The sequence below is a fragment of the Flavobacterium arsenatis genome, from assembly GCF_031456785.1.
GTDB classification, from domain to species: domain Bacteria; phylum Bacteroidota; class Bacteroidia; order Flavobacteriales; family Flavobacteriaceae; genus Flavobacterium; species Flavobacterium arsenatis.
The window spans coordinates 1-115,343 of the sequence record NZ_JAVDVI010000006.1 but is presented as its reverse complement, the minus strand read 5'-3'; the positions used below and the strand labels follow the sequence as shown (position 1 = coordinate 115,343).

At 35.3% G+C, this 115,343-nt stretch carries 109 protein-coding genes and 2 rRNA genes; 51 read left to right on the top strand and 60 right to left on the bottom strand.

The features are described 5' to 3' along the window. Positions 1–73 precede the first annotated feature (73 nt). The 6 genes from J2X31_RS08330 to J2X31_RS08305 all read left to right on the top strand — a co-directional run bounded on the left by J2X31_RS08330 (position 74) and on the right by J2X31_RS08305 (position 10,591). On the top strand, positions 74–1,711 hold the full coding sequence (locus tag J2X31_RS08330; protein WP_310025934.1) for an NADP-dependent glyceraldehyde-3-phosphate dehydrogenase: 1,638 nt from the start codon (positions 74–76) through the stop codon (positions 1,709–1,711). Between the two features lie 131 nt (positions 1,712–1,842). After that, positions 1,843–2,433 (top strand): TetR/AcrR family transcriptional regulator, encoded by a 591-nt coding sequence (locus J2X31_RS08325; protein ID WP_310025933.1) that lies wholly within the window; start codon positions 1,843–1,845, stop codon positions 2,431–2,433. Between the two features lie 258 nt (positions 2,434–2,691). After that, positions 2,692–3,834 carry an efflux RND transporter periplasmic adaptor subunit gene (locus J2X31_RS08320; protein ID WP_310025932.1) on the top strand — a complete coding sequence of 381 codons (1,143 nt, stop codon included), beginning with the start codon at positions 2,692–2,694 and terminating at the stop codon, positions 3,832–3,834. A 10-nt stretch (positions 3,835–3,844) separates the two neighbouring features. Beyond that, positions 3,845–7,009 (top strand): efflux RND transporter permease subunit, encoded by a 3,165-nt coding sequence (locus J2X31_RS08315; RefSeq protein WP_310025931.1) that lies wholly within the window; start codon positions 3,845–3,847, stop codon positions 7,007–7,009. Continuing rightward, a complete protein-coding gene (locus J2X31_RS08310; RefSeq protein WP_310025930.1) occupies positions 7,009–8,421 on the top strand; it encodes an efflux transporter outer membrane subunit in 1,413 nt (470 codons plus the stop codon). Before J2X31_RS08315 ends, J2X31_RS08310 begins: the two co-directional genes overlap by 1 nt. A 304-nt stretch (positions 8,422–8,725) precedes the next feature. Then, on the top strand, positions 8,726–10,591 hold the full coding sequence (locus tag J2X31_RS08305) for a monovalent cation:proton antiporter-2 (CPA2) family protein (protein ID WP_310025928.1): 1,866 nt from the start codon (positions 8,726–8,728) through the stop codon (positions 10,589–10,591). Positions 10,592–10,867: 276 nt separating this feature from the next. Here J2X31_RS08305 and J2X31_RS08300 read toward each other — a convergent pair whose 3' ends face one another. The 9 genes from J2X31_RS08300 to J2X31_RS08260 form a co-directional block, all read right to left on the bottom strand. Beyond that, positions 10,868–11,281, bottom strand: coding sequence for a hypothetical protein (locus J2X31_RS08300; RefSeq protein ID WP_310025927.1), 414 nt, complete (start codon positions 11,279–11,281; stop codon positions 10,868–10,870). Between the two features lie 108 nt (positions 11,282–11,389). Continuing rightward, the gene (locus J2X31_RS08295) at positions 11,390–11,632 is read right to left on the bottom strand and encodes a GNAT family N-acetyltransferase (protein ID WP_310025926.1); all 243 of its coding nucleotides are present in this window, start codon (positions 11,630–11,632) and stop codon (positions 11,390–11,392) included. Then, entirely contained in the window at positions 11,629–11,856 is a 228-nt protein-coding gene (locus J2X31_RS08290) for a GNAT family N-acetyltransferase (RefSeq protein WP_310025925.1), read from the bottom strand. Before J2X31_RS08290 ends, J2X31_RS08295 begins: the two co-directional genes overlap by 4 nt. A 1-nt stretch (position 11,857) precedes the next feature. After that, positions 11,858–12,706: an aldose 1-epimerase family protein gene (locus tag J2X31_RS08285; protein WP_310025924.1), complete on the bottom strand. Its 849-nt coding sequence runs from the start codon at positions 12,704–12,706 to the stop codon at positions 11,858–11,860. Positions 12,707–12,845: 139 nt separating this feature from the next. Next, positions 12,846–13,253 carry a hypothetical protein gene (locus J2X31_RS08280; protein ID WP_310025922.1) on the bottom strand — a complete coding sequence of 136 codons (408 nt, stop codon included), beginning with the start codon at positions 13,251–13,253 and terminating at the stop codon, positions 12,846–12,848. A gap of 214 nt (positions 13,254–13,467) precedes the next feature. After that, the gene (gene asnB, locus J2X31_RS08275; protein WP_310025921.1) at positions 13,468–15,084 is read right to left on the bottom strand and encodes an asparagine synthase B; all 1,617 of its coding nucleotides are present in this window, start codon (positions 15,082–15,084) and stop codon (positions 13,468–13,470) included. Positions 15,085–15,314: 230 nt separating this feature from the next. Beyond that, a complete protein-coding gene (locus J2X31_RS08270) occupies positions 15,315–15,767 on the bottom strand; it encodes a hypothetical protein (protein WP_310025919.1) in 453 nt (150 codons plus the stop codon). An 81-nt stretch (positions 15,768–15,848) separates the two neighbouring features. Next, positions 15,849–17,648, bottom strand: coding sequence for a TonB-dependent receptor (locus J2X31_RS08265; protein WP_310025917.1), 1,800 nt, complete (start codon positions 17,646–17,648; stop codon positions 15,849–15,851). Positions 17,649–17,681: 33 nt separating this feature from the next. Next, positions 17,682–20,699, bottom strand: a complete 3,018-nt coding sequence (locus J2X31_RS08260) for a tetratricopeptide repeat protein (protein WP_310025916.1) — start codon at positions 20,697–20,699, stop codon at positions 17,682–17,684. A gap of 191 nt (positions 20,700–20,890) precedes the next feature. On the opposite strand from J2X31_RS08260, the gene J2X31_RS08255 reads away from it, so the two are divergent. From J2X31_RS08255 to J2X31_RS08245, 3 genes are read left to right on the top strand one after another with little or no spacing between them, the layout of a single operon-like run. Next, positions 20,891–21,574 (top strand): cell division ATP-binding protein FtsE, encoded by a 684-nt coding sequence (locus J2X31_RS08255; RefSeq protein ID WP_310025914.1) that lies wholly within the window; start codon positions 20,891–20,893, stop codon positions 21,572–21,574. 46 nt (positions 21,575–21,620) lie between these two features. Then, on the top strand, positions 21,621–22,727 hold the full coding sequence (locus tag J2X31_RS08250; RefSeq protein ID WP_310025913.1) for a glycosyltransferase: 1,107 nt from the start codon (positions 21,621–21,623) through the stop codon (positions 22,725–22,727). Position 22,728: 1 nt separating this feature from the next. Beyond that, positions 22,729–23,667, top strand: coding sequence for a glycosyltransferase family 2 protein (locus J2X31_RS08245; RefSeq protein WP_310025911.1), 939 nt, complete (start codon positions 22,729–22,731; stop codon positions 23,665–23,667). Between the two features lie 3 nt (positions 23,668–23,670). On the opposite strand, the gene J2X31_RS08240 is transcribed toward J2X31_RS08245, so the two are convergent. Both J2X31_RS08240 and J2X31_RS08235 read right to left on the bottom strand, forming a co-directional pair. Then, entirely contained in the window at positions 23,671–24,066 is a 396-nt protein-coding gene (locus J2X31_RS08240) for a sugar 3,4-ketoisomerase (RefSeq protein ID WP_310025909.1), read from the bottom strand. Between the two features lie 9 nt (positions 24,067–24,075). Then, positions 24,076–25,164: a glycosyltransferase gene (locus J2X31_RS08235; RefSeq protein WP_310025907.1), complete on the bottom strand. Its 1,089-nt coding sequence runs from the start codon at positions 25,162–25,164 to the stop codon at positions 24,076–24,078. A 49-nt stretch (positions 25,165–25,213) separates the two neighbouring features. Between J2X31_RS08235 and J2X31_RS08230 the strand changes: the two genes are divergently transcribed. Further along, a complete protein-coding gene (locus tag J2X31_RS08230) occupies positions 25,214–26,110 on the top strand; it encodes a glycosyltransferase (RefSeq protein ID WP_310025906.1) in 897 nt (298 codons plus the stop codon). A 48-nt stretch (positions 26,111–26,158) separates the two neighbouring features. Here J2X31_RS08230 and J2X31_RS08225 read toward each other — a convergent pair whose 3' ends face one another. Further along, positions 26,159–28,090, bottom strand: coding sequence for a S8 family peptidase (locus J2X31_RS08225; RefSeq protein ID WP_310025905.1), 1,932 nt, complete (start codon positions 28,088–28,090; stop codon positions 26,159–26,161). Between the two features lie 2 nt (positions 28,091–28,092). Then, on the bottom strand, positions 28,093–29,124 hold the full coding sequence (locus J2X31_RS08220) for a hypothetical protein (RefSeq protein WP_310025904.1): 1,032 nt from the start codon (positions 29,122–29,124) through the stop codon (positions 28,093–28,095). Positions 29,125–29,521: 397 nt separating this feature from the next. Here J2X31_RS08220 and J2X31_RS08215 point away from each other — a divergent pair, with 397 nt between their 5' ends. From J2X31_RS08215 to J2X31_RS08205, 3 genes are read left to right on the top strand one after another with little or no spacing between them, the layout of a single operon-like run. Then, on the top strand, positions 29,522–31,153 hold the full coding sequence (locus J2X31_RS08215) for a hypothetical protein (protein WP_310025903.1): 1,632 nt from the start codon (positions 29,522–29,524) through the stop codon (positions 31,151–31,153). After that, positions 31,150–32,019 carry a decaprenyl-phosphate phosphoribosyltransferase gene (locus J2X31_RS08210; protein WP_310025902.1) on the top strand — a complete coding sequence of 290 codons (870 nt, stop codon included), beginning with the start codon at positions 31,150–31,152 and terminating at the stop codon, positions 32,017–32,019. The genes J2X31_RS08215 and J2X31_RS08210 overlap by 4 nt, the downstream gene beginning before the upstream one ends. Further along, entirely contained in the window at positions 32,016–32,585 is a 570-nt protein-coding gene (locus tag J2X31_RS08205) for an HAD family hydrolase (RefSeq protein ID WP_310025901.1), read from the top strand. Before J2X31_RS08210 ends, J2X31_RS08205 begins: the two co-directional genes overlap by 4 nt. On the opposite strand, the gene J2X31_RS08200 is transcribed toward J2X31_RS08205, so the two are convergent. From J2X31_RS08200 to J2X31_RS08190, 3 genes are all read right to left on the bottom strand, one after another. After that, positions 32,582–33,811, bottom strand: coding sequence for an O-antigen translocase (locus J2X31_RS08200; protein WP_310026136.1), 1,230 nt, complete (start codon positions 33,809–33,811; stop codon positions 32,582–32,584). The two genes, J2X31_RS08205 and J2X31_RS08200, sit on opposite strands and share 4 nt — an antisense overlap. A gap of 61 nt (positions 33,812–33,872) precedes the next feature. Further along, positions 33,873–34,991 carry a DegT/DnrJ/EryC1/StrS family aminotransferase gene (locus J2X31_RS08195; protein WP_310025899.1) on the bottom strand — a complete coding sequence of 373 codons (1,119 nt, stop codon included), beginning with the start codon at positions 34,989–34,991 and terminating at the stop codon, positions 33,873–33,875. Next, positions 34,988–35,932 (bottom strand): GNAT family N-acetyltransferase, encoded by a 945-nt coding sequence (locus tag J2X31_RS08190; RefSeq protein ID WP_310025897.1) that lies wholly within the window; start codon positions 35,930–35,932, stop codon positions 34,988–34,990. The genes J2X31_RS08195 and J2X31_RS08190 overlap by 4 nt, the downstream gene beginning before the upstream one ends. A gap of 149 nt (positions 35,933–36,081) precedes the next feature. Here J2X31_RS08190 and J2X31_RS08185 point away from each other — a divergent pair, with 149 nt between their 5' ends. Next, positions 36,082–37,890 (top strand): T9SS type B sorting domain-containing protein, encoded by a 1,809-nt coding sequence (locus tag J2X31_RS08185; protein WP_310025895.1) that lies wholly within the window; start codon positions 36,082–36,084, stop codon positions 37,888–37,890. A 21-nt stretch (positions 37,891–37,911) separates the two neighbouring features. Here the strand turns inward: J2X31_RS08185 and J2X31_RS08180 are convergent, their stop codons facing one another. Together J2X31_RS08180 and J2X31_RS08175 are read right to left on the bottom strand one after the other, a co-directional pair. Further along, positions 37,912–38,514, bottom strand: a complete 603-nt coding sequence (locus J2X31_RS08180; protein ID WP_310025894.1) for a trimeric intracellular cation channel family protein — start codon at positions 38,512–38,514, stop codon at positions 37,912–37,914. A 140-nt stretch (positions 38,515–38,654) separates the two neighbouring features. Further along, complete coding sequence (locus J2X31_RS08175; protein WP_310025893.1) at positions 38,655–39,395, bottom strand: RDD family protein; 741 nt, start codon at positions 39,393–39,395, stop codon at positions 38,655–38,657. 20 nt (positions 39,396–39,415) lie between these two features. Between J2X31_RS08175 and J2X31_RS08170 the strand changes: the two genes are divergently transcribed. The 6 genes from J2X31_RS08170 (at position 39,416) to J2X31_RS08145 (ending at position 45,603) form a co-directional block, all read left to right on the top strand. Continuing rightward, complete coding sequence (locus tag J2X31_RS08170) at positions 39,416–40,402, top strand: stage II sporulation protein M (RefSeq protein WP_310025892.1); 987 nt, start codon at positions 39,416–39,418, stop codon at positions 40,400–40,402. Next, entirely contained in the window at positions 40,395–41,150 is a 756-nt protein-coding gene (locus J2X31_RS08165) for a DUF4129 domain-containing protein (protein WP_310025891.1), read from the top strand. Before J2X31_RS08170 ends, J2X31_RS08165 begins: the two co-directional genes overlap by 8 nt. After that, positions 41,150–42,349, top strand: coding sequence for a DUF4350 domain-containing protein (locus J2X31_RS08160; RefSeq protein ID WP_310025890.1), 1,200 nt, complete (start codon positions 41,150–41,152; stop codon positions 42,347–42,349). The genes J2X31_RS08165 and J2X31_RS08160 overlap by 1 nt, the downstream gene beginning before the upstream one ends. Beyond that, the gene (locus J2X31_RS08155) at positions 42,349–43,359 is read left to right on the top strand and encodes an AAA family ATPase (RefSeq protein WP_310025889.1); all 1,011 of its coding nucleotides are present in this window, start codon (positions 42,349–42,351) and stop codon (positions 43,357–43,359) included. The genes J2X31_RS08160 and J2X31_RS08155 overlap by 1 nt, the downstream gene beginning before the upstream one ends. Positions 43,360–43,371: 12 nt before the next feature. Then, positions 43,372–44,703: a DUF58 domain-containing protein gene (locus J2X31_RS08150; protein WP_310025887.1), complete on the top strand. Its 1,332-nt coding sequence runs from the start codon at positions 43,372–43,374 to the stop codon at positions 44,701–44,703. A gap of 102 nt (positions 44,704–44,805) precedes the next feature. Continuing rightward, positions 44,806–45,603 (top strand): TrmH family RNA methyltransferase, encoded by a 798-nt coding sequence (locus J2X31_RS08145; RefSeq protein ID WP_310025886.1) that lies wholly within the window; start codon positions 44,806–44,808, stop codon positions 45,601–45,603. On the opposite strand, the gene J2X31_RS08140 is transcribed toward J2X31_RS08145, so the two are convergent. From J2X31_RS08140 to def, 4 genes are all read right to left on the bottom strand, one after another. After that, the gene (locus J2X31_RS08140) at positions 45,590–46,549 is read right to left on the bottom strand and encodes a Fic family protein (protein WP_310025883.1); all 960 of its coding nucleotides are present in this window, start codon (positions 46,547–46,549) and stop codon (positions 45,590–45,592) included. The two genes, J2X31_RS08145 and J2X31_RS08140, sit on opposite strands and share 14 nt — an antisense overlap. Before the next feature lie 535 nt (positions 46,550–47,084). Next, positions 47,085–47,858 (bottom strand): nucleoside triphosphate pyrophosphohydrolase, encoded by a 774-nt coding sequence (gene mazG, locus J2X31_RS08135; RefSeq protein ID WP_310025880.1) that lies wholly within the window; start codon positions 47,856–47,858, stop codon positions 47,085–47,087. Positions 47,859–47,941: 83 nt separating this feature from the next. Beyond that, positions 47,942–48,379: a DUF5606 family protein gene (locus J2X31_RS08130; RefSeq protein WP_310025878.1), complete on the bottom strand. Its 438-nt coding sequence runs from the start codon at positions 48,377–48,379 to the stop codon at positions 47,942–47,944. 70 nt (positions 48,380–48,449) lie between these two features. Beyond that, positions 48,450–49,040 carry a peptide deformylase gene (def, locus tag J2X31_RS08125; RefSeq protein WP_310025875.1) on the bottom strand — a complete coding sequence of 197 codons (591 nt, stop codon included), beginning with the start codon at positions 49,038–49,040 and terminating at the stop codon, positions 48,450–48,452. A gap of 181 nt (positions 49,041–49,221) precedes the next feature. Between def and J2X31_RS08120 the strand changes: the two genes are divergently transcribed. After that, on the top strand, positions 49,222–51,438 hold the full coding sequence (locus J2X31_RS08120) for an FUSC family protein (RefSeq protein ID WP_310025874.1): 2,217 nt from the start codon (positions 49,222–49,224) through the stop codon (positions 51,436–51,438). Here J2X31_RS08120 and ruvX read toward each other — a convergent pair. Further along, positions 51,435–51,848 carry a Holliday junction resolvase RuvX gene (gene ruvX, locus J2X31_RS08115; protein ID WP_310025873.1) on the bottom strand — a complete coding sequence of 138 codons (414 nt, stop codon included), beginning with the start codon at positions 51,846–51,848 and terminating at the stop codon, positions 51,435–51,437. The two genes, J2X31_RS08120 and ruvX, sit on opposite strands and share 4 nt — an antisense overlap. 174 nt (positions 51,849–52,022) lie before the next feature. Between ruvX and J2X31_RS08110 the strand changes: the two genes are divergently transcribed. Further along, the gene (locus J2X31_RS08110) at positions 52,023–52,232 is read left to right on the top strand and encodes a hypothetical protein (RefSeq protein ID WP_310025872.1); all 210 of its coding nucleotides are present in this window, start codon (positions 52,023–52,025) and stop codon (positions 52,230–52,232) included. 44 nt (positions 52,233–52,276) lie between these two features. Here J2X31_RS08110 and J2X31_RS08105 read toward each other — a convergent pair whose 3' ends face one another. Beyond that, positions 52,277–52,855: a GNAT family N-acetyltransferase gene (locus tag J2X31_RS08105; RefSeq protein ID WP_310025870.1), complete on the bottom strand. Its 579-nt coding sequence runs from the start codon at positions 52,853–52,855 to the stop codon at positions 52,277–52,279. A gap of 92 nt (positions 52,856–52,947) precedes the next feature. On the opposite strand from J2X31_RS08105, the gene J2X31_RS08100 reads away from it, so the two are divergent. Continuing rightward, entirely contained in the window at positions 52,948–53,310 is a 363-nt protein-coding gene (locus J2X31_RS08100) for a VOC family protein (RefSeq protein WP_310025869.1), read from the top strand. Positions 53,311–53,323: 13 nt separating this feature from the next. Here J2X31_RS08100 and J2X31_RS08095 read toward each other — a convergent pair whose 3' ends face one another. From J2X31_RS08095 to J2X31_RS08075, 5 genes are all read right to left on the bottom strand, one after another. Further along, on the bottom strand, positions 53,324–53,722 hold the full coding sequence (locus J2X31_RS08095) for a VOC family protein (protein WP_310025867.1): 399 nt from the start codon (positions 53,720–53,722) through the stop codon (positions 53,324–53,326). A gap of 165 nt (positions 53,723–53,887) precedes the next feature. Further along, complete coding sequence (locus J2X31_RS08090) at positions 53,888–54,295, bottom strand: VOC family protein (protein ID WP_310025866.1); 408 nt, start codon at positions 54,293–54,295, stop codon at positions 53,888–53,890. Between the two features lie 31 nt (positions 54,296–54,326). Further along, positions 54,327–54,776 (bottom strand): SRPBCC family protein, encoded by a 450-nt coding sequence (locus J2X31_RS08085; protein WP_310025865.1) that lies wholly within the window; start codon positions 54,774–54,776, stop codon positions 54,327–54,329. 47 nt (positions 54,777–54,823) lie between these two features. Next, positions 54,824–55,189, bottom strand: a complete 366-nt coding sequence (locus J2X31_RS08080; protein WP_310025863.1) for a VOC family protein — start codon at positions 55,187–55,189, stop codon at positions 54,824–54,826. 150 nt (positions 55,190–55,339) lie between these two features. Continuing rightward, positions 55,340–55,885, bottom strand: coding sequence for a DUF1398 domain-containing protein (locus J2X31_RS08075; RefSeq protein WP_310025862.1), 546 nt, complete (start codon positions 55,883–55,885; stop codon positions 55,340–55,342). A gap of 93 nt (positions 55,886–55,978) precedes the next feature. On the opposite strand from J2X31_RS08075, the gene J2X31_RS08070 reads away from it, so the two are divergent. Beyond that, positions 55,979–56,353 carry a nuclear transport factor 2 family protein gene (locus J2X31_RS08070; protein ID WP_310025861.1) on the top strand — a complete coding sequence of 125 codons (375 nt, stop codon included), beginning with the start codon at positions 55,979–55,981 and terminating at the stop codon, positions 56,351–56,353. Positions 56,354–56,366: 13 nt separating this feature from the next. Here J2X31_RS08070 and J2X31_RS08065 read toward each other — a convergent pair whose 3' ends face one another. From J2X31_RS08065 to J2X31_RS08030, 8 genes are all read right to left on the bottom strand, one after another. Next, the gene (locus J2X31_RS08065) at positions 56,367–57,131 is read right to left on the bottom strand and encodes a helix-turn-helix domain-containing protein (RefSeq protein ID WP_310025860.1); all 765 of its coding nucleotides are present in this window, start codon (positions 57,129–57,131) and stop codon (positions 56,367–56,369) included. A 68-nt stretch (positions 57,132–57,199) separates the two neighbouring features. After that, positions 57,200–58,141 (bottom strand): NAD-dependent epimerase/dehydratase family protein, encoded by a 942-nt coding sequence (locus J2X31_RS08060; RefSeq protein ID WP_310025859.1) that lies wholly within the window; start codon positions 58,139–58,141, stop codon positions 57,200–57,202. Between the two features lie 92 nt (positions 58,142–58,233). Continuing rightward, entirely contained in the window at positions 58,234–59,058 is an 825-nt protein-coding gene (locus J2X31_RS08055; protein ID WP_310025858.1) for a helix-turn-helix domain-containing protein, read from the bottom strand. A 247-nt stretch (positions 59,059–59,305) separates the two neighbouring features. Then, the gene (locus J2X31_RS08050) at positions 59,306–59,686 is read right to left on the bottom strand and encodes a hypothetical protein (RefSeq protein WP_310025857.1); all 381 of its coding nucleotides are present in this window, start codon (positions 59,684–59,686) and stop codon (positions 59,306–59,308) included. A gap of 289 nt (positions 59,687–59,975) precedes the next feature. Then, positions 59,976–60,764, bottom strand: coding sequence for an alpha/beta hydrolase family protein (locus tag J2X31_RS08045; protein ID WP_310025856.1), 789 nt, complete (start codon positions 60,762–60,764; stop codon positions 59,976–59,978). Between the two features lie 204 nt (positions 60,765–60,968). Continuing rightward, complete coding sequence (locus J2X31_RS08040) at positions 60,969–61,769, bottom strand: hypothetical protein (protein WP_310025855.1); 801 nt, start codon at positions 61,767–61,769, stop codon at positions 60,969–60,971. Between the two features lie 89 nt (positions 61,770–61,858). Continuing rightward, positions 61,859–62,371 (bottom strand): hypothetical protein, encoded by a 513-nt coding sequence (locus tag J2X31_RS08035; RefSeq protein ID WP_310025854.1) that lies wholly within the window; start codon positions 62,369–62,371, stop codon positions 61,859–61,861. 62 nt (positions 62,372–62,433) lie between these two features. Next, entirely contained in the window at positions 62,434–63,429 is a 996-nt protein-coding gene (locus J2X31_RS08030) for a hypothetical protein (RefSeq protein ID WP_310025852.1), read from the bottom strand. A gap of 665 nt (positions 63,430–64,094) precedes the next feature. Between J2X31_RS08030 and J2X31_RS08025 the strand changes: the two genes are divergently transcribed. The 3 genes from J2X31_RS08025 to J2X31_RS08015 are packed head-to-tail and all read left to right on the top strand — an operon-like array spanning position 64,095 to position 65,764. Beyond that, complete coding sequence (locus J2X31_RS08025) at positions 64,095–65,090, top strand: alpha/beta fold hydrolase (RefSeq protein WP_310025851.1); 996 nt, start codon at positions 64,095–64,097, stop codon at positions 65,088–65,090. A gap of 53 nt (positions 65,091–65,143) precedes the next feature. Beyond that, positions 65,144–65,506 (top strand): hypothetical protein, encoded by a 363-nt coding sequence (locus J2X31_RS08020; protein ID WP_310025850.1) that lies wholly within the window; start codon positions 65,144–65,146, stop codon positions 65,504–65,506. A gap of 9 nt (positions 65,507–65,515) precedes the next feature. Next, positions 65,516–65,764, top strand: a complete 249-nt coding sequence (locus J2X31_RS08015; protein WP_310025849.1) for a hypothetical protein — start codon at positions 65,516–65,518, stop codon at positions 65,762–65,764. Here J2X31_RS08015 and J2X31_RS08010 read toward each other — a convergent pair. Further along, complete coding sequence (locus J2X31_RS08010) at positions 65,756–66,490, bottom strand: class I SAM-dependent methyltransferase (RefSeq protein ID WP_310025847.1); 735 nt, start codon at positions 66,488–66,490, stop codon at positions 65,756–65,758. The two genes, J2X31_RS08015 and J2X31_RS08010, sit on opposite strands and share 9 nt — an antisense overlap. A 290-nt stretch (positions 66,491–66,780) precedes the next feature. Between J2X31_RS08010 and J2X31_RS08005 the strand changes: the two genes are divergently transcribed. Together J2X31_RS08005 and J2X31_RS08000 are read left to right on the top strand one after the other, a co-directional pair. Beyond that, positions 66,781–67,596 carry a 2,3,4,5-tetrahydropyridine-2,6-dicarboxylate N-succinyltransferase gene (locus tag J2X31_RS08005; protein WP_310025846.1) on the top strand — a complete coding sequence of 272 codons (816 nt, stop codon included), beginning with the start codon at positions 66,781–66,783 and terminating at the stop codon, positions 67,594–67,596. Between the two features lie 125 nt (positions 67,597–67,721). After that, complete coding sequence (locus J2X31_RS08000; protein WP_310025843.1) at positions 67,722–68,783, top strand: glycosyltransferase family 9 protein; 1,062 nt, start codon at positions 67,722–67,724, stop codon at positions 68,781–68,783. Here the strand turns inward: J2X31_RS08000 and J2X31_RS07995 are convergent. Then, complete coding sequence (locus J2X31_RS07995; protein ID WP_310025841.1) at positions 68,780–69,595, bottom strand: glycosyltransferase family 2 protein; 816 nt, start codon at positions 69,593–69,595, stop codon at positions 68,780–68,782. The two genes, J2X31_RS08000 and J2X31_RS07995, sit on opposite strands and share 4 nt — an antisense overlap. A gap of 68 nt (positions 69,596–69,663) precedes the next feature. Between J2X31_RS07995 and J2X31_RS07990 the strand changes: the two genes are divergently transcribed. Next, a complete protein-coding gene (locus J2X31_RS07990) occupies positions 69,664–70,428 on the top strand; it encodes a glycosyltransferase family 2 protein (RefSeq protein WP_310025839.1) in 765 nt (254 codons plus the stop codon). On the opposite strand, the gene J2X31_RS07985 is transcribed toward J2X31_RS07990, so the two are convergent. Further along, the gene (locus J2X31_RS07985) at positions 70,417–71,283 is read right to left on the bottom strand and encodes a hypothetical protein (protein WP_310025838.1); all 867 of its coding nucleotides are present in this window, start codon (positions 71,281–71,283) and stop codon (positions 70,417–70,419) included. The two genes, J2X31_RS07990 and J2X31_RS07985, sit on opposite strands and share 12 nt — an antisense overlap. Positions 71,284–71,356: 73 nt before the next feature. Between J2X31_RS07985 and J2X31_RS07980 the strand changes: the two genes are divergently transcribed. From J2X31_RS07980 to J2X31_RS07960, 5 genes are all read left to right on the top strand, one after another. Then, on the top strand, positions 71,357–72,283 hold the full coding sequence (locus tag J2X31_RS07980) for a glycosyltransferase family 2 protein (RefSeq protein WP_310025837.1): 927 nt from the start codon (positions 71,357–71,359) through the stop codon (positions 72,281–72,283). Between the two features lie 5 nt (positions 72,284–72,288). Continuing rightward, positions 72,289–72,861, top strand: coding sequence for an L-threonylcarbamoyladenylate synthase (locus tag J2X31_RS07975; protein ID WP_310025835.1), 573 nt, complete (start codon positions 72,289–72,291; stop codon positions 72,859–72,861). A gap of 68 nt (positions 72,862–72,929) precedes the next feature. Further along, positions 72,930–74,354 carry a CCA tRNA nucleotidyltransferase gene (locus J2X31_RS07970; protein WP_310025834.1) on the top strand — a complete coding sequence of 475 codons (1,425 nt, stop codon included), beginning with the start codon at positions 72,930–72,932 and terminating at the stop codon, positions 74,352–74,354. A 67-nt stretch (positions 74,355–74,421) separates the two neighbouring features. Beyond that, the gene (locus J2X31_RS07965; RefSeq protein ID WP_310025832.1) at positions 74,422–74,709 is read left to right on the top strand and encodes a hypothetical protein; all 288 of its coding nucleotides are present in this window, start codon (positions 74,422–74,424) and stop codon (positions 74,707–74,709) included. Positions 74,710–74,992: 283 nt separating this feature from the next. Continuing rightward, positions 74,993–76,012, top strand: coding sequence for a COX15/CtaA family protein (locus J2X31_RS07960; protein WP_310025831.1), 1,020 nt, complete (start codon positions 74,993–74,995; stop codon positions 76,010–76,012). A gap of 68 nt (positions 76,013–76,080) precedes the next feature. On the opposite strand, the gene J2X31_RS07955 is transcribed toward J2X31_RS07960, so the two are convergent. Both J2X31_RS07955 and J2X31_RS07950 read right to left on the bottom strand, forming a co-directional pair. Then, positions 76,081–77,829 (bottom strand): DUF6029 family protein, encoded by a 1,749-nt coding sequence (locus J2X31_RS07955; protein WP_310025830.1) that lies wholly within the window; start codon positions 77,827–77,829, stop codon positions 76,081–76,083. 2 nt (positions 77,830–77,831) lie between these two features. Continuing rightward, complete coding sequence (locus J2X31_RS07950; RefSeq protein ID WP_310025828.1) at positions 77,832–78,308, bottom strand: TlpA family protein disulfide reductase; 477 nt, start codon at positions 78,306–78,308, stop codon at positions 77,832–77,834. A gap of 120 nt (positions 78,309–78,428) precedes the next feature. Here J2X31_RS07950 and J2X31_RS07945 point away from each other — a divergent pair, with 120 nt between their 5' ends. Next, entirely contained in the window at positions 78,429–79,724 is a 1,296-nt protein-coding gene (locus J2X31_RS07945) for an Omp28-related outer membrane protein (RefSeq protein WP_310025827.1), read from the top strand. A 161-nt stretch (positions 79,725–79,885) separates the two neighbouring features. Beyond that, positions 79,886–80,068, top strand: coding sequence for a CsbD family protein (locus J2X31_RS07940; protein WP_026705802.1), 183 nt, complete (start codon positions 79,886–79,888; stop codon positions 80,066–80,068). A 96-nt stretch (positions 80,069–80,164) separates the two neighbouring features. Here J2X31_RS07940 and J2X31_RS07935 read toward each other — a convergent pair whose 3' ends face one another. From J2X31_RS07935 to J2X31_RS07910, 6 genes are all read right to left on the bottom strand, one after another. Next, on the bottom strand, positions 80,165–80,920 hold the full coding sequence (locus J2X31_RS07935; RefSeq protein WP_310025824.1) for a LytR/AlgR family response regulator transcription factor: 756 nt from the start codon (positions 80,918–80,920) through the stop codon (positions 80,165–80,167). A 47-nt stretch (positions 80,921–80,967) separates the two neighbouring features. After that, positions 80,968–81,285 carry a 2TM domain-containing protein gene (locus J2X31_RS07930; RefSeq protein ID WP_310025823.1) on the bottom strand — a complete coding sequence of 106 codons (318 nt, stop codon included), beginning with the start codon at positions 81,283–81,285 and terminating at the stop codon, positions 80,968–80,970. A gap of 2 nt (positions 81,286–81,287) precedes the next feature. After that, positions 81,288–81,614, bottom strand: coding sequence for a 2TM domain-containing protein (locus J2X31_RS07925; protein ID WP_310025821.1), 327 nt, complete (start codon positions 81,612–81,614; stop codon positions 81,288–81,290). 12 nt (positions 81,615–81,626) lie between these two features. Next, positions 81,627–82,985 carry a 2TM domain-containing protein gene (locus J2X31_RS07920; RefSeq protein WP_310025820.1) on the bottom strand — a complete coding sequence of 453 codons (1,359 nt, stop codon included), beginning with the start codon at positions 82,983–82,985 and terminating at the stop codon, positions 81,627–81,629. Positions 82,986–83,065: 80 nt separating this feature from the next. Continuing rightward, positions 83,066–83,695 carry a hypothetical protein gene (locus J2X31_RS07915; protein WP_310025818.1) on the bottom strand — a complete coding sequence of 210 codons (630 nt, stop codon included), beginning with the start codon at positions 83,693–83,695 and terminating at the stop codon, positions 83,066–83,068. 136 nt (positions 83,696–83,831) lie between these two features. After that, complete coding sequence (locus tag J2X31_RS07910) at positions 83,832–85,985, bottom strand: TonB-dependent receptor (RefSeq protein WP_310025816.1); 2,154 nt, start codon at positions 85,983–85,985, stop codon at positions 83,832–83,834. Positions 85,986–86,147: 162 nt separating this feature from the next. Between J2X31_RS07910 and J2X31_RS07905 the strand changes: the two genes are divergently transcribed. The 8 genes from J2X31_RS07905 (at position 86,148) to J2X31_RS07870 (ending at position 94,910) form a co-directional block, all read left to right on the top strand. Continuing rightward, positions 86,148–86,516 (top strand): VOC family protein, encoded by a 369-nt coding sequence (locus J2X31_RS07905; RefSeq protein ID WP_310025815.1) that lies wholly within the window; start codon positions 86,148–86,150, stop codon positions 86,514–86,516. A gap of 121 nt (positions 86,517–86,637) precedes the next feature. After that, positions 86,638–89,013 carry a TonB-dependent receptor gene (locus J2X31_RS07900; protein WP_310025814.1) on the top strand — a complete coding sequence of 792 codons (2,376 nt, stop codon included), beginning with the start codon at positions 86,638–86,640 and terminating at the stop codon, positions 89,011–89,013. 24 nt (positions 89,014–89,037) lie between these two features. Beyond that, entirely contained in the window at positions 89,038–89,853 is an 816-nt protein-coding gene (locus J2X31_RS07895) for a DUF4249 domain-containing protein (protein ID WP_310025813.1), read from the top strand. Between the two features lie 507 nt (positions 89,854–90,360). Next, positions 90,361–91,785, top strand: coding sequence for a hypothetical protein (locus J2X31_RS07890; protein ID WP_310025812.1), 1,425 nt, complete (start codon positions 90,361–90,363; stop codon positions 91,783–91,785). Positions 91,786–92,849: 1,064 nt separating this feature from the next. Beyond that, a complete protein-coding gene (locus J2X31_RS07885) occupies positions 92,850–92,993 on the top strand; it encodes a hypothetical protein (protein ID WP_310025811.1) in 144 nt (47 codons plus the stop codon). A gap of 370 nt (positions 92,994–93,363) precedes the next feature. Then, a complete protein-coding gene (gene gloA2, locus J2X31_RS07880; protein WP_310025810.1) occupies positions 93,364–93,753 on the top strand; it encodes an SMU1112c/YaeR family gloxylase I-like metalloprotein in 390 nt (129 codons plus the stop codon). 86 nt (positions 93,754–93,839) lie between these two features. Next, positions 93,840–94,313: a sll1863 family stress response protein gene (locus J2X31_RS07875; protein ID WP_310025809.1), complete on the top strand. Its 474-nt coding sequence runs from the start codon at positions 93,840–93,842 to the stop codon at positions 94,311–94,313. Between the two features lie 93 nt (positions 94,314–94,406). Further along, positions 94,407–94,910: a DUF6265 family protein gene (locus J2X31_RS07870; RefSeq protein WP_310025808.1), complete on the top strand. Its 504-nt coding sequence runs from the start codon at positions 94,407–94,409 to the stop codon at positions 94,908–94,910. 68 nt (positions 94,911–94,978) lie between these two features. On the opposite strand, the gene J2X31_RS07865 is transcribed toward J2X31_RS07870, so the two are convergent. Next, a complete protein-coding gene (locus tag J2X31_RS07865) occupies positions 94,979–96,439 on the bottom strand; it encodes an aminoacyl-histidine dipeptidase (RefSeq protein ID WP_310025807.1) in 1,461 nt (486 codons plus the stop codon). Between the two features lie 315 nt (positions 96,440–96,754). Here J2X31_RS07865 and J2X31_RS07860 point away from each other — a divergent pair, with 315 nt between their 5' ends. After that, a complete protein-coding gene (locus J2X31_RS07860) occupies positions 96,755–96,985 on the top strand; it encodes a PIN domain-containing protein (RefSeq protein ID WP_310025805.1) in 231 nt (76 codons plus the stop codon). Beyond that, positions 96,976–97,119, top strand: coding sequence for a PIN domain-containing protein (locus tag J2X31_RS18230; protein WP_374725219.1), 144 nt, complete (start codon positions 96,976–96,978; stop codon positions 97,117–97,119). Before J2X31_RS07860 ends, J2X31_RS18230 begins: the two co-directional genes overlap by 10 nt. Positions 97,120–97,122: 3 nt before the next feature. On the opposite strand, the gene J2X31_RS07855 is transcribed toward J2X31_RS18230, so the two are convergent. Beyond that, positions 97,123–97,380, bottom strand: a complete 258-nt coding sequence (locus J2X31_RS07855; RefSeq protein WP_310025803.1) for a (2Fe-2S) ferredoxin domain-containing protein — start codon at positions 97,378–97,380, stop codon at positions 97,123–97,125. Positions 97,381–97,553: 173 nt separating this feature from the next. On the opposite strand from J2X31_RS07855, the gene J2X31_RS07850 reads away from it, so the two are divergent. Beyond that, complete coding sequence (locus J2X31_RS07850) at positions 97,554–98,618, top strand: DUF3810 domain-containing protein (protein WP_310025802.1); 1,065 nt, start codon at positions 97,554–97,556, stop codon at positions 98,616–98,618. A gap of 172 nt (positions 98,619–98,790) precedes the next feature. Here the strand turns inward: J2X31_RS07850 and J2X31_RS07845 are convergent, their stop codons facing one another. Continuing rightward, a complete protein-coding gene (locus J2X31_RS07845) occupies positions 98,791–103,317 on the bottom strand; it encodes an MG2 domain-containing protein (RefSeq protein ID WP_310025800.1) in 4,527 nt (1,508 codons plus the stop codon). Between the two features lie 4 nt (positions 103,318–103,321). Further along, positions 103,322–106,081, bottom strand: a complete 2,760-nt coding sequence (locus J2X31_RS07840; protein ID WP_310025799.1) for a carboxypeptidase-like regulatory domain-containing protein — start codon at positions 106,079–106,081, stop codon at positions 103,322–103,324. Positions 106,082–106,434: 353 nt separating this feature from the next. On the opposite strand from J2X31_RS07840, the gene J2X31_RS07835 reads away from it, so the two are divergent. Together J2X31_RS07835 and J2X31_RS07830 are read left to right on the top strand one after the other, a co-directional pair. Continuing rightward, the gene (locus tag J2X31_RS07835; protein WP_310025798.1) at positions 106,435–106,929 is read left to right on the top strand and encodes an RNA polymerase sigma factor; all 495 of its coding nucleotides are present in this window, start codon (positions 106,435–106,437) and stop codon (positions 106,927–106,929) included. A gap of 15 nt (positions 106,930–106,944) precedes the next feature. After that, positions 106,945–107,586, top strand: a complete 642-nt coding sequence (locus tag J2X31_RS07830) for a DUF8845 family protein (RefSeq protein ID WP_310025797.1) — start codon at positions 106,945–106,947, stop codon at positions 107,584–107,586. Between the two features lie 30 nt (positions 107,587–107,616). Here the strand turns inward: J2X31_RS07830 and J2X31_RS07825 are convergent, their stop codons facing one another. After that, positions 107,617–108,420 carry a lysophospholipid acyltransferase family protein gene (locus J2X31_RS07825; RefSeq protein WP_310025796.1) on the bottom strand — a complete coding sequence of 268 codons (804 nt, stop codon included), beginning with the start codon at positions 108,418–108,420 and terminating at the stop codon, positions 107,617–107,619. 44 nt (positions 108,421–108,464) lie between these two features. Next, positions 108,465–109,103: an NUDIX hydrolase gene (locus J2X31_RS07820; RefSeq protein WP_310025793.1), complete on the bottom strand. Its 639-nt coding sequence runs from the start codon at positions 109,101–109,103 to the stop codon at positions 108,465–108,467. A 98-nt stretch (positions 109,104–109,201) separates the two neighbouring features. Here J2X31_RS07820 and J2X31_RS07815 point away from each other — a divergent pair, with 98 nt between their 5' ends. Further along, positions 109,202–109,645, top strand: a complete 444-nt coding sequence (locus tag J2X31_RS07815) for a DUF4268 domain-containing protein (RefSeq protein ID WP_310025792.1) — start codon at positions 109,202–109,204, stop codon at positions 109,643–109,645. A gap of 43 nt (positions 109,646–109,688) precedes the next feature. On the opposite strand, the gene J2X31_RS07810 is transcribed toward J2X31_RS07815, so the two are convergent. The 6 genes from J2X31_RS07810 to J2X31_RS07785 form a co-directional block, all read right to left on the bottom strand. After that, positions 109,689–110,345: a hypothetical protein gene (locus tag J2X31_RS07810; RefSeq protein WP_310025791.1), complete on the bottom strand. Its 657-nt coding sequence runs from the start codon at positions 110,343–110,345 to the stop codon at positions 109,689–109,691. 45 nt (positions 110,346–110,390) lie between these two features. Next, on the bottom strand, positions 110,391–110,630 hold the full coding sequence (locus tag J2X31_RS07805) for a hypothetical protein (RefSeq protein ID WP_310025790.1): 240 nt from the start codon (positions 110,628–110,630) through the stop codon (positions 110,391–110,393). A 139-nt stretch (positions 110,631–110,769) separates the two neighbouring features. Then, on the bottom strand, positions 110,770–113,712 hold the full coding sequence (locus J2X31_RS07800) for a sensor histidine kinase (RefSeq protein ID WP_310025788.1): 2,943 nt from the start codon (positions 113,710–113,712) through the stop codon (positions 110,770–110,772). Then, positions 113,696–114,448 carry a LytR/AlgR family response regulator transcription factor gene (locus J2X31_RS07795; RefSeq protein WP_310025787.1) on the bottom strand — a complete coding sequence of 251 codons (753 nt, stop codon included), beginning with the start codon at positions 114,446–114,448 and terminating at the stop codon, positions 113,696–113,698. The genes J2X31_RS07800 and J2X31_RS07795 overlap by 17 nt, the downstream gene beginning before the upstream one ends. Before the next feature lie 99 nt (positions 114,449–114,547). Then, positions 114,548–114,657 (bottom strand): 5S ribosomal RNA (rrf, locus tag J2X31_RS07790). A gap of 111 nt (positions 114,658–114,768) precedes the next feature. Then, a 23S ribosomal RNA gene (locus J2X31_RS07785) occupies positions 114,769–115,343 on the bottom strand; the annotation flags it as partial.

Below are 115,343 nucleotides of genomic sequence, written 5' to 3'. Positions count from 1 at the left end.
AAAACCCACAATCAAATAATCTACTTAACTTTGTTAGGAACCCATTACCCAATCAATTAAAAAAGATTATTTTATGGATACTACCAAAAACACCTTTGAGGACAACCTCAACCGCCTCTTTGTTTCCGAAGACGAGATTCCACAGCAGCACCGCATCGAGGAACTCCACCAAAAAAGATACCTCAGCAACGGCGAAATGAAAAACTGGGACGGCCCGCTTCACGAAGTCTATTCCCCTGTTTACATCAAAACTTCCGAAGGACTAAAACCAAAACTAATCGGCAGTTATCCCGTTGGTACGGAAAAAGAAGCACAGGAATCGCTTAATGCCGCCGTTGAAGCCTACAACGATGGCCGTGGTGAGTGGCCAACAATGCCTGTTTCCGAAAGGATCAAACACGTAGAGCTTTTTACCAAAAAAATGATTGCCACAAAAGAAGCCGTTGTAAAGCTCATCATGTGGGAAATCGGGAAATCCCATGCCGATTCCATCAAAGAATTCGACCGAACTGTAGAATACATTTATGCAACAATAGATGCCCTAAAAGACATCGACCGTGATTCGTCAGGATTCCAAATCGTGGAAGGTATTGCGGCTCAGGTTCGCCGTTCGCCACTTGGTGTGGTTTTGTGTATGGGACCTTTTAATTATCCGTTAAACGAAACCTTCACTACCCTGATTCCGGCTTTGATTATGGGAAACACCATACTTTTTAAACCGCCGAAATTCGGAACCTTGTTGCATTATCCTCTACAGGAAGCTTTTCAGGAAGCTTTTCCAAAAGGAGTCGTGAATGTAATTTACGGTAGAGGAAATGTCATCATTCCCGGACTGATGCAATCCGGAAAAATAAACGTGCTGACCTTAATCGGCTCCAGCAGAGTTGCCAACGAGCTCAAGAAACAACACCCAAAAGTCAACCAGCTTCGTGCCGTTTTAGGTTTGGATGCCAAGAATGCCTCCATCATCACCCAAAACGCCGACTTGGATTTGGCAGTAAAAGAAACCTTAACAGGTTCATTATCGTTTAATGGACAACGCTGTACGGCTTTGAAGATTGTATTTGTCCAAAAATCAATAGCCGATGATTTCATAAAAAAATTCAACAAGGCAGTATCCGAATTAAAATTTGGTTTGCCTTGGGAAGAAGGCGTGAATCTAACCCCGCTTCCAGAACCTTATAAAATAGATTATTTAAATGATTGCATTGCCGATGCCGAAAAATTCGGAGCCAAAGTGGTCAACGAAAATGGAGCCAAGACTAATGAATCGTTCTTTTATCCAGCGGTAGTTTATCCTGTGAATAAAGAGATGAAACTCTATTATGAAGAACAATTCGGACCAATAGTTCCGATAGTTCCCTTTGATGATTTGGAGGAAACCATTCAATACCTCATCAATTCTACTCACGGACAACAAGTGAGCATCTTCAGTAACAATTCAGATGAAGTCGCTTGGCTGATTGACCCTTTGGTGAATTTAGTAAGCCGTGTCAATGTCAACAGCCAATCGCAACGTGGCCCAGATGTGTTACCTTTTACTGGAAGAAAAGATAGTGCTGAAGGAACTTTATCGGTTACCGATGCGATTCGCTCGTTTTCCATCCGATCTTTGGTTGCCTTTAAGATGAATGAAAGCAATAATCAGCTCGTAAATGAAATCATCGATTCAGGAAAATCAAATTTCTTGAGTACTAAATTCATCTTCTAAACCAATTAACATAAGGGTTTAATGCAATGCTTATGCTAACATAGAAAAAATTTATGATAATTTTATTTTATAAGATCAAATAGCGTTGTACATTTGCCTAACGGTGTTAAACAATTTAATACTTTATTAAAATGGCAAGCAAAGATCGAATTTTACGTCAAAAAGAAGAGACCAGAAAGAACATTCTGGACGCTGCCTATACTATTGCAAAAGAAGAAGGTTGGCAAAGCCTCAGCATGAGAAAAATTGCCGATAAGATTGAATATACAGCCCCAATTATTTATGAATATTTTTCTAACAAGGATGCCATCTTGCAAGAACTAACACTCAAAGGTTTTATTTCTTTGACCAAAGATTTGGAAAAGGCGAAAAGCCTTTCGGAAGACCCAGCCGAACAATTAGAAAAAATGTGGATGGCGTATTGGGATTTTGCCTTTTCAGACAAGGAGCTTTACCAAGTAATGTATGGAGTGCAAATGAACTGTTGCTCTGGAAGATGTTCTGCAACTGAAAATCCGTACAATTTATTTACAGGTGTAATTGCCGAAGTAATGAAAAGCCAAAATCCATCAAAAGAAGTAATCAAGCAAAAATATTTTACTTTCTTTTCTGTTATCCACGGATTGGTTTCAGTGAACATGATTGGAAACGGTTTATCAACAATAACAAACGATCAAATTTTAAAAGATGCCATTGGTGGTATTATAAAATCCATACAATAAAAAAATTTTCAAGTTTACTTAACAGTGATAAATCATTTAATTAACATATAGAGAAGCAAATGCTTTTTTTTGAACTTTTACTTAACACTGTTAGATAGTTTAATACCAATTTTAAATAATATGATAGAAGAATAAATATATGCTTTTTTTCGATTTTTTACTTAACGGTGTTAGATAATTTAATACAAATAAACGAACCCTTAACCCTAATAAATGCAATTAATTCCAATGTTAAACAAATTTAAAATCAATACTAAAATGAAAAATGCAATCCTCTCCAGTTTCATCCTGGTACTAACATTAATCGGATGTTCGGATAAATCCCAAGCTCCAATGGCGGCTGTGGCACCTGAACTTCCAGTCTATTCAATTGAAGCTTCAACAGCTACAACTGATTCTGAATATCCAGCAGCAATTCAAGGAACTGTGGATGTTGAAATTCGTCCACAAGTGAGTGGCAACTTGGAAAAAGTTTTTGTTGATGAAGGTGCTTATGTTTCTAAAGGGCAAGCCTTGTTCAAAATCAACGAACAACCTTACCGTGAACAATTGAACAACGCCTTGGCAAGTCTGCATTCTGCGGAAGCGGCTTTAATCAATGCCCAATTGGAAATCGACAAATTGACACCGCTTGTTCAAAACAAAGTAGTTTCGGACTATCAATTGAAATCGGCAAAAGCTTCCCACAGGATTGCTACTGCGAATTTGGATCAGGCAAAAGCAATGGTCGGTTCTGCCAAAATTAATTTAGGATACACCACCATCACAGCTCCTGTAAGTGGCTATATCGGACGTCTTCCTAAAAAACAAGGAAGTTTGGTTTCATCAGCAGATATTGAGCCGTTGACAAAACTTTCTGACGTTCATGAAGTGTATGCATATTTCTCACTTGGAGAAACGGATTTCATCAACTTCAAGGCACAATATTCTGGAAATACCATCAATGATAAAATCAAAAAGTTGCCTCCTGTAACGCTAATTTTAGCCGACAATAATGCTTACGCAGAAACAGGAAAAATCGATATGGTTGATGGACAATTCGATAAAAACACTGGAGCCATAACGCTTCGCGCCACTTTCCCTAACTCAAAAGGCTTGCTTCGTTCTGGAAATACAGGAAAAGTTCGTTTGGAGATTCAACATGGCGATGCGATCCTAGTTCCACAATCTGCAACAATTGAAATGCAGGATAAAGTTTTCGTATTCACTGTTGATAAGGAAAACAAAGTAACCAAAGCACCAATTACAATCGCTGGCAAAAGTGGTTCCGATTATCTTATTAAAGAGGGCGTAAAATCAGGTGATCAAATCGTTTTAAGTGGTATCGACAAACTTCAAGAAGGTCAGGCAATCCAGCCAACAAAATCTACCAAGATTGCTCAAGTAATTACTAAAAAATAATTTTTTCGAAATGTTCAAAATATTCATTCAAAGACCGGTACTTGCAACCGTAATCTCCATTTTATTGGTGATATTAGGTGTACTCGGACTTACAAAATTGCCCTTACAACAGTTTCCTGATATTGCACCACCGTCGGTTTTGGTGACGGCCGTTTATCCTGGAGCAAATGCCGAAACGGTTTTACGTTCCGTTGCACCTTCCTTAGAAGAATCTATAAATGGTGTTGAGAACATGACCTACATGAGTTCAACTGCCAGTAATGACGGAACTCTAGCCATCACTGTATTTTTTAAATTAGGAACTGATGCCGACCAGGCTGCAGTAAACGTTCAAAACAGAGTTGCTCAAGCTACCAGCCAATTGCCTGCGGAAGTAGTGCAACAAGGTGTCATCACGGCAAAACAGCAAAACAGTTTCATCATGGCCATCGGAATGTCAACCGAAGATGAAGCTAGATACGACCAGACTTTTGTTGCCAATTATGCCCAAATCAATATCATTCCAGAAATCAAACGTATTCCTGGAGTGGGTTCGGCTGCCATTTTTGGTGGAACAAAAGATTACTCGATGCGTGTTTGGTTGAATCCTACACAGATGGCAACGTATAATGTAACGCCAAATGAAGTTATGGCTGCCATCCAGGACAAAAGTTTGGAAGCTGCACCAGGTAAATTTGGTGAACGAAGCAAGGAAGTTTTCGAATATGTAATTAAATACAAGGGAAAACTGACCAAACCAGAAGAGTATCAAAACATTGCCATCCGTTCTAACAACGATGGTTCGATTCTTCGCCTGAAAGATGTTGCCAGAGTGGAACTTGGTGCCTATTCTTACAACAGTTTGACGCGTTTGAATGGCGAAAAAGGAATTGTAATTGGTATCATTCAGTTGGCGGGTTCCAATTCAAATGACATTCAGGTTGCGATTAATGAATTGATGGTAAAAGCCGCGAAAGATTTCCCAAAAGGTATCAAACACAATATTTTTTACAGTACAAAAGTTTCGTTGGATCAATCCATCGAACAAGTACAACACACTTTGATTGAAGCATTTATGTTAGTATTCATCGTCGTATTTCTTTTCCTTCAGGATTTCAGATCAACTTTAATTCCTGCAATTGCAGTTCCGGTAGCGATTTTAGGAACCTTCTTTTTCATGCAATTGTTCGGATTTTCGATAAATCTTCTAACGCTTTTCGCTTTAATCTTGGCGATTGGTATTGTGGTCGATGATGCTATTGTGGTCGTCGAAGCCGTGCATGCCAAAATGGAACACAAGCATTTGTCGCCAAAAGTTGCCACCCACGAAGCCATGCACGAAATTACCGGTGCAATCATTTCTATAACTTTGGTAATGGCTGCCGTATTTTTGCCTGTCGGCTTTATGGAAGGTTCTACCGGAGTTTTCTATCGACAGTTTGCCTTCACGATGGCAATTGCAATTGTAATTTCGGCTGTAAATGCTTTGACTTTGAGTCCTGCCCTAGCTGCATTGTTTTTGAAAGACAATCATGCACCTCACGATGGTGAAAAACCATACGTTAAGCCAGGATTTAAACAAAAATTCTTCAACGCATTCAATAGCAGTTTCACCTCTTTAACCAACCGTTATGTTGGCGGATTAAAATTCTTGATTCGTCATAAATGGGTAAGTTTAGGCGGTTTGGCCTTAATTACAGTAGCTACTGTTATCATGGTCAGAACGACTCCTGCTGGATTTATCCCAACGGAAGACCAAGGATTTATTGCAATTGCAGTAAACACACCATCTGGAACATCGCTAGAAGGAACTCAAAAAGTAATGAACGAAGCCGAAAATATGTTGCGAAAATTGGATGCCTCAAGAGATGTAACCGCCATTTCAGGTTTCAACTTATTGACGAATTCTACAAGTCCATCATCTGCAATTGTTTTCGTATTGCTTAAACCAAACAAAGAACGTGGCGAGGTAAAAGACATCAATGAGATAATGGGCCAAGTTCAAGGTAAATTAAGTGCTATTTCAGGAGGAACTTTCTTTGTGTTCAGTTTTCCAACTGTACCAGGTTTTAGTAACGTGGAAGCATTGGATGTTGTTTTGCAAGATAAAACCGGCGGAAAGCTCGATAAATTTAGCGGTGTCTCTCAAGAATTCATCGGAGAATTGATGAAGAGACCAGAAATTGCAGTGGCCTTTACGTCCTTCAAAGCCGATTATCCTCAATTGCAATTGGATATTGATGATGCCAAAGCCGATCAATTAGGTGTGAAAGTAAAAGATATTTTACAAACAATGCAAGCCTATTTTGGTAGTGCTCAAGCCTCTGATTTCAACCGATTTGGAAAATACTATCGTGTGATTGTTCAAGCTGATATTGAGGATAGAGCTGATCCTTCTGCCATCAATAATGTATTCGTAAAAAATAAAAATGGCGAAATGGTCCCGATAAATACTTTGGTAAAACTAACCCGTATTTATGGTTCAGAAACCGCTTCGAGATACAATTTGTTTAACTCGATTTCAATCAATGCGATTCCAAAACCTGGCTTTAGTTCGGGAGATGCCATAAAAGCGATAGAAGAAGTGGCTGAACAGCAATTACCAGCCGGTTACAGTTATGAATTTTCTGGACAGACTCGTGAAGAGATTTCTTCCGGAGGACAATCAGCAACGATTTTCCTACTATGTTTGATCTTCATTTACTTCTTACTTGCTGCACAATACGAAAGTTATATTTTGCCTTTAGCGGTAATATTTTCTATCCCAACAGGAATCTTCGGAGTATTTGCTGCCATCGGCTTGACTGGAATTGAAAACAACATCTACGTTCAGGTTGCCCTTGTAATGCTCATCGGATTACTCGCCAAGAACGCGATTCTGATTGTAGAGTTCGCCGTTCAAAAAAGGAAATCAGGTCAGGCTTTGGTGAATGCTTCCATAAATGCTGCAAAATTACGTTTACGACCAATTATCATGACCTCACTGGCTTTTGTTGTCGGATTGATTCCGATGATGAGTGCCACAGGACCATCTGCTCAAGGTAACCATTCCATCAGTATTGGTGCCGCTGGAGGTATGGTTTCAGGAGTAATTCTAGGATTGTTGATCATTCCTGTTTTATTCATCGTATTCCAATATTTACAAGAAAAAGTCAGCGGAAAACCAATCGCTGTAATCCATAACGAAGAAAAATAATGAAAAAGCACATCAATAAATACCTTGCCCTACTCGTACTTCTTATCTTGTCAGCGTGTAAGATTTCCGAAAACGTCGAGACTCCAAAAGAAGCGATTCCGGCAAGTTTTAGAAATTCTGCAACTGAAGATTCAACTTCTATTGCCGATCTAGAATGGAAACAATTCTTTAAAGATGCTTCTCTTTTGAAACTCATTGACAGTGCCGTTGCCAAAAACAACGACCTGCAAGTGGCTCAAAAAAACATCGAAGCTGCCCAATGGCAATTGAAACAAGCCAAATGGAACAATGTTCCTGAATTTAACCTTCAAGTTACGGGAACTTCTACCCGACTTTCAGACAATAGTTTGAACGGTTTGAGTACGAATACCTTTCTTGGTCAGCACCACGTTAACGATTATAATGCCGCACTAGGATTGTCGTGGGAAGCCGACATCTGGGGTAAAATGAGAAGTCAGAAAAAAGAAGCCTTGGCAAAATACCTGCAATCGGGTGAAGCCAAGAAAGCTTTGCAAACTACCATTGTTGCCAATGTTGCCAAAGGATATTACAATCTCCTAATGATGGATGCTCAACTGGCAATTGCCAAAAAGAACCTGACCCTGAACGACAGTACCTTGTTTGTAATCAACTTACAATTTGATGCCGGACAAGTCACTTCTTTAGCCAAGCAACAAGCCGAAGCACAACAATCAGTTGCGGCACAATTGATTCCGCAATTGGAACAAAATATTGCCATTCAAGAAAATGCCTTGAGCATTCTGGCAGGAGGTTTCCCTGGTAAAAAAGAACGGAATACCGATTTGAACGCCATCGGTCTAAACGACGATTCATCTGCAGGAATCCCTTCTTCATTGGTGAGCCGAAGACCCGATGTGCATTTTGCTGAATTGGGCTTGCAAGCCGCCAATGCAAAAGTGGGTATCGCCAAAGCGTATTTCTATCCAAGCTTGAAAATTACTGCTTCGGGAGGTTTGAATTCCTTTGAATCCAGCAATTGGTTCAATATTCCTGCTTCTTTGTTCGGTACCGTTGCTGGAGGTTTAACCCAGCCTATTTTAAACAGCAATAAAATCCGCACCCAATTTGAAGTGGCCAAAATAGAACGCGAAAAAGCCGTCATTCAATTCCGTCAATCGGTTCTAGTTGCCGTTGGAGAAGTATCGGATGCCTTGGTGCAGGTTGAAAAACTGAAGGAACAGCAAAATATTGTAGAAAAGAGAGTAACAACTTTACAAACCGCCATCAAAAATGCCAATATGCTCTTCAAGAACGGAATGGCCAATTACCTCGAAGTGATTGTGGCTCAAAGCAATTTGCTTCAAAGCGAGCTAGAATTAGCCACCATAAAACGCTCCCGTCTGGATGCCGATGTTAGTTTATACAGGGCTTTAGGCGGAGGCTGGAAATAAAAATTAAGGTTTTGTTCTAGATTTGTTTTTATTTGTTTCTCCGAGTCAATTGCCCGAAATTTGAGTACGGCAATTGATTTTTTTTTCCTTCAAGGTTTTGAAAACCTTGCAGGAGTACAATGATTTTTTTTTAAGAAGAGTAAAAACCATTCAATTTATAAACTAAATTTATACAGATTTAAATGTAACAAAGATTGCACAGATTTTCACAGATTCTGTATTATCCAATTTAGAAATCTGTGTTCAATTAAGAATTACAATCTGTGAAAATTTGTAAAATCTGTGTTTAAATAAAATAAATAATATGCAAGAAAACTTCTTATTTCAAGCAATGATATACCTGGCAGGAGCCGTAATAATGGTGCCAATTGCCAAAAGACTGGGTCTAGGTTCCGTACTCGGTTATCTTGTAGCCGGTGTCATCATCGGACCGTTTTGTTTCGGCTTTATCGGAACCGAAGGACATGACATCATGCACTTTGCAGAATTTGGCGTTGTGATGATGCTTTTTGTAATCGGCCTTGAACTTGAACCTTCACGTTTGTGGCGTATGCGAAAAACCATTGCCGGAATGGGCGGACTTCAAGTACTCGGAACTACCATTTTGATAACCGCTTTGGCATTGCTTTTAGGTCTGGATTTCAAGACTTCATTGGTTCTAGGAATGATTATTTCAATGTCGTCCACAGCAATTGTGATGCAAACCTTGGAGGAAAAAGGCTGGATAAAATCTGTTGCAGGACAAAGCTCCTTTGCCGTTTTATTGTTCCAGGATTTGGCCATCATCCCGATGCTGGCGTTGTTTCCGCTCTTGGCAGACGACACGCTGAAATCGGCTTCCACCACCGTAACCCATACCACATTAATTGATACTTTGCCCGAGTGGAGCCAACCGCTCATCGTTTTGTTAGCGGTTGCCACCGTTATCTTCATTGGTAAATATGTCCTCCGTCCTGTTTTCCACTTGATGGCAAAAACCGGAATGCGTGAAATGTTTACCGCCACTGCCCTACTGCTTGTTGTGGGAATTGCGGTTTTGATGACATCAGTAGGATTGAGTCCCGCTCTTGGTGCTTTTCTGGCAGGAGTAGTTTTGGCCAACAGCGAATACCGCCACCAATTGGAAATCGCCATCGACCCATTCAAAGGATTGCTGCTAGGCTTGTTTTTTATTGCCGTTGGTAGCTCGATTGATTTTGAATTACTCATAAGCAAACCTTTCCTTATTGTGGGTTTGGTGGTGAGCCTGATGCTCATCAAAACCGTTATCCTCTTTAGTTTGGGTCGAATTTTCAAGGTGCGAAATGCACAAAACCTTATTTTCAGTGTCGGCTTGAGCCAAATTGGCGAATTTGCCTTTGTACTGTTGAGTTTCTCCTTTCAGGAAGGCATCCTTGGCAAAGAAATCACCGATTTGATGATGGCTGTTACCGCAATCAGCATGGCTCTCACTCCTATCATGATGGTTTTGAATGAAAAATTCCTCATCCCACATCAATGTGCCGCTATGAATCCGACAGGTTTTATCGAAAGAGAAAGCGATGTCGAAGAACAGGACAATCCCGTTATCATTGCAGGATTTGGTCATTTCGGGAACACAATAGGACGTTTCTTGAAAGCCAATGACATTTCAACAACTGTGTTGGATAACGACAGTGACAATGTAGATTTTCTTCGCAAGATGGGCTTTAAGGTATACTATGGCGATGCGACCCGTTATGATTTGTTGGAGATTGCTGGAGCAAAAAAGGCCCAGATTATAGTGATTGCCTTCAACGATCCCGAGAAACGCTTGGGAATGATTGAAACCGTCAAGAAACATTTCCCACATTTGTATATCCTGGTTCGTTCTTCCAACCGTTATGATGCCTATGATCAGATGAATGCCGGAATCATGCACATTTACAGGGAAACGCTCGACACCAGCCTTCGTGTTGGAGTGGATGTCTTGAAGATTTTAGGGCATAGTAAATTAGAGGCCACACAATCGGCCAAGACGTTTTTTACCCATGATGAAAGGACGCTCAAGTTTCTGGCCAGCATGAAAAACAACGATGAAGAATACATCAATGCGGCACGTGAAAAGATTGAGGAACTCGAAAAACTAATCCTTGCCGACCGTGAAGCACTCCGCCTCCAGAATGCTGAAAGTGCTTTGTTGATTGAGTGATTTTTTTTGCCACCGATTACACAAATTATATTGATATTTTTAAAATCCGTTAATCACTGCTTAATAAATTTTGAAGAATAATCAATTTTGCAATAAATTGTAAAAGACTTGCAAGGGAATTTGATGTTTGATAAAACATTTTTATAGTTTACAAGATGATTTGATGAATGCTATGAATATTAAACAGCATAAACTACTACATCACATTTGACTTATGATAACATTAAAATAAAAAATCCCGGAAAATTCCGGGATTTTGAATCATTTCTTTTTTATTTATTCTACTGTAACGGTATGTGTTACAAAAGTATCTTCCGTTTTAAAAAATTTAAGCGTATAGGTTCCTGCAACAGAAGCTTTAAATTTATAAGGTTCATTTACATTCGTGTTTTCTGTATTATCACAATTACATACATCATAAAGAACTAATGCAGTAATTTGTTTTTCAGTTCCACTAATTGCCTGAGTATTAAATGCATAAAAGTCGCCACATTCTTCAGCCACTCTATAGGAAACTGTCAACGTTATTTCTTCATTAACTGTTGCTGTTGTTGGCCCTGAAACTGCAACAGTTGACACTCCAATTACTTGAGAACAATTTTGTTGAGTATCATCTGAAAGTGAACAACTTGTAAAGGTTACTACAACAGCCAAAACACCCAACAAATTTTTAATTAATCTAGTTTTCATTTTTTTTTTGAATTGAATTATAATTTTGAATTGAATTATAATTTTGAATTGAATTATAATTTTGAATTGAATTATAATTATGAGATGCAAACTAACAAAAAAGGTTGCTTACTTTTTACTTAAAATTGAATAAACTACTGAATCCCAAAATTTGCCTTCAAAGAATTCATTCTCCTTAAAATGGGCTTCTTTGATGAAATTGCTTTTTTGTAAAACTTTTTCTGAAGCAATATTTTCCGGATCTATCACTGCTTCAACAGAATGCAAATTCATCTCATCGAAACCATATTTCAATAACACTTTGATGGACTCTGAAACTATTCCTTTTCCTTGAAATTCTGGTAGTATCATATATCCAATTTCTGCACGATAATTTTCGGGTTGAATTCATCAATCATTTTATAATGTCCTATTGCATCTTCGATTGTTTTGAGCAAAGGCCGAGGAATGTATTTCATCGTTTCGGGATTCGACCTGAGTTCGAGAATTTCTTTGACATCGTTTTTTGAAACTCTTCTGAATAATAATCGTTCGGTCTCTAAAATCGGAAAGGGCGAAAAATGGAGTGTTAGCATTTTATTGGATTTCTATTGAAAATTCACTCTCAAAAAATTTATCGGCTTCTAAAATTATGATGCCTTCTTTTTCTAATATATTTCCGGTATTTTTATTTGTATCTGAATAACCAAACCAAGGCTCTATGCAAATAAACGGAGCATTGACCTTTGTCCAAATTCCTAAATTTGGAAAATCATTGAAATTAACTTTTAAAACGGGTTTGCCATTTTCATTTATCGTAATTGATTTTGAATTGATCTGTTTGAAAACAAGTGCATCTCTTTCAAAAAGTTGATAATTTAAGTATAGTTTATTTTCTTGGAGATTTAGATCTTCCGTCTTATCAGAAAGTAAATCATTTTCCAATAAAAAATATTGGAGTGCTTGATCCTCTTCAAAAGAAAGAGAATAGTTTTCAAAATTTTCGGGCAAGGCAAATGCCGGATGTGCTCCAATTGAAAAAGGTATTTCTTTTTTGTCCTTGTTTAAAACTTTGTATTGAATGGACAATTTGTTTTGTTCTAAAACATAAATCAGTTGTAGCTCAAAAATAAAGGGATAATATTTCAAGGTGGTTTCCGAAGCTTCAAGTGAAAAAACGACTTTATTTTCAGATTGTTCTCTAATTACAAAATCCATATCACGAGCAAAACCATGTCTTGAGAGTGTATAGTTTTGTTCCGAATATTGAAATTCATTGTTTTTCAAAGTACCAACTATTGGAAATAAAACCGGAGAATGCTTGCCCCAAAATGTTGGATTCCCTTCCCAGATGAACTCTCGATTATTACTTTTTAACGAAATTAATTCGGCTCCTTTTGAGTTTATTGTTGCAGTGAAATTGCTGTTTTTTATAGTAACTTCCAATTTTAGATGTTTTAAATTTCAATGTAAAAGTAAAAAATAATGATGTTCCAATCCTATCATTTCATAAATCATTTGGCCTAAAAATGAAAAACACCGGCTTTTCAGCCAGTGCTTCCCTGATTAACAAAAACAAAATTACTTAATCGATAACAACCGTGTGGGTGATGAACTCGGTTGCTGTTTTTTTGAATTTTAAATTATAGGTTCCAGCTGTTGCTGATTTGAACTTATAAGTTGTGTTTTTTGTTGTTGGTGTTGTACCGCAATTGGACCCTACATACTTTGATTCAACCTCAATGGTTTTTGTGGTTCCTGCAGTTGTTTCAACATACTTATTGAAAGCTCCACAATTGTTTTCAACTGCAAAAGTCACGTTCAAGGTTAATTCTTGATTTAAATCTCCTGTTTCAGGACCTGTTACAGCCGTAACTAAAGATTTTTTTGTAACCAAAACTGGTGGAGTATTACTATCATCATCACTGCAAGAAGTGAATGCTGATGAAACTACCAATACTAATGCAATTGCTTGTAACTTGAACTTTTTCATAATAATTAAAATTTATTGATTTCCCTAAAGATGCCCAAAACAACAAAGGTTGCTCAAGCAATCTGTTAAAGAAATGTTAGCGATATTTTCTTACAATACAACTGTTTAGTTTTGAATGCATTATCAAAAAAAATTTAACAGAAAAATTTTGGCACAAAAAAAAGCGTTGACCTCTCAACGCTTTTACTACAAACAAACTATATAACAAACTTAACTATACTACAATATTTGATTTGGCAATTTCGGTATCGGCCTGAACGTGAGCTGCATTTGCTCTTCCGCTTGGATCTAAATTTTCCTGCCATTTTGGAATCCATTTTCTAACGGTTTGTGCCGCACTTACTTGTGGATAATATTGATTGAAGATATCCCTGTAATAATAGGCTTCCTTTGTGGTTGGCGTATTGTATGGAAAACGATCTTTGGCTTGTTCCATTTGCAAATCGCTAACCTGACTAGAACAGTAATCAATCAATTGGTCAATCCAGTTGTATCCTACTCCATCGGAAAACTGCTCTTTCTGACGCCATAAAACTTCATCTGGCAAATAAGGAGTTTCTGGTGTGTCAAACGCTTTTCTTAAGATGTATTTTTCAACTCCTTTGTATGTTTTAGGCTGCTTTTCTTCACCTTTGATAAGCATTGCTACATCCAAAAATGCTTTATCTAAAAACGGAACTCTAGCTTCTAAACCATGAGCCATTGTTGACTTATCGGCTCTTAACAAATCGGCAGTAAATAACTTTTGAACTCTTTCGATTGTTTCTTTTTGGAAATCTTCTGTCGAAGGTGCATTTCTAAAATACAAATAACCTCCAAATATTTCATCGGCTCCTTCTCCAGAAAGCACCACTTTTATCCCCCTATCTGTAATTGCTTTTGAAAGGAAATACATTGGCGTACTTGCCCTTACGGAAGTTACATCATAGGTTTCAAGATGCCATATCAATTTATTCAGGATTTCAATTCCTTGATCAATTGTAAAATGAATTTCGTGGTGATCTGTTCCTAAAAATTCAGCTACTTTTCTTGCCGCTTTAGCATCTGGAGCATCTGCATCCAAGCCTATTGAAAACGAGCTTAATTTTTTTCCTTTTTCTGCCAATAATCTTGCAGCAATTGATGAGGTTAAAGAGGAATCTAAACCTCCAGATAATAACACACCAATTGGCACATCACTCATCAATCTTTTTCTTGTAGCTTCGGTTAACGTTTCTCTGATTAAAGACAAATCTAGTTCTCGTGTGGCATTTTTAAAATCCTCGTATTCAGGCTTGTAATATTTTACAAATCCTGTTTTTGGAGTATAATAATGTCCTGGAGGAAAGGTCGAGAACGTCTTGCATTGATCGGTTACTGGTTTCATTTCTGATGCGAAATAAACCCTACCTCTTTCGTCAAGACCATAATAGAGAGGCTTCACTCCCATTGGGTCACGTCCTGCAATAAAATCATCGCCATCAATAACCACAAAAGCAAAATCGCCATCTAGTTTATTTAGAAAATCATAACCGAATTCTTCATACAAATGAACAATAACTTCAGAATCTGATTTGGTTTTAAAAGTATGGTGCTTTAAAATGCCATCTCTCAATTCCTGATGGTTATAAATTTCACCATTATGAACCATATAAGCCGATTTTGTCCCTTTTATAGGTTGCTTACCCGAATGTAAATCGATGATTGACAATCGTTCGTGGCTCAAAATGTGCCCATTTTCTGTAATATGCAAATCACTTTCGTCTGGTCCTCTATGTGACATTCTTTTTGAAAGTGCTTTCACTAATTGTTCGTCTTTTCCTTTTCCAATAATGGCTAATATTCCGCACATAACTTAATCGTATTTTTTGTTTTTAATGTATAAAGCAAATTTGAAGCTTATATTTAAATATTAAAACCAATAATTTATTTTTAGTTATAATATGAAACCATAAAAACAAAATAACAATAAATTAAAAACTAAATTAGCACTAAAAAAAGGGTTTTAGTTATAGATTATAAAAAAACGATAAATTGTGAAGTATGTAAAATTCGAGTGTCAAATTTATCGTATTCTTGAAATTAGGACACGATTTGTTTAATTTGATAATTTGAGCCGTTAATTTCGAAATTAAAACCGATGCAATTACCTAACATCTTGATAGCCAATGGCGATTGTGGAGAAATTCCAAAAACTGTTTTTCCATCAATGGAAATTTTAGATAAAGCAATGCTGATTAAAAAGTAATTCTCATTGGCTTGCACCAAACTTCCAACCACTACTTTATCTGAAATCCTGTTAAAATCAATGTTGGAAAAGATGGTTTTACTTTCTAGAAACTCTTGAAGCTTGTAATTCAATTTTTCTTGTTCTATGTGCATCATGGACAATGCAGTTTCGTGCTTGTCGCCAGCCGAACCTTTGGCATCATTTTTAGAATCTTCGGTCAGGGCCGAAATCATATCCCGAAAAACATCAATCTTGTCCTGAATTTGTTGATTGTAATGTGCAACTACTCTTTCTTTAAAACTCATCTTATCTTTTTTATAAAACAAAAAGCCACAAAGAGATTAAAAAAACCTTTGTGACTTTGTGTCTTTGTGGCAAAAACTTATTTAGAAATCAAATTTATAGCTCGCTCCAAGAACTGCTTGAAATTGCTGAACCGGATAATTCAACCATCTTTCATAGGCTTGATTGGCGATGTTATTTGCTCTTATAAATGCCGTCAATCTTTCATTATGTTTATATCCTAAATTCAAATTTGCATCAAAATAACCATCTAAAGTTTTCAAGCCATCAGTTCCGATTGCTCCAGAAGAATGGTCGAATTGGAAATCCATTCTTTCTCCAACGAAAAATACATTCGCTCCAGCGAACCATTTTTTAGTGATGTTCACATCCAAACTTGTTCCAAACCTTAACTGTGGTAAATTCCAAGCTTCTTCTTGCAAATCATTATTGTAAGTAGCGAAACTTCCATTGATTCCAAAAGCTACATTTTTTGAAAAATCTGCTTTCAATTCTCCAAAAAAGCTGATTGTTTTCATATCATCATATACCACATTAAAAGAGTTTCCGTAAACATAATTCTCATTATTTGGGTTTTCTGAATAATCATTGCTCAAAAATAAGGCTCTGTTTTTCTCACTCAAATACGAACCGCGAACGTTGTAACTTACAGCATTTGATAGTTTCCCTTTCAAGCCTAAATAAATATCATATTGAGCATCTGTTGGAGCTATGAAAAGGTTTGGCGAAACGAATGGGTTGATATTAGTAAAATCCCTGTATGAATTCTGCTTCAAACCACCTTCGGCTCCAGCATAGGCAATCATTAAATCGCCAACCACTTTATAGGAGGCTGTAACGGTTGGATAAAAGAAAAAGTCGCTGTCCGATTCAAAATCGGCTCCGTTTACAATATTTTTTAGTGTGGAAAGATAGACGATGTCAACTCCCAAATTCAAAGTCAAATCGTCCTGCAGGATTTGAAAATTTGGATTTACACCCAAAGTCAAATACGAATGTTCGTTTCCAAAAACAGGAGTTGCTGGATTATCAACATCTGGAAAAGCCTTGTCGAATTTTGTACTCAAATAATCAACCGTGAAATTGGCGGTTATGGCTTTATCTGAAACATCAAATTTTAATGATGGCTTGATGAAGAATCTGTTTTCTTCCGAACCATAGGCGTCCCAAAATCGATTGTATTTAAAACTTCCTTCGTTAAAGAAACTGTCGTTGGCCTTCACTTTTCCGCCAAGGTAAAAATTATGATAGGTTTGCTGTGGATTGATTCCATTGATTAAAGCATTTTGGTCGGCTTCAGGCAAAGTAAATCCGAATAATTCCGGCAAACCATACCAATTATAGACTTGATGCTGATAGCCCATATCGGCATTCCAGGAAAGATTTTGCTGTTTGCTTCCGTAAGTCAAATCCAATGAAGTATCATAGAATTTATCGTCCAGCTTCACTCCTTTTATATTTCCTTGAGAAGATTGGTGGCGAAGCATTCCAGCAACATAATCCGTATTGCTGATATTTTCTGTAATAAAAAGTTCGGCATTTGCAGAGGCATAACTTCCAAAACCTAAAGTTACATAGTTTTTATAGAGGCGTTCCTGAGCCGTTTTATCCACAGAAGCCGCCCTTCCTTTTGAAGGTGTAAATGTAGAAGCCACTGGAAAAGAAAAAATATTGTATTGAATTTCTTCCTTCTTTGTGTTGTCCTCGTCTTCTATCACGGGGGTTTCTTTTACTTTGAATGCATCAGAAATTGTAGGCGTGTAGGGTTTCACCACATTTACAACTTCGGTTCCAATGTTTTCGTCTTTCTTTTGTGCAAAAGTGACTTGCAAACCTGCCAAAAGCAAGATGAATGCAATTTTATATTGAGCTTTATTAGTCATTTTGTTCGGATTGAAAATTAAAATAATTACTTATTAGTTTTGGATAGACGAATTGGTTTTGGCTTCTTCCGCTTTGATAACAGCCAATTCTTTTTGAGCTTCCTCCACGACATCTGGATAATCCTTGAAATTCTTGATCACATTATCCAAAATGTAAGTCGCATTGAAACTGTCCTTTAATCCGTAGAAATTTTTCGCCATTACCACCAATCCTTTTGCACCAAAATATTTATAACCTGAATAATCCTTTGTGAGTTTTTGAACCGATTTGTTTGATTCTTCAAACTTTCCATCTTTGGTTTTGAAATAAGCGTCATAATATAAAGCTTCGGCTGCCATTTCGCCCTTTGCAATGGTCAATAATTTGGCATAAGCTGTTCTGGTCTTCGCTTCGTCATTGGTTTTCACTGCCGAACGTGCTACAATTATTTGTGCATCACTTCGCACTTTATCATCCGTTTTCGGATTTGCCAAAACTTTTTCGGCAGAAGTTACCGCATTTGTATAATCAGCCTTATCGTAATAGGATTTCATCAAATTGGCTTGTGCAAAAGTGATGTTTTGAGGATAATCTGCCTCTGTTTCCAATCTGGTCAAGACCGTAATTGCCTTGTCGTAATTTTTTGCCTTCAAATAAATTTGCGACAAACGAACCAAGGCTTGCTCGGTGAATTCGTTTCGTTGTTTTCCAACAACAAATTCATAATTAGGAACAGCATTGTTTTCTAAACCATCGGCATAATAAAGTTGACCTAGATAGAAATTCGCTTTCAAAGCATGAATACCATTAGGAAAAGAAGCTACATAGCCTGTGAATCCTGAAATTGCCTGCTTGGCATTGTTTTGCAAATATTGCTTTTCGGCCGCTTCGTAGGTGTCGTTATCCAATTCGGCATCGGTAACTTCTACGAAATCAAGCGTTTTTACCCAACTCGCATATTCACTAACTTTTCCGCCATCTACATAAATCAAACGGGCTGTTGAAACGGCTTCTAAAGCTTCTGGAGTATTTGGAAATTCTGCAACAACCTTTTTAAATTTCACCAAAGCCTGATCTGATTTATTTGAATTGTAATAAATCAAACCTTGACGTAAAATTGCTTTCGATGCATAAGATCCGTTTTTATATTCAGATAAAAGCTTGTCATAAGTTTGGATGGCATTGTCAGCTTTATTTTCGGCAGTATAGGTGTTTGCCAACTCAAAATAGGCATCATCACGGTATTGCGATTTTGGAAAATCTTTGACAAACTTGTTTAAATCTTCTATTTTTTTCTCGTTTCGGGCTACAAAACCATAACTAATTGCTTTTTGGAATGCGGCATAATCAGCATCAACTCCTTTTAAATCAATTGCTTTGTTATAGGCTTCCATTGCAGGCCAATATTTTGCAGAAACGAAATGGCTGTCGCCCAAACGAAGATAGGCATCATTCAAACGAACTTTGTCGCCATTATTTGCATCAATATAGGTTTGAAAATTGGTAATCGCTTGATCGTAATTCTTCAATTTAAAATAGGCATACGCCAAATTATAATTGAAATTCTTGTTTTCAGGAGTATTTTTAGCTTCAGCATAACCTGCAAATTGCTTGAAACTCAATAATGATTCGTTGAAATTATCCAAGACATATTCTGTTTCGCCTTTCCAGAAAGTGGCTCTTGCTGTAAATTTTGGATCCCTTGGTTCGGCAATAGATTTTTTGAACATAGCCAAAGCATCTTGATAATTTCCGTCGGTATATAATTCTAAACCTCTATAAAAAGTAACTTTTTGATAGGCTTGCTTGTTGGCGAAACTTTTATTTTTCTCCAATAAAACCAATGCTTCCTTATAGTTTTTAGAAGTGATGTAGGAATTAATGAGCAAGGTTTCAACTTCTGGCTTGTTTGGGTTTGATGGATATTTCTCTATAAAAGCACTCAAAACACTCGGAATACTTTGGTAGGAATTTCCAATTTCATAGCTCAACTTGGCATAATTGAAATAGGCATCTTCTTGAATTTTCAAATCAAAATCCATTTCCGAAGCATTCTTGAAAGCATTCAAGGCCTGTTGTTTTCTGTTGGTTTTCAAATAACTTTCCCCTAAATGGTAATAGGCATTTTGGGCCACGAAATCTTTTCCTTCAATTATCTTATTGAATTGTGCAATTGCATTTTCGTAATCTTTCTGTTGGTAGTAGGCATATCCTAAAATGTAATAATCCGTGTTATTCCATTTTCCTTTTTTGCCTTTGTATTCTGCCAAATAAGGAATTGCCTTGTCGTATTGTTTCAGGTTGAAATAACTTTCCCCGATAATTTTATTCAATTCCGATTTTTCTTGGGCATTTGATTTCGCCATTGCTTTCAATCCCAAATCAATTGCTTCCTGAAATTTTCCGAGCTTGAAATTCATATCCGCTTGGAAATAGGACATTTTTTCTTTGTATTTTTCTTCTCCAGAAACTTGATCAAACTGTTTGGTAGCTTCTTTATAATCATCAGCTTCATAGGCCATAAACCCAAGATAATACTTGGCCTGGGAACCATATTCTTGAGAATTGGCTACTTTATTGAAATAGGCAGTTGCTTGCTTTTTATCTTTAGCCGTAAAAAACACATATCCTTTTTGGAAATTGTATTTATTGATATCTTCTTTACTCAATGTGCTTTCATCCACTCTATCAAACCACTCCAAAGATTGAGGATATTGCCCTTGTTCGAAATAAAAATGGGCCACTTCTATATAAGCCTGATTTTGCTTTGAGCTTGTTGGATAATTCCGAACAAAATCTTCCATCAATTTATCGGCACCTTGCTGGTTGAGTCGGATGGCACAGTTGGCAATATAATAAGCACAATCGGCCTGAACTTCCTGATTGTGGTTTTGCTGTTTAATTTCCTCGAAAATGATTTGAGCCGAAAGGTACTGCTTGTCTTTATAAAGCTCGATGGCTCGGTTGAAATCTCTTAAATCATGGGTATAAATTTCTGATTTCTGGGCAGAAACGGTGGTGGAAACTCCGGCTGTTAAAAGCGGGAACAATATCCAGGAATATTTATGCATCGTGGTTTGGTTTTAAAATTCAAATATATCAAATTCCTAATTGGTATAACGTATCTTTTTAGGGTTTGTTGCTCAAGTTTTCAAGGTTTTTTTGTTAGGCTTTTGTTAAAATCAAATTGCCGGAAGTTCCTTAAAATATATTTTGAATACCAGCGTTATCTTACTACTTTTACAGCAAAACAAATTCTATTATGTCACAACCGGTACTTTTTTTAAGAAATGTAAACATCTACCAAGAAAAAAATATGATTTTATCCAACGTTAACCTTGAAGTTAACCACGGAGAATTTATTTATATTATTGGAAAAACCGGTTCGGGAAAAAGTAGTTTTATGAAAACGCTTTATGCTGATTTGCCTTTAACAGAAGGTCAGGCAAGCATTGTAGATTATGATTTGGCTGCATTAAAAGAAAAAAATATTCCTTATTTGAGAAGAAAAATTGGTATTGTTTTTCAAGATTTCAAACTACTTCCGGACCGAAGTATCAACGAAAATATGTTATTTGTTTTGAGAGCAACCGGCTGGAAAGACACACAGGAAATGCAATTGAAAATTGACGAGGTTTTGGAAAAAGTGGACATGAAGAATTTTTCAAAAAAAATGCCCCATCAATTATCTGGTGGAGAACAACAGCGAATTGCCATTGCAAGGGCCTTGTTGAATGATCCGGAACTAATTCTAGCCGATGAACCAACCGGAAACCTTGACCCTCAAACAAGTGCAGAAGTAATGAACGTTTTGAGAAAAATCAATGAAAACGGAAAAACCGTAATTATGGCCACACATGATTATGCGGTTCTTTTGAAATTCCCTTCCAAGACTTTGAAATGTGAGAACGGGACTATCTTTGAAGTGGTTCAAAGAACGGTTTAAACCTTGCTTATTGTCTTTAGACTTTTAAAATTTAAACAACCCTAATTTGATTGATGCTGCAAAAAAGACAATTGTAATTTCTGGTATTAACATGACCAACAGCGGTTTATTATCCATAATTACAGATTGCTTGTCTCATTTATCAAACTATAGCATCAAGAAGAACATAAGGATAATTGCCCTTGTTCACGATAAATCTTTATTTGATATACCAAACATCGAGTACATCGAATTTCCTAACTCGAAGAAATCGTGGTTTGCCCGACTTTACTATGAATACTTTTATTTTAAGAAATTCTCCAAACAGCTGGATGCCGATGTTTGGTTCTCGCTTCATGATATTTCCCCAAACGTTACCGCCAAAAAGAAATTTGTTTATTGCCACAACCCTACTCCTTTTTTCAAACCAAGCTTAAAGGATTGGCGATTTGGATTCAAGATTTGCTTGTTTTCGCTGTTTTATAAGTATCTCTATCAAATCAATATAAAAAGCAATACAGCGGTGATAGTGCAACAAAATGCCATCAAGTTATCCTTTCAAAAAATGTTTGGAATTGAAAATGTTGTAGTGGGCCATCCTGAAATTGTATTTGAAAATCCAAAAAGAAAAGCAAATCTAAATCCTGATAAAATTCATTTTTTCTATCCGAGTTTTCCTAGAATGTTCAAAAATTTTGAATATATAGTTGATGCCTTTTCAATTTTACCCCAACATATACAATCAAAAATTGAAATTCATTTTACGTTAAACAAAGAAATAAATGCTTATGCCAATTATATTGTAGCATCCGCCAAAAAGTATCCTTCAATAAAATGCATCGGATTGTTGAAGCGTGAAGAAGTTTTAGAATATTACAACACTGTTGATGTACTTTTATTTCCTTCCCGTTTGGAAACGTGGGGTTTGCCATTATCAGAATTCAAACCATTTGAAAAAGATATTTTTGCCATCAATTTGCCTTATGCAAAGGAAACAGTTGGTACTTATGAAAAAGTGCATTACTTTGAACCAGAAAGCCCACAAACACTTGCCCGATTGATCACAGATTTTGTAGAGAATAATCTTGAAAAAAGCACCGTGAACAAAAATATTGAAGCACCCGATTTCAAAAACTGGAACTCGTTATTCGATTTTATTTTTAAAGAAAATTAATATGCCTTTTTTCTCCGTAATAATTCCGCTCTACAACAAAGAAAACTATATTCAAGAAGCTTTGAAGAGCGTTTTGATTCAAGATTTTCAGGATTTCGAGATTGTTATTGTAAACGATTGCTCGACTGACAATAGTCTAGAAAAAGCCAATGAAATCATATCTGAAAAAATAAGATATGTCAACCACGAGCAAAATAAAGGCCTTTCGGCTAGCAGGAATACAGGAATTAGGAATGCAAAAGCACAATATGTTGCTTTTTTAGATGCAGATGATATTTGGAAACCTCAATTTCTTCAAAAAATAAAAGCTCTAATTGATGCATTTCCTGAAGAATCTTTGTTTGCAACCACTTATTTCGAAATTTATCCTGACAATTTAGTATTGCCACCAAGTGTAAAATCTGATGATTTAAAAAAGGAAGAAATGTATTTAATTACAGACTATTTTGCTCGAAGCAACAGTCAGCCATTATATATTCCTTCGAGTTTATGTGCCAATAAAAACATCTTTGAAAACGTTGGATTTTATGATGAAGAAATTACTTTTTCAGAAGATGTGGATTTCAACATTCGAGCAAATTCTTATTCCAATTTAGCTTTTTACAACGCCTCAGAAGTTGGATATACCATTTTTTCTGAAAATCAAATTACGACTTCCGGAATCAAGGGAAAGAAGATACCGGATTTAAAATATACAACCTTAGAAAAAGAAAATCCAGCTTTAAAAAAATATATTGATTTTGAGCGTTATGTTTTAGCTAAACAATGCAAATTAGCCGATAGAAAAGTAGAATTTAAAAGTTTCGTCAATTCAATTGACTATAAGAACCTGACTTTTTTTCAAAGAATATTACTTAAGATGCCCAAATCAATCTTGCTAATGATTAAAAAAACAAAAATTTTTTTGTTATTAAAAGGCTGGAAGATAACATCTTACTAGGAATTATTTTTTATTATAATCTAGAAAATCAGCATAATCTCTGATGTAATCTTCTTCACTAAAAACTTCTGAAGCCAGAACCAAACAAACTGATCCTGAAGAAAAATTCTCTAACTCCCTCCAAATATTTTCATGAATAAGCAAACCTTTATCGGGTTTGTTAAGCGTTATTTTTTTTGTTTCTTTTGGAGTTTTTAAAACTACATCAAAACTACCAGAAACCGCTATCAGCAATTGTTTCAAGTTTTTATGAGCATGACCGCCCCTATGAGAAGTACTTGGAACATCAAAAAGATAATAAACTCTGTTGATGTCAAATGGAATTGTGTCATTCTCTATAATAGCAAGATTTCCCCGATAGTCTTCTCTCTTTGGAATTTCTATAATTTCTATATTCATAAAGCTAACTTACGTATATTTTAAATAATCCAACCATTGCTTACCAATATTTTCCAATGCAAATCTTTGTACACTTTCTACAGCATTCGATTTACAATGCTCATACAACTCCTGATTTTCTACCATTTCGTTCATTGCTTCCGTTAGCTTCAAAACGTTTTGATCTTCTACCAAAAGCCCATTATGTTGATGCGTGATAATTTCATTTGGCCCCGTAAAACAATCAAAAGAAACTACTGGTGTTCCTGTCGCTAAACTTTCAACAATTACATTTCCAAAACCTTCATTCCTACTGGATAAAACTGAAAATAAAGCATTCTTTTGATAGGGATAGGGATTTTTTTTAAACCCTTTAAAGACTATTTTATCTGCTATTTTTTTTTGTTCTGCCAATAATTTCAATTCTTTTAATAGGTATCCTTCTCCTAAAATCAAAAGTTTAATGTTGTTTTGAGGAAGAATCGAATCTGAATAAGCTTCAATGAGCTTATCAAATTGTTTTACCCTATCATTCATTCTGCCAACGGCTATTATGTAATTTTTTTCTTCAGGAACAAATTGGTTACTTCTAATTTCAATTTCTTTTAAATCAAAAGGATTGTAAATTGTTTGAGTAGAAATTGGCAACATTTTATTTACTCTTTCTTTAATGCCATTGCTAACTGTTATGATTTTTGCCGCACTGTATATCCATTTGGCTAACCTCTTATTTTTAGGAATATAATACTCTATGATACCGCTATGAACAGTATAAATGACTGAGGTATTGTAAGCAAAGTAAGCAATCAAAAGTTCGTTTATAGTGTTAACCCGAATTCTAAAATCAATTATGAAGTCAAATTTATGCTGTTTTAAATATTTTCTCCATCTATAAAATTTCTTCAGTTTATCGAGAATAGTTGCATTTTTCATTTTCCCCAAATTCAACAATTCGCCTGAATAGTTGTATGAAACATCATCAAAAAGAATAATATTATGGACTGAAATACCATTCCTGTTAAAAAAAACAGACAGTGTAGCATGCACTTTTTCAGCACCTCCACCTCCAAGGCAATCCCCTACAAGTGCAATTTTAAAGTCTGTTTTTTCTTTATTCATTTTTGAATTCCTATTTTCGTAAACAAATATAGAACACTTAACTGAATTTATGCAAAATACTCCCCTGGTAACTGTTGTTTGCTTGTGTTACAATCACGGACAATTTGTTGTTGAAACTTTGAATTCGGTTATCAATCAGACCTATCCAAACATTGAGTTGATCATTGTAGACGATTGTAGTACAGACAACTCTGTAAATATCATCCGGGAATGGCTCAAAGAGCATCCCAGTATTCCATTTATTGCAAACGAAAAAAATCTGGGCAATACTACAGCATTCAATAAGGCTTTTAAAATTTGCAACGGAGATTATATCATCGATTTGGCTGCCGATGATATCCTGATGGAGTATTGTGTAGCCATGCAAATCAATCAATTTCAAAATTCTGCTTATGAGAATGTAGGAATTGTATATGGAGGATTGGAACTTATCGACGAAAATAACCACTTAATTGGAAACTTTTTTGAAATCTACAACACCAACACTTCCGGAAAAGACAACAGGTCTGGCGATATATACAAAGGCTTATTGAACATGCAAAACAATGTTTGTTCCGTTTCATCGATGGTAAAAAGAGAAGTGTATGATCGTTTTTCAGGATACGATGAAAGTCTGGCCTACGAGGATTATGACTTGTGGATAAAAACAGCGCGTTATTATAATTTTGATTTTATTGATACTACCCTAGTGCGAAAAAGGGAGCTAAAAACTTCAATGACTTCTTACAGATCACGAAGGTGGAACAAGAAAACTTGGAAACTAGGTTTCTCAACTTATAAAATTCTATTAAAAGCATTACATCTAAACCGAACAAAAGAGGAAAATAGAGCCATGCTCAAGAGAATCCGTCTCGAAACAAAAATCGCTATTAGAACGGGTAATGTCTTGTTGGCTTTAAGGTTTGTTTGGTTGGAAATGAGAATACGAATATTGTTGTTAAGGTAAAAAAAGGATAGAAAATTCTATCCTTTTATCTTTTTAAATTTAAGATGCTTATTTTTTAATAAACTTGAGTGTTTCGCTATAATTAATCGAGAATAACCTAACAAAATACATCCCAGAAGCAAGATTAGGAAGATTTATTTCAAAAGTATCGGTTAAATTATCAGCTTGATATACAGGTTTTCCTAGAACATCATATACAACAATAGAAATATTTTTTATGGTCTTGTCTTCTAAAGAAATATTGAATGATCCTGTATTGGGATTTGGGAATAGTTTAGAACCATTTGATCGAACTGCTGTTTTCTTTTGTTGAGTATTGGATCTCGAAACATTATTCATTTCTGAACAAGTAATATCAATATTCTCATTAACCTTTAAGTCTATAAAACCATATTCATTGGGTTTAAAATCTGAATTTTGTAGAACTTCAATACTGTTTCTTGCTACGAAATTGGATGTATTTTTATCTCTAAAAATTTGATTCGAAATAGTTAAGTTGTTATTTATATTTTGTAGATCAAAATTAAACCTATAAAAATCTTGCCCATCTATTAAGGCATTACCATTAGGATCCATTGCTTCACTAACAAATTCGACAGCATCACCAGTTTCTAACTTTCCAGACCCTATCCTGCCAAGAAAATAACTGTTATATGGATTTGACTCTATGTTTTTAGAGTTTAACTGTAAAATATCTTTAACTTCATCAGGATTCAAACATCTATTTAGAGAAAGCATAAGACCTACTGTACCGGCAACTTGTGGTGAAGCTTGAGATGTACCACTCCCATAGTGGTGTGGGAGTCCAGTGATAGGATCTATATTACCTAAAACATACCATGGATAAATCATAATTTTCCATCCAGGTGCACAAATATCAACTTTTTCATTTGTTGTGTGTCCATCCCAATAGGGTGTATAATAGACTCCGTTTTGGTTCATTACGCCTGTAGGCGTTATCATATCTTCAACGTGCCATGAAACGTCGCCGAAAGTTTCATTAGTAACTTCATCTCCAATATTTTTATTTTTATGATTAACCGACGTAACAGAAATAACATGATTATAAGATGCTGGGTAAGCATAAACCAAGTAATTAGGGGCGTATTGGAGTGCATAAGAATTTTGATTTCCCGCAGATGCGACTAAAACAACACCCATCTCATAAATCTCGTCTATAACCCCCTGATAAGTAGTCAAATTAGGGTCAGTACTTAAAAAACTCCAGCTCATATTTATAACTTTTGCACCTGCTTGGGCTAATAATAATAAATTATTATAATTTCCATACTGAACGCCTAAAATACTACAATCGGAGCAGACACCTACAGTTCCTTGCCCATTGTTTCCTTGACCTGCTGCTAGGCCAGCTACTGAAGTTCCGTGAGGTCCCGCTCCTCCAGGACTAGTAAGATTATATCCATATGGGTACGATGTCAAAAGTGTTGTTTTCCCACTGAAATCACTATCCAAAATATTTATATAACTGTCCGATATTCCAATTTTAACCTTGGGATCTCCAAAAGTATAATCCCAAGCTTTAGGAACATTTATGTAATCATAATTACTCATACTTAAAGGAACTCCTAAGTTTGCAACCGGACTTGTAGTTCCGTAATCGTTAGGATATGAATTCGATAATTCGTATTTCATATTAGTTATATCTTCGCCTTTCAGATACTTTTCAGGAAAGCGAATAAGCATTTCGTTCATTAATTTATCACTACTGGAAACTACAGTAAAAATATTTAGATTTTTTTGCCATCTTGAAGCAGGGAACGATTGATGAAAACTACTAATTTCATAATTACTAAAAAATGCTTTTTCATTGATATCGTTACCACTATATACTAATTTGCCATTAACTTGATTGAAATTAGGAGCTAAATTATAATCTGATAATTCAATATGAAAAATATACTGGCAATATGAGTTAGAAGCTAGTAACAGAAATAGTAATATCTTTAAATTAATTTTCATAATTAATTATCTTTAATTTGACTTTTCACTACTTGCAATTCTTTATTCATTTCAATTATATACAAAGTCAATTCTTCAACTTTTTGTAACAAAAGTTTATTCATTTCTCCTAATTCAATTCCATTTTGTTCTACATCTTTAGCAGATGGAATATCTTTCAAATGCCCCTTCTCAATAATATGTTTTTCAACTTCTTCCAATGTTGGCAGTCCATAATCTTTTTCAAAAACATAGTCAGCCCATGTAGTGTAAACTTTTACTCTATTTGCTCTAATAGCTCCATCAACAGAAAGCCTGTAAGTATCAGGTCCATCAACAAAATTTGAAGTTCCAATACCAATATTAGAATCTGTTAATATATTACCTTCAATTAACGCACTACCTCCTTTTACACAAAACTTGTGAACTAAACTTGGTGTGTAGCTTGAATAATCTCCAATAACAACTCTTGTATTTGGTTTAGGCATTTGCAATATAATACTCTCATTCCCATAATCGAGAACTCTGAATACCTCTGCTTCATTCTTATCATATAATGTTAAAGCACCAGAACCTCCTTGTGATGCTGATACAACAAACCTTGCAATATCATTACGATTTTGTAATGAAAACCAAAAACTTGGATTGACCCTTGTTGGTGTACTTTGCTGATCAAAAAAATTAAATGTTTTTGTATTATTTAATGTATTAACAACCGTTCCAGCTGACAATACATTTGTCGATTTTAGTTCTTCATCTACATTTGCAAAAACAGTCCCATTAGGAATAGATTTTGGAAATGATGCTCCTACAGCTATTATTTGGCCATCAACATCAAGCATTGAAGTAGGATTTAATTTTCCAATACCAACAAATCCTGTACCCCCATGAATAAAAAATTCAGAGTTAGATGTTGCAGGAGTAAATGTTAAATTTCTTCCTCCTAGTGTCACTTTTCTATGGCCTGCTAATGAGCCATCACTTGTATAAAGTGTTTGGGATAATCCCATTGCAGAAATTAAAAATGTTCCGATAAATAAAATTTGTTTTTTCATAAGTGTTGTTTTTATTTTAATAATTATCCTATAAATTTAAACTAAAAAAACACAAAAACAAATAGATAAACAATTATATTTCAATTAGATAACATCAAGAACATTTTAGTAAAAACTGAAGTTGATCTTTTTTACGTAAACAGGAATTGTATTATCACATATTTATACCTATTTTTAATTCCTTATCTTAGTAACGTAAAATAGTTAAACTTAGAATATGAACTTAATATATGATTTTGAAATTTAAAAGATATTAAATTTAATCTACAAAAATTCGAATATTATTTTAATGATTAAATTAATGTAGATACTAGCGTTTTTTTTAATCATAATAATTATAAAAAAATTATAATTTATGATTTTGAACTTCTAAATTTACCCTTTTAAAACTCTTTTGATGAAACGTCACTATTTCTACAAGTATCTTTTCTTTTTCATAGTAGCTTTTTATTCCTTAATACTCAGCCAATTTGGAATGGAAAATTATGATACTGGTTATATTCCTAGTTTTTCTTGGAGAATTATTAATGGAGAAGATGCTTATCAAGACTTTATTTACAAAGGCCCACCTGTTACATTATACCTAAATGCATTGCTTATGAAGCTGCTTCCAATATCGGGACAGTTCTTTTTATTTAGAATAATTACTTATGTAATTTTTTCTATACAAGTATATTTATGTGTATCGGCATTCGATAATTTATATGATTTTAAAGCTATTAGAATAAACAAATGGGCTGTTATGTGTATTTGTTTTATGGTTTCATTATTAAATTTCTCACCCTACCCGTGGCCTACCTTAGACGGGCTTTTCTTTGTTTCAATAGCTTTTTGGCTAATGTCTGAACAAAAGCAATTTCAATTCTTTAAATCTTTCACAATTGCTTTTCTGTGTCTTTTATGTGCTTTTACTAAGCAATCATTTTATTTAGTTCCTTTTCTTTTCATACTTTGGTTTCTTATTGAATATGGTTTGAAAAAAGCAATTATATTTTCAATCCTAACACTATTTTTATTGAGTATATTCCTTTTAGTTATCTCATCTATTACAAGCTTGAGTAATTATGCAAATCTAACTACGGGAGAAACAACACTTCAACAATTATACAATACTGGATTTAGCAATTATGTATTTATGCCTTGGCACTTATCTTTACCAATCTTTATTCTAATTGGTTTAAGCATATTTTTTTATCTTAAAAAAACAAAACAAGAATTTACGGTACTAGCGAAACCATTCAAAGTAGTTTTTCTTATACTTTTTGCCATTAGCATTTTTCTTTCTTTCTTTAAAATTGAATTAGCATCTAGAGTTGGATTCAACACTGGCTGTATTGGTATTTTATATCTGTTTTTTTTTAAGAAAAAAAACTTCAAATATATTTTCCCCTTAATTGTAAGTTTAGGCATTAGTTGGTCTGTTTCAATAAGTTTGGGCTATCCTTACCCAATCTTATTTGCTACAGGAATTATTTTAACACTAATTATTGTTTTATACAATATGGAAATATTTTACTTTAAAGTATATATTCTTTCAACATTATCAATATTGCTAACCTCTATAGCTCTAGTTGCTTTTTCATATAACTTATACCCCTATAGGGAAAAAAATATTTTTAATCTAACTTATTCACTTGGAACTATTTCTCCCAAACTAAAATATATTAAAACCAATAAAGAAAATTTTGAAAAGCATCTTGATTTAAAAGAGCTCATAAAAAAATATGGCAATAGTATTATAGTTGCTCCAAATTTCTGTATGACTAATTATATTTTTGACAAACAGAGTCAACTCCCAGCAGATTGGATAATCAACACAGAAGTAAATAGAGAATTCGATAGATTTATCAAGTTAGCCGCCAAAAAAGAAAACTATGTATTTCTAGAAAAATCTTTTGTAAAAGAAAAATCTTTTTTAGTAGACGAAGATGCTGATTCTAGCTATATTGGAAGGTATATATATTTTAATTTTAAAAAGGTAGATGAGACCGAACACTTTTTAATTTACAATTCATTAAAAAAGAAATGAAAAAATATTTGAAGCTTATTCGTGTTGAACAATATATTAAAAATGCTTTTGTTTTTGCACCACTGTTTTTTGGTAAAGCATTTCTAAACCCATCCCAATTATTGAGTACTCTTATTGCTTTTACTCTATTTTGTTTCGCAGCTAGTAGTATCTATATTCTTAATGACTATTTTGATATAGAAGAAGACAAACTTCATCCTGAAAAACGCAATAGACCTTTGGCTTCAGGGACAATCAGTATTCGAAATGCATTTATCCTGATGGTTATATTTTCAGTCGGAACATTAATAACATCTTACTATTTTTCATTTTATTTATTTCTCATATTATCATTTTACATTTTCCAAAATTTCCTTTATTCAAGGTGGCTGAAGCATATCGCAATATTAGATGTAAATATTATCGCAATAGGATTTGTTCTTCGAATACTTTCTGGTGCAATAGTAACCGAAATAAAGCTTTCCATCTGGATATTGCTAATTACTTATATTTTTGCTTTATTTATCGGATTTGCGAAAAGAAGATCGGATGTAATTTTAGCTCAAAACGGACAAAAAGTTCGTAAAAATATTGACGGATATAATCTAGTTTTTATAGATATTACACTTGGTGTCCTATCTTCTGTACTTATTGTAAGCTACATTTTCTATTGTATTTCTCCAGAGGTCCAAAAAAATTATCATTCGGAACTACTTTATCTTTCTATACTTTTTGTAATCAATGGTATTCTCAGGTATTTAAAATTAGCACTCGTAAATCAATCAACATATTCCCCAACCTTAATTGTTTTAAAAGATTTTTTTTTACAAATTATTATATTGTGTTGGATTCTTTTAATGAGCTATTTATTATATGTCAATCCATGAAAACACTTGCGCTTTTTGATTTTGACGGAACACTATATAAAAAAGACAGCCTAATTGAGTTTACTAAATTCAGCAAAGGTGTTTTTGCGTTTTACGGAGGAATAATCTTTCTATCTCCTTATCTAATTGCCATGAAGATTAAATTAATGTCTAATGAAAAAGTAAAAATTAAGTTTATCTCATATTTTTTTGGTCGTATGAAAGAAGCTGTTTTTTTAAACTTTTGTGAGAGTTTTGCTTTAAATCATATAAGTAAAAATCTAGACCCTAAACTTTTTTTTTCTTTTATCAAACACCTTGAAAATAGAGACACTATTTATATAGTTACCGCTTCAATTCCCGAATGGATAGCTCCTTGGAGTAATAAATTTGGCGTGGAGGTAATTGGAACAAAAATTGAAATTATAGATTCATCATTGACTGGAAATTTTTCTTCTAAAAATTGCTATGGCAAAGAAAAAGTCAATCGGATTACCCATGAAATTAACCTTGATAATTTTACTTCTATATATACTTATGGTTCGGGAAAAGGTGACGCCGAGATGTTAAAACTTTCTAGACTCTAGTTATCAATTCTTTTAAATAAGGTTTTTCTAAAATAAAGAACTAAAACAACAAGATAAAGAAAATAAGTAATACAATGTGCCATAACAACACCTTCAACTTCATACATTCGAGCTAGAAAATAGCTGGATAACAAAAACATAACTAAAGATAGTATTTCTGTTACAATAAACGCCTTAGTCATTTTTTTAGCAATAAACTGATACGCTAATATAAGGGAAGCGACCTTAAAGGCATCTCCTAACAGTTGCCAAAAAAACAATCCTTCTACGGGGATAAATTCTTTTGTGAATAATGCTCTAATTATAAAAAAACGCAAAAAATAGATTACTGTTAGCCCAATGATAAACACTGGAAGAATGATTTTAAAAAAATTCCAAAACAAAGCACTCGTTTCTTCCATTCTTTTGGCAACAGAAAGCTTTGGCAAATAATACACTGATATCAGTGTGGTAACAAACATCAAATAATAACCTGAAATTCGGGTTATAGACTCCCAATAACCAGCTTCTTGTATTCCTACAGTAGCAATAACATTTTTACGAATCGTGAGATAAACAAACGACCCAAAAATCCCTGAAAAAAAAGCCATCAACGAATAGGAGGAGAGGTCTTTTATAACTGAAAAATCAAATTTATTCTTCCTTACTATGTTCAAGATTAGAAATTCTTTATTGATAAAATACAAGGTAACAAAGAATAATAAGGAAGGTGTTATGACAATGGCTAACAAAGCTCCAACGGTTTGAAAACGTGTAATTAGCAAAAGAGAAACTAGTATGCCAATAATATTACCAATAATATTAATGTAAATAACATTCTTAAATTTTCCTAAACCATTAATAATTGCTAAAAAAAATATCGATAAGGTATAAAATGGAATAGCTATTGCCAAAACCTTGAAAACAAAGGAATATTGATAATCGTCTCCAAAGATTTTATGATTGAAAAAATCTGCAAAAAAAAGCAAAGTAATACTCAACAGAATGGCAACAGCTAAAAATGCAATAAAAACAGTTGAAAGTATTTTATTCAATCTTTCTGTATAATCCTTATTTTCTGCAACAGTTTTGATAATACCTCCATTCAAACCAATTGTGGCAATACTCTCTATGGAAGTCATAAAATTTCGCATATTACCAACCAAGGCCATACCTGCTGGGCCAACAAAAACCGCTATAACTTTTGAAGTAATCAATCCAATACCAATTTTAATCAAAATGCTCACACTGTTGAGTGAAGAGATTTTGAATAATTGCGTTTTCAGTATTTTTTTGATAAAATTCAAATTAATATTGATTTAAAATCTTAACAACAAAATCAATCTCCTCCTCCGTCATAACCGGACTTATAGGTAAACTCAAAACTTCATCGTGCATTTTTTTTGTTATTGGAAATGACAAATGATTAAACTGTGCCAACGCTTTCTGCTTATGAGGCGGAATTGGGTAATGAATCATGGTTTGAATTCCATTTTCGGCTAAATAATTTTGCAATTCATCTCTTTTTTGAGTTCGGATGACAAACAAATGAAAAACATGATTTTCTGAACCATCATAAAAAGGCAAGACTATCTTACTGTTTTCTATTTCGGATAAATAACGTTTTGCAATGGTTCTTCTGATGGCATTTTCCTTGTCCAGATAAGGTAATTTCACACTTAAAAAAGAAGCCTGGATTTCATCCAGACGGGAATTTACACCTACAAAATCGTTTTGGTATTTTGTTTCAGAGCCATAATTCCGTAGCGAATAAATCATTTTTGCAAGCTCGTCGTCGTTGGTTGTAACAGCTCCAGCATCGCCTAAAGCTCCTAAATTTTTCCCTGGATAAAAACTAAAACCTGCGGCATAACTTAAATTTCCGGCTTTTTTTTCTTCCATCTTCCCACTTCTAACTCCCATCTTACATCCATGTGCCTGTGCAGCATCTTCAATAACCAATAAATTATTTTGACTAGCAATCGTATTTATTCTTTCCATATCAGCCAATTGTCCATAAAGATGAACGACCAAAATTGCTTTCGTTTTTGGGGTGATGGCTTGCTGTATTTTTTCAGGATCTATATTGAATGTTTCCTCATTTGGCTCCACCAAAACGGGAACCAAATCGGCTTCAATAATTGCCAGAATCGAGGCGATATAGGTATTTGCAGGAACAATCACTTCATCTCCTTTTTGCATTTTTCCGAGTTGGATTGTTGCTTTGAAAATCAAGACCAAGGCATCAAGTCCGTTTCCGACACCCATGCAATGTTTTGTGCCGCAATATTCGGCAAATTCCTTCTCGAAAACTTTTACACTTTCACCAAGAATATACCAGCCTTTGTCCAGAAAAGCTTCGAACTTTTTCTGAAACGCTTCTTCATATTGCAGATTTATTTTGTGGAGGTCGAGAAATTTTATCATAGCGAAAGGGAATAAAAATCCTGATTATAAACCGAACATCCTAACTCTTCTTTTTGCTTCAACAAGCCCGTATTATAGCCTTTTTCGTTGTTTTCGGTCACAGTTCCCATATCAAAAAAGGAAACTTTATCCTTAAATTCATTGATTAAATTTATGAATAGAAAATCCAACGCTCTAATCTTTTCGCCTTGTAAAGTTGTAGCTCCATATTGTGATTTGACTACATTTCCGAAATGAAAAAGGGTGATTCCGGCAACAATTTCATCTTCAAAATAAGCATTATATTGGATGATATTTTCAGGGAATCTGTCTCCCAACAACTGTATTTCCTCTTTTGTATGAACCGGATTTGTATCGTGCTTTTCCTGCAATCGCGGAACCAAAACCCTATCCCAAAACGATGCAAACGAATTTTCTTTTCTTATTTCAATATCCATTTCTGAAATACGCCTAAAATGCTTCATCTTGCTTTTGGAAATTTTAAGTTCAGTCCGAAAATCAATCGCCAAATTCAAATCTTTTCGATATAAAACAGCCTTTTTCTGAAATAAAATATAATCAATTTCAAGCGAAGATTTCTTGCTGTAGATGGAAATTATCGGCTTGTAGAAAATGGTCTTGAAATTGTTTTCTTTCAAAAAAAGAATCAAATTATTGAAAACAGTCTCAACTTCTTCTGCATTTAATTTATCGTCATACACCAAACCGCCATACGTCAAACCTTGATGCGAAAAAAGCGTGTCCTCAATCCGATTGGCAGGCAAAACAGCCACCCATTTTTTATCTTCTTCTACAATCAATGAAAAATCCTGAAAACGATCCTTATGGTAGTCCATAAAATCCCTATGAAACAGGAAGGTAGCATTTTTGGCATTGCTTATAAAAGCATTCCAGGATTCAAAATCTTTGGATTCGTAGGGTCTGACGGTGTAGTTTTTCACATTCAAAATTTAAACATCGGAAAATTACGAATTAGGAATTAAATATGAGGAATTAAAAATTAAAAAATACATTCAGAAATCTATTTGACAGGAATCTTTCATTTACAAATTATTACTATCTTTAAAATCTTAAAAACAAATCACTTTTAGTGAAACTGAAATTACTACATATTTATTGCCTTCTTTTTGTTCTAACTGCCTGCAAAATAGTTGCCCAGGATATTTCGCTTTATCAGCAATTCAACGGACGATATGATTTTACGGCCGTGGGAAACACGCTAAATCCTGTAGAAAACAATACGTCCTCCATCTGTAACATCTTCAATACATCATCAGAAACTTTGGTTCTATCTGCCGGAGATGTGGTGGAAAAAGCCTTTTTATATTGGGCAGGGTCTGGAACTGGAGATCTTGAGGTGAAATTGAACGGTGTTACCATCAATTCCCAACGAACTTTTCCGCTTTTCAAAAACAACCTTAATTATTTTTGTGCTTTCGCAGATGTGACCACACAGGTTCAAAATACGGGTGCTGGAAATTATACCCTTTCTGAATTTGATTTGGCGAATCTTGTTGGAGCTGGTTCTGGTTATTGCAACAACAGTACTAATTTTGGCGGTTGGGCAATTGTTGTGATTTTCAAAAACGAAAATTTACAAATGAACCAACTCAATGTTTATGATGGTTTGCAAGGGGTTTCCAATACAGATACTAATATAACGCTTACTTTAGACAACCTAAATGTTTTAGACAATGCTGGAGCAAAAATTGGTTTTGTGGCTTGGGAAGGTGACAGAGACTTGTCTAATGACGAAAACCTAACCTTCAACGGATTTGATTTATTCAATGATTTGAATCCTATAAACAGTGTGTTTAACGGAACTAACAGTTATACAGGTTCAGAAGAAATGTTCAACATGGATTTGGATGTTTTTAATATAGAGGAATTCATCCAGATTGGACATCCAACGGCAATCATAGAGCTGACTTCACTTCGGGATTTTGTGATGATCAGCACCGTTATTTCCAAACTCAACAACCAGCTTCCGGATGCTACTATTGAACTCCATAGTGCCAATAACGAGTGTTTTTCGAGAAGAGTGATTGTTGATTATACCGTCAGTAATTTCAACAGTACCGATGTGCTTCCTGCCGGAATCCCGATTGCCATCTATGCAAATGACATCTATATTGAATATGATGAAACCACCCAGCCAATTCCTGTCGGCGAAAGCCAAAACAAGACCATAACCTTGAATATTCCCGAAACAATTCCAGATGATTTTACATTGACGTTCATTGTGGATGAGTTTCAAAATGGCGAAGGAATCCAGAAAGAACTTGATGAAGACAATAATGTTTCGAATACATTGGAAGTTTCCCTTATGGGAAGTGTTGCCTTTAATTTGCTCGAAGATATCACGATTTGCAATGCCGGTTTAGGAAAAACTTCTTTTGATTTTTGGGATTATATTGATGCCGTGAAAACCAATCCTACTGATGTGGTGAGTTTCTACACCAATTTTCAAGAGGCTTTGATAAAGGTAAATGCGGTTCAAGATCCTGCTAATCATATCGTTCAAGCCAATCCAGAAGAGATTTTTGTGAGGATTGAAAACGACCAATGCTACTTAACAACTTCCTTTCTATTGAAGACTAAAAATTGTCCGCCAAAAGTTTACAATTATGTTTCTGCAAATAATGATGGCGACAATGATACTTTTTTTATAGAAGGCTTGCGGGATGTTTTTGTGAATTTTCAACTTCAGATTTACAACCGATGGGGTGCTTTGGTTTGGAGTGGCAACAACACTACTGAGGACTGGTATGGCTTTTCAAATGAAGGAAGTAGAATTTCAGGCGATAAATTAACGGAAGGAACTTACTATTACATCCTCAACTTGAATGACCCGGAATATCCGAATGTGTTGACTGGTTTTATTCACTTAACACGATAGAAACCGACACTTTTTAAGTCATTACTTCTTTTCCAAAGCCGGAAGGTACCATTTGAATTTCACCGCCATCAAACGTAATACAATCATTACCAAGGAAGTAATAAGATACAAAACATCTTGATTGAGATTCAATTCCCTCAAACCAAAGAATAAAACTCCACCAATTATACAAATCGTGGCATAGATTTCCCTCCTGAAAATTACAGGAATGTCGTTGCAAAGAATGTCGCGAATAACTCCACCGAAACAGGCTGTCATCGTTCCCAAAGCAATACAAATCACAGGATCAAGACCAATGTTAATTCCTTTTTCTAATCCGATTAAAGTGAAAACGCCCAAGCCAATTGTATCAAACAGAAATAATGATGTTCTCAATCGGTCTAATTTCTTTCTGAAAATAACTGCCAAGAAAAATCCAGCTGTAATGAGATATACATAATTCAAATCCAGCATCCACCCTACCGGAGTTCGTCCGATCATGATGTCACGCAAGGTTCCGCCACCAACCGCTGTCACAAAGGCAATGATAAAAACCCCAAACGGATCGAGCTTTTTGTTCATGGCCGTCAAAGCTCCCGACATTGCGAAAGCCATAGTACCGATGATGTCGAGTAGATAGAACATTTTAGATTTTAGATTTTAGATTTTAGATTTGGAATTGAGGATTTGGAATTGAGGATTTGGGATTGAGGATTTGGGATTGAGGATTTGGGATTTGGGATTTTCGCAACCAACAACTGATAACTCATAACTGACAACTCCTCCTACATATTCTGAGTATAATAATTATAATCCTTCAAAACCGTCTTGATAAAATCTGCATCATTTCCGGATTGGTTTTTAATTCCCGTTACGGTTTCAATTTTATCTTTTAATTTTCTTGTAATTTCATAATCTTGGTGCTTTTTGGCCCTTTCAAAATTATCTTTTATGATCCTCACATCATTATCGGAAAGCTTGATTACCAATGGATAAACAGGGACGTAATCGTCGTTTATATCTTCGAGAATCGTACTGTTTATGCTGATGTCGTTTTTTAGACTTATAATGGCTGTACCAGCGGCAATGTCTCCCAAACGTTGCGATTTATCGGTAACTACTATAGAGATAAAACCCACTGTACCCGACGTGAAAACAATATCTACCAGCCTGAAAAGCCATCTAACAAAATAATCGCCAAAACTGGCCTGATAACCATCAATTTTTACAACCTTAATCTTTAGCAATCGTTTTCCGAGGGTTTGTCCATCAAATAAACTTTCCCAAAAAATACTGTAGAACGTTATAGGAATAGTAATAAGAACCATAATTGCACCAGCCGACCAACCGTCCATTTTGTCCATTGCATCACCTAAACCTGAATAATACAAGAGCGTCATGGCTACAATAAAATAGGCAATAATAATCAGCAAATCGGTTCCAAATGCCAATATTCGCTGGCCAATTGAAGCTGCTGTAAAATTTATGTTTACATTTTGTGTTGTATTTATAGATAATTCTGACATATTTTATATTTTAGCCTTTAATGAGAGAAGTTGCCTTCATAAAACAAAATAAAGAAAAATGGCTTGAATTTGAGCAGGCTATTTTCGGTAAAGCTAAAAAAAATCCTGATGAAATGGCTGGTTTATACATACATTTAATCAACGATTTGTCGTATGCTCAATCCTATTACCCTAAAAGTAAGACTGTTGTCTATCTAAATTATTTGGCGTCACAGATCTACCAAAAAATCTACAAGACCAAAAGACAGGAAACCAACCGCATCGTTTATTTCTTTTCTACTGAAATACCTTTGCTGATGTATCACTACAAAAGATATGTCTTGTATGCTTTCCTGCTGTTTTTTCTCTTCGTTGGCATGGGTGTTCTCTCTGCAAAGTATGATGACAATCTCGCCCGACTCATTATGGGCGACGAATATGTAAACAAAACCCTAGAAAACATCAAAAACGGCGATCCTGTTGCCATCTACAAAAGCGGAAGTAACTGGGGCAGTTTTATCGGAATCACGATGAACAATCTTCGGGTTGGAGCCATTTGCTTCCTGTTTGGAATTTTTGGAGGAGTTGGGACTTTCTATATTTTGCTTCGAAATTGCATGATGCTCGGTTCGGTTCAATATTTCTTTTATCAAGAAGGTGTTTTTTGGGAAAGTGTCCAGGGAATCTGGCTTCATGGCTCGATGGAGATTTTTGCCATCGTGATAGAATCGGCAGCCGGACTTTTATTGGGTGCTTCCATCCTATTTCCAAAAACCTATTCGAGATTCACTTCCTTTAAAATGGGAATGAAAAACGGGCTGAAAATTTATTTGAGTACCATTCCATTTACCATCGCGGCAGGTTTCATAGAAGGTTTTGTAACAAGATATTCACTTGAAATGCCCAATTGGCTGAATGTTCTCATCATCCTTTTTACCCTATCACTCATTTCATTCTACTATTTGATTTTGCCTTTTATGGTGGCCAAAAAATTAAAATCCCAAAACATCATCCCCTCCCTTGACTAAATTATTCTACATATTGCTTTTTCTTTTTTCTGCCGAATTTTATGGTCAGGATACTTTGGCCAAAGTCGAAAATGACGGCGTGCTTTATACCGAAAAAGACATTAAAATCGACACTTCAAAAGTAGAAAAACTTCATTTTGAACCTTCTTTCAAAGAAAAATACGATTCTGATGATTTTGTTTATGAGGAAAAAACCAAACAACAAAATATCTGGGAACGCTTCAAAGAATGGCTCGCTGATTTGTTTTCCCGACTTTTCGGAATTACAAATAATGAAACAGCCAAGGATACTGTTGTAATCGTGATGCGAGTCATTGCCGTATTGCTTATTTTATTTGTTGTTTACCTGATTGTGAAGGCGATAATGAACAAAGAAGGCAAATGGATTTTCGGAAAAAACTCAGACAGAAGACTCATCAATTATGATGAAATAGAAAAAAACCTTCATTTGGTTGATTTCGAAAAATTAATCAAGCAAAGCATACAGTCGGGCGAAAAACGACTGACTATTCGCTACTACTATTTATGGCTGTTGAAAAAAATGTCGGAGAAGCAAATCATTGAATGGGATGCAGAAAAAACCAATTCGGATTATTTATATGAGATAAAAAGCGAAAATTTCAAGAAGGATTTTGCCTACCTCTCCTATTTGTACAACTACATCTGGTATGGCGAATTTGAGATAGACGAACCTACTTTTGAAAAGGCTAAAAAAGCATTCGAGAAATCAATTCAATCAGTTTATTAATGGACAAGTCGCTAAAAATATATGTCGCTTTCTTGGTGTTGCTTTTGTCGGTAATCGTCATTATTGACATCAATGCTCCAAAGCCAATAAACTGGACACCAACCTATTCCTTGTCGGATAAAAATCCGCTTGGGATGTATGTTTTCAATCAAGAAGTTGGTTCACTGTTGAAGGACCGAAAAATCGAAAAAATCAACATCACACCTTATGAATATCTTGAGCCTTTGTATGATTATGATTCATTGGTGAACACCTACGAAGCAAAAGGATCATTCCTCATCATCAATGGTTTTTCAGTATTGGATTCAGAATCCATCACCGAGCTTTTTTATTTTGCCGATCATGGAAATGATGTTTTCATCAGCATGAAATCCTTCCCTTATCAATTGCTTGACAGCTTGAAGATTGAAGTTGGAACTGATTTTGAATATACCGACAACTCCAAACTTTGGATGGCAAATCCAGCATTAGGAGAAACAAAATATGATCTTAAAGAAGGAATAGGAAACACCTATTTTTCTAAAATCGATACTCTAAACACTACTGTTTTAGGCTATCAAGGAAACAAGGATAAAAATACAAACTTCATCAAAGTTCCTTATAAGAATGGGAATTTCTATCTGCATTCGCAACCTGCGGCATTTACCAATTTTCATCTTTTGAAAGACAATCATCATGAATATGCTTCAAAAATATTGTCGTATCTGCCGAAAGAAAATGTATATTGGTACACCAAAGACATTTATGGAAACAGTATTTCACAATCGCCTTTAAGGTTTATTTTTAGTCAACCTGCATTAAAATCTGCTTGGTATTTATTCTTATTGGGATTTGTAGTCTTTATTATTTTTAACACAAAAAGAAAACAGCGAATTGTTCCGATTATAAAACCTTTGGAAAACACCACCATCGATTTTACCAAAACCATCGGAAATTTATATTTTCAGGAAGGCGACCACGATAACATAATGGACAAGAAAATCATTTATTTCTTGGATAAGATTCGTCAGGATTATTTATTGGACACCAATATCTTAGACGATCAATTTATTAAAAAATTACATCTGAAAACGGGAAAAAAGATCGAAGACATTCAAAAAGTCGTTTACCTGATCAACCATCATCGAAAAGGAAATTTTGAAAGCGTTGAAAGTGATTTGATAGAACTTAACAGCATAATAGAAAAAATAACCAACTAATGGAAAATACAGAAAGCAACAATACTCCAGAAAACGAAAATGTAAATTTCGAATCAAGATTAGACTTGAGCAAATTGCAGGAAAGCATCCAAGAAATCAAGGCAGAATTGGGTTCTGTCATTGTTGGACAGGAAAAAATGATCGACCAATTATTGGTGGCTTTTTTATCCAACGGACACGTTTTGTTGGAAGGAGTTCCGGGAGTGGCCAAAACCATCACGGCAAAATTATTGGCAAAAACATTGCAGATTGGTTTCAGCCGAATTCAATTTACACCCGATTTGATGCCATCGGATATCTTGGGAACTTCGGTTTTTGATTTGAAGAAATCAGAATTTGAATTCAAAAAAGGACCGATCTTCTCGAACCTTATCTTGATTGATGAAATCAACCGTGCTCCAGCAAAAACACAGGCTGCCTTGTTTGAAGTAATGGAAGAACGCCAGATTACGATTGACGGATCCACTTATATTTTGGACACGCCATTTTTGGTAATTGCCACTCAAAACCCAATCGAACAGGAAGGAACCTATCGTTTGCCGGAAGCCCAATTGGACCGTTTCCTGTTCAAGATTTCTATTGATTATCCGAAATTATCCGAAGAAATAATGATCATCCAAAGAGAGCATAATTTGCAGGATCAAGGGAAATTGCAAAACATCAGGACGTTGCTTTCGGCAGATGAAATCAAGCACTACCAATCGCTAGTGAAGCAAATTGTTGTGGAGCAAAATCTATTGGAATATATTGCAAAAATCGTTATCAATACTAGAGAAAATGCGTTTTTATATCTAGGTGCTTCGCCTCGTGCATCGATTGCCATCTTGAATGCAGCCAAAGGTTTTGCAGCGATTCGTGGAAGAGATTTTGTAACACCTGAAGACATCAAGGAAGCGGCAATTCCGGTTTTGCAACACCGTGTTATCGTGACACCAGAACGTGAAATGGAAGGTATTACAAGTGTAGAAATCATCAAACAAATATTGGAATCAGTTGAAATTCCTAGATAAAAAAACTGAAATTTGAAGCTCATCAAAAAACTATATATCAATAATTTCTTTTTCTACGTGCTGTTGGGCATCATAGCCTTATTCGCCTTTGCCTTTATGTTTCCGGCATTGTATGAGGCAACTTGGTATTTGTTTTTAATTGTTATGACGTTTTTGGTTTTGGATATTATGATTCTATTTTTGGCCAAAACCGGAATCGAAGCCACCAGAATCACACCGGAAAAATTATCGAACGGAGATGAAAATCCTATAAACGTCAGCATCAAGAATTATTATTCTTTCGGAATTTCTGCCAAAATAATCGATGAGATTCCTTTTCAATTTCAAGTGCGGAATTTTGAAATTATCCGAAAAGTAAAGGCTTCTTCACAGGACGAAATCAACTATTACCTTCGTCCGACAGAACGTGGCGAATACTCATTTGGAAACCTGAACATATATGTTTCTTCGCCTTTAAGGCTGATTTCTAGAAGATTTACGTTTAATAAAGATCAGATGGTTCCTACTTATCCTTCGTATATTCAATTGCGGAAATACGATTTGATGGCTTTTTCGAACAATCTTTTTCAATATGGTGTGAAGAAAATTCGAAGGATCGGCCATACAATGGAATTTGAGCAAATCAAGGAATATGTTCAGGGAGATGACATCCGGACTTTGAACTGGAAAGCAACGGCAAAGAAAAACAGCTTGATGGTGAACCAATTTCAGGACGAAAAATCCCAATCGGTTTATATGGCGATCGATAAAGGCCGATTGATGAAAATGCCTTTCAATAAGCTGAGTTTGCTGGATTATGCCATAAATGCCACATTGGTTCTGTCGAATATTATTCTGAAAAAGCAGGACAAGGCGGGAATGTTTGCCTTTTCTAAGAAGGTAGAAAATCGCGTAGTTGCCGAAAAACGTTCGTCACAAATGCAAAATATTCTGGAAAGTCTTTACAACATCAAAACCGACTTTTTTGAAAGTGATTTTTCGCGTTTGTATGTCGATATCAAGAAAAACATCAACCAAAGAAGTTTGATTATTTTGTATACGAATTTTGAAACTTTGGACAGTTTACACCGTCAATTGCCTTATTTGAAAGGAATTGCAAAAAATCATTTGTTGGTTGTTGTCTTTTTTAACAATACCGAATTGAACGACCTCATCAATAAAAAAGCCGAAAACATACAAGAAGTGTACGACAAGGTTATCGCCGAAAAATTTGCCTTCGAAAAGCGATTGATTGTGAGCGAACTCAAGAAATATGGCATCTATTCGGTACTGACACAACCTGAAAATCTTACTTTGGATACAATTAATAAATATTTGGAAATCAAGGCGAGAGGGATTTTATAATTTTAGATTTTAGTTTTTTGAAATCTTATTTAATTCTGTGAATCTGTGGCTAAACTCCGAAACTTACTAACTTTACCCCTCACAACTTCAGCAACTTTAAAAATGAAACAAATCACCTCAACACAAAATCCCTTCATCAAAACACTAGTGCAATTGCAGGAAAAAGCAAAAACCCGAAAACAATCCGGTACTTTTTTGATTGAAGGAAAGCGCGAAATTGAGTTGGCCATCAAAGGAGGTTATGAAATTGAAACCGTTTTATTTCTGCCAGAGTTGATACAGCCCAGCCAAATAACCAAATTAACCAATCAAAAGATTGATTTCATAGAAATCAACAAGGAAGTCTATCAGAAATTGGCCTATCGTGACACTACCGAAGGCGTTTTGGCGGTAGCCAAATCAAAATCATTGGCATTAAAAGATTTGAAATTAGGCGAAAATCCATTGATTGTAATTGCTGAAGCTCCTGAAAAACCCGGAAATATTGGAGCTATTTTACGAACTGCCGATGCCGCCAAAGTTGATGCCGTTATCATTGCCGATCCAAAAGGTGATTTATTCAATCCAAACATCGTTCGTTCGAGTGTTGGGTGCTTGTTTACCAACCAGATTGCCACTGGAACCACAGATGAAGTGATTGCTTTTTTAAAAGAAAATAAAATCAATTTCTACAGTGCCACTTTACAGAACTCTACTTTCTATCATACACAGGATTACACTACTCCAACCGCTTTGGTTGTGGGAACTGAAGCAACAGGACTTTCACAAAAATGGCGTGACGAAGCTACTCAAAACATCATTATCCCGATGCAGGGTGAAATTGATTCTATGAATGTTTCGGTTGCTGCTGCGATTTTGATTTTTGAAGCGAAGAGACAGAGGGGTTTTAGGAATTTTTAATGAGATAATAGGTCTTGTTATCATTTCCGTGTTTTTCAATCAGATGTAATTCAACAGCCTTTTTTAAATCTCTAGTCGCTGTAGCCGATGAAATATCCTTGAAAACATTCATGTAATCCTTTCTGTTGAATTGTTTTTTGCCACTCTTCACAAAATAATCAATCCTGTCATGTGCCGTTATTGTACGATTATTAAACCTCAAAAGTTCTGCCAATGACTGATCGATTACATCAAGCATATACTCAATAAAAAAAGTTGAATTTCCGACCCTGTCGCACAAAGACAAGACTTTATAATATTCAGCTTGCGTTTTACCAATCAATGTTTCAAAGGGCAAAAACTCAAATACTGGATATTTTTGCAATAAAATAATCGTTTGCCACAACCTTCCCATACGTCCGTTTCCATCTAAAAAAGGATGAATAAATTCCATTTCATAATGAAACACACAACTTTTTATAAGTAAAATTTCTTCTGATTTTTTGAGATAAGCAAACAAGTCTTTCATCAAATAGGGAACATTTGTGGCTGGAGGTGCAACATGAGCTACTTCCGACCCTTGAACAATTCCAACTCCTCTAGTTCTGTATTTTCCTGCTTCGGGTATCAAACCTTGCATCATGAAACGATGTGCTTCCAAAAAAGACTTTTCTGCAACCCAATTAAATCGGTCTAAATCTTCATAGACTTTGATTGCATTTAAAACTTCTAATATATCTTTTTGAGGACCAATAATTCTTTTATTCTCTACTAATGCCGTAATCTGGTCTTGCGTCAACGTATTGCCTTCTATTTGCAAGGAAGAATGGATGGTCTTGATTTTATTTTGCTTTCTTAAGGTTGGTGATTGCTTGTTCAGATAAGTCGCATTTACTTCTCCAATTTTTTCTGAAATTGAAGCTACAAGGTTTATTATTTTTGGGGATATATCGTAAGGAGGTTTCATTGATGCCATCATTTGATGCTATCAAAAGTATAAGATTTCTTCTGGATGTGCAAATTCGAATCAACAATTTTATAAATAAACGATCCGAATGATAGTTACCACCTGCTAAAAGAATAGCGGAGCCTTAATAAATCATAGCCATGACCTACCGAACAATAAGGTAGACCTAACAAAATCGTAGGTCTCACCTACCAAAACCATAGGTGGGCCTACTTAAATGATCGGTCGAGTATAGCCCTTTATATACTCCTCCTGTTTAATGCAAAGCGACCTCCTATCAAAACTGTAACTGTAGCTAACCAAATCGCAAGTGTTACTTATCAAAACAACAGGCAGACTTATCTCAATCGTAACTATCCCCTGCCAAAACAATAGGAAGACCTATCCAAATTATAGGTCTCACCTACCTAAACCATAGGTGAACCTATCCTACCTATTTGGTGCTGTATAAGTAAGGATATGCTGTCCTTAGGTAATCCATAGCACTACCAGACTATTCGTTTAAACTTGTATCAATAAAAAAAAATCAAACCAATTACAACTTTTTGGCTTCGTTCCAAAACACATCCATTTCGGCTAAGGTCATGTCTGCTAAAGGCTTTCCTAGTTCGGATGCCTTGCTTTCGAGGTATTGAAAGCGTTTGATAAATTTTTTATTGGTACGTTCCAAAGCATCTTCGGGATTTACATTCAAAAAGCGGGCATAGTTGATCATCGAGAACAAAACATCGCCAAATTCAGATTCAATCTTGTCCTGGTTTCCTGCTTCAACTTCTACCTTCAACTCTTCAATTTCTTCCTGAACCTTGTCCCAAACCTGATGTGGTTCTTCCCAATCAAAACCAACTCCTTTTGCTTTATCCTGAATTCTAGAAGCTTTTACCAAAGCCGGCAAACTTCTCGGAACACCTTCCAAAACAGATTTCTTGCCTTCCTTCAGCTTCAGCTTCTCCCAGTTTTGTTTTACTTCTTCTTCATCCTTAACCTCAACATCTCCATAAATATGAGGATGACGGTGGATGAGCTTTTCGCAGATTTCCATGCAAACATCGGCAATATCAAAGTCGCTGGTTTCGCTTCCTATTTTCGCATAAAAAACAATATGCAACAACAAATCGCCCAACTCTTTTTTGACTTCCTGCAAATCATGGTCTAAAATAGCATCACCCAATTCGTAGGTTTCCTCGATTGTAAGATGGCGAAGGGTTTGCAGAGTCTGCTTTTTATCCCACGGACATTTCTCACGCAAATCGTCCATAATGTCTAATAATCTGCCGAAGGCTTGAAGCTGGATTTCTCTGGAATTCATAATGAAAAGGTTTTGGTAAAAATAAGAAATCCTGTCAGGAAAATTAGCCTGACAGGATTATATTATGGTAAGAAATATCGAATTTATTCTTTAGTTGCTTCCGCTTCTTCTGCTGGAGCTTCTTCCTTAACGGGAACTTCTTTAGAAACCATTCCTTTTGCCTGAAGCATGTTGTACCAGTTTAGTACTTTCTTAATGTCCGAAGGATACACCCTGTCCTGATCATAGTCTGGAAGGATCTCTGCAAAATAGGCAACCAAAGTTGCATTGTCTTCTTTATGCGAAGGTGCAGGACCATTATCTTCCTTGATGGCGATGTTACGCATCACTTCAACAAGTGGTTTTTCTTCACTTACTGTATAAATAGAAATTTCTGACAACAAACTTACATTGCTTCTCAATCCAACCGTGATTTTTTTACCGTCAATCAAAGATTCTGCAACAAAACCTGAACGGGTTTGCACTTTTAAGGCATATAAACCTGGCTTTCCTGAAATTGCTAATATTTTATCTAAATTCATTTTAGTATTATTTATTTTTTATTAGTATTATTTATTTTAATAACTGAAAACTGTGACTGCTAACTGAAAACTACCTCCCTTTCTTAGGTGAAGCAAACTTCATTTTATAATCCGGACGCGTCTTGCCTTCCATGATGTTCTGAAGTTTCTTTTTGATCAGCTGTTTTTTCAAAGAAGATATTTTATCGGTAAATAAAATTCCTTCAATGTGATCGTATTCGTGCTGGATTACTCGTGCTCTCAAACCATCATAAACTTCAGTATGTTTTTTGAAATCTTCGTCATAATATTCAATCGTGATTTGTTCGTTTCTGTAAACATCTTCACGAACTTCTGGAATACTAAGGCAACCTTCGTTGAAACCCCATTCTTCGCCCTCTTCCTTTAACATTTTGGCATTGATAAAGGTTTTCTTGAAACCATTCAATTGCTCTTGTTCTTCTTTTGACAAATCCTCATCGTCACTAAAAGGCGTGGTATCTACAATAAACAGGCGAATTGCCATTCCAACTTGCGGAGCGGCCAACCCAACTCCGTAAGCGTTATACATTGTTTCGTACATGTTTGCAACGGTTTCTTTCAGGTTCGGATAATCCTGCGGAATATCTTCTGCCATTTTTCTTAAAACCGGATCGCCATATCCTACAATTGGTAAAATCATTTTCAAAATTTTAAGTATTACGCATTATCAAAAAGAGTGCCTTGATGAAATACGGACGGCAAAAATAGTGAAAAAAGATAACAGATGATAACCTTTTGCTAATATAGAAACTTTTTAATTCTTTATTTTTTCAAAGCTTAAATCTCCTGCATTCCTTATCTTTGTAAGGCAACCTTTCGAAATGATTAATTCAGTTAAAAATTTTACCGACCAGACCAATTTTACCAATGCACTAAAGGTTACAGTTGCTGCGGTTTTGCCTGTCGTATTATTTGGGTATTTAGATTTGTTTGACATTGGTTTTAGAATTGCCATCGGAGCCATCCTTACCTATCCGAGTGATATTCCGAGTAATTTGAAACACAAAATCAATGGTATTCTCGTGGCCATTTTAATCATTGTAGGTTCTGCCATATTAGTAAATGTTACCTATCCGTTTCCTTGGATCTTTTATCCTTTTCTCGCTTTTATATTGTTTTTCCTTTCGATGATTTCTGTGTATGGACATCGGGCTACAATGATTTCCTTTTCGGGATTGTTGTCGGTTTGCCTCGCATTCGGACACTTGAATACCGGATTGGATATCCTAATTAATGCCGGATATATGTTGGCCGGAGGATTATTCTATTTGATTGTTTCCCTGACTTTTTACAGAATCAGACCTTATAGATATGTAGAATTACAAATTGCCGAATGCATCAAATTGACTTCAAAATACTTGAAATTAAGAGGTAAACTCTGGGATGCCGATGCTTCAAGAGGAGAAATAATCGAGAAGCAATTGTATTTGCAAGTCGAATTGAACACTATTCATGAGAATTTAAGAGAAATTTTGATTCGAAACCGTTCCAATTCGGGAAGCTCGAATCAAAACAGGAAAATGCTGATTGTTTTTGATTCCTTGCTTGAAATCCTGGAACTCGCCCTTTCTACTTCTTTCGATCATAGCAAATTGCACGAAAAATTCAGTGCTTTTCCAAAGGCGTTGGCTACCTATCAGAACCTTGCCTATAATCTTGCTTCAACACTAAAAAAGCTTTCTAAATCATTACAAGACAAGACCAAATATGTTTCCAAACACCATCTTTTTCAGGATTTGGAAGCTCTTGAAAAAGGCATCTTGGAATATGAAAAAGAACTCGGAAAAGAAGAAGCTTCGGAAGGCGTACTGATGCTCTCAAACATGAGGGATTATGCCGAAAGGCAAATTGAAAAGATCAAAGTGGTTGAACGTGCTTTTACATTAGCCACCAATCCGCAGGATTTGAAAGGAATTGAAAAGGATTTGGAAAAATTCCTCTCGCCTTTGTATTATCCTTGGAGTACGTTGAAAGAAAATTTGAGCTTCTCCTCCACTATTTTCAGGCATTCCCTTCGGTTGACCATCACGATTCTGCTTGGTTTTATCATCGGAAAATTATTGCCCTTTCAAAACGTCTATTGGATTTTATTGACCATTGTTGTGATTATGCGACCTGGTTACGGATTAACCAAACAACGTTCCTACGAGCGTATTTTCGGAACTATTTTAGGTGGAATAATTGCCTTCGGAATCATTTCGTTTGTGCATAACAGCTTTGCCATAAGTTCTTTTGCCATTATGGCGATGTTGCTGGGTTTCACATTTACACAAACGAATTATAAAGTTGGAGCAACTTTCGTGACCATGTATGTGGTTTTTATTTATGGAATGCTTACGCCAAATGTAAACGAAGTCATCCAATACCGAATTTTGGATACTGTCGTTGGAGCTTTGCTTGCTTTTACAGCAAATTATTTCCTTTGGCCTTCATGGGAATTCCTCAACGTTCGAATGTTTTTGGAAAAATCCATAAAGGCCAATCGCGATTACATCAAGGAAATTTCTGTTTTTTACAATCAGAAAGGAGAAGTTACTACTTCTTATAAATTAGCCAGAAAACAAGCCTTTATCGAAATTGGAAACTTGATGACTTCATTTCAAAGGATGACACAAGAGCCAAAATCCAAGCAAAAACACATGCCACAGGTGTATAAGTTGGTAGAATTGAACCATACCTTGGTTTCCTCCTCGGCTTCATTGGGAACGTATATCCAAACGCATCAAACCAGCAAGGCTTCGGAAGCTTTTAATGTGGTGGTGGAAACCGTCCTGAAAAACCTTGACAATGCAATGGAAGTGTTGCATTCAGACGGTGAAAATTTATTGCTCAACACGATTCAGAAAGCCGATTTGGAAGTTCGCTTCACGGAACTGAAAAACATCCGAGCGAAGGAATTGCGGGATAATACTAAAGATGAAAATGATTTTCAATTGAAGATGAAGGAAGCCCAACTGGTTATCGAGCAATTGATTTGGCTCACCAATTTATCCGAAAGCATCCTGAAAGCTACCCGAAAACTTAAAATCATAATCTAGAACTTTCTCGAAAGATAATCCTGAAGCATTATTGTAGCCGATATTTCATCAATCAAAGCCTTGTTTTGGCGTTGCTTCTTTTTGAGTCCGCTGTCGATCATGGTTTGGAACGCCATCTTTGAAGTGAAACGTTCATCTACCCTTTCAATCTTCATTTCAGGAAAAGCATTTGTGAATTGAGCTACAAACTTTTCGATGATTTCCGTGCTTTGAGACGGTTCTCCATTCATTTGCTTTGGTTCGCCAATGAGTACCTTCTCTACTTTTTCCTTGCCAAAATAATCCTTTAAAAAAGCAATAGCCGTTTCAGATGGAATGGTCGTCAGTCCGGATGCTATGATTTGCATTTCATCGGTAACGGCAATTCCGGTTCGTTTTTGACCGTAGTCTATGGCTAGGATTCTTGGCATAAGATTGTTTTTGGAGGCAAAGATAGGGTTTTGTGTTAAGTGTTTTGAAATTCACAGCCATCTGATAAGAATTTTATAACATCTGTAATTTATAGTATAACATACAGGTAATATTTCATTGCTAATTTGGCTAAAGAAATTAAAACAAAACTTAACCTCAAAAATAAAATTACTATGGACTCAAATTACATCATCGGAAGATTAAAATCAACTCGTTACCAATATCCAACTGTCGATTTTTTACGAACAAGATTGAAAAACTTGGAAGAAAGCAAAAGACAGGAAGTTATTTCCCGCTTAAAAATTGAGCTTTGGAAAGAACGTAACAACGATATCCACGAGCCTCTTCAGGATTTATTATACAGAATGCCGATTGCATCTTAAAACTTCACAAAACGCTCTAGTAAAATTTGCTAGAGCGTTTTTTTTTATACTTTGTTTTTCTCCCATTCCCATTTCAGCAAGGAGAAACATTCGGAATTTTCATTTTTTCCTTCTACTACATAATCCTCCCGCATTGTTCCTTCTTTAGTAAACTTAAAGCGTTCCAGTAATTTTATGGATGCAATATTCCATGTTGCAGTTAGTGCTTCAACTCTGTGAAGTTCCAATGTAGTGAAGCCAAAATCCAGCACTTTTGTAACTGCTTCCGACATAATTCCCTTTCGTTTGTCTCGATCGTGTTTCAGGTTATAAAACAATTCAGCACGTCTGTGGGATTTGTTCCAAGTATGAAAACCGCAATCGCCAATAATCTTATTCGTTTCCTTGTTATATATCAAAAAATAAAACAGCGAAAGACGATGCGTTTCCATTCCGCCTTCGTGCATATTCTTCAAATGATTGTATCCGCTTTCATCTGCATTAAAAAACTCTTTGATTTCCGCTTCCGTGTTTTCCTTAAACAGCGTGTTTATGATTTGGGGAGTTATGCTTTTGAGCAAGAGCCTTGGAGTTGTTATTTCGATTTGATCCATATTCAAAAAATTATATGTAAAATTAAACATATAACTTTAATTTAGGATTTTACTGATTTTAATAATTCCTAGTAAAGTGACTTTGATTATATTTGAATGTAATTAATTCCATAAAATCAAATATGCAACACAAAGCCAAATCAATCCGACCTTTTATAGGAGCCAAGGATTTTGAAGTTTCAAGAAGTTTCTACCGTGACTTGGGCTTCAAGGAGAATGTTATAAGTCCAGATATGTCTTATTTTGATTCTAATGAACTTGGTTTCTATCTGCAAGATGCCAATGTTAAGGATTGGATTGACAATACGATGGTTTTTATGGAAGTGGATGATGTGGAACGCTTTTGGGAAGAGCTTTTGACCTTGGACCTAACGAGCAAGTACCCTGATGCAAGGTTAGTCCCTGTCCGGAAAATGGATTGGGGAAAAGAATGCTTCGTTCACGATCCGTCGGGAATCTTGTGGCATTTTGGGGAGTTTTATTAATTAAAGTAAACCATCACATCTCCGGCCAATACAAAACGTTGAATTTATGTCCGTCTGGATCGGCAAAGCAAAAAGTATAGCCTTTTTCAAAATCCTCTGGTTCGGAAAAAGTGGTTCCGCCAATGTTCCGCACTTTTTCAAACCATTCCTCCACCTCATCCCTTGTATCGGCCGACATTGAAAAGATGATTTCATTTTGAGTTTTAGCATCAACAACAGTACCTTTCATTGCCTTTCCTATTCTTTCTTTCGAAAAGAAATTAATCACGAAATCATTTTCTGCAAATATAAAACTTGCACTTTCTTTTGAATCGAATGTGCCGTTGGGTTCAAACCCAAGATCCGTATAAAATGCCGTTGTTTTTTCTAAATCTTCCGAAGCCAAATTGGCCCAAATCATGGTAGGTTTCATAGCTTTACTTTTTCTACTAAACTACGATAGGATGAAGCTTTTTTGCTTATACGTTTTTCCTAAAATATTACACTATTTGTCGGAGTCGTCATTTTATTTACTCTGACATCTAACAAAAAATGCGAAGCTCTTATACTTCGCATTCCTATTTTTGTTTCGCTTTGATTATTCCGTTGGAACTTTCGACATATCCATAAAGAAAATTTCCCAGGTGTGACCGTCAAAATCTTCTATGGTTCGCTGTTGCATAAAACCATAATCTCTCATTTCTGTTGGTTCAATTCCGCCAGCTTTTAGTCCGTTTTCCATCGTGGTGTTTACTTCCTCCACACTGTCAAAAGACAACGAAAAAAGTCCTGCCACAGCTGATTTTGTGTCGGCAATTGGCTTGTTTATAAAACTTGAGAACTTTTCGTGCGACAGGAGCATCACATAGATGCTTTCACTCCAAACCATGCATTTTGCCGTGTGATCCGAAAATTGAGGATTGTTTGAAAAACCTAAAGCGGTATAGAAATCCATAGACTTTTGCAGGTCGCTAACTGCCAAATTGATAAAAATTTGCTTTGTCATTTTTTAAATTTTAAGAGTTGTTTTAAGAGTGTTATGCATCCGGAATATTCGGTTCTACCAAACGCTTCAGCTTGTCCAGCGATTCCTGCCAACCCAGATAACACATCTCGGCCGGAATTGCATCGGGTATTCCTTCCTGTGTTATCATGAGTTCTATACCAACGCTTACTTCACGCAATTCAACAGTTGTGATGATTTGTCCCGGAAAATTAGGATCGTCAAATTTGTCGGTATATTGCAGCTTTTTATTGGGAATAATTTCCAGATATTCGCCACCAAAGGAATGGCTGTTGCCTGTTGAGAAATTGGTAAACGACATCCTGTATTTTCCTCCCACATTGAAATCCGAACTGTGTACCTTGCATGTAAAACCGTAAGGAGGAAACCAGAACGCCATTGCATCCACATCTGAAAATGCCTTAAAAACTTTTTCTGGAGGTGCCGTTAAAACCCTGTGAAGTGTTACTTTATTCTTTTCCATAGCATCATAGTTATTTTTATTACTTATTGTTTATTATTTATTGATATTTACTTCGTCTGAAGATTAAAAACTGTTCCTGCCGGATCTTGTATCCAATGCATGTTCTTAGGAAGCGCTTCAAGTTCGTCACACGTTTCCACACCATTCGATAGTAAATATTCCGTTGCTTTTTCAACATTTGGAACAGTCAGTTGTAGCCAAGTTTCGGAATGTGTATAACTGTCAACACAATCCAACCAGATTATATTATGTCCGAATTTCACTTCGTGGGTTCTAGAAACGGTAGGATTGGTAATGGGTTTTTCCTCTACTTCTAACTTCAGAATATCTTTGTAAAAAGCAACCGTCTTTTCGTACTTACTTTTCGGAATCTTTATCGCGATGTTGATTCCGGCTTCAAATTTTATATCCATTTGGTAGGAGTCTTTTATTGATTTATTGTTCTCTCAAATTTAAAAAGAAACCCCTTTAGAATTCCTGTGCAAACAAGACAAATTAAAGGGGGATTTTGGGCAAGGGAATTATAAGACTTATAATACAAATCGATAATCAATCTGTCAGGTTTATTGAGGAATCTGTTCCACCAAAATTTCATTTCCAGCTTTGTCATAATAGGTACAGGTCATTTTATCCATACAGATTTCCCATTTTTCAATACCAAAAGTGGCACACATTTTAATGAACGTCAGGAAATCTGTCTTGCCTTGCTGATGCTCGATTAATTCCTTTTTGAACTCCTCGTCTTTTGAAATTTCGGCAATTACTAGAGGTTCATATTTTGCAGGTGCTTTTGCGGTATAATTATTTGCACCATGATAGTTGATATGACCATCTGTTACATAAGCTTCATAATGTGTGACACCCAATTTTTTAATTTCCCTGATGTAAGATGGAAATTCGGCACCTGATTTTACTTTGCTGTGTGCCTCTTTGATTTGTTCTACTGTAAACATTTTTTCTTGATTTTTAAGGGTTAAACTTTTTGTTGAATTACATGCAATCACACTGCTTAAACTTGCCAAAATGATTGCCGTTTTAAGAATTGCTTTTTTCATTGTTCTTGCATTAAGATTGTTATGCAAAAGTGCAACCGATAAAATCCGTGTCATTGTAAAAAATCGTTTTTCTACTATTTCTAATTTTCAATCAGATAATTATAATTTACATTTGTGTAATAGTAAAGAGTAATACCAAGATAATTTATGGAAACTATTATCAAGAAAAGTGAAATTATAGAACAGGAAAATAAACTCTATAAAGCAATCACCGAAAGTAATATAAACGCACTTGAAGAATTACTGCATGATGATTTGCTGTTCGTCATTCCAAGTGGTGAAGTAATAACCAAAGAAATTGATTTGAAAACCTATCGTGATGGGGCATTGAAAATTAACGAAATAAACTCCCAAATTGAAGCGTTCAATATCATCGAAGACATGGCTGTCATTATACTAGTAATGGAGTTAAAAGGAAGCTATAATGCCGAGAATTTTGAAGCCAAATACCGCTACATCCGTTTCTGGAAAAAATTTAAAGATGGCATAAAAGTAGTCGGTGGAAGTGGAATTGCAATCTGATTGGTTACAGCAACTATAAAAACCTTTTAAAATTTTCGGGAGTGTCGCCTGTAAACTGTTTGAAGTCTTTGATGAAATGAGCTTGGTCGAAGAAATTGTTTTCATAGCAAATTTCAGTCAGCGTTTTGGCTTCGTTCAAATTGTCAAGAACGGCATTAAAACGAACAATTGAGGCAAATTTTTTAGGTGTTGTTCCCACCACTTTCCTAAACCGCTTTTCAAAAGGACTCTGACTGATGAACAACTTTTCGTTGAGCTGGTTGATGCGAATTGTCCCGTTACTTTGGTAGATGAGCTTCACGGCTTCCACAATCAATTTGTCGGTTTGAATGTCTTTGAGTTGTCCTATTAGAAACTGCTCCACTATTTTTATCCTTTGATTGTCGGTAGAGGCCGATGCCAATTTTTCTTCTACTTCGGCTACACTGTTTTTATCAAATACATCCTCCAATGAAAGACTCTGGTTGAACAATTCATTGGCAGGATGCGAGGCAAAATGTGTGAAACCTATTTCGGTAAAGTAAACCAGTACAGTTTCAATGTTTGCCGAATTTTTAAATATCTTAAAACCATCGGTGATTCCTGTAATTCCAGCTGTAGTGAGTTTGCTTTCGGTACCGTTTTTCAAAGTAGCAAGTTGCCCTTTGTATTGAAAACCAATCACCAATCCAGAAGATGGAAAAACCTTGTACTGATTTTCCAATTCATTCTCCGACACTACAAAATACTTGATGTAGGGTTTTAGTTGCTGGATTGGTAGATGTTTTTCAAATTTCATTGGTTGGTTTGGTTTTTAGGATGTCGTGTAGGTATTTGTAGCTATTTTATCTTTATTGTCGCCGTTCTTCAACTATTAGCATTATTTATCTGTTCAACTGCTTTCTTTACGGCAAATTCATGTTTAATAGGTGTATAGTTGAAGTAGTTGTTGAATTTAGAACTATCAAAATAATAGGTTCTGTCGTATTGGTAATTCATCTCACCCAGCTCTTTCATTATCGGTACGAACAACCCGATTCCCTTTACCATCCAATTCGGCAGAACAGTATATTTATTTTCTTTGCCCATTTCTTTAGCAAAAAGGTCTATCCATTCTTCACCTGTTATTTTTTGAGGATCGGTTGGTAAATTCCAAATTTGATTGTAGGCTTCTGGTGTATTTCCAAGCATTGCAGTTCCTTTGGCAAGTTCAGGCACATAACCCATGCTGTGTACAAGTTTGGCATTGCAAAACCATTGTGCTTTTTTATCTTTCTTCAGATTGTCAAAAACAAGGTTCATCATGACACTTGTTTGGCTTGCCGTACCTCCAAAGAAATCGGGAGATCTTGCAATAATTGCCTGCAAATTATTTTTCTGCATGTTTTCCAAAATAATAAGGTCAACCTCTGCCCTGATTTCACCTTTCTTGCTGGTTGGACTTATACGAGCGTTTTCCGTAATATGGTTCACGTTGTTACCACCAATTGCATAAACATTGTCGAAAAATACCAGCTTGGAATCATGTTCCAAACAAGCGTCCACAACGTTTTGAATAAAAGGTATCCAGGATGCTTTCCATACACTTGTATTGTATTCAAATCCTACGGTTACATAGGTAATATCGGATCCCTTGACAGCCTTGAACACTTCCTCCCTCTTGGTCAGATCCGCCGGAAACAAGGTATCTGTTGGGTTTACTTTTTTGGGATTTCTACTCACCAACCTAATGTCTGACGTGTAATCTGCCAATGCCTTTGCAAGTTCAATACCAATTGCTCCACCTGCTCCTAAAATGGTCTGTTTCATAATTCTGTTTATTAATTGTAAATATTAAAAGTCTGATTTTTATACTACAAAGATAGGACGGCACTATCTGCAACAATTGTAAGAAAACGAAATCAGGATTTAGGATTGCAAATATCTTGTTGGAACTTCAGGTATTTGGTGGGGCTAAGATTTATGAAATGCTTAAAATCGTTTATGAGCTGACTTTGGTCATAATAACCGCATTGGGTAACCACCTCGAACCAATCTATTTTAGAATTTGTAAAAGCGATGGTATCAATGAGTGCTATTGCCTTTATAAAACGGAGGTAGCGGTTGTATTCCTTTGCAGAATACCCAAAGTGTTTCTGATGGTTCAGCTGGGTATTCCGTTCTGTTTGATTGTTCTCACTGGCAATGGATTTAATTGGATTTAAGGATTGATCCTTAAAGTTTATGATTTGTTCGGCAATCTTTGTTTGGTTTCCAAAATAAGGCACACTAAACTTTAAAATCTGATCAACTCTTGCCTGAACATTGTTGAGGCTGTTGAGTTCATTCCACAAAAGCATAAAAGAATCTTCCTTGACGGATTCATTGGGTACAATCGGCACATCCTCAGCAATAGTTGCATTTCCGAAGAAACGGAAAAAAGCATCGTCTTTAAAATTAACCAAAAGCATTTCTGCATTGGGAGGCAAAGAATACTCGATGATATGCTTCATGGGTCCCAACATTAGGTATTTGTCGACTTCTAAATAGGGATTTTGTTTAGATGTAAAATAAGGTTTTGCTCCGAAACTGAAGATTAAAATGGTTTGATAAGAGGGTATCAACTTTTTAGTGATGGTTGCACTGGTTTCGTTTTTTGCATAGTAAAAATGCGTAAACACATCTTCATATCCTTCCGGAATGGCCACTCGATAATTTATATAATCCGAATTTGTTTTTTCTACCATAACTATTGATTTGTTTTTTTAGTAAATTATCAAGGTACTACAACTAAATACGATAGCACAGTTTTACACTCTTTGCCACAAAGATTGAAAGCCTTGAACAAATCTAACAAAAACAAGTTCCAATTAATTCTCGAACAAGCAGAATTTTTAGTAGAACCAAAATCATAACGTTGTGATTCCTTTGGCATCAAAAAAAAAGAGCCATAAATATGCATGACTCTTTGGTTTGTTGTTTACTTCGAACACGTTATTCTACTTTTTCATCATATTTCAAAGCGAATTTTTCTACTTTTTCGCTGTCTAATTTACAATCTTTTAGTGTGCCATCTTCCAGCAACTTCTTAATCAACAGCTTTTTGGTAAAGATGTACGATTGAGAGGTGAAGGTAACCTTCTGCTCTAGGAAAGTAATTTTATTGTATAAGTCTCCGTATTTTCTAGCAAATTTCAGAAATACAATCTCTTCTCCCTCTAAAGTGCTTATGGATACATTGTTGGAATCTCCCCCAATTTTTAAGCAAGCTACTCCGTCAATTGAAACAATATCTTTCTTGATGTCAATTTTTTGAGCATTCATTAAATGTGTGAATGCAAAAATGGCAATAGCCGTCATAATGAATTTTTTCATAAGTGGTTTGTTTTAATTTTTGATAAAGTAGTTTATTTTAGAATAAAAAAGTAGCACCACTTAACTACGGATAGCGAGAAAAAATATTGCGTTTGTTTTTAAAACCTGCTCTGGTAAAACGACAAATGAAAGGGTGGTTTGCGACAATTGAGATTCTTGGAGCTTTTTCAAAAAAAAACTATCGTGTTTATTTTGATTTTTTAATACTCAAAGTTTTCTGTTTTATCCATTGAATTGAAATGTCAAAAGGTGTTGTATCGTTGTCAGATACCGTATTGTGTCCTAATGTTCAAAACAAAATATATTCAAAAGGCTTACCTTGAACTTTAAATGTGTTTAATTGCTCTATGCACAACTTTACAGGAATTTGTATATCCTTCTCACCAAAAAGCCAAAGTCCAGGAATCGAAAGAGTATTCAGAGAAAATTTTGGGTCAGTCGCCACGAATTGATACCGGTCTGGGTCATTTTTAATATGTTCACGAGCATCTGCTTCTGTATGATTTTCCCAAAAAGTATTGTTCCCGTTGGTATAAAACTGAAACCGGAGTTGTTCCAGAGTCGTAATCGTAGGGCAACTAAATAAAACCATAAATTCAATTTGTGGATTTTTGCTTGCAGTAATTGGAATTATCCAGCCTGCTTGACTGAACCCAACCAATCCAATTGGTGTTTTTTTGTCTTTCAAATAGGTCCGAAATGTATTTACAGCTGCATTTGCATCCTGCGATAATAAATTCAGATTAGTAGTGTCAATATTATTCGTGCCAACAGATGGTCCTGCATACACGCCTCCAGATGCTCCAACTCCACGTTTGTCATAAGTCAATACAGCAATACCTTCTTTGGCAAGACGTTTTGCGAACTCCATTTCTCTTTTTACTGGGTCAGACCCATGAACAATTACAACTGCCGCAAATGGATTTTTAGGCTTTAAGATTGAGCCTGCAAGAGTGATGCCCTGACTTTCAAACTTTACATCTTGAATGACAAAGTCCGTCGATTGCGAAAATACAGTTACGGGTAAGGTTATCAATAACAACCAAAGATATAAGTTGGAAAAAGAGTTGATTTTCATTTTGGAGTATTGTAAAAATTTTGAACGATTTTGATTTGCATTGTCTACAACTTACATTTATCGCTACCACAAGTTTATAGGGTATAGCCTCAAACAAAAATACATTTTAATTTTTTATACTTTGTGTTCACAATTTAAAAGCTAGCGTCAGCGGGTATGGATCGCAAAACCTCGCTAACTATTGTGGATATATGAGCGATCAGGTTATTCAAAATTATTTCTAAAATGTCTTACAAGTATTTCAGTAGATCTCAACAGATTTTTTAAGTAATCTATATGTAAAATTTCATCAAAAACTTCTATTGCGATATTATAGCTTAATTTAAATTCTAGATCAATTTGATATATAAAATCTTCTGTATGGAATTCGAAGAATTTTAATTTTGGTGTTACTGGTAATTGAATTTTAAACTTTTGGGTTTCGTTAATTTCTACATAATCGTCTTCGTCAAAATAGATTTTGCCATTTATATATAATTCATCAAACACAGCTATAAATGATGCCGGAATTCTATGCTTGTCGGCGTTATTAAGATATGTAATTATCGACAATACATATGATTCGCTTTTAAATCCTGGTAAGTTACCGAACATAAATGGTTGGGCAGAGAGTATTGTTTCTCTAGCTGGTAATGGAATCTGTTCTAAAATATCAATAGTAGAACGATCAAAAATTTCCCTGTTTTCACATATAGGAAAGGACAGTTTTCTAGGATTTTTCGGAGGATCATTATGAACTCGAGCAAGTGCATAAACTAAATTGTCAAGTATGCTTCGAAGGTTGTGAATAAATTCTCCGACTCTAACACTCAATTCTTCAAAAAAATTGTCTTCAGTGTAATCACCTACATAAAGATAGTAACCTAATTTATTTTCAAACTCATTACAAGAAAATTTTATTCTGTTGTCAGCTACAGATTTTTCTACCAATAAAAATATTTCATCAATTTGAACTTTAGCACGCTCAAGCTTTACATCAACTGGTCGTAGAAAATCTTTTTTCATTGATACTTTATTTTCGTTAGGATAATTTTCTGTTCGATGACTTCAGTCTGCCAAAAAAAACACGGTGTTCGAAATCTCTAGTTTTTTTTTTAGAAATCGTATTCGACTTGTTTAATCAAATCTTGTATTACGTCTTTTTGGGAATTTCCTTTTTTTAGTAATTCCATCATTTTTTCGGCAGTCTTTTGTATTTCTGTTGTTTCAGAACCATAACTTGCAGTTAAGTATCTATTTAAATAATAATCAATGTAATAAAATTGCTTTTTCTTTATATTATAAAAAGCATAGTTTCCCTCTTTATTTACTGCAACAACATACTTTTCAGTTTTCTTTGTTACGTCGTAATTATTCATAGTTTTTTCAATTGGATTTTTTGATGTTGAAAATTTGATAGTGCTATCGTCATAAATAACAGTCAAAATATATTCTCTTTCAGTCACAGTTGTCCCAAATTTTTGACTACAACTAATATCTGCTGTGCAGTTTTTCATTTCATCTTTAACAGCCACTACTGTTTTTACAGTTTTTGATTTTGCTTTGGTTTGAGAAAATGAAATTGCTGTTACAGACAAAAGGAAAAATGTGAATAGTATGTTTTTCATATTTTTTTGTTTTAATGAATTGAATTAATTCTTTGATAGTTTAATTTAGAAATTATACAGGATTAATTATAATCATCAAGTTCTACTTTTTTTACTTCTTCAAAACCTGTTATTTTTTTGAAATTCATTCTATGAACAAAGTTTTGCATACTATCAGAAGGATCTATCGAATTAAGATTTAATTTATTTAAGGTCGTTGAAGAAATTATTACAGAAACTATTGGAGCATTTTCTAAATGTCCTGTTTTTGGATTGAGTAATTCCGAAACTGCGTTAATTCTAATTTTATCCACTGGTAAATAAGCAAATACTTCTCTTGCAACTCTGATAATCGAGCTACAAATATAATCTTGATATAATTCATTAAATTTAGATTTGGCCATATTTTTTTTTGACATTTTACCAGTTGATGTTTGGCTCAATTCATAGTTAGGAATTACTTCTTGACTATTTATATATAACTCAATATCAATTTGTTCATTTGAAATATTAAAATCTATTTGAGATCCTAACTCTCCAATATCATCGAAAGGATTGAAGAATTGTAATGCTCTTAAATAAAGCTCAGGTTTCTTATTATCAATACCTTGAACAATTTCCTGTAACTCTTCCCAATCTTCTAAATCCTTTCTATACTGAATTAGTGCTAATTCGTAATTTTTTTCATCTTCTGATTTTGCAACCTTTAGTAGATATTCAAGATTAAGAATTTTTCGTTTAGTAGATCCAAATATTTTATCAAAAAAGGAAGGCTTGAAAGTATTTAACCTCTGTAGTGCGAAATCTTCTTTTGCCGATTTTTTAGATGGCTCGATGGGTACAGGATTATTTTTAATTTCATCCCAACTAATTTTTTCAGTACAATTTTTATGTACAGATTTTAATGTTTCTACATAAGAATTATAATCCCGAACTGCTTGAGCAATATCTGCTATATCTTGAAGCTTTTGTTGTTCTTTAAATCTTTTTGCTGATTCACGAGCTCTCCTTTGTTGATCTCGTTCCATTCGTCTAACTGCTGCTCCATATGAACGCATCGCACCTTTAAATGTTGTCATAATTATTTGATGTTTATCTTTTTAATTTCTTTAAACTACTAGTATAATAAACGCATTAAAAATTTAATTAATAATATCCAAACTTAAATCTTTTTCCTCAACCCTCCTTACGGTTTTCCGTAAAACCCTAAAATAAAACCTCTTAAACCAAAAACTCAACTTTTCCCTTCGTGTGTCCAACGTTTTGCTTGCGATATGCAATTTTCTTCTTGGGGTGAAAAAGTGTTCACTTGGTGTAGGCATATTTTTACTTGCAGTGTCCAAATTTCCAATAGGGTTGAACATTTTTTTGGTTGCGGTAAAGAATTTTCTGCTTGCGGTAAAGAATTTTCTACTTGCGGTGTCCAACTTTTCACTTGCGGTGAACAGCAGGCGAGTGTTTATGCGACTTGAGCACAATTTCGGGCTTTCATGTCAAAACATAATCACGATAAGACGACCGTTTGTCTTTATGTGAGTTACAATACTGCTTCGGATATAACTCTGAAAATAGCAAAAAAATAGTAGCTGCCGATTACCAATAAGGTATATGCCCGAAATTACCTCCAATAAAACAATGGCCTATTAAGGTTTGGCTTCTTAAAATAATGTTACGATTCACACCATAACTTTTCAACCAAAAGATTTATAAGTATATTTGGATGACCCCACAAATACAACCATTTATGAAACCTTATCTCCTACTCCTTCTGGCTTTTACCTTGCCTACAAACTGTTTTTCGCAAGACAAACTGATGCCACTCGACAAGGATCTGACCCAGGTGAACTATCCACACGAAGTGAAATTCCTTTCGTTTGAATCGCAAGGACAGCAATTGAAAATGGCCTATATGAATGTGGTTCCTGCAAAGGCAAACGGAAAAACGATACTGCTACTGCACGGAAAGAATTTTAATGCTGCCTATTGGGAAGAAACCATTGCCGCACTTACCAAAAAGGGGTTCCGCGTTATCGCTCCCGACCAGATTGGGTTCGGAAAATCGACCAAGCCGGAACATTACCAGTACAGTTTCAACCAGCTTGCCGAGAATACAAAGGCTATTCTGGACGATTTAAAAATCAATAAAGTTATGGTACTCGGACATTCAATGGGTGGCATGGTTGCTTCGCGTTTTGCCTTGAGCTATCCTGAACTGACCGAAAAACTCATCCTCGAAAACCCGATTGGCTTGGAGGATTATAAGCTTTTTTCGCCCTACCAAACCGTTGATGCCAACTACAAGGAAGAGCTAAAGAAGAATTTTGAAAGTTACAAAAGCTACCAACTGAAGTTTTATTACGACAACAAATGGTTGCCGAAATACGACCGTTGGCTAAACCTCCTGGCAGGTTGGACACTCCACAAGGATTATCCGATCATTGCCTGGAATGCAGCCCTGACCAGCGACATGGTTTTTACGCAACCTGTGGTATATGAATTCAAAAACATCAAATGCCCTACCCTGCTGATTATCGGAACCCGCGACCGAACGGCTATTGGAAAGGAAAAAGCCCCAAAAGACGTGCAACCCTTAATGGGACTCTACAACGAATTGGGAAAAAAGACACAGCAAGCCATTCCGAATTCGACTTTGATGGAATTGGACAATATTGGACATTTGCCACATGTTGAGGATTTTGATAGGTTTATACAGCCTTTGTTGGTATTTTTGGAGCGATAGTGACCATTTCAAAGAAAAGCATTTATTTAATTTTGCTGTAAATAAAACACCCTATGAAAAACATAATCTCCTTTTTGATGCTTCTGATCGTAGGAATACTACAGGCACAAACCGTTCAGGTAAATCCTGACGGAACACACACCATAATCCATCAAACGGACAACAATACTTCGGTTCAGGTGAATCATGAAGGAACTCATACCGTAATTCCAGGTAATGTAAAAGTAAATCCCGATGGTACACACACCGTGATTCACGAAGGAGAAGAAACTTCTGTTCAAGTAAATCCAGATGGCACCCATACGGTGATTCATAATAATGAAACGAATGCTGTTCAGGTAAATCTTGACAGAACACATACGAATCTTCCAAAACAGAAACAAGAGAAAAGAAGTAAGAGAAAAGATAAAAAATAAAAAATAATTATGGAAGAATTTAAAGACCAAGCCGAACAATTGTTCTACCACTATAAGGAAACCAAACTCCCTGTACCAAACTTGAGGCAACAGATGTTGGACAGTGGCTATATGGATACTGTTTATGACGACTTCAGGAGCGAGCTTATTGCCATTAAAAGTGGTATTGTTTCCTCGGCCGATGATGCACAGAAATGCAATGTTGTGATTGAGGAACTTGTACTAAAACTAAAAGATGTGGTGGAGGAATCACTTTAATTTCCCCACTCTTATCAACATCGGAAAGGTTACTTTTTTGTCGCTTTTTTTCCATGATATTTTCAATTCTTCCCTAATAATATCAATCGGATTTTGGTTGTGATGTGCTTTGTAATGTTCTACTGCCGACCAGGTTTCGAGGTAGCCGATGATCTGGTCGAAATTCCACGTAAAAACATTTGAAAACGTTTCGGTTTCCAATTCTTCAAACGGAAATGGTATGGTTTTGTAGTTTTCATCCAAGTATTTTCGTTCGGCATCCCAAAAAGGACCTACTATATTGTGATAGAAATCGAGCAGGATTTTATCGGTATCTGGGTTGGTTGAAAACAATCCGTAGCCGAGGATGGCGATGATGCCGTTTGGTTTTAGGATACGGTTTACTTCTGCATAAAATTTATTAAAATCAAACCAATGAACAGCTTGTGCAACGGTAATCAAGTCGAATTGCTTGTCGTGGAAATCCGTTTCCTCTGCAGATTGATTCTTATAGATTACATTGATGATTTTTGGGGCATGCTGAAGTTGGTTTTCGCTGATGTCGGTTGCATAAACAGTATGAAAATATTGCGAAAGAGCGATGGCCACTTGTCCGTTTCCTGTGGCAACATCGAGGGCGGTTTCCTTGTTTTTCACGAAGGACAACACATGGTTGATTAATTCCTGTGGATAATGCGGTCGGAATTTTGAATACTGTGAGGCTTGATTGGAGAAATTGTCTTTCATTTTTAATTTTAGATTGTAGATTTTAGATTTGGGATTTAGTTTTTATGATTTCCTCCTAGCCCTGATGTAAGGGAAAATCCTTTTTATTTTTTCTTTAAAAATAAAAAGATTTGGAAAGACAGCAGGAATATGGATTCTGAAACTGCCCAAACGATTTGCTCCTTAAAAAAGAATACCGTAAGTTACTACTTTTAGTCGGATTGAATTCACAAAAAACCTTAATTTATTGATGTATTTGAAGTTTTAACTATTGGCAAAACGATTATCTTTGCGGTAAAATCAAAACAAAAATGAAGACATTACAAACCATTATTGAACAGGCTTGGGAAGACCGAGCGTTGCTACAGGAAGAAACTACAATTGTTACCATCCGTAAGGTGATTGACCTCTTGGATGCAGGAAATTTGCGTGTTGCCGAACCAACTGCAAACGGATGGCAAGTGAACGAATGGGTGAAGAAAGCCGTGGTGATGTATTTCCCGATTCAAAAAATGGAAACTTGGGAAGCAGGTATTTTTGAATACCACGACAAGATGCTTTTGAAACGCGACTATGCGGAAAAGGGAATTCGAGTGGTTCCACCAGCTGTAGCCCGTTATGGATCCTATATTTCTAAAGGGGTAATCCTGATGCCGAGCTATGTGAACATTGGTGCGTTTGTAGATGAAGGGACGATGGTGGATACTTGGGCAACGGTTGGAAGCTGTGCTCAAATTGGCAAGAACGTTCACTTGAGTGGTGGTGTTGGAATTGGTGGTGTTTTGGAGCCTTTGCAAGCGGCCCCAGTAATCATTGAAGATGGTGCTTTTATCGGGTCGAGATGCATCGTGGTAGAAGGTGTTCGTGTAGAGACCGAAGCGGTTTTGGGTGCGAATGTATGCCTAACAGCTTCAACAAAAATTATTGATGTTACGGGAGATACGCCAGTGGAAATGAAAGGGGTTGTTCCTGCTCGTTCGGTGGTGATTCCGGGAAGTTATACAAAATCATTTCCAGCAGGAGATTTCCAAGTGCCTTGTGCCTTGATTATCGGAAAACGCAAGCCATCGACTGATTTGAAGACGAGCTTGAATGATGCTTTACGTGAATATGATGTGGCAGTTTAATTAGTATTCAGTGTTCAGTCGCAGTGTTCAGTCGCAGTTTTCAGTCGCAGTTTTCAGTAAAAATAGTGAGGATAGAATTTAGGGATTCCAAATCTAAAATCTAAAATCTAAAATCTAAAATTCAAATGAAGGTATTAGTGATTCAGCAGAAAATGATTGGCGATGTTTTGGCCAGCAGTATCTTGTGTAATAATTTGAAACTGCTTTATCCTAATGCCCAAGTGGATTATTTGATTTATCCGTTTACGACGCCTGTTGTAGAAAACAATCCTAATATTGACAACATTATTCCTTTTCAGGACGAATATAGAAAAAGCAAGAAAGCTTTTTTGAACTTTTTAGTGGGCATCCGAAAAGCCAAATACGACCTTGTGATTGATGCTTATGGCAAACTCGAAAGCAATTTGGTAGTGGGTGTTTCGGGTGCCACGACTAAAATTGGTTTTCATAAATCGTATACCAATTTTATTTATACCAAAACGGTTAAGGAAATTCCGCAACCGCTCACCAATGCTGGAACTGCCCTTGAAAACAGATTGAATTTATTGAGTTCTTTGAACCAGAATAATTCAAAACTGGACATCAAACCAAAAATATTCCTGACGGAAAAAGAAATTCAAAACGGAAAGCAAATCCTTGAGGACAACAACATCGATTTTTCGAAGAAGATTTTCATGATTGGTGTTTTAGGAAGTGGCAACAACAAAACGTATCCGTTTCCTTTTATGGCAAAAGTCTTGGATTTTATTGTTGAGAAAACCGATGCTACATTGCTTTTCAATTATATGCCTTCGCAGAAAAAGGAAGCAAGGGCCATTTTTGATTTGTGCAAACCCGAAACTCAAAACCACATTAAGATTGACGTTATTCCGGGAAGTATTCGGGAATTCCTATCGATTACCCAACATTGTGATGCCTTGATTGGCAATGAAGGTGGAGCTGTGAATATGGCGAAAGCTTTGGATATTCCGACTTTTACTATTTTTTCAACATGGATTATTAAAGAAGCATGGAACTCTTTTGAAGAGGGAAACAAAAATGTTTCGGTTCATCTGAAGGATTTTAAACCCGAACTCTACGGGGCAAAAACGGCAAAGGAGATGAAAAAAAGTGCCTTGAGTTTGTATGGATACTTTTCTCCAGAATTGTTGTTGCCTGTGCTGGAAAAATACTTAAAGGACAATTAGAGATTAAGATCGAGGCCGGTTGCAGTTCGAACCACTTTGTTCTTACGGGTATGCTCCCTAATTTCAAAATTCTTCTTCCAAGCGGCTTCACTGACGTAACCTCTTGAATGATCGAGGTGAACACATATAGCACTGTAGCGAATTTGCTTTGATTTCACTCCTTTATTGATTAGTCTTTCACCCAATTCCCTGTCTTCTCCTCCATACTGCATCTCTTGGTTGAACCCATTCACTTCGAGCAGGTCTTTTTTCCATCCGGAAGCATTGTGTCCGTTCCAAGTGGGTTTTGTTGGCGTTACCTTATTCAAAATTTTAGACCAAAAGCCTTTTGCCGCGACCTTATTATTTTTAAAATTTTTCTTCAAGCCTCTCGCCAAAAGCCAATCGAGTTTAAAACAGTTTTGTTCGATAATGTCTTGCTTTGTAATGGCTTGTGAGATGTCCATCGGTAACATAAAGTAACCTCCCGAGAGAAAATAACCTTCTTTGCGGTATTTTAGATGTGTGGTCACAAAATCATTCCTCGGAATGCAATCACCATCTGTGAATATTAAATACTCTCCAGCAGATGCCAAAATGGCTTTGTTTAGGATTTGTGTTTTTTGAAAACCGTTGTCTGGCTGCCAAACATGAATCAATGGCATTTGGATTTGTGGTCGTAGAGCATCTAGGAGTTCTTTGGTTTTTGGCCCCGAGCCATCATCTGCAATAATAATCTCAAAATCCTTTTCTATTTGAGCGCTAAATCCCCAAATGACTTTCTCTAGCCAAGCTTCAGCATTGTAGGTACTCAATATAACAGAAATTTTCATTTTTTTTTCGATTATTTAGACCACAAAAATAGTAAATAATTTATATTTGTTGAATATTAAACCTCTTAATGGAATATACTCGAACTAATAAACTATCAGTCCTTATCATAACCTTGAACGAAGAAGCCCATATGCATGAGTTGCTAAGCGATTTAGACTTTGCTGATGAGGTTATTGTAGTAGATTCTTACAGCAAAGATAGAACCAAGGATATTTCCACGTCATTCAAAAATGTAAGGTTTCTGGAGCATACTTTTGAAAATTATACTGCCCAAAGGAATTTTGCTATTGACCAAGCAAGAAACAATTGGATTCTTTTTATTGATGCCGATGAACGACTGACACCAGAACTGAAAGAAGAAATTATTCAAACCGTAAACAGCGACACTGATGTTAGTGCATTTCTTTTTTACAGGAAATTTTTCTTTAAAAAACGAATACTGCACTTCAGCGGATGGCAAACCGATCGCATCTTTAGGCTCTTCAAAAAAGACAAGGCTCGCTATACCTACAGAAGATTGGTTCACGAAAAGCTTGATGTAGAAGGAAAAGTTGATATTTTTAAAAATAAATTAATCCATTACTCCTACAGCGATTATCAATCCTATAAAGGAAAAATGATTGCTTATGGCAAACTAAAAGCAAAGGAAAAATTGTTTATTGGCTTTAAACCTACCTTTATTCATTATTATGGTCATCCCATTTATACTTTTCTTTATCAATACTTGATTCGATTGGGAATTCTTGATGGGAAGAAAGGAATTATTATTTGCTACCTCAACGCTTTGAGTGTCAAAGCAAGATATAGAGAACTTAAAAGATTAAAATTTTAAATGCTTGAATTTTTGGGCAATGTTTTTACCAAAAATATAAAGTCTTGAAACATTTAAAATTTTACTATTCTCTAAAAACGACACTACTTTATCAATGTCATTTGTAGGACATAGTCCGAGGCTTCTCCATTTCTCGGGTGCCAATGGATGTACATTTTTAAATTGAGTATAATTGCTGCTGTCAATGTTCTTCCAAAAAGTAAAATAGCTCTCAACATCAAAATCTTTGTTGTGTCCCCAATTGTTTAACTTGAAATAAATTTCTTCATTTTCTCTTGCCCAAGTATTGTGAACTATAAAAAAAGGCAAATATATTTTTCTGAATTTGGATATTCTTGCATTTTTATATCCGATATAATTTGTTGCAACGGTTGCTGTTTCAAAAGGTTTTTCTACATAAAGATAGCCGTCGGGAAGCTTTTTAAACAAGTTTACAAAAAACAGAAATAATTGAACTTTGTTTTTTTCGGGATTAATCAGATACTTTGGATTAGCTCTCAAGTAGTCTACAAACCCTTTGAAATTAACAAAAAGCTCATCGGCATCCAATTGGATATACCAATTTCCTTTTCCGAAAAACTCGGCAAGCATGGTTCTTTCTCTTGTATCATTTTGAATTGCAGTAAGGTTTGGATCATAAAAATCATCCTTGTAGATTTCTATTTTATTTTCTACGTCAAAGTTTTTAATCCAATCAAAAAAGTCATTGTCTATAGTAAATGTATTTCCACTCCAAGTGCGGCTTTCAATATCAAGAGCCAAAACAATTCTATCAGAAGCTTCATAAACCAATGGAATGGATTGCTTCAAATACTTGTAATCATAGGAAACCAAAAAGCCAACATTTACCTGCATCTTTTTTTGACAAAAATAAAATTTATTTCCCGAATTTTACAATAAGTTTGCACTAATCATAGAAAAGAAAAAAATGGATATAAATGTATCAATAATATTATTAAATTATAACAATGCAGCCTTGACGCTAAATTGCATAAATTCTATTTTTGAAAAAACACCAAAATCAGTTTCATTTGAAATTATCATAGTTGACAATGCCTCTAAATACAGTGATTATGAACATTTAAAATCTGGAATTGATACATTAAATTATTCAAATGTTTCGCTTCATAGAAGCCGAATCAATACCGGTTTTGCTGCTGGAAACATGCAAGGCATACAGTATGCAAAAGGTCAACATATAGCACTAATAAACAATGATGTTCTCTTGGTTGAAGATTGTTTTTCGCCACTTATTGCACATCTGGAGCAATTTAAAAATCATGGTGCATTAGGGATTCAGCCAATATATGAAGATGGAGAAAAGCAAGTTGCATTTGGCCATTTTGATACTTTTGCTACCCGTTTTCTGGGATATTGGCTTTATGAAAAACTAAATCCTAAAAAAACCAAACGCCACGGCGATTACAAAGCCCCAATAGAAACCGATTTTGTGATTGGAAGTTTTATGTTTTTCAGGGCAGAAGATTTGTATAAAGTTGGAGGATTAGACTCTAATTTATTCCTTTATTATGAAGAAATGGATGTTTGCAAAAGACTAAAAAACATAGGATTAAAATCTGTTTTTATTCCAACCATCAACTACATTCATCTTTGTGGAAGAAGCACAAATATTGGATACCAAAAAAAGATAGAACTGAAGATTTCACATTTATACATCATAAGAAAAAACCACGGATACCTGCAATATCTATTATTGAAATATCTATATATCATAATATTTTCATTTAAGTCGCTCGTTAAACCTAAACATTTTAAACTTGCAGTTGCCTTGATTAAAATGGGAGCACCCTTGGCGAATTCTTTAAAACACCAACAAATAATTCTAGAAAAATAATTAATATGGTTCCCGATTATAATTCCGAAGTATATAAAGCATACGAGATCATCAAAGAAGGTGGCATCATCCTATACCCTACTGACACGGTTTGGGGAATTGGCTGTGACGCAACCAATCCTGAAGCGGTTGCAAAAATATACGCATTAAAAAAACGAGCCGAAACCCAAAGCATGATTGTCTTGATGAACGGCGAAAAGATGATGTATAATGTTTTCAAGGAAATTCCGGAAGCTGCCTGGCAAATCATGGACTTATCTGAAAAGCCTACAACCTTAATTTTAGACAAACCTCGAAATGTGGCTCCAAACATCATTGCTCCAGATAATACACTTGGAATCAGGATTGTAAAGGAACCTTTTTGCTTTAAGCTTTTAGAGCGAATGAAAAAGCCTCTGGTTTCCACTTCTGCCAATATTTCGGGTGAGCCAACTCCAAAAAGTTTCAAAGAAATTAGTCCTGAAATTATAAAAGGCGTTGACTATGTTGTAAATTTGCACCACGATAAAATTGCAGGAAAACCATCGACAATCATAAAATTGACGAACGATTCCCAGGTTAAGATTATCAGAAAATAGTATGCAGTGTTCAGTTTTCAGTTTTCAGTTCGCTCGAACTGTCAAACTTTAAACTTCAAACTTTTATAATGAATTACAAAGAAGCATTATCAAATCCAATATTCGAAATAATTTCCAAAGCTGCACAAGAAATGGGTGTAGAAAGCTATGTCATTGGTGGCTTTGTTAGAGATTTTATTTTAGGAAGAGATTCAAAAAAAGACATCGATATTGTTGCCGTTGGAAGCGGTATTGAATTGGCCTTGAAGGTTTCAGAACTACTTCCTAGAAAACCAAAAGTACAGGTTTTTAAAACCTACGGAACAGCAATGCTTCGTTTTCAAGACATTGATATTGAATTTGTTGGAGCCAGAAAAGAATCCTATCATTTTGAAAGCAGAAATCCTGTTGTGGAGAATGGAACACTTGAAGACGACCAAAACCGTCGTGATTTTACGATTAATGCTTTAGCACTTTCTTTAAGCAAAGAAAATTTTGGCGACTTATTGGACCCTTTCAATGGTTTGGAAGATTTGGAAAGCAAGATCATCAAAACACCGCTTGATCCAGATATTACTTTTTCGGATGATCCGTTGAGGATGATGAGAGGGATTCGTTTTGCTACTCAATTGAACTTTGATATTGAAGAAAAATCTTTACAGTCTATTACCAAAAATGCCGAAAGGATTAAGATTATTTCTGGAGAAAGGATTGTAGAAGAATTGAACAAGATTCTTTCGACAGATAAGCCTTCGGTTGGATTTTTACTTTTGTATAAAACTGGGTTGCTGGATATAATTTTGCCTGAATTGACTGCCTTGAACCAAGTGGAGGAAATTGAGGGCCATACACATAAAAATAATTTTTACCATACATTGGAAGTTGTGGATAATATTTGTCCGAATACGGATGACGTGTGGCTTCGTTGGGCGGCTTTGTTGCACGATATCGGGAAGGCTCCAACGAAACGTTTCAATAAAAAACAAGGATGGACTTTTCACGGACATGAATTTTTGGGCGGAAAAATGGTCAAGAGAATTTTTGAACGTTTGCACATGCCCTTGAATCAGAAAATGAAATTCGTTCAGAAAATGGTGATTATGAGTTCACGACCAATTGTCTTGGCTCAAGATATTGTTACGGATTCGGCTGTTCGTCGTTTGGTTTTTGATGCTGGCGAAGATGTTGATCATTTGATGACTTTATGTGAAGCTGATATTACAACCAAAAATCCTGCAAAATTCAAGAAATACCACAGTAATTTTGATGTTGTTCGGAAGAAAATTGTTGAAGTCGAAGAACGCGATCATGTTCGACAGTTTCAGCCTCCGATTACGGGAGAAGAGATTATGGAAATGTTTAATTTGAAGCCTTCAAGGGAAATTGGAATCTTGAAAGAAGCCATCAAGGAAGCTATCTTGGAGGGTGAAATTCCGAACGAATATGATGCAGCTTATGAATTATTGATGAAAAGAGCTCAGAAATTGGGACTAAAAAAAATTGAAGGAAAATAGGAAGATTAACTTTTGTTTTTTTAGTCAAACAAAACCTTTTGAGTAAATTTACATAAATTTAAAGTTTATGACAATTACCGAACTAAAATTAGAATTGATAAAAAAAGTCATCCATACAGATGATTTTGAAACTTTAATGAAATTAGAAGAAATTTTGAAAAACAAAAGTTCTATTATAACTATTGCAAATGAACCATCATCTGTTTATCAAGAAAAAGAAGAAATTCGCATTTTTAATGATTGGCAACGAGCAAGAATTGACATTGCTTTAAAACAAGTTGAAAATGGAGAATATATTACAGATGAAGAAGCACAAATTGAGATAGAAAAATGGTTCGAGGAACAAGAAAGATAGTTTGGACAAGTTTCGCAAGAAAATCCAGAACTTCTATTTTCTTATACTGGAACAAAAGAAATAAATCTAACATTTATAGTAAAAAATTAAATGTTCTATTTCAGGAATCATTGAATCAACTTACTTTTTTTCCTGAAAGTTCTATAAAATCCGAAAATCTAAATGTCAGGTTAAAAATTGTAAGTCACTTCGAAATTGTTTATTCAATTACTGAAACACATATTTTCGTCCTTGACATTTGGGACACAAGACAAAATCCAGATAATTTCCCTATCAAACAAACATGAAAACAAATAAATCAGTCATCTATTGGCTACTTTCAGGTTGCATCTTACTTTTTATTATGGTTGTCGTTGGAGGAATAACACGACTCACCAATTCAGGATTATCGATGACGGATTGGCATTTGGTGACGGACACTTTTCCGCCACTGACGGACGAAAAATGGAATGCGGCTTTTGAGGAATACAAGAAATTTCCAGAGTATCAAAAAATTAATATTCACAACGATTTTACGGTTGAAGATTATAAATTCATCTATTTTTGGGAATGGTTCCACCGCTTTATCGGAAGGATTATTGGGTTGGTTTTTGTTGTTCCGTTTGTCTATTTCTTGGTTAAGAAACGCTTGAGTGGCGAAACGATAAAGAAATGCATCATCCTTTTGTGTATGGGTGCTTTCCAAGGATTTTTGGGTTGGTTTATGGTGAAAAGCGGTTTGATTGATCGTCCGGATGTGAGTCATTTCAGGCTTTCTCTGCACTTGACTTTTGCCTTCATTACGTTTGCTTATACGTTGTGGGTTGCATTGGATTTGATTTATTCTGATAAAAAAGAAGTACTTCTTCCTTTAAGGAAATTAGCACGATTTACGATGGTTTTCTTGATTATCCAGATTATTTATGGTGGATTTGTGGCGGGCTTGAATGCTGGTTTGATCCATAACCATTGGCCGATGATGAGTGAAGGAAAATTCATGCATGAAACCGTCTTGATGGAACAAGATTCCCTTTTGAAAAACCTGACGGAAGGAAAAAGTGGGGTTCAGTTTGTTCACCGAACGATGGCTTATGTTGTGGTTGGATTGATTTTATTTTTATATTTCAAAAGCAGGAAATTTGCTTTGACGACCCAACAAAAAATGGGAACGAATGTTTTAGTGGGTTTTGTTTTTCTTCAATTCCTGTTGGGTGTTTTTACGCTTTTACTTCAAGTGCCACTTTGGTTGGGATTGGTGCATCAGATTATGGCGTTTTTCCTTTTGAGTGCGATGGTTTATACGTTGCATCGATTTAGTAAATAGAATTCTTATTATATAGAAAAAGCCGATAAAACTTAAAGTTTATCGGCTTTCTTATTTTAGAATATTTTTTAGAATGAAGTATTCAACGATAATGAAAGACCTGTACTTTCTGGTACAAACCTACAAACTCCACCAACACATACTAGACCTCCACGTTGTCTTCCGTAATTGATTGAAATTCTAGAAGCTCCTTTTCTATAAGATCCACCGATATTATAGTAATGATGACGTTTTTCTTTATCATCGTTTCCATAATTATAGATGTCCCAAATATAGCAAGCAAATCTCGAATTAAAACTATATTCTAAAGTAGCTCCAGCCCAATTTTTTCTGTCGGCATCAGCCCACATGTGTTCGCCAAGAAAACGAATGGATCTTGAGTTTGAAAAAGTATAGGTTGCTTCGGCATTAACAATATCGGTTTTTACCAAACTACCACCTCCCAAATATTTTGTATTATAATACTGATTTACATAATTGAAAATTGTAAACCATTGATCGGAAACTTTTTTAGTGATTTCTATATTGTAATCGGAGAAATATTTATCCCCTGTTCCAATAAACTCTGTTTCATAATCTGGAAGAATACCTGCATCTGGGTTACTAAACGAGAAATCTCCTTTCAAGTTATACCAATTAGAAGCATTCACGGCTATTTTAGTTCCGTATTTTCCTCCTAAAGCTGTTCCTTTTTTAATATTATAAAACACGTCTATTTGTCCTCCAATTTCTCCAGCTTTCATTACAGATGGATCCGAGAAATCTACTCTATTTTGTGCTTGATAAACATAAATATTGGCTAAGTTACTATGATGTTGTTTTGTTAGAGCCGGAGTATAATTCATAATTTTATCATTATAATTGATACTCGTACTGGCTTGTTGAGATGGATCAGTTGGATTATATACTTCGGGAATTCGTTCGGAATAAAATCCCATATTTTCTATTCTTCTTAAACTTGCATCAATTCCAAGTCCTTGCTTTGAGTAGCCCATATTAAATAATAATGCACTACCATTTTTCACAAAATCGTTGCTGATATTGTTTTGAACATCTAAAATAGCGTCTTCCGATTTATAATTATATTCTGATGAGATATAAAATGAATTGTGAGTAAAATTTACTCTTCCTGCAAAACTGTTGGTTAGTGCATCAAATTTAGGGGCTTCTATTCTAGTTTTATCAATTTCTTCATCTCTACCAACATAGGTAAATCCAACAGAGAGTCCTGATGTTTCAAAATTGAAAAGTTGATCTAAAATGATTTCTGAATTAAAACCATAAATTTTTCCTTGAGAAATATCAAATCCTGTTCGCTGTTGTCCGTAAAGTGCTGTAAAAGATAAGTAATCAGATGGTCTGTAATTGATTTTTCCTCCTCGGATGGCATTGTTTAGCCCTAAAGGCCTATCCTCCCAACTCCTTAATAATAGACCACTACCAAATTGTTCATAAAAATAACCCGCAGTAACATCAAGTTTGTTAGTTTTATAATTAATAAAATAAGTGGCTACATTGGTTTCGTTTAGTTTTGGATTATAATTTAGTAGGGCATTGGGCTCATAGGCTTCTACCTGAACTCCTGCCGTCCAGTTTTTATAATTATAATTCACAAAAAGATAATTATTAGAACGAACAGGTTCTTCTGGGTGAACTGTTCCCATTTCTTTATCATTTAGATACCATTGCGAGTTAGATTCGAATCCTCCAAAAACTTTTCCGTAATCTTTTTTTTCTTTTGTTGATGTTTCAGTATCTTCTTGAGAATAACCAAGAGATGCTGTAAACAAGCAAACTCCTAAAATGATTTTGTTCATTACTATAATGTTTTAAGTATGGTGAATAATTCTTTTTCACCACCTTGAGTATAACCACTCTGAATGTGAACTATTTTGTTGTTTTTCACTACAATCGTATAAGGAATATCCACAATGGTAAGAGCTCTTTTAAAATCCTGATTGGAGTCTAAAATTACGCTAAAAGGCCAGTTTTTTCCACTAACCAATGGTTTTACTCTTTTTTGAGTTCTAGCATCATCTGTAGAAACTGCTATAACTTCTAAATTTACTTCTTTTTGCCAAGTTTCATATTCTTCGCTTATGGCTTCAAGTTCGTTTAAGCAAGGTCCACACCAAGTAGCCCAAAACGAAAAAACATAAAGCTTATCCTGTTCTTGATAATCTGTCTTGATGTTTACAGGTTTGTTGTCTAAAGATTTTAGAGTAAGATTTGGAAGCTCTTTCTGAGCATTTGCTACCGAAATAACAAATAAAAATAGGATAGTTAATTGTTTCATAGTTTAATTGTTTGTGTTGCAAATAAACAAAAAAAAATAATATATACACATTGTAAAAAAAATATATTATTATTGCAAAATATAACATAACCAAATTATTAACTAACTATTAACTCATCTATGAAAATTTTAAAAATTTTATTCTTAAGTTTCCTTTTTATAGGAATTAATGCATGTTCATCTGACGAAGATGAAGATTCAACAGCTGTTGCATCAATTACTTTAACTCCTAGCACTACTACTCAGATGATTGGAGAACCAGTTACATTTGTAGTAACTACTGACACTGGTGAAAATGTCACAGCTGGTTCAGCTTTATCTGCAGGAAATACATCTATTACTGGAGCTACTTTTACATCTCAAACTACTGGACCAGTTGTTGTTACTGCTACATATTTAGGAGCAACTGCTACTACAACAGTAACTTTTACTGACATTCCTCCAACCTCTATCACGTTAACTGCCAGTGCAAATGCTCAAGCAATTAATGAAAGTATCATTTTTAAAGTGGTTACAAACACGGGTATCGATGTTACATCTACATCTGTTATAACTGCTGGATCTTCAACTGTTAATGGAGATAGGTTTACTTCTACAACAGTAGGCACTTTTGATGTCTCTGCAACTTACGGTAATCTAACATCTGAAAATATTACTATTACTTTTGGGCAGCCGATTAGCTTTACAAAAAGAGTTTTAATTGAAGACTATACAGGAACATGGTGTGGTTGGTGTCCAAGAGTTTCTTACGGAATTGAATTGGTACAAAATGCCACTGACAAAGCTGTAGTTGTTGCGATACACAGAGTTAGCACTAATCCTACAAGTGGAGCCTATGACCCATACTCATATAACGCTAATAGCTTAGAAAGTTTGATTAATTTACAGGGGTACCCTACAGCAAAGTTAAACAGATTAACTACTTGGAATTCTCCAGAACCGAACAATATTAACCAAGTAGTTGGATTAACAAACGGTGAAACCCCGAAAGTAGGAATTTCAATGACTTCATCTGTGAGTAATGGAACTATTAACCTAGCTGTTAATACTAAATTCGGAAAAGGCTTAAACGGAAGTAAACTAGTAGTATATGTTTTAGAAAATGGTTTGGTTCATAACCAAGTAAATTATACAACCTATTATGGTGGTACTGGAGGAAACAGTGTTATTCCAAACTTTGTGCATGATCACGTTTTGAGAGCTTCTTTGACAAATTTATTAGGTGATGCTTTTTCTAATGAAGAATCAGCTTATAACAATGTTGTTACCAAATCTTTCAACGTTTCTGTTCCTGCAACTGTATCTAATCCTAATAACTTGGAATTTGTTGCTTTTGTTATTGGTGCTGATAATAAAGCAATTAATGTACGGAAATCTGCTCCAGGTGAAAATCAAACATTCGAAATCATAGAGTAATTTATGATTAACAAATAATTAAAACGCTCCAAATTGGAGCGTTTTTTTTGCCCAAAAAAATATCTTGTAACATTTGAGAAAAATCACATAACCTTTTGGCGTCTAAAAAAGCCAACTTTGTAATAGAAAAAGAATTTACTAATTATTAAAAATTAAATGTTATGCCGAATTCAAATGAAATTAAAGGAAACTGGGAAGAGTTTAAAGGAAAACTTAAACAAAAATTTGCCGACTTGACAGACGACGATTTGTTGTACGAAGAAGGTAAAGAACAAGAAATGTGGGGAAAATTGCAACAAAAATTAGGAAAGACTGAAAAAGAAATCAAATCTATGTTTGATTAATCCCGAGAGTACTTCTTAAAAAACTAAAACTAAAAAACGACTGCTTCATCTATTGAATTTGCATTTAATTGTAGATTTATAGTGAAGTAGTTTTTTTTATGCAATCCAGTCCTTGAAATCATTTACTTTTTCTCGGCTCACGATTACCTCATCGTCATTGTAGGTTGGCAAAATCACTTTTAAACGAGAATTACTGTACACCACTATTTCCTTTATGGATTTCAAAGGGACTATAAACTTCCTACTCACACGATAAAAATCTCGTGGATTCATTTCTTGCTCCAAAACTTCCAAAGTACTATCAATCAAATAATCCCTGTTGTCTGTTGTGTGGATGTAGGTACCTTTATTTTCACTGAAAAAGCATTCTATTTCTTCTGTGGTAATGACTTTTAGATGCTGTCCAATCTTCACTGTAAATCTGGCCTTATAAGTTTTTTCAACTGGATTTGTCAGCATTCTCTTTATCTGTTCAAAATCAAGCTGAAGGTTTTCAGGCTTTTGTGTCCTAGACTTGAATTTAGCCACTGCAATTTCCAAATCGTCCTCATCAATGGGTTTCAGAAGATAATCGATGCTGTTGAGCTTAAATGCCTTCAAAGCATATTCATCATAAGCCGTTGTGAAGATTACGGCACTTTTAATTTCTATTTTCTCAAATATCTCAAAAGACAAACCGTCTGATAATTGGATATCAAGGAAAATCAAATCCGGATGCTCATTTCTAGAAAACCACTCGATTGATTCTTCAACGGAATGCAGAAGCGTATTGACTTTCAAATTTAATTTCTCAACTTTTCGTTGCAACAATCTTGCGGCAGGTTTCTCGTCTTCTATGATGATGATGTTCATTTTTTCAATTGGATAATTTGATGATAAGATAATTTATGAATCATAAATTATTCCCACTTGTTTTCTTGTTTTTTATTCATCAATTCATTGATTTTCTTTTCTTCCCAATCTTGTCCAAGGAAAACATTGGTTCCGAAAACACTTACCGCATGAAATGCCAATCCAATCCCCCAGAAGAAAGCGACTGAAAATGTAGAGAACTTCAAGAATGTTTCTCCCGCTTCGAGCTGGAAATATTTCATCGAGATAAGAAACAAATTGACCAGGATGTAGGACATCAAATGCTTATAAAATCCCGCAATTGCTTTTACACGTTTACTTGCCCTTTCAAATTTTTGTCTTTCGATTTCAGTTAAATTTTCCATTTTTACTTGTTTTTAAATTGTGTATTAAATCGTTCCTGCTTTTGTTTTTCTTCTTCTATAAATTGTTTCAGCTTTCGTTCCTCCCAGTTTTTTCCTAAAAAAGGATTTAGATCAAAAGCCTCCATCCCGTGCATAATCACTCCAGTACCCCATCCTATCATCGAAAACCAAAACCAATGAAATTCAGGAACATAAGTAAGGTTGATGTAAATCAAAATTGGAATCACAACACAATAGGCCGTCAGCTGAAAATAAAAAGCCCTTATCTCCTTGGCTTTCTTTTTTGCCTTGTGGTATTTAATTTCTTCAAATTCATTAAAATTCTCCATAATTTCTAAATCTTAATCCCATTTGTTGTTTCGCTCTTTCTCCATCAGTTCTCGGATTTTTCGGTCTTCCCAATCGCTGTTCAAAAAAGGCATGTAATTAAAAACCGACATTCCGTGGGCTATCAATCCTATTCCCCAGCCTACAAAAGGATACAAAAACCAAAGATGCTTTGGACTTGTACTTAAATTTAAGGTTATCAGTCCAATATTCACAACAATAAACGAACTTAAATGACCATAAAATCCTTTTATGTCCTCTACCCTTTTTTGAGCCTTCATATACATTTTATGCTCATCATTGCTATTACTTGTTTCCATAACGGATATTTGTTTCGTTAAAATTGGTATGCTAACCGAAAATTCTTTTTCATTTTGTTCGATCAAAACCTTCCTATTGGTTATGATGCCGTATCTGTTGATAATATTCTGCAAGCCAACCCCTTGCCTGTCGTTTAAAACTTCTTTCTTCTGAAAATCATTCTGAATTACCAAATAATCGCCCTTGTCAATAATTCGGATGTAGAGCGGCCTTTGTTCACTCACTACATTGTGTTTCACCGTATTTTCCAGCAATAATTGTAAAGACAGCGGAACCACTTTTGCTTCTGGATTTGAAATTGTGTCCGGAAGTTCATAGAACAAGCTGTTTTCAAACCTCATCTTCAAAAGATTCATATAGGTTTTTGCAAACGATAATTCTTCGGCTACTGAAACTAATTCCTTGTCTTTCTGTTCCAAAACATAGCGGTATATTTTAGAAAGAGAGGTCGTGAAACGTTGTGCATTATCCGGATTCTCTTCTATTAATGAACTCAAAACATTCAAGCTGTTGAAAAGAAAATGCGGGTCGATTTGGTTTTTCAGGCTTTCAAACTTGGCCGAAGCCGTTCCGGCAATAATCTTCTGTTCATTGACCTTGTTTTCCTGTGCTTTCTTATAGAAATAAATCAAGTGGAAAAACAGCGTTACAACCATCGTGATGATCAGAGCAATCGCATAAAAACGTGGTCGCTCATTTGCAAAAAATAGTTCAAAGCTGTTGCCAGTGATTACAACCGACATAAACATTCTTACCATAAATATACCTACTATGGTAAGAACAATACTCCCTGAAACTCCCCAAAAAATCCTATATTTTTTGTTGTTTCCCCACTCAATGTCATTGTTGAGATATTCAAAAAACAAAGAGTTTATCGTTGTCAATACCACTCCATACAATATATAATAGCCCATTTCCTTAAAAAGATCTGCATCAAAGGAAAAATTTCTTCCAAACATTGCCTCAAGCACAAACATGATTCCCATTATCACGAAACTCACGACAATTCCCTTGATGGCAACCTTGAACATATATTGTATCGCTTTTTGCATTTTTTTATTATTTATTTCTTATTTGCTATTATTTATTTTTTATTGATATTGCCATTGTAACTGAAATTGCCATTGAACCTTTACTTCTTATTGCATTCCTTCTGAGCTTCCAAAGCCCTATCTAATCCCCAATTTGGATGAAAAGAAGTTTCAGGCTTAAAATTAGCAAAAAGAGTGATTGCTTTGTCAATTTGAGCACACATTGGTTTGGTGTCCGACCCAAAATAACGAGCCCCACCAATTTCAAACTCGGCTTTTCCGAAAACAACTCTTGGGTTTTCTGGAGCAATTTTCTCGGCTCTGGCATACATCTCCATTACTTTTGGCGAATATTTCATGGCATTTGTCATCGGATCAAAGGCAACCCAAGCCGTATAAATCATAGCCTGCATTACTAAAATTTCTGGATTATTAGAATGTTTGATGAATTCGATATCCAATGCTTCCTGGGCTTTGTCTAATAATGGTGCAACTTTTTCCTTATCGGCCAGACTCTGAAAAGCCGTTGTAGTGTTCACTAAAGCCACATAATAATTAGGAAGCCAAGAGTTCTTTTCTGCCGAAGCAATTCTTTCAAACATTGCCGAAGCTTCTGCTGGTTTTCCTTCGCCCCAAAGCTGGAAGGCTTTTCCCATGCCTTGTTCAAACTGTGACTGTGCATTTGCTAATGTAGTTGCAAATAAAACGATGGTAAGGATAATTCTGTTCATAACGATTGGATTTTGATTGTTAGTATTTTTTTGATAATTGAAACTTTGAATTTATAGTTCAAAAGTAGGCTTGAAACATTCATTATAAAATTAAAACCTACCGAACTGTTGATTTTTGAGGATGAATTGTAACGCTCTACAAATTATCCAATTGATTGGTTTTCTTGTCCTTGCTGATGGTCCAAAAGAAACCCACAAAAATGAAGCGATCGGCTGTCGGAACAATTGGCTTGCTTCTAAAAACCCCATTCGTATCAGGAGTATTGGCATATTCGTAGCCAAAAACATTTTGAGTTCCCAGAACATTTGAAACAGAAAGATAGAGAATCTTTTGAGCACTTATCAGATAAGCCCAACTCAAATTCAGATTGTGAAAATCCTTGGTTTTACCATTCATAAATCCCGCCTCATTTGGATTTTCATAAGGACGCCCCGAATTGAAATTGTGGGTCAAGCCAACTTGCGAACGTAAACTATTGACCCAATATTTAGTCACAACAGATGCCGTATGTTTGGCTACGAAATTCGGAGTTGCTTGTTGCGGAAAGTTCCTGTAATCACGCTCTGTATCAATAAACGAATAGGAAATCCAGTACTCTAAATTCTTAATCGCCTTGTTGTCTCTCCAAAACAAATCAAGTCCTTTTGCATAACCAGAGCCCGAATTATCGTAGATGGAATTGAATTGAGGCGTCTCGGTATCAAACTTTATCAGGTTGTTGTATTTTTTATAATAGGCCTCGGCTCTCAAAGTTTTTCCCTGTCTGTTGTAACTATAATTCAAGATATAGTGCGAAGTATTCTCGGTTTCCAATTTGTCGGTATATTTCAAATAATCGGCCCTTGGAGCTTGGACAAAATCGCCATAGGCAAACGAAAACTGACTGAATTTTCCAGTTTTATAAGCCAATGAAGCCCTCGGAGAAAGATTAAATTCCTGAAGCAAATCGTTGTTCGAAGCTCTGAAACCCACTTTTGCCGCTAATTTTTTAGAGAAGAAAATATCTATTTCAGAATACGCCGCTGCAATGTTGGCATCATATCCAGATGAAAAGATACTGCCTAAATTTTCCTTATAATCTTCATCAAATTTGGTCATGAAATAATCGGCACCAAAAGACAATTTTATCCTGTCGGAAATCTTGTTGCTCAATTTCAGTTTCAAGTGTGAAGCATGCTCGCCATTTTCAACATCGTCCAAGTTTAGAGCAATCCTATTTTGTCCATAGCCATAACTCATTCCTGCAATAAAATCCCAATTGTTCATCAGAATTCCTTTATAGGAAGTATTCAGATAAAGATTATTGTTGTTCAGATTCACGCGGTTTTTTTCGGTCGAATTGATGTCTTCCTGATTCAAATCGAAACGGGCGGCATCAAAAGCACCATACACTTTTAGCAAACCGTTTTCAAATTGATAGCGATAGACCGCCTCTCCCGAAAGGGATTGATAAGGTCTGTTCCAATCTACCGCCTGAGGAACTGCCAACTGATAGGGAGCCAAATCAATATAGGCTGTGTTCAAGGTAAGCGAACTTTTGCTCCACTTTTTGGTGTTGCTTAAACCCAAACCAACCGTCATCAGCGAAATATCGGTTTGGTCCTGAACTGCTTCATCGGTTGTATTCAATAATAAAACACTCGATAGAGCCTCTCCATATTCAGCAGAATAACCTCCAGTAGAAAACGAAATCCCACTGAACAAAAAAGGAGAAAATCTTCCTCTGGTCGGAACATTATTTGCGGAAGCACCATAAGGTTGGGCAACTCGAAGTCCATCAACAAAGGTTTGGGTCTCATCTGCTTCACCACCTCTCACAAACAAACGTCCACTTTCTCCAACGGTTTGTGTTCCAGGAAGCGATTGCATGGCGGCAATAATATCTCCGGCAGAACCAGCTGTTGTAACAATATCAAGAGGTTTCAAAACAGAAACCCTAGCCTTATCCCCTGCTTCCAAAGTTCCAGCATTGATGACCACTGCATCCAAGCTGTTAATGCTTTCCTTCATTTTTATGGTCCTGTTCTTGAAATTATTGACATCAATCGTTTCAGAAAAACTTTCATACGTAAGAAATGTAATTTTCAAAACCTGTGTTCCTGTTGCTGTTGTGGTGAAGGAAAAGTTTCCATTTGCTTCACTTGCCGTTCCGTCATAAGTTCCTTCAATGAAAACATTGGCACCTTCGAGCGGAAGTCCTTTTTCATCTACCACTTTTCCAGAGATGGTGGTTTGCGAGAAAATTGCCGTGGTTAGTAAAAGAGTAAAGAGAGTAAAGATTGTCTTCATAGTATTGTTTTTTTTGATGAAGCAAAGATGTAATGTATTCAATTTTAAAAAAACTAAAGCTTACTGAACTGTGGAATTTTGAGGATGAGTTGTTAGAGAATTGATATTTTTTTTTCTGCTGGAAAAAAAATCTTATTTTTAAGCATCTAAAAAATCAACATCATGAAAATCCCTTCAAATTACCTTCCGGTTATGCCCTATTTGATTCTGAACGATTCAAAAGGGTTTCTTAAATTTGCAAAAGAAGTTTTCAATGCCCATGAACAGCTCCTCGTTCCCGGAGAAAACGGTCAAATAATGCACGGCGAGATTAAGATTCACGATGCCGTAATTATGTTTGCACAAGCCTCTGAGCAATTTCCAACCAAATCGGCAGGAATGTTTATTTATGTAGAAAATGTGGATCATGTTTATGACACAGCCCTACGTCATCAAGCCATTTCATTGACCATTCCAGAAGAAAAAGAATATGGCTATACTGCTGGTTTCGAAGATATTTTTGGCAATCAATGGTGGGTTGTTCAGGGATAAATCTTTTTAATGTAGTTATTTCTATGTTAATTTTTTCAAAAGGATGTAACATCTGTTTGATAAATGCGTTTAATTCGTCGAACAATTATCATTTATCAATCAAAAAAACATCCTAATCACAATGAATTTAAAATTCAAGTTCTTTCTTTTTGTGTTTTTTGTATCCACTGTTTTCTCCTTTTCCCAAGAGAAATTCACCATCAGCGGTACAATTTCTGACTCCTCAAGCAACGAAACCTTGATTGGCGTCAACATTTATGCTCCCGATCTCAAAATCGGGACCACTACAAACGAATATGGTTTCTATTCGCTTACTTTACCCAAAGGCGACCATAAAATAGAAATCAGCTATGTAGGTTTTCAAACCATTATCCAACAAATTTCGCTTACCAAAAACACCAAGCTCTCCATTCCGCTTGATGGTGGTGGCGAACAACTGGACGAAGTGGTGATTTCCGACAAGGGAAAAACCAACATCCGAAAGGCCGAAATGAGTGTCAATAAACTATCGGTGGAAACCATCAAAAAAATGCCCGTTGTTTTAGGCGAAGTCGATGTCTTGAAATCTATTTTATTGCTTCCCGGAGTTACAAATGCCGGAGAAGGTGCTTCCGGATTCAACGTTCGTGGTGGTGCCGCCGATCAGAATCTGATTCTTCTGGACGAAGCAACCATCTACAATTCATCGCACGTTTTTGGATTCTTTTCGGTTTTTAATGCTGATGCGATAAAGGAATTAAAGTTATATAAAGGAGGAATTCCAGCCCGTTTCGGTGGCCGTGCTTCCTCTGTTTTGGATGTCTATCAAAGAGATGGAAACTCAAAGGAATTCCATATGAACGGTGGTATCGGATTGATTTCGAGCCGTCTTTTAGCCGAAGGACCAATTGTGAAAGACAAAGGTTCGTTTCTTGTGAGCGGTCGTGGTTCCTATGCTCATCTGTTCTTGAAATTGGCAGATAACGATAACTCGGCCTACTTCTATGACGTGAATGCCAAGCTCAATTATAAACTGAGCGAAAACAACAACCTCTATCTTTCGGGCTATTTCGGGAGGGACGTTTTTGATATTGGCAATGTTTTCAATAATGTGTATGGAAATTCGACCTTAAACCTTCGTTGGAACCACTTGTTTTCGGATAAATTATTCTCCAACCTTTCCCTGATTTACAGTGATTATTACTACGGTTTGGACTTGGATTTTATCGCGATGCAATATGAATCGGGCATCAAGAACTATAATCTTAAATATGATTTCAAGCATTATGCTTCGGATAAATTAAAATTGGCCTACGGTGTCAATGCCATCTATTACGACTTCAATCCCGGAGAAATAAAACCTTTAACTTCCAGTTCGGGGATCAATGCTCGTTCTTTTGCCAAGAAATATGCCTTTGAACCTGCCGCCTATATTGAAGCCGAACACACCCTGACAGACAAACTTTCGTTGATGTATGGTTTGCGTTACAGTATGTTCTACCGTCTTGGTGGCGATTCCAACATCAATATCTATGAAAACAATCAGGCGGTTAATTTCAATGAAACCTTCCAGATTTATGAAAAGGCAACACCAATCGGAACGAAATATTACGAAAAAAACGAAACCATTACTTCCTTTGATAATTTCGAACCAAGGGCCGCCATTTCCTATACTCTAAACGATGATTCCTCCATCAAGACCAGCTACAACAGGATGGTGCAATACCTTCAATTGATTTCCAACACCTCATCTCCTACTCCGTTGGACATCTGGACACCGAGCGACGAATTCATCAAACCACAAATTGCCGACCAAGTGGCGTTGGGGTATTTCAGGAATTTCCATAACGATGATTATTCGCTGGAATTGGAAACCTTCTACAAGACGGTAAAAAATAGGATCGATTATATTGACGGTGCCGATTTGATTGGGAATGAATTCATGGAGCAGATTGTACTGAACGGAAGGCAACGTGCCTATGGTTTGGAGATGATGCTGAAGAAAAACACAGGTAAATTCAACGGTTGGATTTCCTATACCCTTTCCCGTTCCGAACAGCAAACGCCTGGAAGAACTCCCACAGAAACCGGAATAAACGACGGAAAATGGTACAAGACAGGATACGACAAATTGCACAATATTGCCGTTACTGCCGCTTATGAACTTGGTCCGAGATGGTCGTTTGGAGCCAACTTTGCACTACAATCCGGGCAACCTGTTACCTATCCGAATGGCTATTACCAGTATGAAGGCATCACGGTTCCGAGTTATGGTTTGCGAAATGAAAACCGTTTGCCACTCTACCACCACTTGGATTTCTCTGCTACTTATACCCCAAAACCCGACAAGAAAAAAGGGTGGCAGAGCGAATGGGTGTTCAGTATTTATAATATCTACGGCCGTAACAATGCCGCTTCTATCAGTTTCCGTCAGGATGAACTTACGGGGAAGAACGAGGCCGTTCGTCTTTCTATTTTTGGGATTGTACCCGGTGTGAGCTACAATTTTAAATTCTAATCCTCCATCATAAAAAGCTAAACAATGAAAAATTTAAAATACATTTCCGTTATATTGATTGCCCTTTTCTTTACAAGTTGTGAGGATGTGATTGATGTTGATTTGCCAACAGGCGAACCAAAACTGGTAGTAGACGCTTCCATCAATTGGCAATTGGGCACCACTGGAAACGAGCAAACCATCAAATTGACTACAAGTACCGGCTACTACCAGCCAACGGTTCCAACAGTTTCGGGTGCTACCGTTTTCGTGACCAATACAGACACCAACCAAGTGTTTGACTTTGTTGAAACCATCGGAACCGGACAATATGTTTGCAGTACTTTCGAACCTGTTTTGGATGGAAACTATCAGCTGACTGTGATTACAGGTGGACAGACTTATACCGCAACAGAAAAGCTAATGTCAGTTGTTCCCATCGATAAGATTGAGCAAAAAGAAGCACCGTTTGGCGATGATTCAGTTGAAATCAATGTGTTCTTTACTGATAATGGTGCAACCGATGATTTTTATATGTTCCGATACATCACTTCGTTCGGAGCCATCCCGAACTACGGCGTTAGCGATGACGAGTTTTTTCAGGGCAACCAGTTTAATGATGTTTATTTCAATGAAGAACTAAAACCGGGAGCCTCCTTTGATGTAACAATCTTTGGCGTTTCGGAGCAATTCTATAATTATATGAACCTCCTTTTGGATATTGCAGGTGGTGGTGGACCTTTTGCTACCGCTCCTGCCAAGGTAAAAGGAAACATCCTTAATACTACCGATGCTCAAAACACAGCGTTTGGCTATTTTAGATTGTCGCAGACGGATACTAGGAACTATGTTGTAGAGTAATCACGTTAAATATTGATATATAATAAAATACTCGCACTTTTAGATAAAAAAAGTAGCGAGTATTTTTTTTTAAGTAGCGAGTATTTTTTTTTAGGTAGCGAGCGATTGGCATAATTAGTCGAGTCGATGACATAATGATTCGAGCGATTGACATAATGAACCGTGCGATTGAAAACCAATACTATAAATTGCTATATTTGAAATCATTATACTGCAACGAAACTCCCCCTACTCGTTGTTTTGATGTACTACTTTACTTTTTATTGGAATTATTTTAGGGTTTTACGGGAAACCGTAATTTGTTTTGGTTTCGAGTTTGTAGGTTTATGGAATATTAATTTGAAAAATAGGGTTTTACCTATGTTGGGTGGGATTTAGATTTGATATATTTGACGTAAAATAATTTAAAAGAAAGAAAAACATTCGCCTATACAACCATTTTGGAGTGATATGCGAATGTTTGTTTCGCATATAAACAAGTTATGCACAATGATAAAAAACAACTATATGGAAAACAACAACTTAATCCCGAAAGAGCATAATTATCCAGCTCAATTAACAACATTTGAAGCAGGACTAGTGTCGTTTTTAGGTAATCATAATTTACCAACATCTGGCATATTTGTTTCTGTTGATGAAAGATTAAGAGTATTCAACAACATTGATTACGTCATAAAACTATTAGATCCACAGTTATCTTCAAAATCAATTTACCTTTCTAAATATTTAGCTGCAACTGCCGCAGGTTTATTTGACGCAGCACTTAATTATTTGTGGGATGAAACAATATTACAATTAAGGAAAAGAGTTGCACATTTTGATATAGAATATTTTTACGATAATGCAGTTGGAGGAGAAAGAAGAAATAACTTTAGAACAGAAGAAGATTTGATTAAACTTCAAGATAGTGAACTTATTCAAGGTGCTAAAGAGATTGAATTAATTTCCGAGATTGGACACAAACATTTAAGTTTAATAAACTATATGCGAAATTGGGCTAGCGCTGCTCATCCAAATCAAAATGAAATTACTGGTTTACAACTAATATCTTGGCTAGAAACTTGTATAAAAGAAGTAATTTCAATTCCCTTACCGAAAGCGGCAGTGGAAATTAAGAAATTACTTTCCAACATTCGTAAAAGCGCAATTGAAGCTAGTGATGCAGATGAAATTGGAGTATTTCTTACTGAATTGCATCAAGAACAAGCTGATACCCTTGCGGCAGCATTTTTTGGTATATATACAAGAATTGAAACAGAAACTTTCGTTAGAAATAATGTAAAGTTATTATTACCGCTAGTTTGGGGAGCATTAAATGAAGATACAAAAGATGGATTCGGAGTTAAATATGCACACTTTTCTGCCAATCATCAAACACAACAAAAACAATTAGCAAAAGAGTTTTTAGAAATAGTTAATGGCCAAAAACATATTCCCGATGATTTACGAATCCCTGAAGTCGAAAATAGTTTAATCAATTTGATTAATGCTCATAGAAATATGAATAATTTTTACAACGAACCACCCTTTGCAAGAGCATTATTGAGAGTTATTGGAGTGCCTCCAAAAGTGCCTAAAAAGTTAAACAAACAATATGTATTATCAATAGTAGAATTATTTATTACTAATGGAAATGGAATAACTAGAGATGCGCAACCAATTTATGTAGGCTGTATTAAAAATTTTGACAGCAGACAAGCTACAATTGCTTTATTGTCTTTTCTTTATGATAACATTACGAATAGATTACAATTCTCATTGTGCCAAAACAAATTTAAAGAACTATTAGTTTTTTTAAGACCGCAACTAACTAATGCATCAACAATCGAACTACTAGATTTGATAGAAAAATTCCCTGGTAGATTTGATACTTTAAGAACCGATAGCAACATAAAAAGAGCTTTGAAAAATCTAGAAATATTGCTGAAATAAAAAATCACTGTGCATAACACACGCTACAAGCAATTCGGGCATCAGGCTTAATTTAAAAATGGTTTTGTAATTTGGATGATTTGGCAAATCCGAATAAGGGGCTTAATTTAGTCCCAAACTGCTTGTAGCGCGAGAACGTTAGCTGCAACCATAACCCAGAACGCAAATGGATTTCACTCATATAGATATAGAAATAGAAAAATTTTTGAAAGGAAAGAATATTTCAGTCACTGATAATCCGGATGAGGATAGGCTTAATCCCGACCGAGGGGATATCCACAACAGTTAGCGCGGTTTTGCAAACCGTGCCCACAATCAAAGTCAAATACTGGAATCATTTAATAAATCAAAGATGTCAACCAAAAAGAAAGGTCAATTGCCCGAATTCAAAGCTTTATGATCAACTTCCGTAAACTTGTCATTTCGAAGAATGAGGAATCACATAATCTTAATTCGCATTTTGTGGAGCAACTTGTGAGATCCCTCCTCCGTCGGGATGACAAGATTGGGGATTCTCGTGGTGTCGTTGCGGTTCCAAAGTGCAAATGGAAACTCCTCTAGCCCTGATTGAAGAGGAAACCCGACCGAGCGGATATCCACAACAGTTAGGCGGTTTTAACTTCGTTCAGTTCGGCTAAAGCCTCGGGTGCAAACCGTGCCAACAATCGAGGTCAAATACTGGATAAATCATTTAATAAATCAAAGATGTCAACCAAAAAGAAAGATCAATTGCCCGACTGCAAAGCTGTATAATCCACTTCCGTAAACTTGTCATTCCGAAGAATGAGGAATCACATAATCTTAATTCGCATTTTGTGGAGCAACTTGTGGAGATTGCTTCGCCAGTTCGCTTTCGCTCGTGTCCTCCTCCGTCGGGATGACAAGATTGGGGATTCTCGTGGTGTCGTTGCGATTGCAAGCGGTTCCAAAGTGCAAATGGAAACTCCCCCTAGCCCTAATTGAAGAGGAAACCCGACCGAGCGGATATCCACAACAGTTAGCGCGGTTTTGCAAACCGTGCCCACAATCAAAGTCAAATACTGGAATCATTTAATAAATCAAAGATGTCAACCAAAAAGAAAGGTCAATTGACAACTGATTCTGAATGGCGAAAACACTTGAGGAAAATTGGGAAACGGTTTTTCTGGAAAAGTGAACGCTTGGCGGAAAAGAAAACAATTGATAGAGAAATAAAACGAAACGAGTAAATTATTTCTTGTATGTCAAGGTTTGTGGAGCTACTTAATTCGCATTTTGTGAAGCAACTTGTGGAGATTGCTTCGCCAGTTCGCTTTCGCTCGTGTCCTCCTCCGTCGGGATGACAAGATTGGGGATTCTTGTGGTGTCGTTGCGATTGCAAGCGGTTCCAAAGTGAAAATGAAAACTCCTCTAGCCCTGATTGAAGAGGAAATCCTTTTTGTTCCGGGGTTCGGAACAAAAAGATTGGAACGGAAAGCAGGAATATGGTTTTATTCTTTGCCTAGCGATTTGCTCCTAAAAATTAATACTACAGTCTGTACTACTCTTTTGAGACCACAAAATTCTTTATATTTAATGCATAATTAAACATTAAAACCCATGCTCAAGATCAATTCCATCCATCATATCGCCATCATCTGCTCGAATTATGAAGTGTCGAAACATTTTTATACCGCCATTTTAGGGTTTGAGATTGTGAGGGAGGTTTTTCGAGAAGAAAGGACTTCGTATAAATTGGATTTGGCCATTAATGGAAATTATGCCATCGAGTTGTTTTCGTTTCCGGATCCGCCAAAAAGGGTTTCGCGTCCTGAAGCAACTGGGTTGAGGCACATTGCTTTTGAAGTGGAGGACATTTCGGAAACCGTGAACTATCTGGTTTCTAAAAACATAGCTTCAGAACCTGTTCGGGTTGATGAATTTACGGGTAAGAAATTCACGTTTATCGCAGATCCGGATGGGCTTCCGATTGAGTTTTATGAGATGTAAATCTTGCAATATTCAATAGAATTGCTGTAACAGGATATCCAGTAAGTTTGACGAATTTTGTTCTACTAACAAAAATGAAAAGGAAAATGAAAAAAAAAGTATTGATACCGATTGGAATTTTAGTGGTCTTGCTTCTAATTGCCGAAATAATTTTCATCAGCTGTAAATCGAATAACGAAAAGATAGACGATGCCCAGGAAGAAGTGGTTGAGGCAAAGGAAAACCAGCTTGAAGCCCAAGAATATGCAAACGAAGTGAGTAACGACACGACTTCGGAATATGTGAAGCTGAAAGCAGAGACAAAAGCTGTTATCGCGAAAAACGAAACAAGAATCGCCGAATTTAAAGTGAAACTGAAACAGGAAACTGCAGAAAACAAAAAGAAATGGCAGGTTCAGATTGACAAGCTTGAGGCCAAAAACAATGAATTGAAAAATGATTTGGACGCTTTTACGGAGACATCCAAAGAAAAATGGGACATCTTTAAAGCGAAGGTCAAAAAAAATGTGGACGACATTGACAAAGACATCGAAGACTATAAAAAAGAACACAACTACTAACTAATTCAAACCTCAAAAAGGTATTCGGGAAACTGGATACCTTTTTTTTATGGAAAAAAATATTTTACTACCTTTCCTGCTAAATCAATCATCATGAAAAAAAGCTTATATCTATCGGTACTTTTAGTGGCCATTATCTCCTGCAAAAAGGAAACTACAGTGGAACAACCAACACAACCAGAAAAACAATTTGCAGCACTCGAAAAAGCCAATTGGTTTTTAGGAAGATGGGAAAATAATTCGCCGGAAGGCAATTTATCTGAAATCTGGAAAAAGGAAAACGACTCTACCTTTTTTGGCGAAAGCTATTTTGTGATTAAAAATGATACAGTTTTTGCCGAACGCGTGAGCTTGGAAGAACGAAACGGAAAACTTTCGTGTGTTGTTACGGTTCCGAATCAGAATGATGCAAAGCCTGTTGCGTTTGAGTTGACTTCTGCGGAAGCAAATTCTTTGATATTTGAAAATCCTAAACACGATTATCCTAATAAAATCATTTACAATCAAGTTGGGAAAGACAGTTTGGTTGCCGAAATTAGAGGAATTAAAGATGGGAAAGAAAAGAATGAGTTTTTCAGGATGAAGAAAGTGGAGTAATTCCTAAAAAAAACCTCGTCTATTTCTAAACGAGGTAAGTCTTGATTCTTGATACTCTAATCTTGATGCTATTTCACCGGAATATTTTCCAAAATTTCCAATACAAACTTCCAGTATTTCTGAGCAGAAGATATTGAAGCCCTTTCGTCTGGAGAGTGAGCTCCGTGAATGGTTGGTCCGAAAGAAATCATATCCATATCTGGGTAATTTGTTCCTAATATTCCGCACTCCAAACCTGCGTGACAGGCTACAACATTGGCTTTTGAACCGTTTTGTTTTTCGTAGATTTCAGTCAGAACATCTAAAATAGGAGAATTTACATTTGGTGTCCAACCTGGATAGGAACCCGAAAAAGTGACTTCGCAACCAAACAGTTCGAAAGCCGAACGTAGGGCATTTGCTAAATCATATTTCGAAGTTTCTACAGAAGAACGCGTCAAACATCCAATTGAAATTTCGCCATCTTTTACGATTACTCTAGCAATATTGTTTGATGTTTCCACCAAATCAGCCATATCGGCACTCATTCTGTAAACGCCATTATGAGCCGTGTAAAGTGCACGAACAAGGCCTTCTTGAACGCCTAAATCCATAACTTTTTTAGGCAAATCGGCTTTTTGAATGTCGATAACCAAGTTTGGTTCGGTTGTTTTGAATTCCGTTTTGATATCACCAATGATTTCCTGCATGTCAAAAACATACGCTTCATCATACATTCCAGCGATAATTACGGTTGCAACACTTTCGCGAGGAATCGCATTACGCAAACTTCCACCGTTGATTTCTGCAATCTGCAATCCGAAGTTTTCGAATCCGTCAAAAAGCAAACGGTTCATGATTTTATTGGCATTCCCTAAACCTTTATGGATGTCCATTCCTGAATGTCCGCCGTTTAAGCCTTTTACCGTAATGGTATAAGCCACAGAATCATCCGGAACATCTTCTTGTTCGTAACCTCTTGTCGCAGTTACATCAATTCCTCCAGCACAACCTATGTCAATTTCATCGTCTTCTTCTGTATCTAAATTTAAAAGGATTTCGCCCTGAAGCAAACCTCCTTTTAACCCCATTGCACCAGTCATTCCAGTTTCTTCATCAATTGTAAACAAAGCTTCGATAGCGGGATGCGGAATATCTTTAGACTCCAGAATGGCCATTATTGTAGCAACTCCAAGTCCGTTATCGGCACCAAGGGTTGTTCCTTTTGCACGAACCCAATCCCCATCTACATACATTTCGATTCCTTGGGTGTCGAAATCAAAAACCGTATCCGAATTTTTTTGGTGTACCATATCCAAATGCGATTGCATCACGATGGTTTTGCGGTTTTCCAATCCTGAAGTGGCAGGTTTTTTTATGATAACGTTACCAACTTCGTCTTCAATGGTTTCAAGACCCAGTTTTTTTCCGAAGTCTTTCATAAAAGCGATTACCCTTTCCTCTTTTTTTGAAGGACGAGGAACCGCATTCAGGTCGGCAAATTTATTCCAAAGTTGTTTTGGTTCGAGGTTGCGAATTTCTTGGCTCATTCTTTAAATAGTTATAAAGTTTAAAGCCGTAAAGTTACAAAGTTAGTTTTGGATGTATTTAAAAAGTGGAAAGTAATTTAAGTGATGTGCTAAATCCGAATTAAATCAAGATGACCTAAACATTTTTTGATTAAATTTGTTAGTATAAATTAACTACTATGACTTTAGTTATCAATAAATCGAACTCAAAAAATATCGCAAAGCTTTTAACCGATAAACTAAAAAAAACATCCAAGAAAGGAAATCTATCCAAACACTTTGGGAAGCTGAAAAGAAATTTGGACGGTTTAAAATATCAAACTGAATTAAGAGAAAATGAAGATTGATTTTATAGCCGACACGAATTTCTTGGTTTATGTTCACGAAGGAAATCCTGTTGTAGCTCCTTTTTTAGATTATAATTTTGGCATATCGTTTATAAGCGAAATTGAATTATTGGGATTTAAAGGAATTACTAAAACGGAAGAAACAAAATTAAAACTCTTGCTGAGTGATATTTTTAATATTGAATGGAACTCAAAAATTAAAGAAAAACCATCGAGCTAAGAAGAAAATATACTATAAAATTACCCGATGCCATAATTGCATCAACTTCGTTAGTTTATGAGATTCCTCTTGTGACTGCAGATAAAGGCTATTCAAAAATTGAAGAATTAGACTTGATTTTGATTGAGTTTTGATTTTTAAGCAATATGCTTTTCAAAAAGTTTCTTAGCATCTTTTTTAGACACTTTTCCAACACATTCATCTTTGTGGATGCAAATAACAGGAGCTTGTTTGCACATTCCTTGGCATTTCATTTTTTCGATGTGAACGGTTCCTTTCAAACCGGCTTCTTTTACCAAATCTTTGAAGCATTCTTTTACTTCAGAATTGTAACGGCAACATTTTTTTCCGTCACAGAATAAAATAACTTTTTCCTTTGCGTCTTTCTTTCCCATTGTGTAAGTCGTTGAAAATGCGTTTGTCCAATTGAGATTAGACACTGCAAGTTTAGTGATTTTATTTTTATCTATTCTAAATTAAGGCTTAAATTTTTAAAAAAGTAATTAACAATAGTTACGGATTTAAAAAGCAATCGGTTTGCTATATTTACGAAATCAAAATTACCCTGATGAAAAACAAAAAAATCTTACTGTCGCTTTTTCTGATTGTTCAAATAATTGTACTTCAAGTTTTATCGTTTTTCCCTGAATTTATTGAAACTTATTACAGTAACGGTTTGTATCCTGTTATCGCAAAAACATCAAGAACTTTGTTCGGATGGATTCCTTTTTCTTTTGGAGATATTATTTATTTCGTAGTGATTTTTATGATTTTGAGATGGTTTTTTCTAAATAGGAAAACATGGAAAACCGAGTGGAAATCAAATGTATTGATGGTTTTCAGTGGCATTTCTATCTTTTATTTTTTGTTTCATTTCCTTTGGGCAACAAACTATCACAGGATTCCTCTTTTTGAAAAAATGAAAATTGAGAAGGAATACAGCAATGCTGATTTGATGACTTTTACACAAAAACTAATTGTGAAAACCAATGAAATCCATTCAAGATTAGAAACCAATGATTCAGTAAAAATCACAAATCCTTATTCTCAAGAAGCTATTTTCAAGATGACCTTGAATGGCTATAAAAATTTGGCTGACGAATATACTTTTTTCAACTATGAGGAACCAAGCATCAAGAAATCACTCATTAGTTTGCCTTTGACCTATATGGGTTTTGGCGGATATCTGAATCCATTTACGAATGAAGCCCAGGTAAACGACAAGTTACCAATGTATAATTTTCCCTTCACCGTTTGCCACGAAATGGCCCACCAAATTGGGTATGCTTCGGAAAGTGAGGCTAATTTTATCGGGTTTCTTTCGACCACAAAAAACAAGGATTTGTATTTTCAATATGCAGGTTACAGCTATGCCTTGAAATATTGCTTGAGGAATTGGAAAATTAGAGATGAAAAGGTTTTGGAGGAATTGCAGCAAAAAATCCGCCCTGGAATCTTGAAAAATTATGAGGAAAGTGATGCGTTTTGGATGAAATATAATACTCCTATTGAAGATGGCTTCAAGTTTTTTTATGATAATTTCCTGAAGATGAACAAGCAGGAAGATGGACTTGAAAGCTATAGCAAGTTTGTGAATTTGATGGTTAATTATTATAAGGAGAAAGAATTATGATGCTTTTTTTTAAAATTAGAAACAGATCTATCGGCGTTTTTGAAACCATATTCCTGCTGGATGCAACTATCTTTCATGGCGAACCCCGCCATAAAAGGATAGTTACAACCATCAGGGTTAGAAAGAAAACTTTAGGCTTCTTTTAATCTTTCAGCCAAAATTGCCTAAAATTTTAAGGTACAACTTCAATTTGAATTCCCTGATTCCAGTTTTTATGCTCATTTTCATAATAAAGATAGGCCGATGAAGCAACGCCTTGATACATTCCCGGAACAATCGCCTTCAAATCGATATTGATTTTTCGGATTTCATTACCCTCTAATTTTCTAAAATAAAAAACCAGTTCATTTCCAAAAATCTCATAATAATCAATACTGTTTTTTTCAACAAGTTCCTTTAGTTGCCAAGGCTCCGGAGTCAAACCGCCAGGAATTCCGATTCTCGCAATTGGATTAGAAACTTCACTTTTATTTGTGTTTTGAACTTCAACTTCAAGTCTTGCAGTTTCACTGATTTTCACTTTATTGCTCAACGATTTTGTCTTTAAAACTACTTTACAATCCTTTGAATTGTTTGGCTTATAGGTTTGATATTGCACATAAAACAAATAAGGAATCGAACTTTCATTTGGAATTTTAATGTCGAAATTATTTTTTCCGGTATTGATCTTCAGGTTTTTCAAAATCACATTTCCGCTGTTGTCTTTTTGCATCAAATCAACGGACTGATTATTTAATTTCAGTGTTGCATTCGCCGTAAAAGTATTATTAATCGAAATTTTAGTGAATTCTGTAATGGCTTTCAAAGCCAAAGCCGTAGCTTGTGTCGAACCAAAGCCGTATGAATTCTTACTCGATTGAATAAAATCCAAAACGTCCGAAACTTCTTTCGTGATTTCCTTTTCTTTCAATAAAGCTAAGGCATACAGTGAGGCAATCTCTGTATTCATCGATCTTCCATAACTATTGATTACAGATTGTTCAGCCTTTAAATTTTGCATACCCTGCTTCTTGATTTCAGCCTTAATGAGTTGCATCAACTGTTTGTAATTTTGCGTTTTATTCAAGTTGAAAGAAGCCAAAGCAACCAATTCCATCCGATACAGATCATTGCTTTTCAAGGCTTCCTGCAAGGCAGTTTCATATTGTTTGCCGATATCGTTTCGTCCAATTTCGGACAAAACATAAACGATATAAGCATTGTTCACTTCATATTTGATTCCAGAAAACCCATATTTACCAGAATTCTGCTTGAAACCTCCTTTATTGTCTTTTCTTGAATTTAGCCAATCCATCGATCTTTCCACTAATTTTTTATCTACATTGATGAATTCCTTCATTTCATGAAACTGCAACAAGCCATAAGCTGTCAAGGCTTCATGTCCAGGATTACCGCCATACCACTCAAAACCGCCATCCTTTGATTCATAATTTTTTAGTTTCTGATAGCCATTTTCCAAAAATTTCAAAGCTCTATCCTTAAATTCAGGCGAAGTATTTTTAAACTGCATCAACTGCATCGCCATAATATTGGGATAATTGGAAGAAGAAACCTGCTCAAAACAGCCCGAAGGTTCTCGCATCATACTCTCCAAACCATCAAAAATCGACGATAACGGATTGTAAAACAACTTGAATCCGGCATCAAGTGAACTTGGCATAGGTTCATAAATTGTAAAATCCTGTGATTGTGATTTAGTTCCTGAAATATCAATATTCATCGGAAAACCTTTAGAATAAACAGCTATTGTTTTCTTTATTTTTGATTTGAAATTCTCCCCTATTAACGAGATTTCTAATGGAAAATCTTTGCCTACTTTTTTTGGAACTAGGGAAATATATACTGTTTTTGATTCATCTGGATTTAATTCTACAAATGCCTTTTCTCCATTTTGTTTTCCTTCAAAATCAACGTTGTACTCTAGTTTTATACTCTTTTGAGAATTATTTTTCAACCAAATCGGAATAGAAATTACATCTTCTTCCGAAGCATAAAGTGGTACTTTTGCATCTGTTTGGATTAATTCTTTTACAGCAAAAGTCGCTTCTGCTTTTCCTAAATCGCCTTTGTAGGACGTTCCTTCTGCCAAAATCTTGAAAGAAGTATTGTCATCAGAATTATAAAATTCAAAATTGGCTTCTCCCTTATTATTCGTTTGAACAACCGAATTCCAGTAGATGCACGTTCTAAAATCTGTCTTTTCTTCCACGATTGTAGAGGTATATTTTGGAGCATAGAAATCATCTGCTTCGTTCAACTCTTTTGTGCCTGAACGGTTTATGTTCTGAAAAGTATAATTGTATTTTTGTCCAAGAAGAATTCCTCCGTCCAATGTTCTATTTTTGGTTGTCACTACAATAACTCCATAAGCGCCACTTGAACCATAAATGGAGGTTGCCGAAGCATCTTTTAAAATCGTAATTGACTCAATAGAATTTGCAGATAAGCTTCCCAAAATAGACGAGTTTTCATTGTTGGCATAAGGAATTCCATCGACAACTATCAACGGCTGACCTCCCGATCTGTTTCCGTAAAGCGATGAAAAGCCACGAATCAAAACTTTGTCACTTGCTCCAACTTGACCTGAACTATTTGTTATTTGAAGTCCTGCAACTCTGCCCGTTAACGAATTTGTAATTTGTGAAGCTGTAACAACAGTAACTGAACCTGTTACACTGGTTTTTCTTTGAACACCATAAGCCACAACAACAACTTCATTTAATGCAGACTCTTCAGAATCTAAAGAAACAGAATTAGCTTTAGTTTGAGAAATTTGATTTGTAGCCTTTTTTAAAGGCAAATCCTTATAGGTAACTTCCAATGCCTTTGTATTCGAAAGTGTATCTTTCATTCTTGCAAATTCAACTTGATCTGAAAATGAATTTTTAATTGTGTATTTGTGCTTGCTTTTACCCTCAACAACCAAGTAAGCCAAGTCAGAAAAATGAACTCTGTTGAATTTGAAATAACCGCTCGAATTACTTCTTGTTTCAAAAACCTTTCCTTTATCTGTAAAAAATAAAACCTTTTTTGAAGCAGGTCTTTGTTTATGATCTAAAACAAATCCTTCGATTGAATTGCTCTTTTCTGGCTCCAGATTCCTAACTTCTGCTTGTAATTTCTCCAGATTTTCATGATTGTATTTTCTCCAACCGTGTGTATTTAAAAGCAAATCAATGGCTTCTTCTCTGCTTTCAAGTTTTTTATTTTCATCAAAATAAAACCTTGGTTCGTGGATTTTCCCTTTTAATTCGGTTCCTAGAAATAACCACGACAAAATATTATCTTGTTTGTCATCAATGTACGTCAGCAGTTTTGAATCGACTACAGAAACAGATAGATTGGATGCAATTGGAAGATTGTTCTTATCTTTTGTAATGATGGAAACTTTGACTTTTTCTCTTGGCAGATAAGTTTCCTTGTCCGTTTTGATATCAATTTTAAGTCCGTTTTGATAATTCAAGAAAACGAGTCTTTCTGCCACAATTTTATTTTCTATCAGCAAAGAGAACGATTGAATTCCAACTGGGAAATCCTTTGTTTTTATAGTAACAGAATTCCAACCTTGCATTAAATTTAAATCAACTGATTGATGGATTTTCGCACTATTTCTGACCAAAACTTTTGCTTCAATAGCCAATGGAGCGAAAATCTTCAACGACACATTTTCGGTATTTTTTTGTGTGTTTATGACAAATGCACTTTTTCGAGCCAAGGGCAAAGCAATCTTTTCTTCTGATTTAAAAGGCGAAGTCAGAATGGCAAAATACTTTTTAGTCTCATCTGTTTTTAAAATTACATTCCCCATTCCGTCGTGAACGCTTTTAAAATCAGCAACTTTATTTCCGTTTTCGTCTTCGATAAATCCTGCAACATCCATTGGAAAACCAAATTCATTTTTTGCAATAAAAAACAAGGAAGAAGATTCGTTGGCAACAAAATTTCCGCTTTCAGGCAAAAATTGTAAATCCACAAAATTCAAATTGATGGGAATGGATCGTGTTACCGATTCTTGAAAATTATCATAATCAACCATCAAATTCACAATTCCATCATTGGATTTTAAATCATCTGAAAGCTTGAAACGAACAACTGCTTTTCCTAAATCGTCCGTTTTTGCTTCAAGCGAATCTATTTTTTTTCCCGCTATGAAAACATCATATTTAAAAGTATAATGCTTTATCGGAGTACTTTCTAAATTTTTTAGTTCGAAATCAGCCTCGCAAGTTTCTCCTTTTCCATAGGCTTTTTTCTTGAAATCCAACGTCATCAAAATCCGTGGAGCAACCACTTTCTGTACAAAAAAGGATTTCTCAAAAATATTTTCCGATGTCTGGTTTTGAATTCTCGTGTAGGCTCTGATCTTATACATTCCTGAAGCTACATTTTCAGGAATTGCATATGAACCAACGGCACTTCCGTTCTCAATGAAATAAGTCTGTGACGTGATTTTTTTGTTTCCGCTGTCGAACAAATCTACATAAATATAGTCGCTCAAACCCGTTGGACGATTGTCGCTTTCTGTAATATAAGCTTTAAAAAAAACCGTTTCCCCGGGAACATACAATACATTATTCAACTGCAAATACACTTTTTCTGTGATTGACTTTTGATAAACTACTGACCAATTAGCTTCCTTATTTTGAGCTGATGCAAATTGAATTACAAACAGAAACAATAGGACTTTTATATTTTTCATCGTGCTAAAATTTAATGGTTAAAGAAGACCCGAAGCTTCGCATCATCGGTGCATTGAAATATTCTAATCCGTTAGTTTCTATAGAATTGAACATCGAATTATTACTGAAAACCGACTTACTTTTTGAGAGTATGAAAACATTATTTACAAAAAACGAAATGGTAAAATTCAATTTATCCTTCAAATAATCTACTCCATTTGAATAGGACAAACTGATGGAATTCAATCTAAAATAAGTGGCATCCTCAATGGCATCTTCTGCAACTCCATCAATTCCATAACGTGTCCAACGATTTTGTTCGACTGGAAGATTTGCATCATAAAAGGAAACTGCCTGCGTGTTTGAAACTCCAGATTGTGTCACGCCTTCAAAAATATAATTAGATATATTTCGCTGATTTCCTGTTGTTTCAGATTTTCCGTAATAGTTTAAAGTTTGTTGTGTTCCGTTCCAAATTTCCCCACCTTGGCTCCAATCGAAAGAAAGGTTTAGTGTGAATTTTTTATAACGAAATGAATTGAAAAACCCAACCACAAAATCGGGATTTGGATTCCCTAAAACTTTAGGTTGGGAATCCTCTATTGGAAATCCCTGTTCGTCGATAATTACATTATGGTTTGCATCTCGCAAATAACCTGTTCCAACAATAACTCCGAGCGGTTGACCAACGATATAATTTTTATTTACATCCGAAAAACCAGCAAATGCAATTTGGGTTTGGTTGTTGTTTAAGCTCGTAACTTCATTTCTAAAAGTCGTGAGATTCAAATTGAGATTATAGCCAAAATTACTGTCGAAATTAGAGAATCTTTCAATCTCGAACTCAAATCCATTTTGCTTATAATTCACTTCTGGCGACCAATTAGCTTCGTTTGCGGTTAAAATTGGGGCATATAAGTTTTCAACATTTTTGTAATAATAATTGGCCTTGAAATTCCAGCGATAATCAAAATTATACATCAATCCTAAATTTGTTGTAGCTTCATTTGTAGGAATTGCATCTTTTGGTGTTAATAGTTCTAAATTATTCTGAAGTTGTTTAAACTGACTTACTTGATACTGTAATGAATTAAAATTCAAGTTGTTGTTTTGCAAAGAAGGTTCAACTTGATTAAAAGATTGGCTTATTGAAAACGAAATTTCGTCTATAAAAAGCCTTCTGATGTCGGCCGAAGCGAAAAAGTTTGTCATCAAACTTCCTTTGACAGTGGAAGAATAATTGAGATCCGAACTTAATTTCAAAGTGAGGTCTTCATAATTGGAAAACACATTATCAAAGACATAAGAACCATTTAGATTATAAAAAACCTCAAATCGTTCCTGGGAAACATCCAATTTATTTTGAATTGAACTTGTATTTGGAAAGTCGTTTGGCGATGCAAATCCGTTGAAGAAAATTCTCTCCAATCGTCTTTCCTGGAGTCTGAAATCAATCTTGGATTCGATTGCTACTTTATAATTGAATCTATGACTGAAAACATCTGAAACAGAAAAGCTCTTGAATTTTTCTATTCTTTCGTTATAATTTGGAGCAACAATTCCAGCAAAAAAAGGGTTTTGTGCGTTTGTATTTGTAATTTCTGAAGATTGAAAACTTGTATTTGCCACATTTGAATTAACGTTTTTCTGGTATCTATGGTTGAAATTAAAAGAAATTGTCTTGCTTTTGTTTTGATCTAAATTTTTATCAATCAGATAATAAGGATTGTTTTCAAAGGCAGAATAGCTTCTTTGGAAACCGTTTGCCAATGTTGAACCTAGATTATTATGAAAATGAATTGGAGTTACTGCATTTGCAAAAACGATTTTATTTATTCCGAAATTTGAATTGGAAAGGTTATTTTCAAAATCATTATAAGACAAAAGGGTTTCTATTTTACTGTTTTGAGATATGTTTCTGAAATATTTTACAAACGTTGCAATTTCATTATTCCTGCTGGTTGGAATTGAGATATTTCCTGTCTTATAGAGGAAATTCATTTTAAGAAAGTTCCCTTTTGGACTTTGAATTACAGCATTTATGGAAGATTTGTTATCTGTTGTATTTTGAAAAAAATCATTTGGATTATAAAGTTGGAGCGGATTTCCATTTCCAAAAGATTGGTTGACAATATTACCTTGAGGATAATATTCAGAGTTATTCCCAGAATATTCAAGTGAACTTACATTAGGTCCAAAGCTAAAAATCTCATTTGTTTCTGGCGATTGATAAAGTATTTGTCCGGCTTGGCTTCTGCCTTGAGCGAATTTATCTTGGTATTTTGGCAAGCGAATTGGCGATGAAAAACTAAATTCCTGATTAAATTCTAATGCCAATTTGTGGTGCTCGTATTTGTTTTTGAAATGATAGAAACCCTCTTTTCTAGTAATTTTAGAGATTTCGTTTTCGAGATTAAACAATGAATTTAAGTCAAAATTTCCGGATGGTTTTGAAATTTGTACTGAATCTATTGGTTTCTTTAGTTTTTCGGCATAATCATTAGCTACAATACGATCGACTTTTTCATAATTTTCTTGAGGAGGCAAATTGGTTATCTTGATGGTTTTGGTTGTCATCCCGATATAGGAAAGTACTAGTTCATCTCCTTTATTGACTTTAATGGCATAATTTCCGTCAAAATCTGAAGTTGTGCATCTGGAAGTGTTTTTTACACAAATTGTAACGCCTGGAATTGGCATTCCGTTTTCGCTGACATTGCTTTTATATAAGGTTTGCGAGAATCCAAATGTTGATGCAAAAAGTAAGAGTAATAGTAGTTTCATATTCGGTGCTTTTATATATAGAGCATATTTTTTTGGAAAAGGTTGGGAAAGAAATGAAAAATATTCCTGATGCTAAATTTATTTGGTACTGGTTTGAAATTTAAAGTATTTTTTTTGAATCTTTGAACCTTTAATCAAGATGTATTGTTTTTATTTCTAATGGTTTTAAAAAGTTTCTCGAAAAGCCTAAAGTTATTCCCTAGCCCAGATTGCAGTGGAAATCCTTTTTGTCCCGGGGTTCGGGACAAAAAGATTGGAACGGAAAGCGGGACTACTGATTCTGAAAACGAAAATAGTTTGTGCTCCTGAAAAAAAACTGTAACAAAATCTACATAGCGACTACTAACGTAAATATGAGTGCGAATTTAGAACAATCTTTTGTCCAGCAATTGCAGGCGAACCAGAACATCATCCACAAGATTTGTAGGCTGTATACGTCTGGCGAGGACGAGCATAAGGATTTGTTTCAGGAAATTACGATCCAGCTCTGGAAGGCGTTCCCGAAGTTTCGTGGCGAGAGTAAATTTTCGACTTGGGCTTACAGGGTGGCGTTGAACACGGCGATTACTTTGTACAGGAAGAGCACTCGGACGGTTCACACTACGGAATTTGACACGGCCCGACATTTCATCAAGGAAGAAGATTATAATTATGAGGAGGAAGAGCAGATAAAGCTGATGTATAAAGCTGTGCATCAATTGAATGACATTGAAAAAGCACTGGTTTTCATGTATTTGGAAGATAAGGATTATGAAGAGATTTCGGAAACTTTGGGAATCAGCGAAGTGAATGCAAGGGTAAAAATGAACAGGATTAAGGGGAAATTAAAGAAAATTTTAAATCCGTAAAGGAGAAAAAAAGATATGGAAGGTTTAGATTTATTAAAGAAAGACTGGAAAAAGAACGAGAATTCTTTTGAGCAGGTTTCGGAAACACAGATTTATAAAATGATTCACAGGAGTTCGTCCTCTATCGTGAAATGGATTTTTATCATCAGTTTGCTGGAGTTTGCTTTGTGGAGCATTCTGTCGTTTTGCATGAAGGATTCGGAAGTGATGCAGAAATTTGAAAGTTATCATGTGGAGAATATTATGCTTCCGCTTTACATTTTTGGATATATTGGACTTGTCTATTTTTTCTTTCACTTTTTTATGAATTACAAGAAAATTTCGGCTACTGATAGTGCAAGAGTTTTAATTTCGAACATTATAAACACGAGAAAGAAAGTCTATCAATATGTTTGGTTTAATATTGTTTATGGTATTATTAGCTCAATTATTATAACCTATATCCAATTGACACGTGACAAAGAGATTATTGAGCTCATTAGTGATTATGAAAAAGCAGGAAATGGAGTTTTGATATATAGTATTTACTTCTTTATGATATTTGTGTTTATAGCTGTTTTTATAGGTTTTATTTGGCTTTTCTACCGATTGATTTATGGTATTTTGCTGAAGCGACTGTATAAGAATTATGAAGAATTGAAAAAAATAGATTTATAAAAAAAGAGGCGCTTGCCTCTTTTTTTATTTTTAGTATTCCCATTGACGTTTTTTGTTGAGCTCTTCCTGGACTTGCCTTTCTTCTGCCGGAATAACTTTTAAGAATGATGGATGTTGCTCGATGGCATATTCTACTTTTTCTACGATTTGCTCGATGGTATCGTTTTCATAATCGATTTGAAGTGGTTCTTTTATGATAAACGATTGTAAAATTCCTTTCTTTTTTAATCGCAATCCTTTTTTGTCAAATGAACGGCGGAAACCATCAATCACAATTGGCACCACGATTGGTTTATGGGTTTTGATGATGTGTGCTGTTCCTTTTCGAACAGGCTTGAAAGACTTGGTAGTTCCTTGTGGAAAAGTGATTACCCAACCGTCTTCAAGTGCTATTCGGATGTTTTCTGTATCATTTGGGTTGACTTCTCTTTGAACATCTTTTCCTTTTGCACGCCAAGTTCTTTCAACTGTGATGGCACCAACATAGGAAAGTATTCTTGGAAGCAAACCTTCTCGCATTGTTTCTTTTGCTGCAACGTAATAAATATTCAGTTTTGGTTGCCAGAGATAGCCAATGTTTTTGATATGGTCTTGTCTTCCGCTCAAACTTGCGTTAAAAACGTGAAACATCGCCACTACATCGGCAAAATAGGTTTGGTGGTTGGAGATAAAAAGAACGTTAACACCCGGTAAATCCTTTATAATTTCTGAACCTTCGATTTGAAGTTCGTTGAAACCACGGTACCGCCTATGGGTTAATGCTCCAAAAATTCGGATCAACCATTTTTTTATAAAAAGTATATGACCAAAAGGATTTCGTTTGAACAATCCCATATTTCTTTAGCAATTAAGTTCGCAAACATACAAAAACTAACGGTTTAAAATACTCTTTTTAATACTTCTTTAAGTTCGTTTAGCATCTGGGAAGTGGCTCCCCAAACGTAGTGTTCTTCAAATTTAAAAGCAGGAACATCCACTTCTTCCATATAACTAGTGCTCAAGGTTTTGCTGACTCTTGCAGTATCATCCATTAATACCGACAAAGGCATTTCTATAATACCAAAAACTTCCCTATCGTCTGGAATGAAAGCCAATTCTTGAGTAGCATAACCTAAAAAAGGATATACTTTAAAATTGCTTGGCGGAATATATAAAGCTGTAAAAGGTCTGACAATGGTTATTAATTGTCTATCGACTCCAATTTCTTCGAATGTTTCGCGTAAAGCTGTATCAGCAAGAGAACCATCAAATTTTTCGACCTTTCCGCCTGGAAATCCAATTTGGGAAGAATGCACACCTTTATAGGAATTTCGGAGAATCATAACTAGATGTGGGGCATCGTTTTTAGGATAGAACAACATCATCACCGAAGCTTCTCTGGGATTGATTTTTTCGAGGTCTAAATCTTTAAAGATGGCTATTCTTTCCAATGGCATCATTTCGAGATGAGCATCATCACCGGGGAGATTCTCTGTAAGTATTTGCGGAATATATTTCAGAAAGGCATCAAAATTCATATTCAAAGGCTATTTTTGTAGTAACTAAAGATAGTTCGGAAATTTGAGATTCCAAAATCAAATCCCGAAATTTCGGGACTAAAATTAAATTAAAAAAGATGTTCAGTAAAGCCGAAGCACAAATGATCAAGAGGGAATTTTGGATACAATTTGCAGAAGAATATCCACGAAAGTGGCTTTTGTATGACACCAAAATCAAGGATTTTTCTTTTAAATTTTATGTAGATAACAAGAAAGCCCAAGTGATGATTGACATCGAACCAAGGGATGAAGAAAAGCGAAAAATCTATTTTGAAAAGATTGAATCGCTCAAGCAAATCCTTCTCGATGAATTTATTCCCGAAGCCATTTTCGAGCGGAACTTCCACTTGGAAACGGGAAAAATAATCAGCAAAATCTGGGTCGAAAAAGACGGAATCAGTGTGATGAACAAAAATACGTGGCCACAAATTTTTGATTTCTTCTATGAAAAAATGGATGCTTTTGAGCGATTTTTTTATGAGTATCGGGAATATATTGAGGATTTGGAGGTGAATACCTAAAGTTAAAATTGGGATTTTGTAGTGAATCGAAATAAAACTACCATTACTTTATAAACTTCATAACACCTTTTGAATCAGCAACAATAGATTTTATTTTGGATTCAAGTAATTTGGTTGCTCTTTCAATTTTTACGAAATCAACTTCTCTCTTTTCTTCAATCAGATATTCTTCAATTACTACAGCTGGTTCTAATGCGGGAACTCCATTAATTAGTAATTGATATTGATAACCAATCCGAACTTCGTGATAAATATCATTAAAGATAAGACCATCATTACCCGTTCTGATTTCATCTCTAAAAGGAGATACCTTTACAGAAAATTCACTCTTTCCTTTTTGATATCCTTCTAAATAGCTTTCGTGTTTAATTTTAGCATTAATTTCATTTAATTTGTTTGTCCCTTCTTGCAAATGTTTGATTTCTTCTTCAAATTTTAATAATTGTTCCTTACTTTCTCTTTTACCATTTTCAAATCCTTCATTATAACTTTCCTGTTTGATCGTTGGAATATTACCCTTTAAATCAACTACTGTTTTTTGTAAATTTTTGGAAGTATCATCAACTTTAAATAGAACTTCACGGTCAATATTTTGGTTTAAGTTTTCTAATTTTCCTTTTAGTTTGATAACATAAGCGTACCAAATTAAAGATGTAATTATAAATACAGCTATTAAACTAATTATAAGTATATTATTCATTTTTTCTATTATTTTTACTATTGATTACAGATTTAAATATAAAATTTACAAAGCCGGTGAATGCTTCCTATTTCCTCCAGAATTCCTAAAACAAGTATTCAGTGTCAGGCTAAAAATAGAATCGGCGGTTTGACCACAAAATTTGCAGGTGTATTTTGTTTTTTCTGAACCTTCATACAATTTATGTTTTCCAGAACCATTAGGATGTCGTTGGCAGGAATTTGCCGTTAGGCTGAAAACGCTGGAGTCTTTTATGCCACAATATTCACAGTAGTAGTTGGCCATTTGTTAGGGTTTGAAATGTTTCCATCAAAAATAAAACACATTATTGAGATACAGATTTAATCCTATTAAAGGGGTGTTTTTGTAGATAAAAAGGCAGTTCTGTCCTAAAAACCAGTTTATTGATGGCTTTTTTCGACTTTTATACTTTTAAAAGTACTACTATTTTAGTTCCAGATGGAATGTTGGGAACAATCTGGATGGCATCTTCAAGAGGTGCCTCAAGCAAGGAAAGGCGTTCTTTGGCCAACAAAATACCTTTTGATTGATGAAGGGAAGTTGAAGCAGAAATACCCTTTCCGTTATCGGATATCGCACAGCACAAAACAGACGATGAAGTCATTTTAAAAGAAATCAGTAATTCTGGATGGGGATGATTTTGGGAAAAAGCGTGCACAAAAACATTTTCTACAAAAGGTTGTAAAAGCATTGTTGGAACCAAACTCATCATATCGACTTCCTCTGATAAGGCAAATTCAACCGAAATACGATTGTCAAAACGCATATTTTCGATTGCAATATAGGTTTTCAAATAGTCTATTTCTTCTTCGAGTGTGATGTTTGGCTTCGAGGAATTTTCCAACGTTTTTCGCATCAATTTCGAAAACTCTCCAATGAAACGAACGGAATTCATAGCATCATTACTGATGATATAATGCTGAATGGCATTCATAGCGTTGAAGGTAAAATGTGGATTCATCTGGCTCAACAGCGCTTCAAGTTTGGTTTCGGCAATTCTTCTTTGAATGATTGCTTTTTCTTTTGCCTTTCGTTTAATCCTAATAATTAGAACACCAGAAAGTCCAATTATTGCGATAACTGAAAGCGTTATAAACCACCACGACAACCAAAAAGGAGGTTTGATTATAATTTTAAATAATTCAAAAACTGTTGTTTTACCTGCATTCAAATCCAACACTTCAATTTCTAGTTTGTAATTTCCGTGAGGAAGATAAGGCAAGAAAACAGTCGGTTTTTCACTGTAGGGACTCCATCTGTTGCTGTTTTTCAATCTGTAGCGGTATTTCAATTTATTTGGAAAAGCAGTACCGTTGGCTACAAAATCTATTAAAAAAGAATTGTGTTGATAGTCTTGTATGATTTCTTTTGGAGCATAGGAAAACCATTCAAAATCATCTTTAGAAACCGGAATATTATTAATGGATAAAGCACTTATTTGAAGTTTATGAACTGTTTTTTGATCTTGAATAATCTTCTCCAAATCCAATTCATAATAGCCTTTGTTAGTTCCTAAAAACAATTTTTGATTGATTATTTTTGATGCTGTCACAGTATAATCCTCAAAACCCTGTTCCTTATCTATTAGTCTTAATTGTCCATTTTTATAGATATTTATTCCTTTTTCGGTTCCGATAAATATAAAATCCTTATATGATTCTAAAAAAGAAATGGAGTTTCCAATTATGCTCTCTTTTGATATTTTTTCTATGATTTTGAATTCTTTGGCATCATCAACTATAAAAACATCCCCAAATTCTGCACTGATAATTAAATCTCCTTTTGAGTTTTTTGTGATATGCTTGAGTTTTTCTTCCTTCCAAATTTTTTCACTCAAGAACGATTTGAATTCATTATTTTCGTAAGAAAATAAACCTTTAAAAACAGAAAGTAAATAGGTTTTATTATTAGCATTCAACGTTCTAACAATATCAGTTGGAACATTTGAAAATGAGTTTATTTTGAGTTTATAAACATCATCATAGATATGAATCCCACCATACGGATTGGTTTCGAAGAATTTCCCATCGGCTGTAAAGCCAAAACTGTAAGTATGAATGGGAACGTATCCTGCAATCTTACCTTTAAAATTAATCTCAAAAATACCAATATTGCTATTTATCCAATAGGATTTTTGATGTTTTACGATTCCATAAAATTGGATTCCCGTTGAAGGAATGTCATAATTGAGCTCGAAAAAACCTTTGGAATAAGATGGGAGACTTTTTTTATTTCTGATGATATAATCCTGTTGAAAATCTTTAAAATCCTTCAGCGAAAGCATCATTTCAGTATTACTAAAACTCAAACCCTGCTGATGAAGAATGATATTATCTTCAAAATCAATGATGTTCCTATCTTCAAAACGTTTATAATGTATGGTTTGATTAAGTTGAACCTGATAAAACCCCTTATCTTTCGAACCAACATAGAGAAAATCATTATGTTGGTCATATACACAATTTAGAAGGCTTTTAGAATCTATTCCAAAATAATCTGAAACATCAATCATTTCTTGATTTTTTATTTGAAATAACCCTCCATTTGTATCAAAAATACCCCAAGCTGAAGCAAATATTTGTTTTCGCTTATCCTGTACAAATTGCCAGACAACTGAAGTTCCAAAATCTTCCTTAAAAAAAGGCTCTTTTTTTTTAAGATTTAAAACATTAAGAAACCCTTTATTACTGCTAAAAACGATATCATCAAAAACACCAAGACTATAAGTGTTTTTATACTCTCTTACCAAAACAATTTTGGGAATCCCCTCAACATACTCAATCTTAAAAAGACCTTCATTTAAAGCTGAAAAATAAATTTGATTCTGATATTCAATTATGTCCGTAATGATAAAAACACCAAAATGAGGAAAAACTTCTTTTGGAGTAAAAACAGTATTTGTAGTAATGTCGATAATGGAAATTCCATATTCTGTTCCAACATAAATTTTATCTTTAAAGCTAAATACCTTTCTAGTTTTATTGATGGGCAACCCTTCTTTAGTTGTAAAGATTTTGAAATTTTTTCCATCAAATTTAGTTACACCACCGCCATAACTTGCAAACCACATTGCTTCATTCTTATCCTGACAGATGTCCCAACAGCTATTATGAGCAAGACCTTCAGTGTCATATAAATTTAAAAAAGTTCCATTTTCAAATTTAGATACACCGTTTTCGGTTCCTATCCACAAATTATTATGAGTATCTAAAAATAAAGCACGAACAGCATTATTAGATAACCCGTCTAAAGAAGTATAATTTGTAGAGGGAAAATATTGAGCGACTACTATTAAAGGAGAAATTAATGCCCAAAAAAAGAAAAGTGCTTTATTTTTTGAAGGCATCTATCAGTTGCTTTTTTGTAAATAACTTATCCGAAACTGGAATTAATTTTCCTGACGACATTTTCAGAACATATTCACTTGAGCTAAAAGAAATCACATAATTTTTATTTACAATAAAACTTTTATGCACTTTAAGAAAAGTAGGCTCTACAAGAATTTCATTAGCGTCTTTAAGAGATTTTGAGGATTCGATAGTTTTATCTTGGGTTATGAATTTGGAATATGATTGGTCTGCCTCACAATAAATCAACGAGTTTAAAGAAATAACTTCAAAACCTTTTTTAGTTGATATCACTATTTTTTGATTTTCAGTGAATTTAGTATTCAGATTTTCTATTAATAATCTATACCGATCAACTTCTTTTTCCTGAACAACTTTTAATTCAAATCGAGCAATGGCTTCTTCAAGCTCATTAATATTTATAGGTTTCAAAAGATAATCAAATGCACTTGCTCTAATTGCATCAATAGCAAAATCAATATGTGCTGTAGTAAAGATAATTTCAAAATTAATTTTCTCAAAGTAGTTAAAAAGTTCAAAACCAATTTCTTCAGGCATTTGAATGTCTAAAAACACAATATCAGGACTATATTTTACAATTGAAGGAATGGCCGTTTTGAGTCCATCACATTCATCAACTACAATGATTTTATCTTCAAACAAAGAATTAAGTAGCTTTCTTAAAAAACTTCTAGAGTGAGATTCGTCATCAACAATTAGTACTTTTATTTTCATTTGAAAAATTTAAGAGGTCTAAAATACGCTTTTTCTATTTGAGTAAGTACTAATTACAAAACAAAAAACCCTTCATGTTTCCATGAAGGGTTCTCAAAAGAAAGGCGACGACATACTCTCCCACAATACTGCAGTACCATCTGCGCAGGCGGGCTTAACTTCTCTGTTCGGGATGGGAAGAGGTGAGCCCCGCCGCAATAACCACCTTAGGTCGTTACGCGATCGGATTCGATCACATTATATTATCAACACACTGAGATAAGGAAAAAGTATATTTAGAAAGTTCTCCCCCGAGAGCTTTCGCTCCCGGGAAAAAGGGCGTACATAAGCTTACGGGTTATTAGTACTACTCGACTATGACATTACTGCCTTTACATCTGTAGCCTATCGACGTGGTCATCTTCCACGACCCTTAAAAGAAATCTCATCTTGTGGTGGGTTTCGCGCTTATATGCTTTCAGCGCTTATCCCTTCCCAACGTAGCTACTCTGCGGTGCTCCTGGCGGAACAACAGATACACCAGAGGTTGGTCCAATTCGGTCCTCTCGTACTAGAATCAGATCCACTCAAATTTCTTGCGCCCACAGTAGATAGAGACCGAACTGTCTCACGACGTTCTGAACCCAGCTCGCGTGCCACTTTAATGGGCGAACAGCCCAACCCTTGGGACCTTCTCCAGCCCCAGGATGTGACGAGCCGACATCGAGGTGCCAAACCCCCCCGTCGATATGAGCTCTTGGGGGAGATCAGCCTGTTATCCCCGGCGTACCTTTTATCCTTTGAGCGATGGCCCTTCCATGCGGAACCACCGGATCACTATGCTCTACTTTCGTACCTGATCGACCTGTATGTCTCTCAGTCAAGCTCCCTTATGCCATTGCACTCTACGCACGGT

What these genes read in the sequence shown, in the direction of transcription:
- J2X31_RS08330 (WP_310025934.1), top strand. Translation starts at nt 74, where the DNA reads ATGGATACTACCAAAAACACCTTTGAGGACAACCTCAACCGCCTCTTT.
- J2X31_RS08325 (WP_310025933.1), top strand. Translation starts at nt 1,843, where the DNA reads ATGGCAAGCAAAGATCGAATTTTACGTCAAAAAGAAGAGACCAGAAAG.
- J2X31_RS08320 (WP_310025932.1), top strand. Translation starts at nt 2,692, where the DNA reads ATGAAAAATGCAATCCTCTCCAGTTTCATCCTGGTACTAACATTAATC.
- J2X31_RS08315 (WP_310025931.1), top strand. Translation starts at nt 3,845, where the DNA reads ATGTTCAAAATATTCATTCAAAGACCGGTACTTGCAACCGTAATCTCC.
- J2X31_RS08310 (WP_310025930.1), top strand. Translation starts at nt 7,009, where the DNA reads ATGAAAAAGCACATCAATAAATACCTTGCCCTACTCGTACTTCTTATC.
- J2X31_RS08305 (WP_310025928.1), top strand. Translation starts at nt 8,726, where the DNA reads ATGCAAGAAAACTTCTTATTTCAAGCAATGATATACCTGGCAGGAGCC.
- J2X31_RS08300 (WP_310025927.1), bottom strand. Translation starts at nt 11,281, where the DNA reads ATGAAAACTAGATTAATTAAAAATTTGTTGGGTGTTTTGGCTGTTGTA.
- J2X31_RS08295 (WP_310025926.1), bottom strand. Translation starts at nt 11,632, where the DNA reads ATGATACTACCAGAATTTCAAGGAAAAGGAATAGTTTCAGAGTCCATC.
- J2X31_RS08290 (WP_310025925.1), bottom strand. Translation starts at nt 11,856, where the DNA reads ATGCTAACACTCCATTTTTCGCCCTTTCCGATTTTAGAGACCGAACGA.
- J2X31_RS08280 (WP_310025922.1), bottom strand. Translation starts at nt 13,253, where the DNA reads ATGAAAAAGTTCAAGTTACAAGCAATTGCATTAGTATTGGTAGTTTCA.
- asnB (WP_310025921.1), bottom strand. Translation starts at nt 15,084, where the DNA reads ATGTGCGGAATATTAGCCATTATTGGAAAAGGAAAAGACGAACAATTA.
- J2X31_RS08270 (WP_310025919.1), bottom strand. Translation starts at nt 15,767, where the DNA reads ATGAGTTTTAAAGAAAGAGTAGTTGCACATTACAATCAACAAATTCAG.
- J2X31_RS08265 (WP_310025917.1), bottom strand. Translation starts at nt 17,648, where the DNA reads ATGACTAATAAAGCTCAATATAAAATTGCATTCATCTTGCTTTTGGCA.
- J2X31_RS08260 (WP_310025916.1), bottom strand. Translation starts at nt 20,699, where the DNA reads ATGCATAAATATTCCTGGATATTGTTCCCGCTTTTAACAGCCGGAGTT.
- J2X31_RS08255 (WP_310025914.1), top strand. Translation starts at nt 20,891, where the DNA reads ATGTCACAACCGGTACTTTTTTTAAGAAATGTAAACATCTACCAAGAA.
- J2X31_RS08245 (WP_310025911.1), top strand. Translation starts at nt 22,729, where the DNA reads ATGCCTTTTTTCTCCGTAATAATTCCGCTCTACAACAAAGAAAACTAT.
- J2X31_RS08240 (WP_310025909.1), bottom strand. Translation starts at nt 24,066, where the DNA reads ATGAATATAGAAATTATAGAAATTCCAAAGAGAGAAGACTATCGGGGA.
- J2X31_RS08235 (WP_310025907.1), bottom strand. Translation starts at nt 25,164, where the DNA reads ATGAATAAAGAAAAAACAGACTTTAAAATTGCACTTGTAGGGGATTGC.
- J2X31_RS08230 (WP_310025906.1), top strand. Translation starts at nt 25,214, where the DNA reads ATGCAAAATACTCCCCTGGTAACTGTTGTTTGCTTGTGTTACAATCAC.
- J2X31_RS08225 (WP_310025905.1), bottom strand. Translation starts at nt 28,090, where the DNA reads ATGAAAATTAATTTAAAGATATTACTATTTCTGTTACTAGCTTCTAAC.
- J2X31_RS08220 (WP_310025904.1), bottom strand. Translation starts at nt 29,124, where the DNA reads ATGAAAAAACAAATTTTATTTATCGGAACATTTTTAATTTCTGCAATG.
- J2X31_RS08215 (WP_310025903.1), top strand. Translation starts at nt 29,522, where the DNA reads ATGAAACGTCACTATTTCTACAAGTATCTTTTCTTTTTCATAGTAGCT.
- J2X31_RS08210 (WP_310025902.1), top strand. Translation starts at nt 31,150, where the DNA reads ATGAAAAAATATTTGAAGCTTATTCGTGTTGAACAATATATTAAAAAT.
- J2X31_RS08205 (WP_310025901.1), top strand. Translation starts at nt 32,016, where the DNA reads ATGAAAACACTTGCGCTTTTTGATTTTGACGGAACACTATATAAAAAA.
- J2X31_RS08195 (WP_310025899.1), bottom strand. Translation starts at nt 34,991, where the DNA reads ATGATAAAATTTCTCGACCTCCACAAAATAAATCTGCAATATGAAGAA.
- J2X31_RS08180 (WP_310025894.1), bottom strand. Translation starts at nt 38,514, where the DNA reads ATGTTCTATCTACTCGACATCATCGGTACTATGGCTTTCGCAATGTCG.
- J2X31_RS08175 (WP_310025893.1), bottom strand. Translation starts at nt 39,395, where the DNA reads ATGTCAGAATTATCTATAAATACAACACAAAATGTAAACATAAATTTT.
- J2X31_RS08170 (WP_310025892.1), top strand. Translation starts at nt 39,416, where the DNA reads ATGAGAGAAGTTGCCTTCATAAAACAAAATAAAGAAAAATGGCTTGAA.
- J2X31_RS08160 (WP_310025890.1), top strand. Translation starts at nt 41,150, where the DNA reads ATGGACAAGTCGCTAAAAATATATGTCGCTTTCTTGGTGTTGCTTTTG.
- J2X31_RS08155 (WP_310025889.1), top strand. Translation starts at nt 42,349, where the DNA reads ATGGAAAATACAGAAAGCAACAATACTCCAGAAAACGAAAATGTAAAT.
- J2X31_RS08145 (WP_310025886.1), top strand. Translation starts at nt 44,806, where the DNA reads ATGAAACAAATCACCTCAACACAAAATCCCTTCATCAAAACACTAGTG.
- J2X31_RS08140 (WP_310025883.1), bottom strand. Translation starts at nt 46,549, where the DNA reads ATGAAACCTCCTTACGATATATCCCCAAAAATAATAAACCTTGTAGCT.
- mazG (WP_310025880.1), bottom strand. Translation starts at nt 47,858, where the DNA reads ATGAATTCCAGAGAAATCCAGCTTCAAGCCTTCGGCAGATTATTAGAC.
- J2X31_RS08130 (WP_310025878.1), bottom strand. Translation starts at nt 48,379, where the DNA reads ATGAATTTAGATAAAATATTAGCAATTTCAGGAAAGCCAGGTTTATAT.
- def (WP_310025875.1), bottom strand. Translation starts at nt 49,040, where the DNA reads ATGATTTTACCAATTGTAGGATATGGCGATCCGGTTTTAAGAAAAATG.
- J2X31_RS08120 (WP_310025874.1), top strand. Translation starts at nt 49,222, where the DNA reads ATGATTAATTCAGTTAAAAATTTTACCGACCAGACCAATTTTACCAAT.
- ruvX (WP_310025873.1), bottom strand. Translation starts at nt 51,848, where the DNA reads ATGCCAAGAATCCTAGCCATAGACTACGGTCAAAAACGAACCGGAATT.
- J2X31_RS08110 (WP_310025872.1), top strand. Translation starts at nt 52,023, where the DNA reads ATGGACTCAAATTACATCATCGGAAGATTAAAATCAACTCGTTACCAA.
- J2X31_RS08105 (WP_310025870.1), bottom strand. Translation starts at nt 52,855, where the DNA reads ATGTTTAATTTTACATATAATTTTTTGAATATGGATCAAATCGAAATA.
- J2X31_RS08100 (WP_310025869.1), top strand. Translation starts at nt 52,948, where the DNA reads ATGCAACACAAAGCCAAATCAATCCGACCTTTTATAGGAGCCAAGGAT.
- J2X31_RS08095 (WP_310025867.1), bottom strand. Translation starts at nt 53,722, where the DNA reads ATGAAACCTACCATGATTTGGGCCAATTTGGCTTCGGAAGATTTAGAA.
- J2X31_RS08090 (WP_310025866.1), bottom strand. Translation starts at nt 54,295, where the DNA reads ATGACAAAGCAAATTTTTATCAATTTGGCAGTTAGCGACCTGCAAAAG.
- J2X31_RS08085 (WP_310025865.1), bottom strand. Translation starts at nt 54,776, where the DNA reads ATGGAAAAGAATAAAGTAACACTTCACAGGGTTTTAACGGCACCTCCA.
- J2X31_RS08080 (WP_310025863.1), bottom strand. Translation starts at nt 55,189, where the DNA reads ATGGATATAAAATTTGAAGCCGGAATCAACATCGCGATAAAGATTCCG.
- J2X31_RS08075 (WP_310025862.1), bottom strand. Translation starts at nt 55,885, where the DNA reads ATGACACGGATTTTATCGGTTGCACTTTTGCATAACAATCTTAATGCA.
- J2X31_RS08070 (WP_310025861.1), top strand. Translation starts at nt 55,979, where the DNA reads ATGGAAACTATTATCAAGAAAAGTGAAATTATAGAACAGGAAAATAAA.
- J2X31_RS08065 (WP_310025860.1), bottom strand. Translation starts at nt 57,131, where the DNA reads ATGAAATTTGAAAAACATCTACCAATCCAGCAACTAAAACCCTACATC.
- J2X31_RS08060 (WP_310025859.1), bottom strand. Translation starts at nt 58,141, where the DNA reads ATGAAACAGACCATTTTAGGAGCAGGTGGAGCAATTGGTATTGAACTT.
- J2X31_RS08055 (WP_310025858.1), bottom strand. Translation starts at nt 59,058, where the DNA reads ATGGTAGAAAAAACAAATTCGGATTATATAAATTATCGAGTGGCCATT.
- J2X31_RS08050 (WP_310025857.1), bottom strand. Translation starts at nt 59,686, where the DNA reads ATGAAAAAATTCATTATGACGGCTATTGCCATTTTTGCATTCACACAT.
- J2X31_RS08045 (WP_310025856.1), bottom strand. Translation starts at nt 60,764, where the DNA reads ATGAAAATCAACTCTTTTTCCAACTTATATCTTTGGTTGTTATTGATA.
- J2X31_RS08040 (WP_310025855.1), bottom strand. Translation starts at nt 61,769, where the DNA reads ATGAAAAAAGATTTTCTACGACCAGTTGATGTAAAGCTTGAGCGTGCT.
- J2X31_RS08035 (WP_310025854.1), bottom strand. Translation starts at nt 62,371, where the DNA reads ATGAAAAACATACTATTCACATTTTTCCTTTTGTCTGTAACAGCAATT.
- J2X31_RS08030 (WP_310025852.1), bottom strand. Translation starts at nt 63,429, where the DNA reads ATGACAACATTTAAAGGTGCGATGCGTTCATATGGAGCAGCAGTTAGA.
- J2X31_RS08025 (WP_310025851.1), top strand. Translation starts at nt 64,095, where the DNA reads ATGAAACCTTATCTCCTACTCCTTCTGGCTTTTACCTTGCCTACAAAC.
- J2X31_RS08020 (WP_310025850.1), top strand. Translation starts at nt 65,144, where the DNA reads ATGAAAAACATAATCTCCTTTTTGATGCTTCTGATCGTAGGAATACTA.
- J2X31_RS08015 (WP_310025849.1), top strand. Translation starts at nt 65,516, where the DNA reads ATGGAAGAATTTAAAGACCAAGCCGAACAATTGTTCTACCACTATAAG.
- J2X31_RS08010 (WP_310025847.1), bottom strand. Translation starts at nt 66,490, where the DNA reads ATGAAAGACAATTTCTCCAATCAAGCCTCACAGTATTCAAAATTCCGA.
- J2X31_RS08005 (WP_310025846.1), top strand. Translation starts at nt 66,781, where the DNA reads ATGAAGACATTACAAACCATTATTGAACAGGCTTGGGAAGACCGAGCG.
- J2X31_RS08000 (WP_310025843.1), top strand. Translation starts at nt 67,722, where the DNA reads ATGAAGGTATTAGTGATTCAGCAGAAAATGATTGGCGATGTTTTGGCC.
- J2X31_RS07995 (WP_310025841.1), bottom strand. Translation starts at nt 69,595, where the DNA reads ATGAAAATTTCTGTTATATTGAGTACCTACAATGCTGAAGCTTGGCTA.
- J2X31_RS07990 (WP_310025839.1), top strand. Translation starts at nt 69,664, where the DNA reads ATGGAATATACTCGAACTAATAAACTATCAGTCCTTATCATAACCTTG.
- J2X31_RS07985 (WP_310025838.1), bottom strand. Translation starts at nt 71,283, where the DNA reads ATGCAGGTAAATGTTGGCTTTTTGGTTTCCTATGATTACAAGTATTTG.
- J2X31_RS07980 (WP_310025837.1), top strand. Translation starts at nt 71,357, where the DNA reads ATGGATATAAATGTATCAATAATATTATTAAATTATAACAATGCAGCC.
- J2X31_RS07975 (WP_310025835.1), top strand. Translation starts at nt 72,289, where the DNA reads ATGGTTCCCGATTATAATTCCGAAGTATATAAAGCATACGAGATCATC.
- J2X31_RS07970 (WP_310025834.1), top strand. Translation starts at nt 72,930, where the DNA reads ATGAATTACAAAGAAGCATTATCAAATCCAATATTCGAAATAATTTCC.
- J2X31_RS07965 (WP_310025832.1), top strand. Translation starts at nt 74,422, where the DNA reads ATGACAATTACCGAACTAAAATTAGAATTGATAAAAAAAGTCATCCAT.
- J2X31_RS07960 (WP_310025831.1), top strand. Translation starts at nt 74,993, where the DNA reads ATGAAAACAAATAAATCAGTCATCTATTGGCTACTTTCAGGTTGCATC.
- J2X31_RS07955 (WP_310025830.1), bottom strand. Translation starts at nt 77,829, where the DNA reads ATGAACAAAATCATTTTAGGAGTTTGCTTGTTTACAGCATCTCTTGGT.
- J2X31_RS07950 (WP_310025828.1), bottom strand. Translation starts at nt 78,308, where the DNA reads ATGAAACAATTAACTATCCTATTTTTATTTGTTATTTCGGTAGCAAAT.
- J2X31_RS07945 (WP_310025827.1), top strand. Translation starts at nt 78,429, where the DNA reads ATGAAAATTTTAAAAATTTTATTCTTAAGTTTCCTTTTTATAGGAATT.
- J2X31_RS07940 (WP_026705802.1), top strand. Translation starts at nt 79,886, where the DNA reads ATGCCGAATTCAAATGAAATTAAAGGAAACTGGGAAGAGTTTAAAGGA.
- J2X31_RS07935 (WP_310025824.1), bottom strand. Translation starts at nt 80,920, where the DNA reads ATGAACATCATCATCATAGAAGACGAGAAACCTGCCGCAAGATTGTTG.
- J2X31_RS07930 (WP_310025823.1), bottom strand. Translation starts at nt 81,285, where the DNA reads ATGGAAAATTTAACTGAAATCGAAAGACAAAAATTTGAAAGGGCAAGT.
- J2X31_RS07925 (WP_310025821.1), bottom strand. Translation starts at nt 81,614, where the DNA reads ATGGAGAATTTTAATGAATTTGAAGAAATTAAATACCACAAGGCAAAA.
- J2X31_RS07920 (WP_310025820.1), bottom strand. Translation starts at nt 82,985, where the DNA reads ATGCAAAAAGCGATACAATATATGTTCAAGGTTGCCATCAAGGGAATT.
- J2X31_RS07915 (WP_310025818.1), bottom strand. Translation starts at nt 83,695, where the DNA reads ATGAACAGAATTATCCTTACCATCGTTTTATTTGCAACTACATTAGCA.
- J2X31_RS07910 (WP_310025816.1), bottom strand. Translation starts at nt 85,985, where the DNA reads ATGAAGACAATCTTTACTCTCTTTACTCTTTTACTAACCACGGCAATT.
- J2X31_RS07905 (WP_310025815.1), top strand. Translation starts at nt 86,148, where the DNA reads ATGAAAATCCCTTCAAATTACCTTCCGGTTATGCCCTATTTGATTCTG.
- J2X31_RS07900 (WP_310025814.1), top strand. Translation starts at nt 86,638, where the DNA reads ATGAATTTAAAATTCAAGTTCTTTCTTTTTGTGTTTTTTGTATCCACT.
- J2X31_RS07895 (WP_310025813.1), top strand. Translation starts at nt 89,038, where the DNA reads ATGAAAAATTTAAAATACATTTCCGTTATATTGATTGCCCTTTTCTTT.
- J2X31_RS07890 (WP_310025812.1), top strand. Translation starts at nt 90,361, where the DNA reads ATGGAAAACAACAACTTAATCCCGAAAGAGCATAATTATCCAGCTCAA.
- J2X31_RS07885 (WP_310025811.1), top strand. Translation starts at nt 92,850, where the DNA reads ATGTCAACCAAAAAGAAAGGTCAATTGACAACTGATTCTGAATGGCGA.
- gloA2 (WP_310025810.1), top strand. Translation starts at nt 93,364, where the DNA reads ATGCTCAAGATCAATTCCATCCATCATATCGCCATCATCTGCTCGAAT.
- J2X31_RS07875 (WP_310025809.1), top strand. Translation starts at nt 93,840, where the DNA reads ATGAAAAAAAAAGTATTGATACCGATTGGAATTTTAGTGGTCTTGCTT.
- J2X31_RS07870 (WP_310025808.1), top strand. Translation starts at nt 94,407, where the DNA reads ATGAAAAAAAGCTTATATCTATCGGTACTTTTAGTGGCCATTATCTCC.
- J2X31_RS07865 (WP_310025807.1), bottom strand. Translation starts at nt 96,439, where the DNA reads ATGAGCCAAGAAATTCGCAACCTCGAACCAAAACAACTTTGGAATAAA.
- J2X31_RS07860 (WP_310025805.1), top strand. Translation starts at nt 96,755, where the DNA reads ATGAAGATTGATTTTATAGCCGACACGAATTTCTTGGTTTATGTTCAC.
- J2X31_RS07855 (WP_310025803.1), bottom strand. Translation starts at nt 97,380, where the DNA reads ATGGGAAAGAAAGACGCAAAGGAAAAAGTTATTTTATTCTGTGACGGA.
- J2X31_RS07850 (WP_310025802.1), top strand. Translation starts at nt 97,554, where the DNA reads ATGAAAAACAAAAAAATCTTACTGTCGCTTTTTCTGATTGTTCAAATA.
- J2X31_RS07845 (WP_310025800.1), bottom strand. Translation starts at nt 103,317, where the DNA reads ATGAAAAATATAAAAGTCCTATTGTTTCTGTTTGTAATTCAATTTGCA.
- J2X31_RS07840 (WP_310025799.1), bottom strand. Translation starts at nt 106,081, where the DNA reads ATGAAACTACTATTACTCTTACTTTTTGCATCAACATTTGGATTCTCG.
- J2X31_RS07835 (WP_310025798.1), top strand. Translation starts at nt 106,435, where the DNA reads ATGAGTGCGAATTTAGAACAATCTTTTGTCCAGCAATTGCAGGCGAAC.
- J2X31_RS07830 (WP_310025797.1), top strand. Translation starts at nt 106,945, where the DNA reads ATGGAAGGTTTAGATTTATTAAAGAAAGACTGGAAAAAGAACGAGAAT.
- J2X31_RS07825 (WP_310025796.1), bottom strand. Translation starts at nt 108,420, where the DNA reads ATGGGATTGTTCAAACGAAATCCTTTTGGTCATATACTTTTTATAAAA.
- J2X31_RS07820 (WP_310025793.1), bottom strand. Translation starts at nt 109,103, where the DNA reads ATGAATTTTGATGCCTTTCTGAAATATATTCCGCAAATACTTACAGAG.
- J2X31_RS07815 (WP_310025792.1), top strand. Translation starts at nt 109,202, where the DNA reads ATGTTCAGTAAAGCCGAAGCACAAATGATCAAGAGGGAATTTTGGATA.
- J2X31_RS07810 (WP_310025791.1), bottom strand. Translation starts at nt 110,345, where the DNA reads ATGAATAATATACTTATAATTAGTTTAATAGCTGTATTTATAATTACA.
- J2X31_RS07805 (WP_310025790.1), bottom strand. Translation starts at nt 110,630, where the DNA reads ATGGCCAACTACTACTGTGAATATTGTGGCATAAAAGACTCCAGCGTT.
- J2X31_RS07800 (WP_310025788.1), bottom strand. Translation starts at nt 113,712, where the DNA reads ATGCCTTCAAAAAATAAAGCACTTTTCTTTTTTTGGGCATTAATTTCT.
- J2X31_RS07795 (WP_310025787.1), bottom strand. Translation starts at nt 114,448, where the DNA reads ATGAAAATAAAAGTACTAATTGTTGATGACGAATCTCACTCTAGAAGT.